At 39.4% G+C, this 115,343-nt stretch carries 100 protein-coding genes and 1 pseudogene (2 of these 101 cut by a window edge); 49 read left to right on the forward strand and 52 right to left on the reverse strand.

Going from position 1 to position 115,343, the window contains the following annotated elements; genetic code table 11:
• The 6 genes from C4S54_RS06205 to C4S54_RS06230 form a co-directional block, all read right to left on the reverse strand.
• On the reverse strand, nucleotides 1-653 hold the 5' portion of the coding sequence (locus C4S54_RS06205; protein ID WP_074885265.1) for a carbohydrate ABC transporter permease. The gene continues 250 nt to the left of window position 1, outside the view; 653 of the gene's 903 nt are visible here — the first part of the coding sequence; it begins with the start codon at nucleotides 651-653; the stop codon falls past the left edge of the window.
• A 73-nt stretch (nucleotides 654-726) separates the two neighbouring features.
• Entirely contained in the window at nucleotides 727-2,112 is a 1,386-nt protein-coding gene (locus C4S54_RS06210) for an ABC transporter substrate-binding protein (protein ID WP_160110705.1), read from the reverse strand.
• Between the two features lie 166 nt (nucleotides 2,113-2,278).
• The gene (locus C4S54_RS06215) at nucleotides 2,279-4,741 is read right to left on the reverse strand and encodes a beta-mannosidase (RefSeq protein ID WP_103868751.1); all 2,463 of its coding nucleotides are present in this window, start codon (nucleotides 4,739-4,741) and stop codon (nucleotides 2,279-2,281) included.
• A gap of 137 nt (nucleotides 4,742-4,878) precedes the next feature.
• Nucleotides 4,879-6,144, reverse strand: coding sequence for an NAD(P)-dependent oxidoreductase (locus C4S54_RS06220; protein ID WP_103868752.1), 1,266 nt, complete (start codon nucleotides 6,142-6,144; stop codon nucleotides 4,879-4,881).
• 128 nt (nucleotides 6,145-6,272) lie between these two features.
• Nucleotides 6,273-6,758 (reverse strand): DnaJ domain-containing protein, encoded by a 486-nt coding sequence (locus C4S54_RS06225; protein WP_103868753.1) that lies wholly within the window; start codon nucleotides 6,756-6,758, stop codon nucleotides 6,273-6,275.
• 19 nt (nucleotides 6,759-6,777) lie between these two features.
• Nucleotides 6,778-7,203 carry a hypothetical protein gene (locus C4S54_RS06230; RefSeq protein ID WP_146059967.1) on the reverse strand — a complete coding sequence of 142 codons (426 nt, stop codon included), beginning with the start codon at nucleotides 7,201-7,203 and terminating at the stop codon, nucleotides 6,778-6,780.
• Between the two features lie 263 nt (nucleotides 7,204-7,466).
• Between C4S54_RS06230 and C4S54_RS06235 the strand changes: the two genes are divergently transcribed.
• Both C4S54_RS06235 and C4S54_RS06240 read left to right on the forward strand, forming a co-directional pair.
• Complete coding sequence (locus C4S54_RS06235) at nucleotides 7,467-8,888, forward strand: amidophosphoribosyltransferase (protein WP_022773436.1); 1,422 nt, start codon at nucleotides 7,467-7,469, stop codon at nucleotides 8,886-8,888.
• Between the two features lie 21 nt (nucleotides 8,889-8,909).
• Nucleotides 8,910-9,827: a magnesium transporter CorA family protein gene (locus C4S54_RS06240; protein ID WP_103868754.1), complete on the forward strand. Its 918-nt coding sequence runs from the start codon at nucleotides 8,910-8,912 to the stop codon at nucleotides 9,825-9,827.
• 16 nt (nucleotides 9,828-9,843) lie between these two features.
• On the opposite strand, the gene C4S54_RS06245 is transcribed toward C4S54_RS06240, so the two are convergent.
• From C4S54_RS06245 to C4S54_RS06265, 5 genes are all read right to left on the reverse strand, one after another.
• Entirely contained in the window at nucleotides 9,844-10,653 is an 810-nt protein-coding gene (locus tag C4S54_RS06245; protein WP_103868755.1) for an MBL fold metallo-hydrolase, read from the reverse strand.
• A 27-nt stretch (nucleotides 10,654-10,680) separates the two neighbouring features.
• Entirely contained in the window at nucleotides 10,681-11,364 is a 684-nt protein-coding gene (locus C4S54_RS06250) for a hypothetical protein (protein ID WP_103868756.1), read from the reverse strand.
• 57 nt (nucleotides 11,365-11,421) lie between these two features.
• The gene (locus C4S54_RS06255; protein ID WP_103868757.1) at nucleotides 11,422-12,366 is read right to left on the reverse strand and encodes an ABC transporter permease; all 945 of its coding nucleotides are present in this window, start codon (nucleotides 12,364-12,366) and stop codon (nucleotides 11,422-11,424) included.
• A gap of 6 nt (nucleotides 12,367-12,372) precedes the next feature.
• The gene (locus C4S54_RS06260) at nucleotides 12,373-13,692 is read right to left on the reverse strand and encodes an ATP-binding cassette domain-containing protein (RefSeq protein ID WP_200821046.1); all 1,320 of its coding nucleotides are present in this window, start codon (nucleotides 13,690-13,692) and stop codon (nucleotides 12,373-12,375) included.
• Between the two features lie 159 nt (nucleotides 13,693-13,851).
• Nucleotides 13,852-14,283: a hypothetical protein gene (locus C4S54_RS06265; RefSeq protein ID WP_103868758.1), complete on the reverse strand. Its 432-nt coding sequence runs from the start codon at nucleotides 14,281-14,283 to the stop codon at nucleotides 13,852-13,854.
• A 172-nt stretch (nucleotides 14,284-14,455) separates the two neighbouring features.
• On the opposite strand from C4S54_RS06265, the gene C4S54_RS15965 reads away from it, so the two are divergent.
• On the forward strand, nucleotides 14,456-14,617 hold the full coding sequence (locus C4S54_RS15965; protein WP_022773426.1) for a hypothetical protein: 162 nt from the start codon (nucleotides 14,456-14,458) through the stop codon (nucleotides 14,615-14,617).
• A gap of 3 nt (nucleotides 14,618-14,620) precedes the next feature.
• On the opposite strand, the gene C4S54_RS06270 is transcribed toward C4S54_RS15965, so the two are convergent.
• Nucleotides 14,621-17,275, reverse strand: a complete 2,655-nt coding sequence (locus C4S54_RS06270; RefSeq protein WP_103868759.1) for a right-handed parallel beta-helix repeat-containing protein — start codon at nucleotides 17,273-17,275, stop codon at nucleotides 14,621-14,623.
• An 85-nt stretch (nucleotides 17,276-17,360) separates the two neighbouring features.
• Nucleotides 17,361-17,738 (reverse strand): hypothetical protein, encoded by a 378-nt coding sequence (locus tag C4S54_RS06275; RefSeq protein ID WP_103868760.1) that lies wholly within the window; start codon nucleotides 17,736-17,738, stop codon nucleotides 17,361-17,363.
• 259 nt (nucleotides 17,739-17,997) lie between these two features.
• Between C4S54_RS06275 and C4S54_RS06280 the strand changes: the two genes are divergently transcribed.
• The 3 genes from C4S54_RS06280 (at nucleotide 17,998) to C4S54_RS06290 (ending at nucleotide 20,523) form a co-directional block, all read left to right on the forward strand.
• Nucleotides 17,998-19,287 (forward strand): Y-family DNA polymerase, encoded by a 1,290-nt coding sequence (locus tag C4S54_RS06280; protein ID WP_103868761.1) that lies wholly within the window; start codon nucleotides 17,998-18,000, stop codon nucleotides 19,285-19,287.
• A gap of 16 nt (nucleotides 19,288-19,303) precedes the next feature.
• Complete coding sequence (locus C4S54_RS16215; RefSeq protein WP_242973749.1) at nucleotides 19,304-19,759, forward strand: hypothetical protein; 456 nt, start codon at nucleotides 19,304-19,306, stop codon at nucleotides 19,757-19,759.
• Nucleotides 19,760-19,878: 119 nt separating this feature from the next.
• Nucleotides 19,879-20,523 carry a DUF4867 family protein gene (locus C4S54_RS06290; protein ID WP_103868762.1) on the forward strand — a complete coding sequence of 215 codons (645 nt, stop codon included), beginning with the start codon at nucleotides 19,879-19,881 and terminating at the stop codon, nucleotides 20,521-20,523.
• Nucleotides 20,524-20,585: 62 nt separating this feature from the next.
• On the opposite strand, the gene larE is transcribed toward C4S54_RS06290, so the two are convergent.
• The 6 genes from larE to C4S54_RS06320 all read right to left on the reverse strand — a co-directional run bounded on the left by larE (nucleotide 20,586) and on the right by C4S54_RS06320 (nucleotide 26,869).
• Nucleotides 20,586-21,428, reverse strand: a complete 843-nt coding sequence (larE, locus tag C4S54_RS06295; RefSeq protein WP_103868763.1) for an ATP-dependent sacrificial sulfur transferase LarE — start codon at nucleotides 21,426-21,428, stop codon at nucleotides 20,586-20,588.
• Nucleotides 21,429-21,443: 15 nt separating this feature from the next.
• Nucleotides 21,444-22,430: a DUF3048 domain-containing protein gene (locus C4S54_RS06300; protein WP_103868764.1), complete on the reverse strand. Its 987-nt coding sequence runs from the start codon at nucleotides 22,428-22,430 to the stop codon at nucleotides 21,444-21,446.
• Between the two features lie 17 nt (nucleotides 22,431-22,447).
• Nucleotides 22,448-24,499: a HelD family protein gene (locus C4S54_RS06305; RefSeq protein WP_103868765.1), complete on the reverse strand. Its 2,052-nt coding sequence runs from the start codon at nucleotides 24,497-24,499 to the stop codon at nucleotides 22,448-22,450.
• A 96-nt stretch (nucleotides 24,500-24,595) separates the two neighbouring features.
• Nucleotides 24,596-25,348, reverse strand: a complete 753-nt coding sequence (locus tag C4S54_RS06310) for an amino acid ABC transporter ATP-binding protein (RefSeq protein ID WP_103868766.1) — start codon at nucleotides 25,346-25,348, stop codon at nucleotides 24,596-24,598.
• 19 nt (nucleotides 25,349-25,367) lie between these two features.
• Complete coding sequence (locus tag C4S54_RS06315; protein WP_103868767.1) at nucleotides 25,368-26,024, reverse strand: amino acid ABC transporter permease; 657 nt, start codon at nucleotides 26,022-26,024, stop codon at nucleotides 25,368-25,370.
• A gap of 20 nt (nucleotides 26,025-26,044) precedes the next feature.
• Entirely contained in the window at nucleotides 26,045-26,869 is an 825-nt protein-coding gene (locus C4S54_RS06320; protein ID WP_103868768.1) for a transporter substrate-binding domain-containing protein, read from the reverse strand.
• Between the two features lie 230 nt (nucleotides 26,870-27,099).
• Here C4S54_RS06320 and C4S54_RS06325 point away from each other — a divergent pair, with 230 nt between their 5' ends.
• Nucleotides 27,100-28,911 carry a carboxylesterase/lipase family protein gene (locus C4S54_RS06325; protein WP_103868769.1) on the forward strand — a complete coding sequence of 604 codons (1,812 nt, stop codon included), beginning with the start codon at nucleotides 27,100-27,102 and terminating at the stop codon, nucleotides 28,909-28,911.
• Between the two features lie 3 nt (nucleotides 28,912-28,914).
• On the opposite strand, the gene C4S54_RS06330 is transcribed toward C4S54_RS06325, so the two are convergent.
• Entirely contained in the window at nucleotides 28,915-31,074 is a 2,160-nt protein-coding gene (locus C4S54_RS06330) for an ATP-dependent helicase (protein ID WP_200821047.1), read from the reverse strand.
• Between the two features lie 102 nt (nucleotides 31,075-31,176).
• Nucleotides 31,177-32,682: a flotillin family protein gene (locus C4S54_RS06335; protein WP_103868771.1), complete on the reverse strand. Its 1,506-nt coding sequence runs from the start codon at nucleotides 32,680-32,682 to the stop codon at nucleotides 31,177-31,179.
• 179 nt (nucleotides 32,683-32,861) lie between these two features.
• Between C4S54_RS06335 and C4S54_RS06340 the strand changes: the two genes are divergently transcribed.
• A complete protein-coding gene (locus tag C4S54_RS06340) occupies nucleotides 32,862-33,773 on the forward strand; it encodes a NifB/NifX family molybdenum-iron cluster-binding protein (RefSeq protein WP_103868772.1) in 912 nt (303 codons plus the stop codon).
• Here the strand turns inward: C4S54_RS06340 and sdaAA are convergent.
• From sdaAA to C4S54_RS06355, 3 genes are read right to left on the reverse strand one after another with little or no spacing between them, the layout of a single operon-like run.
• Complete coding sequence (gene sdaAA / locus C4S54_RS06345; RefSeq protein ID WP_103868773.1) at nucleotides 33,766-34,644, reverse strand: L-serine ammonia-lyase, iron-sulfur-dependent, subunit alpha; 879 nt, start codon at nucleotides 34,642-34,644, stop codon at nucleotides 33,766-33,768. The genes C4S54_RS06340 and sdaAA overlap by 8 nt on opposite strands.
• Before the next feature lie 17 nt (nucleotides 34,645-34,661).
• Nucleotides 34,662-35,330 carry an L-serine ammonia-lyase, iron-sulfur-dependent subunit beta gene (gene sdaAB, locus C4S54_RS06350; RefSeq protein WP_022773400.1) on the reverse strand — a complete coding sequence of 223 codons (669 nt, stop codon included), beginning with the start codon at nucleotides 35,328-35,330 and terminating at the stop codon, nucleotides 34,662-34,664.
• Nucleotides 35,330-35,830 carry a CinA family protein gene (locus C4S54_RS06355; protein ID WP_103868774.1) on the reverse strand — a complete coding sequence of 167 codons (501 nt, stop codon included), beginning with the start codon at nucleotides 35,828-35,830 and terminating at the stop codon, nucleotides 35,330-35,332. The genes sdaAB and C4S54_RS06355 overlap by 1 nt, the downstream gene beginning before the upstream one ends.
• A gap of 162 nt (nucleotides 35,831-35,992) precedes the next feature.
• On the opposite strand from C4S54_RS06355, the gene C4S54_RS06360 reads away from it, so the two are divergent.
• Nucleotides 35,993-37,471, forward strand: coding sequence for an MFS transporter (locus tag C4S54_RS06360; RefSeq protein WP_103868775.1), 1,479 nt, complete (start codon nucleotides 35,993-35,995; stop codon nucleotides 37,469-37,471).
• Nucleotides 37,472-37,486: 15 nt separating this feature from the next.
• On the forward strand, nucleotides 37,487-38,449 hold the full coding sequence (locus C4S54_RS06365; RefSeq protein WP_160110706.1) for an alpha/beta fold hydrolase: 963 nt from the start codon (nucleotides 37,487-37,489) through the stop codon (nucleotides 38,447-38,449).
• Nucleotides 38,450-38,566: 117 nt separating this feature from the next.
• On the opposite strand, the gene C4S54_RS06370 is transcribed toward C4S54_RS06365, so the two are convergent.
• The 10 genes from C4S54_RS06370 to C4S54_RS06415 form a co-directional block, all read right to left on the reverse strand.
• Nucleotides 38,567-39,754, reverse strand: a complete 1,188-nt coding sequence (locus C4S54_RS06370) for a MalY/PatB family protein (RefSeq protein ID WP_103868777.1) — start codon at nucleotides 39,752-39,754, stop codon at nucleotides 38,567-38,569.
• A gap of 9 nt (nucleotides 39,755-39,763) precedes the next feature.
• Complete coding sequence (locus tag C4S54_RS06375; RefSeq protein ID WP_103868778.1) at nucleotides 39,764-40,168, reverse strand: amino acid-binding protein; 405 nt, start codon at nucleotides 40,166-40,168, stop codon at nucleotides 39,764-39,766.
• Nucleotides 40,161-40,535: a response regulator gene (locus C4S54_RS06380; protein ID WP_103868779.1), complete on the reverse strand. Its 375-nt coding sequence runs from the start codon at nucleotides 40,533-40,535 to the stop codon at nucleotides 40,161-40,163. Before C4S54_RS06380 ends, C4S54_RS06375 begins: the two co-directional genes overlap by 8 nt.
• Nucleotides 40,536-40,626: 91 nt before the next feature.
• Complete coding sequence (locus C4S54_RS06385) at nucleotides 40,627-41,658, reverse strand: ABC transporter substrate-binding protein (protein WP_242973750.1); 1,032 nt, start codon at nucleotides 41,656-41,658, stop codon at nucleotides 40,627-40,629.
• A 27-nt stretch (nucleotides 41,659-41,685) separates the two neighbouring features.
• Entirely contained in the window at nucleotides 41,686-42,726 is a 1,041-nt protein-coding gene (locus C4S54_RS06390; protein ID WP_103868781.1) for an ABC transporter permease subunit, read from the reverse strand.
• A complete protein-coding gene (locus C4S54_RS06395) occupies nucleotides 42,727-43,794 on the reverse strand; it encodes an ABC transporter permease (RefSeq protein WP_103868782.1) in 1,068 nt (355 codons plus the stop codon). It abuts the gene before it with no gap.
• Nucleotides 43,795-43,797: 3 nt separating this feature from the next.
• Nucleotides 43,798-45,312 (reverse strand): sugar ABC transporter ATP-binding protein, encoded by a 1,515-nt coding sequence (locus C4S54_RS06400; RefSeq protein WP_103868783.1) that lies wholly within the window; start codon nucleotides 45,310-45,312, stop codon nucleotides 43,798-43,800.
• An 80-nt stretch (nucleotides 45,313-45,392) separates the two neighbouring features.
• A complete protein-coding gene (locus tag C4S54_RS06405; RefSeq protein WP_103868784.1) occupies nucleotides 45,393-46,388 on the reverse strand; it encodes an ABC transporter substrate-binding protein in 996 nt (331 codons plus the stop codon).
• Between the two features lie 134 nt (nucleotides 46,389-46,522).
• Nucleotides 46,523-47,848, reverse strand: a complete 1,326-nt coding sequence (locus C4S54_RS06410; RefSeq protein WP_103868785.1) for a sensor histidine kinase — start codon at nucleotides 47,846-47,848, stop codon at nucleotides 46,523-46,525.
• A gap of 2 nt (nucleotides 47,849-47,850) precedes the next feature.
• The gene (locus C4S54_RS06415; RefSeq protein ID WP_103868786.1) at nucleotides 47,851-49,470 is read right to left on the reverse strand and encodes a response regulator transcription factor; all 1,620 of its coding nucleotides are present in this window, start codon (nucleotides 49,468-49,470) and stop codon (nucleotides 47,851-47,853) included.
• 176 nt (nucleotides 49,471-49,646) lie between these two features.
• Between C4S54_RS06415 and C4S54_RS06420 the strand changes: the two genes are divergently transcribed.
• Nucleotides 49,647-51,017, forward strand: a complete 1,371-nt coding sequence (locus C4S54_RS06420) for an MATE family efflux transporter (RefSeq protein WP_242973751.1) — start codon at nucleotides 49,647-49,649, stop codon at nucleotides 51,015-51,017.
• A 210-nt stretch (nucleotides 51,018-51,227) separates the two neighbouring features.
• A complete protein-coding gene (locus tag C4S54_RS06425) occupies nucleotides 51,228-51,512 on the forward strand; it encodes an HU family DNA-binding protein (RefSeq protein WP_013282588.1) in 285 nt (94 codons plus the stop codon).
• 51 nt (nucleotides 51,513-51,563) lie between these two features.
• Here C4S54_RS06425 and C4S54_RS06430 read toward each other — a convergent pair whose 3' ends face one another.
• Both C4S54_RS06430 and C4S54_RS06435 read right to left on the reverse strand, forming a co-directional pair.
• Entirely contained in the window at nucleotides 51,564-52,229 is a 666-nt protein-coding gene (locus C4S54_RS06430; protein WP_103868787.1) for a hypothetical protein, read from the reverse strand.
• Nucleotides 52,230-52,231: 2 nt separating this feature from the next.
• Nucleotides 52,232-53,056: a ParA family protein gene (locus C4S54_RS06435; protein ID WP_022773376.1), complete on the reverse strand. Its 825-nt coding sequence runs from the start codon at nucleotides 53,054-53,056 to the stop codon at nucleotides 52,232-52,234.
• A 3,321-nt stretch (nucleotides 53,057-56,377) separates the two neighbouring features.
• On the opposite strand from C4S54_RS06435, the gene C4S54_RS06440 reads away from it, so the two are divergent.
• From C4S54_RS06440 to C4S54_RS06465, 5 genes are all read left to right on the forward strand, one after another.
• Nucleotides 56,378-57,544: a replication initiation protein gene (locus C4S54_RS06440; RefSeq protein ID WP_103868788.1), complete on the forward strand. Its 1,167-nt coding sequence runs from the start codon at nucleotides 56,378-56,380 to the stop codon at nucleotides 57,542-57,544.
• Between the two features lie 35 nt (nucleotides 57,545-57,579).
• The gene (locus C4S54_RS06445; RefSeq protein ID WP_103868789.1) at nucleotides 57,580-58,884 is read left to right on the forward strand and encodes an ATP-binding protein; all 1,305 of its coding nucleotides are present in this window, start codon (nucleotides 57,580-57,582) and stop codon (nucleotides 58,882-58,884) included.
• Between the two features lie 299 nt (nucleotides 58,885-59,183).
• Nucleotides 59,184-59,534, forward strand: coding sequence for a hydrogenase maturation nickel metallochaperone HypA (gene hypA, locus C4S54_RS06455; RefSeq protein WP_242973752.1), 351 nt, complete (start codon nucleotides 59,184-59,186; stop codon nucleotides 59,532-59,534).
• Nucleotides 59,535-59,600: 66 nt separating this feature from the next.
• On the forward strand, nucleotides 59,601-60,869 hold the full coding sequence (gene larC / locus C4S54_RS06460) for a nickel pincer cofactor biosynthesis protein LarC (RefSeq protein WP_103868790.1): 1,269 nt from the start codon (nucleotides 59,601-59,603) through the stop codon (nucleotides 60,867-60,869).
• Between the two features lie 103 nt (nucleotides 60,870-60,972).
• Nucleotides 60,973-62,373 (forward strand): sensor domain-containing diguanylate cyclase, encoded by a 1,401-nt coding sequence (locus tag C4S54_RS06465; protein WP_103868791.1) that lies wholly within the window; start codon nucleotides 60,973-60,975, stop codon nucleotides 62,371-62,373.
• 85 nt (nucleotides 62,374-62,458) lie between these two features.
• Here C4S54_RS06465 and pta read toward each other — a convergent pair whose 3' ends face one another.
• Nucleotides 62,459-63,442: a phosphate acetyltransferase gene (gene pta, locus C4S54_RS06470; protein ID WP_022773366.1), complete on the reverse strand. Its 984-nt coding sequence runs from the start codon at nucleotides 63,440-63,442 to the stop codon at nucleotides 62,459-62,461.
• 176 nt (nucleotides 63,443-63,618) lie between these two features.
• Here pta and C4S54_RS06475 point away from each other — a divergent pair, with 176 nt between their 5' ends.
• On the forward strand, nucleotides 63,619-63,855 hold the full coding sequence (locus tag C4S54_RS06475) for a hypothetical protein (RefSeq protein WP_103868792.1): 237 nt from the start codon (nucleotides 63,619-63,621) through the stop codon (nucleotides 63,853-63,855).
• A gap of 60 nt (nucleotides 63,856-63,915) precedes the next feature.
• Here C4S54_RS06475 and C4S54_RS06480 read toward each other — a convergent pair whose 3' ends face one another.
• Together C4S54_RS06480 and C4S54_RS06485 are read right to left on the reverse strand one after the other, a co-directional pair.
• Nucleotides 63,916-64,554, reverse strand: a complete 639-nt coding sequence (locus C4S54_RS06480) for a phosphoribosyltransferase family protein (protein WP_022773363.1) — start codon at nucleotides 64,552-64,554, stop codon at nucleotides 63,916-63,918.
• 84 nt (nucleotides 64,555-64,638) lie between these two features.
• Complete coding sequence (locus C4S54_RS06485) at nucleotides 64,639-66,174, reverse strand: Na+/H+ antiporter NhaC family protein (RefSeq protein ID WP_103868793.1); 1,536 nt, start codon at nucleotides 66,172-66,174, stop codon at nucleotides 64,639-64,641.
• A gap of 131 nt (nucleotides 66,175-66,305) precedes the next feature.
• On the opposite strand from C4S54_RS06485, the gene C4S54_RS06490 reads away from it, so the two are divergent.
• The 12 genes from C4S54_RS06490 (at nucleotide 66,306) to C4S54_RS06545 (ending at nucleotide 77,865) form a co-directional block, all read left to right on the forward strand.
• On the forward strand, nucleotides 66,306-66,911 hold the full coding sequence (locus C4S54_RS06490; RefSeq protein ID WP_103868794.1) for a YgjV family protein: 606 nt from the start codon (nucleotides 66,306-66,308) through the stop codon (nucleotides 66,909-66,911).
• A gap of 249 nt (nucleotides 66,912-67,160) precedes the next feature.
• Entirely contained in the window at nucleotides 67,161-67,577 is a 417-nt protein-coding gene (locus C4S54_RS06495; protein ID WP_103868795.1) for a hypothetical protein, read from the forward strand.
• Nucleotides 67,578-67,596: 19 nt separating this feature from the next.
• Entirely contained in the window at nucleotides 67,597-69,771 is a 2,175-nt protein-coding gene (locus C4S54_RS06500; protein WP_242973753.1) for an NHLP family bacteriocin export ABC transporter peptidase/permease/ATPase subunit, read from the forward strand.
• 12 nt (nucleotides 69,772-69,783) lie between these two features.
• Nucleotides 69,784-71,937: an ATP-binding cassette domain-containing protein gene (locus C4S54_RS06505; RefSeq protein ID WP_103868797.1), complete on the forward strand. Its 2,154-nt coding sequence runs from the start codon at nucleotides 69,784-69,786 to the stop codon at nucleotides 71,935-71,937.
• A 44-nt stretch (nucleotides 71,938-71,981) separates the two neighbouring features.
• Nucleotides 71,982-72,458: a hypothetical protein gene (locus C4S54_RS06510; RefSeq protein WP_022773355.1), complete on the forward strand. Its 477-nt coding sequence runs from the start codon at nucleotides 71,982-71,984 to the stop codon at nucleotides 72,456-72,458.
• 13 nt (nucleotides 72,459-72,471) lie between these two features.
• On the forward strand, nucleotides 72,472-72,819 hold the full coding sequence (locus C4S54_RS06515) for a hypothetical protein (protein ID WP_103868798.1): 348 nt from the start codon (nucleotides 72,472-72,474) through the stop codon (nucleotides 72,817-72,819).
• A gap of 71 nt (nucleotides 72,820-72,890) precedes the next feature.
• Complete coding sequence (locus C4S54_RS06520; protein ID WP_103868799.1) at nucleotides 72,891-73,082, forward strand: hypothetical protein; 192 nt, start codon at nucleotides 72,891-72,893, stop codon at nucleotides 73,080-73,082.
• Nucleotides 73,083-73,101: 19 nt separating this feature from the next.
• Nucleotides 73,102-73,587: an RNA polymerase sigma factor gene (locus tag C4S54_RS06525; protein WP_103868800.1), complete on the forward strand. Its 486-nt coding sequence runs from the start codon at nucleotides 73,102-73,104 to the stop codon at nucleotides 73,585-73,587.
• Nucleotides 73,588-73,670: 83 nt separating this feature from the next.
• Nucleotides 73,671-74,873, forward strand: a complete 1,203-nt coding sequence (locus C4S54_RS06530) for a hypothetical protein (RefSeq protein WP_103868801.1) — start codon at nucleotides 73,671-73,673, stop codon at nucleotides 74,871-74,873.
• Nucleotides 74,874-74,894: 21 nt separating this feature from the next.
• On the forward strand, nucleotides 74,895-75,191 hold the full coding sequence (locus tag C4S54_RS06535; protein ID WP_103868802.1) for an STAS domain-containing protein: 297 nt from the start codon (nucleotides 74,895-74,897) through the stop codon (nucleotides 75,189-75,191).
• Nucleotides 75,192-75,259: 68 nt separating this feature from the next.
• Nucleotides 75,260-77,221: a fructose-1,6-bisphosphatase gene (locus tag C4S54_RS06540; RefSeq protein WP_103868803.1), complete on the forward strand. Its 1,962-nt coding sequence runs from the start codon at nucleotides 75,260-75,262 to the stop codon at nucleotides 77,219-77,221.
• Nucleotides 77,218-77,865, forward strand: a complete 648-nt coding sequence (locus tag C4S54_RS06545) for a 4'-phosphopantetheinyl transferase family protein (RefSeq protein WP_103868804.1) — start codon at nucleotides 77,218-77,220, stop codon at nucleotides 77,863-77,865. The genes C4S54_RS06540 and C4S54_RS06545 overlap by 4 nt, the downstream gene beginning before the upstream one ends.
• A gap of 38 nt (nucleotides 77,866-77,903) precedes the next feature.
• Here the strand turns inward: C4S54_RS06545 and C4S54_RS15970 are convergent, their stop codons facing one another.
• The gene (locus C4S54_RS15970) at nucleotides 77,904-78,071 is read right to left on the reverse strand and encodes a hypothetical protein (RefSeq protein ID WP_160110707.1); all 168 of its coding nucleotides are present in this window, start codon (nucleotides 78,069-78,071) and stop codon (nucleotides 77,904-77,906) included.
• Between the two features lie 245 nt (nucleotides 78,072-78,316).
• Here C4S54_RS15970 and C4S54_RS06550 point away from each other — a divergent pair, with 245 nt between their 5' ends.
• Together C4S54_RS06550 and C4S54_RS06555 are read left to right on the forward strand one after the other, a co-directional pair.
• Nucleotides 78,317-79,597 (forward strand): O-acetylhomoserine aminocarboxypropyltransferase/cysteine synthase family protein, encoded by a 1,281-nt coding sequence (locus C4S54_RS06550; RefSeq protein WP_022773342.1) that lies wholly within the window; start codon nucleotides 78,317-78,319, stop codon nucleotides 79,595-79,597.
• A gap of 129 nt (nucleotides 79,598-79,726) precedes the next feature.
• Nucleotides 79,727-79,936: a PspC domain-containing protein gene (locus C4S54_RS06555; protein ID WP_103868805.1), complete on the forward strand. Its 210-nt coding sequence runs from the start codon at nucleotides 79,727-79,729 to the stop codon at nucleotides 79,934-79,936.
• Nucleotides 79,937-80,039: 103 nt separating this feature from the next.
• Here C4S54_RS06555 and C4S54_RS06560 read toward each other — a convergent pair whose 3' ends face one another.
• Nucleotides 80,040-81,539: a sodium/proline symporter gene (locus tag C4S54_RS06560; RefSeq protein WP_103868806.1), complete on the reverse strand. Its 1,500-nt coding sequence runs from the start codon at nucleotides 81,537-81,539 to the stop codon at nucleotides 80,040-80,042.
• Between the two features lie 208 nt (nucleotides 81,540-81,747).
• On the opposite strand from C4S54_RS06560, the gene C4S54_RS06565 reads away from it, so the two are divergent.
• Nucleotides 81,748-83,289 carry an ABC transporter substrate-binding protein/permease gene (locus tag C4S54_RS06565; RefSeq protein ID WP_160110708.1) on the forward strand — a complete coding sequence of 514 codons (1,542 nt, stop codon included), beginning with the start codon at nucleotides 81,748-81,750 and terminating at the stop codon, nucleotides 83,287-83,289.
• Nucleotides 83,276-83,992: pseudogene (locus C4S54_RS06570) on the forward strand (amino acid ABC transporter ATP-binding protein); the annotation flags it as partial. The gene C4S54_RS06565 and the pseudogene C4S54_RS06570, both read left to right, overlap by 14 nt.
• Nucleotides 83,993-84,428: 436 nt before the next feature.
• On the opposite strand, the gene C4S54_RS06575 reads toward C4S54_RS06570, so the two are convergent.
• Both C4S54_RS06575 and C4S54_RS06580 read right to left on the reverse strand, forming a co-directional pair.
• Nucleotides 84,429-85,106 (reverse strand): hypothetical protein, encoded by a 678-nt coding sequence (locus C4S54_RS06575; protein WP_103868809.1) that lies wholly within the window; start codon nucleotides 85,104-85,106, stop codon nucleotides 84,429-84,431.
• A 122-nt stretch (nucleotides 85,107-85,228) separates the two neighbouring features.
• Nucleotides 85,229-86,419 (reverse strand): cation:proton antiporter, encoded by a 1,191-nt coding sequence (locus C4S54_RS06580; protein WP_103868810.1) that lies wholly within the window; start codon nucleotides 86,417-86,419, stop codon nucleotides 85,229-85,231.
• A gap of 154 nt (nucleotides 86,420-86,573) precedes the next feature.
• Between C4S54_RS06580 and C4S54_RS06585 the strand changes: the two genes are divergently transcribed.
• The 4 genes from C4S54_RS06585 (at nucleotide 86,574) to C4S54_RS06600 (ending at nucleotide 96,370) form a co-directional block, all read left to right on the forward strand.
• On the forward strand, nucleotides 86,574-88,373 hold the full coding sequence (locus C4S54_RS06585; protein WP_103868811.1) for an ABC-F family ATP-binding cassette domain-containing protein: 1,800 nt from the start codon (nucleotides 86,574-86,576) through the stop codon (nucleotides 88,371-88,373).
• 101 nt (nucleotides 88,374-88,474) lie between these two features.
• On the forward strand, nucleotides 88,475-89,485 hold the full coding sequence (locus C4S54_RS06590) for a 5'-methylthioadenosine/S-adenosylhomocysteine nucleosidase family protein (protein WP_160110709.1): 1,011 nt from the start codon (nucleotides 88,475-88,477) through the stop codon (nucleotides 89,483-89,485).
• Between the two features lie 129 nt (nucleotides 89,486-89,614).
• The gene (locus tag C4S54_RS06595) at nucleotides 89,615-93,289 is read left to right on the forward strand and encodes a metallophosphoesterase (protein ID WP_103868813.1); all 3,675 of its coding nucleotides are present in this window, start codon (nucleotides 89,615-89,617) and stop codon (nucleotides 93,287-93,289) included.
• Nucleotides 93,290-93,490: 201 nt separating this feature from the next.
• Entirely contained in the window at nucleotides 93,491-96,370 is a 2,880-nt protein-coding gene (locus tag C4S54_RS06600) for an EAL domain-containing protein (protein ID WP_160110710.1), read from the forward strand.
• 46 nt (nucleotides 96,371-96,416) lie between these two features.
• Here C4S54_RS06600 and C4S54_RS06605 read toward each other — a convergent pair whose 3' ends face one another.
• The gene (locus C4S54_RS06605; RefSeq protein ID WP_103868815.1) at nucleotides 96,417-97,877 is read right to left on the reverse strand and encodes a sensor domain-containing diguanylate cyclase; all 1,461 of its coding nucleotides are present in this window, start codon (nucleotides 97,875-97,877) and stop codon (nucleotides 96,417-96,419) included.
• A 78-nt stretch (nucleotides 97,878-97,955) separates the two neighbouring features.
• Nucleotides 97,956-98,822: an HD domain-containing protein gene (locus C4S54_RS06610; RefSeq protein ID WP_103868816.1), complete on the reverse strand. Its 867-nt coding sequence runs from the start codon at nucleotides 98,820-98,822 to the stop codon at nucleotides 97,956-97,958.
• 222 nt (nucleotides 98,823-99,044) lie between these two features.
• Here C4S54_RS06610 and C4S54_RS06615 point away from each other — a divergent pair, with 222 nt between their 5' ends.
• From C4S54_RS06615 to C4S54_RS06630, 4 genes are all read left to right on the forward strand, one after another.
• Nucleotides 99,045-100,691, forward strand: a complete 1,647-nt coding sequence (locus C4S54_RS06615; protein ID WP_103868817.1) for a dicarboxylate/amino acid:cation symporter — start codon at nucleotides 99,045-99,047, stop codon at nucleotides 100,689-100,691.
• A gap of 118 nt (nucleotides 100,692-100,809) precedes the next feature.
• Nucleotides 100,810-102,384, forward strand: a complete 1,575-nt coding sequence (locus C4S54_RS06620; protein ID WP_103868818.1) for a GH25 family lysozyme — start codon at nucleotides 100,810-100,812, stop codon at nucleotides 102,382-102,384.
• A gap of 117 nt (nucleotides 102,385-102,501) precedes the next feature.
• Nucleotides 102,502-102,702, forward strand: coding sequence for a hypothetical protein (locus C4S54_RS06625; RefSeq protein ID WP_103868819.1), 201 nt, complete (start codon nucleotides 102,502-102,504; stop codon nucleotides 102,700-102,702).
• A complete protein-coding gene (locus C4S54_RS06630; RefSeq protein ID WP_103868820.1) occupies nucleotides 102,699-102,926 on the forward strand; it encodes a hypothetical protein in 228 nt (75 codons plus the stop codon). The genes C4S54_RS06625 and C4S54_RS06630 overlap by 4 nt, the downstream gene beginning before the upstream one ends.
• A gap of 27 nt (nucleotides 102,927-102,953) precedes the next feature.
• Here the strand turns inward: C4S54_RS06630 and C4S54_RS06635 are convergent, their stop codons facing one another.
• Nucleotides 102,954-103,610, reverse strand: coding sequence for a Crp/Fnr family transcriptional regulator (locus C4S54_RS06635; protein WP_103868821.1), 657 nt, complete (start codon nucleotides 103,608-103,610; stop codon nucleotides 102,954-102,956).
• A gap of 132 nt (nucleotides 103,611-103,742) precedes the next feature.
• On the opposite strand from C4S54_RS06635, the gene C4S54_RS06640 reads away from it, so the two are divergent.
• The 6 genes from C4S54_RS06640 to C4S54_RS06665 all read left to right on the forward strand — a co-directional run bounded on the left by C4S54_RS06640 (nucleotide 103,743) and on the right by C4S54_RS06665 (nucleotide 108,955).
• The gene (locus C4S54_RS06640) at nucleotides 103,743-104,486 is read left to right on the forward strand and encodes an ATP-binding protein (protein WP_103868822.1); all 744 of its coding nucleotides are present in this window, start codon (nucleotides 103,743-103,745) and stop codon (nucleotides 104,484-104,486) included.
• Between the two features lie 85 nt (nucleotides 104,487-104,571).
• Entirely contained in the window at nucleotides 104,572-105,519 is a 948-nt protein-coding gene (locus C4S54_RS06645; RefSeq protein WP_103868823.1) for an L-lactate dehydrogenase, read from the forward strand.
• A 121-nt stretch (nucleotides 105,520-105,640) separates the two neighbouring features.
• Nucleotides 105,641-106,054, forward strand: coding sequence for a hypothetical protein (locus C4S54_RS06650; protein WP_103868824.1), 414 nt, complete (start codon nucleotides 105,641-105,643; stop codon nucleotides 106,052-106,054).
• A 101-nt stretch (nucleotides 106,055-106,155) separates the two neighbouring features.
• On the forward strand, nucleotides 106,156-107,367 hold the full coding sequence (locus C4S54_RS06655; RefSeq protein WP_103868825.1) for a DUF819 family protein: 1,212 nt from the start codon (nucleotides 106,156-106,158) through the stop codon (nucleotides 107,365-107,367).
• Nucleotide 107,368: 1 nt separating this feature from the next.
• Nucleotides 107,369-108,010, forward strand: coding sequence for a M15 family metallopeptidase (locus tag C4S54_RS06660; protein ID WP_103868826.1), 642 nt, complete (start codon nucleotides 107,369-107,371; stop codon nucleotides 108,008-108,010).
• 414 nt (nucleotides 108,011-108,424) lie between these two features.
• The gene (locus C4S54_RS06665; protein WP_103868827.1) at nucleotides 108,425-108,955 is read left to right on the forward strand and encodes a PepSY domain-containing protein; all 531 of its coding nucleotides are present in this window, start codon (nucleotides 108,425-108,427) and stop codon (nucleotides 108,953-108,955) included.
• Here C4S54_RS06665 and C4S54_RS06670 read toward each other — a convergent pair.
• The 3 genes from C4S54_RS06670 to C4S54_RS06680 all read right to left on the reverse strand — a co-directional run bounded on the left by C4S54_RS06670 (nucleotide 108,952) and on the right by C4S54_RS06680 (nucleotide 111,300).
• Entirely contained in the window at nucleotides 108,952-109,992 is a 1,041-nt protein-coding gene (locus tag C4S54_RS06670; RefSeq protein WP_160110711.1) for a tyrosine-type recombinase/integrase, read from the reverse strand. The two genes, C4S54_RS06665 and C4S54_RS06670, sit on opposite strands and share 4 nt — an antisense overlap.
• A gap of 226 nt (nucleotides 109,993-110,218) precedes the next feature.
• The gene (locus C4S54_RS06675; protein ID WP_103868829.1) at nucleotides 110,219-110,641 is read right to left on the reverse strand and encodes a GtrA family protein; all 423 of its coding nucleotides are present in this window, start codon (nucleotides 110,639-110,641) and stop codon (nucleotides 110,219-110,221) included.
• A gap of 164 nt (nucleotides 110,642-110,805) precedes the next feature.
• Nucleotides 110,806-111,300 carry a TetR/AcrR family transcriptional regulator gene (locus C4S54_RS06680; RefSeq protein WP_160110712.1) on the reverse strand — a complete coding sequence of 165 codons (495 nt, stop codon included), beginning with the start codon at nucleotides 111,298-111,300 and terminating at the stop codon, nucleotides 110,806-110,808.
• 177 nt (nucleotides 111,301-111,477) lie between these two features.
• On the opposite strand from C4S54_RS06680, the gene C4S54_RS06685 reads away from it, so the two are divergent.
• Nucleotides 111,478-112,503 (forward strand): sugar phosphate isomerase/epimerase family protein, encoded by a 1,026-nt coding sequence (locus C4S54_RS06685; protein ID WP_103868831.1) that lies wholly within the window; start codon nucleotides 111,478-111,480, stop codon nucleotides 112,501-112,503.
• Nucleotides 112,504-112,804: 301 nt separating this feature from the next.
• Here the strand turns inward: C4S54_RS06685 and C4S54_RS06690 are convergent, their stop codons facing one another.
• The 3 genes in view from C4S54_RS06690 to C4S54_RS06700 are tightly spaced (at most 9 nt apart) and all read right to left on the reverse strand, a layout consistent with a single transcriptional unit that may run on beyond the window.
• Nucleotides 112,805-113,512, reverse strand: a complete 708-nt coding sequence (locus C4S54_RS06690; protein WP_103868832.1) for a succinate dehydrogenase/fumarate reductase iron-sulfur subunit — start codon at nucleotides 113,510-113,512, stop codon at nucleotides 112,805-112,807.
• Nucleotides 113,502-115,136 (reverse strand): L-aspartate oxidase, encoded by a 1,635-nt coding sequence (locus tag C4S54_RS06695; RefSeq protein ID WP_103868833.1) that lies wholly within the window; start codon nucleotides 115,134-115,136, stop codon nucleotides 113,502-113,504. The genes C4S54_RS06690 and C4S54_RS06695 overlap by 11 nt, the downstream gene beginning before the upstream one ends.
• 9 nt (nucleotides 115,137-115,145) lie before the next feature.
• Nucleotides 115,146-115,343 carry the end of a hypothetical protein gene (locus C4S54_RS06700; protein WP_103868834.1) on the reverse strand. The gene runs 366 nt beyond the window's last position, so the window shows 198 of its 564 coding nt (coding positions 367-564); its start codon lies off the right edge, out of view — the gene reads right to left on this strand; it ends in the stop codon at nucleotides 115,146-115,148.

A 115,343-nucleotide genomic window follows, 5' to 3' on the forward strand; every position in this document is an offset into this window, starting at 1 on the left:
AAGAAAATAATTGGCGATATCTGGGGAATAGTCACATTCTTAAACTTATCCCATGCGCCTGCTCCGTCTAGATCAGCTGCCTCATAAAGATCCTTGGGAACATTCTTAAGCGCAGCAAGCATCATAACCATAGATGAACCAAACTGCCATATTTCCATCATGCATATGGTGGGAAGCGCTGTTTTTGTATTTCCAAGCCACTGTAGCTTGGGAAGTCCAAAAGCACCAAGAATCCCATTTATTACGCCAGTATCCATGAACATCAATCTCCAAAGAATACAGATAGCCACACTTCCTCCAAAGAGTGATGGTATGTAATATATTGTTCTAAGTCCATTAATGCCCTTCATATCGCGATTCATAAGCATTGCCACTATCAGGGCCATTATTATTTTTCCTGGTACTGTATAAAGCGTGTATATCCATGTAACTTTAAATGAATTCCAAAACTCAGGATCAACAGTAAACAAAGTGATATAGTTCTTCAATCCAGAAAATTTGGGGCTGGACATTATGCTATAGTCCGTAAAAGAATAGTAAAAAGACTGAATAAAAGGTATCAGCTGAAGGACCAAAAAGCCAATAAGCCAAGGTAGGATGTAAATATATCCTTTCAGCTGTCTCCTGTCATGACTGGATATTTTATTTTTCATTTTTAATTTCTCCGTGAATTTTATAAGAAAGGGGCTTCGGATTATTGAAGCCCCAAAAGAATACTGCAGAGTGTTATTTTTTGCTATCCAGATAATTCTGGAATAAGATAATGGCATCATCAGCAGCTTTTTCAGGTGTTTTTTCTCCATAAGCAACCTGCATGATCATATCGCTCATAATAGCCATCGGTTCCTCTTCTGTAGAAAGGCCCATTTCATATGTTCCATTATATTTTTGGCATACATCAACTGTCTCTTTTGCTATTCCATCAAGAAGTCCATTCTCTGCGCATACCTTCTGTCCAACTGATGTAGGTGGTACTGAACGAACTGTTCCAAGTATAGCGGCTGCTTCTTCATCATTATAGAAATAGTCAAGGAACATCATAGCTTCCTTTACATGTTCTGACTTTTTGCTCACAACAAGATACTGAGGGCAATTGCAGTAGAATCCATCGTCCTTGGCGCCTTCCATGACAGGAAGATTTGCTGCTGCATAATTAAGTCCTGATGCCTTAACCGCAGGTTCTGCTGTAGATGTATAGCAAAACATTCCAAGATATGAGCCGTTAATCCAATTAGGATCTGTCTGAAGAGATTCATTGTAGGACTCTGTGCTTGATGCTGATGCTATAACTCCGTTGTCATAAAGCGATTTTATATATGACAATGTCTCAACCAACTGGTCTCTGGTAAATCCCATCTCACAGGTTTCATCAATAAAGAATGTATTTCCTGTAAGCTGTAATAAATATGGTCTTAAAACAGCTGTTGTCATCATTGTTGAATCGATTGTAAGAAGGTATTTACTGCTATCAGCTTCGTGAACTTTTTTACCAATCTCAACAATTTTATTCCAATCAAGATCTCCAGCCATATCTTCTGCAATGCCAAGCTCATTTGCAGCATCTGAATTATAAATAAGGGCTGTCCCCGCAAGACCTGTAGGAAGTCCATACTGATGTCCATCAAAATATCCGTTATTCTCAAGGAACTCTGCCTCAAAATTTGATAGATCTATAACGTCTGAATAATCGTTAAAATCTTCAAAATAATCAGCTCCTGAGCTTACAAAACCTGGCATCCAGCCAACACCCATCTGTATAATATCAGCTTCTGTTCCTGCCGATAGCTGAGCTGTAAGTTTCTCCTGGTATCCGTCTGATGAGCCATACTCCGGTTCAATCGTGATATATGGGTATTTTTCCTGAAACTTGTTGATAACTGCTATAGTAGCTTCTGCTCTTTCATCTCCACCCCACCACATAAATCTGAGCGTCACAGGGCTCTGGTCGACATTTTCAGTGCTCTGAGTTGCAGCATCATTTGCTGCAGTTACCTGAGATGTTGTACTTGTGTTCTGACTTTCATCAGTTGCAGCAGGAGTCCCTGTTCCACAAGCTGTTCCCATTGTTGCCAAAATTGATGCCATCAAAATTGAAACTATTTTTTTCTTCATATCTAGCATCCTCCCTTCTCTATGATCAAATTCTAAATCAGGCAGGCCTTGGTTTGAACTTCATAGAATTTTAATTGGGTATCCTAGTTTTCGAAATATTTAATAAAAGGTATCATTTTATCAAATTTCAAATAAAATGATACCTTTTGCAATTATTTATGTATCACTAATGTACATCATAAACACTTCTTACTGTCAGACCATCTGGCTGCCCTCGCTTAACTTCTATGATCCTCTGTCCCGGGTTCATATCAAAGAAGTTATCTTCAAGGACAAGATCATCATTTTTGTTTCTGATTTCTACATTTTTCGCAAAAGTTTTTGCCTCAACCATCAACTCTTTTTCAGAAACAACTGTTATCTTAAGCTCAGGGTCTTCAAAGCGAAAATATTTTGCAGGAGCAAAAAAGGCCGTTCCTGCAGATAGAATCTTTCCTCTCTCTTTTATTCTGAAAGATACATAATTCGAGTATATGTCGATTCCTGGAAAGCTCACTTTTTCCAGCCAGATCGCAGACAGAGCTGCAATCCTGATCTCTTTAGCATCCCTTGTTTTAATTTCCTGCCTTTCGGGACTAATCATCTTCCCGGCTGCATCCCTCAATTCCCATTCCAAAGTCAGCTCTTTGTCGCTCATTGTTTCATTTGAAATATTTAGTCTTATTGAAGGCGTAAAATCAGTTTTTTCTGAATTGACTAAAATCCCCTTGGATACAGTACTTGTCTCCTCACAGCTCACAAGTACCGGTGCAAAGAACCGCTTAGCATAGTAATGAAGCGCCTTCCATCTGCCATAATAATCTATTGAAGACCAGCTTATAACAGGCCAGCAATCGTTAAGCTGCCAATAGATGGCGCCCATACACCTTCCACGATTTCTCCTGAAGTGCTCAACTCCGTATCTAATTGCTTCTCCGGCCAAAAGCTGGGATGCATAGGTAAGAACATCAAAGTCACATGGATATTTAAAGGTTGACTGCATATACTGCATGATCTTGGCATTGGCAGAGCTGTTTCTCTGATGTTTTTCCATGTTATAGGAAAAGAGATTAAAATCTTCCTCCCTCTCCATGACTTTTTCTAACGTCTTCCTTGATGGAATTGACTGAAAACCAAACTCTGAAAGATATCTGAAGAAATGCTTTCTAAATTCGGTAAATGGCTTGTTGCTGTGCCACACCTCCCAGTAATGGACATCGCCTCTGGTATCATCATTTGGGTTGTCGAAGGAACCTCCTGAAGAAGGGCTTGAAGGCCAATAAAAGGTATCAGGAGCATATTCATGAAGCCATTTTGGGAAAAGATATTCATACATCTTTATGTAGTCAGCCTTTTGTTTATGTGTCTTTACCCAGACACCTTCTTTTACAAACTGCTCCATCTCATTATTTCCACTGATAAGCCCAAGACAGGCATGGCCTTCGATACGCCTTACGTTATCTTTTATTTCCTGATGTATATTATTTTCAGAGTTCTCATTCAGATCATAAACAGCGCAGGCAAACATCAGATCCTGCCAAACGATAAGCCCAAACTCGTCGCATATATCATAGAACTCATCTCCGGGAAAAAATCCCCCTCCCCAGACTCTTATGGAATTAAAATTCGCTGTTTTGCAGTCTTCTAAAAGCTGTCTTGTCCTTTCCGGTGTAATTCTGGAAAGGTAGTTATCTTCCGGAATGTAATCGGCTCCTAGCGCAAAGATATCGACACCATTAACGCAGTGTGAAAAGCTCTCACCCCACTGGTCTTTTTTTCTGGTAATTGTCATAGTTCTAAGACCTATGCGCTTTGTTACTTCATCGGTAATCTTGTCTCCCACCCTTTGTATTACGGTAACAGTATAAAGATTCTGCTCTCCAAATCCATTGGGCCACCAAAGCATTGGCTTCTCAATAGGAATTATCTGGCCTTTATAGCCATTTATTACTTTTTCATCCCCATCGGGTGAAGTAATTCTCACATCATAGCTGATGCCTGCATTATCAGAAATTACTTCATCATCTATAAACAGGCACAGTTTCACTTCGCCTTCTGAATGCTGCTGATGGATCCTGACGTTCTCTATTCTCGCTTTTTCTATTCCGACCAGACTTACAGGTCTGAAAAGTCCGGCATCTGGGATTCTTGGGCCCCAATCCCAGCCGAACATATAATGTGCCTTTCTTATGTTGGCAAAGCCCACCATTGCATCCTCAGAGCCGTCGCACTCGCACTCTTTATATGCTTCTCTTATATATTTTATTGGAGAATGGAAATAAACTTTAAGAGAGTTCTCTTTTTCCTTAAGGCTTTGTGTTACATCAAGCCTGTAAGTCCTGTGCATGTTTTCAGCATGCAAAAAAGTCTTATCATTTAAAATGATATCTGCAATAGTGTCTATCCCTTCAAATACCAGCTCAACTCTATCGGATGTCAGAAGCTGTATGTCGCAGTCAAATACTGTCTCATACTCAAAGTCTTCCTCCATCATTTCAAGGGCATATTTTTCATTATCACCCACAAACGGGTCAGGAATAACGCTATTCTCCTGTAGTGTACTCAGTATACTTCCCGGTACTTTCGTGCTATATACTGCCTTGTCTTTTATCCTCCTGATTGTCCAATCAGAGAGTACTATCTTTTTCACGTGCCTTTTGTCCCCCTATCCAAGCGTTTGCCATAAATCCCAATACTCTGCCAAAATCCTATATCAGCAAAATTATATCACGTACTCATTTTAATAAAAAAGGAAACATACCATATTTGATATGCTCCCTTTATTATTTATGCCTTACTTCTCATATATTTATCCATATCTTCAGCAATCTGCTTGGATACTGCAACCGCAGCCACTACAGTCTTAGCTCCTGTAACCACATCTCCTGAAGCAAATACTCCGGGAAGTGAGGTTTCTCCTTTTGAATCTGTTGCAAGATTACCCTTTTCATTAAATTTCAGGTCCTTATCGTGATTTACCAAACGATCCTGAGGCACCTGGGAAATAGCGATTATTATGCTGTCTGCAGGAATAAGATGCTCCGAATTCGGAATAACTTTAAATGGAGTCTTTTTCAGTTCCTCTCCCTTAGCCTTGCTTGCTGCTATCTTTTCTTCATCGGGTTCCATATCGCTAAATACTGCCCCATCGTCTTCTATTCTGACTATGGCTTTACGGAATTCAAACCTAACTCCGTCAACTTTGGCATATTCATACTCTGCTTCGGAAGCACCTACTGAGTCCCCTCTTACATACACTACAACCTCTTTTGATCCGTGTCTTATAGCGGTTCTGGCTACATCCATAGCCGCATTACCGGCACCTATTATTGCTACCCTGTCACCAAGCTCGTAAACATCAGGGTTATTTAAGTAGTTTATTGCATAGAATACATTACCAAAGGTCTCACCCGGAACTCCAAGCCTTTTTGGCTTCCATGCACCGGTTCCAATAAATACGCTCTTGTAGCCGTCATCAAGAAGATCCTGTATTCCTGTAGAACCTCCAATGGAGAAATTAGGTCTGAACTTAATTCCCAGCTCACGCATTTTTTTATAATACCTGTCTAAAATTGATTTCGGCAATCTGAATTCCGGAATACCATATCGAAGGATTCCACCGATCTTATCATGTGTTTCAAAAACAGTTATGGAGTATCCCTTGAGGGCAAGAATAATAGCAATTGTTATTCCTGCCGGGCCTGCACCTATTACAGCTGCCTTCATACCATTTGAAGGAGCAGGATTTAGCTCTAATCTCTCAAAACAAGAGTCAGAAATATAATTCTCAATTGAAGATATATGTATTGGCTCTCCCTTAATACCTCTTACACAATTGCCTTCACATTGATTACCATGGTTACATACCAAAGAACACACCATTGAAAGCGGATTGTTCTCAAATAGCATCTGAGCAGCTTCCATCATACGATTTTCCTTAAAAAGACGTATCATTTCAGGAATGTTTGTATGAATAGGACATCCATTTTCCCTGCATCTGGGATTTGGACATTGTAAACAACGATTTGCTTCATCAATAACGTGCACAGACATATAATACTCCTCCATTTTTTATCACTTTGTTCAAGTAATACATACGATTATGTTATGATAATTTATATCACTTGAACATATGCTAGTGTAAGCGCTTACACTAGCAAAAATGTGGAATATCATGAACATTAAAAGAATAGGAATAACCTAAAGAAAAATGACAATATCTGCAGGATTATAAACCATCTAAAGACTTTAAATAATAATGAGCCGCCATAAACAGGTGTCCTGTTCCAACCGGTCCAATTATTCCAGGTATTCCAACTTTCATCAGGCCTGTCATAATTCCTGTTAAAATCTGCATTTGTCCACTGCCAATAAGTACCATAGTTTTCAAAAGGATTCTCCTGTTGACTATAGGTCCTCTCCTGCGATTGGGATTGAGACTGAGTTTGTGCCTGTGAATATGCATATGTACTTCTGTATCTCTCAGCACCCGGACGTGTCAGAATATCATATGCAGCGTTTATCTCGTTCATCCTTTTAGCTGCAAGTTCATCTCCAGGATTTAAATCCGGATGATACTTCTTGGCAAGTCTTCTATGTGCTTTTTTTATCTCTTCTTCTGAAGCTCCGGGACTTATCTCGAGAACTTTATAAGGATCCATTACCATACCACTTCCTCCTTACTGATCAGGTCTTTTTAATAAATCTTTCACCACATTTAGGACATCTTATTTCAATTCGTCCCTTACCCTTTGGTACCCTGATCTGCTGATGGCAGCTCTTGCATAAATAATATCTGCTGACAGAACGGTCTCTCCACTGAAGTCTTGCAAGATTTGCATATCGTCTTGGAACCTCTGTGAGCTGCAGGAATTTCTGGTTCTCAGCATATCTTTTAGAAATGTTTTTCGAATAGATCCTAAAGATCGTATATCCGAATAATGCCACCCAAATGAAGTAAATTACTGCACTTTGAGCAAATATATTGATCACGAGCATAAGGATCGCTAACGCATTGCATGTCCTTGCTAAATTATCAAAGCCATTTCTTCCGTAAAAGAACTGTGCCATTTTATACATCATCTGATTACTAAACTGTCTGAATCTATTCATAGTCATGCCTTTCTCTCTAAAAAGATTTTAAATTGAGGTTTCTCAATTATCATCCTATATTCTCACTGCCAAAACAAACATAACAGATTTGGCAAAATCAATTAGTTTATTTTGCAATTTTTGTTATGTACAATACTACTCCTTAAAACTTAATTCAAGTTAAAGATAACTTGCTTTTGAAAAAACTTTCCACTAATCCCCATGCTTGTGATATGATACTTTCCGGAATTACATATCTAAAACTCATATTCTAGGAGGTTTCCATGGGAGGATTTTTTGGAGTAGCATCTCGTGAGAGCGCAGTTTTTGACTTGTTTTACGGAACTGACTACCACTCACACTTAGGAACCAGACGCGCCGGAATGGCCGTTTATGACAGAAAGAAAGGATTTGACCGCTCTATCCACAATATCGAGAGGTCATATTTCAGACCAAAGTTTGAAGACGATATGCTCAAGATGGAAGGACATCTTGGTATCGGAAGCATTTCAGATTTTGAACCACAGCCACTTATCGTAAGGTCACATCACGGAACATATGCCATCACTACTGTTGGCAAGATCAACAACATCGACGAAATAACCAAAAAGCTCTTTACGGACAATCACTCACACTTTCTTGAGATGAGTGGCGGGGATATCAACCCTACAGAGCTTGTTGCTTCTATTATCAATCAGAAATCTACAATCGTAGAGGGTATTCGCTACGCTCAAGCTATAATTAAAGGATCTATGTCTCTTCTTCTGATGACACCGGAAGGCATTTATGCTGCAAGAGACCGCTATGGTAGAACTCCTGTCCAGATTGGTCACAAGGACGAAGGATTCTGCGTCTGCTTTGAAAGCTTTTCTTATTTAAATCTTGGATACACCCAATATAAAGAACTTGAACCTGCTGAAATTGCATTTATCACACCTGAATCTGTTGAAATTGTTGCTCCTGGAATGGGCGACATGAGGATTTGTACCTTCCTTTGGATTTATTATGGATTTCCTGCCTCAACATATGAGGGACTAAATGTAGAAAGAATGCGTTATAATTGTGGTGGGAAGCTTGCTCAGCGTGATATGCAGCGCGGCATCCATCCTGACCTTGTTGCAGGCGTTCCGGATTCCGGTGTTGCCCATGCTATTGGCTATTCCAATACTTCTGGAATCCCCTATTCAAGACCTTTTGTAAAATACACAGCTACCTGGCCCAGATCATTTATGCCAACTGTTCAGTCAAGGCGTGACCTTATAGCTAAAATGAAACTCCTCCCGGTTAACCAGCTCATTAAAAACAAGAGCCTTCTTCTTATTGATGACTCAATCGTAAGAGGAACACAGCTTAGAGAAACCACGGAATTCCTATATAAGAGCGGAGCCAGCGAAGTTCATATTCGTCCTGCCTGCCCACCTTTGATCTACGGCTGCAAATACCTCAACTTCTCCCGTTCAAATTCAGAGATGGAGCTTATCACAAGACGTGTGATCGAAAAACTTGAAGGTTATCCGTCTCCAAACGAGGAAACTGTTAGAAAATACACCGATCCTGATTCACCTCAGTACGAGGCAATGCTTGAAGAAATCAGAAAAGAGCTGAACTTCACTTCTCTTCATTACCACAGACTGGATGATATGATCGAAGCTATACCGCTTGAGCCATGCAAGCTTTGCACATACTGCTGGAGCGGAAAAGAATAAATAACTTATCTGGAGAGAAAAATGTATTATTTGATAAAGAACACTTTAGAAGAATGTAGCGCAGAACAGTGCCATGACGCAGATTCACCATATGTTGCAATCCTGACTCCCGAGCAATGGCTTGAACAGAATGAGAACTTTGACATGGGTATTGATTTTGATATGAGCAGCGATGATATTCTTACTACTAAAGCCGATGTCAACTATGATTCTCTTACAGGAACGTTTTGCCTGCCGGTACAATCGACCGGCAGCGAAACGCCGGAAAGTTTCTCTTTTGCCCTTGATGAAACCGGAATTGTATTCATAGACCAGGGCAAAAGCGCGTTGAATATTGTAAAACGTATTAAGCAGAACAAAAAATGGCGCAAGCCCTCTCTTGAAAGATTTCTCTATGATTTCCTCGAGCAGATCATTCATAACGATCTGCAGCTTATGCAGCTTTACGAACGTGAGCTAAATGATATAGAAAAAGAAATCATGGAAAACGCTGAAGACGCTCATATGCAGCGCAACAACGAAATTCGCGGTGACATAAGAGATCTTCGAATCCACTATGAGCAGCTGCAAGATTTTGGTCAGGAGCTGGAAGAAAACGAAAACGGATTTTTCAGTGAAGAAAACCTGAGATACTTCCACATGTTCTCTAACCGAGTTGACAGGCTTTATGATGCTGCAACCCATCTTCGTGACTATACCATCCAGCTAAACGATCTGTATCAGTCGCAGCTTGACGTAAAGCAGAACCGCATCATGACAGTGCTTACAGTGGTTACCACCATTTTTATGCCACTTACACTGATAGCCGGATGGTATGGTATGAATTTTAAATATATGCCAGAACTTGAATCCCGCTTAGGCTACCCTGTCATCATCGGACTGAGTATCCTTATTGTGGCTGGCAGTCTGACGTTCTTTAAAATTAAGAAGATCCTGTAAATAGTTGAAAAAGGGATCACCCTTTAACTACAATATGTTCCATAACCTTGGGGATAATGCTCTTTAGCTTATCCCCATATTTTATTTCAATATAATCACAAAATTCTTTCGGATCAGCACTATTGTCCGCAAACATATCCCAGTGGCCCGGGATAACAAGCCCTGTCTTACAATCACCTGCAAAATCTGCGGCCTCCTGATAGGTCATATTACCTATGCAGTTTCTCCTATAACGCACTGAATCACGTCCATTTATTGGAAGAAGCTGGGCATCTATTTTGCCACAAGCCTTTACTTTTCCAAGCATTCCCTCATAGCGGATCGTATCCCCCGCATGATGTATCCTAACTCCATTACCTTCAATAATGTACTGAAGATGCGGATATAGCAAAGATTCCGGATCCTGCTCCAAAAACTCGTGGGCAGCTGCAACGGCAGTTATTGTCACATCTCCCACTTTTATCTTTTCACCATCATTAAGCCCTAGCGCATTGACAGCACTAATCCCATCCGCAAGAACGCTTTCCATATGCTTTCTGGGAAAAACAAACTTCGCCATTGGGTTGGTTTTAGCCCATATTCTCCAGGCTTCATGATCTATATGGTCAAGATGATCATGAGTCCCCAAAAAAGCTGAAATTCCCTCAAGTTCCCCGGCCGGAACTGGCGGCTCAGTCTGTCTGGAAGGATCCGGTGTTGCATAATAATCTACAGAGAGCACAGTATCTCCCATTTTTACAATAAGCCCCATCTGCCCCAGCCACCACAAAGAAGCTGTTCCTTTTGGTGTATTTGTATCTAAAATTCTTTTTACCAGTTCATTCATACCAACGCGCCAACACCTTTTCGAATATTATTGAATATCATCCGCTCTGTCCACTGTGAAAAGACAAGGAATAACAAGGAAATTGCTTCCTCTGCCCTTCTCCCGGTCAAAATGAGATTCCGGGTCAGCTTTGAGCCAGTCATTTATAACAACAGACTCTTCGTCCACCCCTCTGATATTCACATTATTTCTGGGTTCTTCATAATATGAGAAAAGAAGATTCTCATGAAGTGATATATATGCATACTTATCCCCTTTAAGAAGGCCTTCATTTACTATTGCTGTGTGATGCATTACATATGACGGGAGCTTTTTTGGAAAAACAAAAGCTACTCGCCCTACACGGTCTTTTTTATTCGTAGTGCGTTCAAACTCCCATTTATCAAGGTCTTCTTCGGGAATATGATGATAATAGACATTAATCATAGGCGCAAAATATCTGTCGCCGTCCTCCTCCGGCCATGGCTTTAAATATGGCTGAAGGTCATACATGTACTGATCCACTGAAAGATAAGGTTCACTGTAATCGTCAACTATCTCTTCCAGATAAAGAAATCCCATACTGTTATACTTGTAAAAAGAGGCATTGCAGACCCTACCCTCTTTTATTAGCTTTTTAAACTGATTCTGACATCTTTCTATAATGTTGTCCGGTAAGATATCTGCTGTAAGCAATTTGAAACTGCATCTGTACTGTGAACGTCTGATCATTTTAATCTCCACCCATTTAATATAGTTTTTATCCCTTTATTTACTATATCCTTTTTTTCACCTCTTGTCTTTATCTATTGACTCCAAAAGAAGAACTGTAAGGATCACGTAAACTAATGTCCACATTATAAGCCATATCCAACATCTTAATACAATCGCCGGGTCAAAATCATAATCATGATTCTGGTTAAGCTCGCCGGTTTTCATCAAAAGATCATCCCTCATATTGTTGGACTCTATTTCTCTGAAAACAGTCAAAAGAGGCTTTTCTCCTTCAACTTCCACATCCTTCATCTTAAGGGCGCTGTTCCACACACTTACCATTGGAAGTGAATTATACTCACCCTGCGCACAAAGGGCTGTCAGTCCCCATTTGGTAGCTGTAAGATTGGTAAGTGGCATAGCTTCCTGCGGCAGGTTGAAAAATGCTCCTGAAAACAACAGCTGTACTATCAAAAGAAATGGCATTATAGTCATAGCTGTTGTAGTCGTCTTGGCAAAAGCTGAGATCAAAAGAGCCAACATATCTGCGCAATAAGTTATAAGGAAAAGTGTCAGCCCAAAATCCACCACCGCCCATGGTGTTATCAGGCTTTTATGTGGTATTTCCACTTTCATGAGCATACATACGCCAATTGTTATCACAACCTGCAGTATGCACAAAAAGGCCTGATATATCATGTGTGCAGCTACGTAAGCACTTATGTGAAGGCCTGATCTGTGTTCTCTTTTTACTATAGCTCTTTCTCTGCAGATAACCTGAATTGAATTAAAGAATCCATTCCAGATGCATATACAGGAAATAGCAAAGGTACCCATAAGAGTACCCTCCATGGTCTTGTAAATATTCTGCCCTACAGAAAATCCAACCAGCCCCGCGATCACTGCCGCCATGGGCAGAACCTTCCAGTCATTTTGGAATAAAAACATTCTAAAGAACTTTCCAAGATAAATAAGCGTCTGGAAAAACCTTCCTCTATGTCTGACTTTGTATTCTTTCATCGAAAGTCACCCCACCTTTTCTTTGATGCGATCAGCATATTTCTCAACAAATTCATCAGCTTTTCCTTCTCCGCCTTCATCCTTCTGGTTTATGGAAAGAAGTATCTCCTCCATTGAGTTTTTGCCAAAAAACTCATAGGCTTCTTTTACCGGCCCATACCAGGCAAGGCGCCCTGTTCTCGTGGCATCCTTTGCCAAAACAATCACATCGTCAAAAAGATCTATGACTCTGTCAGGAGTGTGCGTTATAACTAAAACTATTTTTCCCTCATCCGCTATCTCCCTTAGCTTTTCAAAAAGGCTTCTTGCTACAACACCATCAAGACCTGAGTCAGGTTCATCAAGGATAAAAAGGGACGGATTGGAAATAAACTCCATGGCAATAGACAACCTTTTTCTTTGGCCGCCCGAGAGCTTTTCCACTAAGGAATTCCTTACAGCTGTAAGCCCAAACTGGTCCAACATATTTGCGATCCGGTTTTCTCTTTCCATAATAGATGCATCCGCAGATAGCCTCATAAGAGCCGCATCTGTAAGGGTCATTTCAACGGTATCATTCCCTCTCATCAGATCCTGCTGAGGAACAAAGCCTATATCATATTTCATTTTCTTATAATCTTTATATACATCATTATCATCCAGCATTACGTTGGCATCGGCTTTTTCATAGCCCGTAACTGCATTTAACAGGGTTGTTTTTCCTGCTCCTGACCCTCCAAGAAGAAGTACCATATGTCCTCTTGGTATTGCCATATGTATGTCTTTAAGCAGAGTCTTTTTCCTGAAAAAGTCTATGACTGTCCTCTCCGTGATATTGACCGTAAGTCCTTCCGAGGCAGCCACAATGTCCTTTCCAAGCTCTTTTGCACCATTTTTAGCGACCTGAACTACCTTTTTTTCAGGCACATACTTTGGAGCCACTCCCCAAAGTATTAGTACCGGGCCATCGAAAATGATCAGTGGGATTATCCACCTCTTTTTAAGGCCAAACATCTTAATCAGCCCTAAATAGATCCTGATCGTATAAATAACATTTGTTACATATAAGGCTATAAGCGGAATTGAAATAAGTAGCTCAACTTCTTCCGGACCGTCAATAACAATCAGGGTCAGCGTGATCAGATAATAAAAAAATGTAGTTACGGCAAAAACCCTTCCCTCTTTCTCTTTGTCGGCACAAAGAGCCATATGATACTCTCTGGCAAAAGGAATCAAAGCCCATATTCTTTTAACACCACATTTCTTGAACAGAAACCAACAGCCAAAAATCATGAGAATACTATTGCATGTAGGGAATACATCTTTTAGAATCTGTGGATCAAACATGACGTTCTCCTTTTTAATCTACTATATGACGTTTTGATATTATTATTTTATCATCCACAAAATCAATCGCCAAGCTCACAAACAGCAAGAAAAAAGCTGCCATCCCAGATTTACCACCTGAAATGACAGCTTAATAATGAGAGGCCTGTTATTAACTTATTAATCCTGATTCTGTATCTGTGTCACATAATAATTATTCAGATACTCACAAGCATAAATCTTGCCTTCATCTGTCATGAGGCATGGAATATCTCCTGCCATGAAGAAATTATAGACAAGCGTCCCTTCAAATGCATATCTCTCTACAGCACCAATGCCATTAATTGTCGTATTGGATTGAGTATAATCGGTGTACACATGAGATATTCCATCGTTGAGATAGGCAATATTCTCACCATTTTTTTCGTATAGCGCTAAAACTATCTCACTATTGTCATCTGCCTGTCCATGAAGCGCCGTCAAAAAACGAGCTCCACTTATATAAAGAGCTGCATCATTTGACGCCAATACATTTGTAGCCATGAAATTTCCACTCAGTGCCATTGACAATGCAAGAACTATACCAGCTAAGATCTTAATAAATTTTCCCATAATACTTTCACCATCCTTATCGTGTATTTTTGATTGCAATAATATATACGAATCGGATTATGAAAATGGCAATAAAATTTCCTCGGTATTTTTTTAATAGTTTTTTTATAATTATTTTCCCTGGATTCGGTTACAATAGGTCTAAGGATTTTTTGTTTGGGGAGAGTATCTTATGGGGGAAGAGTTAAATTATATTGTTCTTACATGCAACGGTGGTAAAAACGGATACATTGCCGAAGATATAGATACGCATATTCAGGTTCACGGGTACGATTACTACAAAACTGTAGAGAAACTCAAAGACCTGGTTAAAGAGCTAAAAAAGGGAGCATAACACTTACGTGTTGCTCCCTTTAATTATTACTATTGCAGCTGCCAAAATAAGCATTGCTGCAACTGTTATAGGTACTAGCGGACTCTTTTCTTCTGTGGCATTATCCACATTTTCTTCCGTTTCAGCTTGTATTTCTTCTTCCTTCTCGGGAATGACCTCTTCCGACTCTAATGAGCTTTCTTCACTGCTTTCTTCCATAGCTTTGCTTGCATTTTCAAATTCAGAAGTACCCTTGGCGCTGAGTTTTAGGAAAGAGCCCAGGTCAATACTCCCCTCGCTTGTCCTCATATTCATAGCCACAGCTAAAGGATCATTTGCATCTGCTACCGGTGCCTCAAGAGATTCAAACCAGTCATCTTCAATTATTACATCGTCAACATTTCTTGCCTTTTGTCTTATCCAGAAATAATTGTTGTTTCTGTAAATATCATCATCATTCTGAGTCTCACCAGTCGATATTTTTTCATCAACATCTTGATTCTCAGTTCTGTATGAAATAAGTCCATCCACGTAATAAGAGGTATCCTGAGAGTTGCCGGTATAAAGCGCCACATTATAAGCACCGTTGTTAAAAGATTTACAGTCATATATCTGAATATCCGGGCCAGAGTTAGAGTCAATTCCCCTTGCCTTGTTTCCCCATGCCACAGAGTTTATCAGCATATGCTGGCCTGGCATATTTGATCCGCCCATCTTAAACCCGTTGCCGTTTCCCTGCTCTGAGCCGTCAAGTCCATATCCATTGGAAAAAGCCAAACAATTCTGGATGGTAACCTTCCCGATCATGCCTGTTTCAGCTTTAGCAAACAGATCCCAGCCATCATCAGCATTATTATAAGATATACACTCATTAAATACATTTCGATCGCCAACAGTCAGCTTAGCTGCAAAACCATCTGCATCCTCAAAACCTGAATCTGCATTACCATATGAAATGCAATTAGTAATAAGATTGTCACAAGGCCACTTCTCATAGCTATCGCTTGGTAAAAATCTACTTATCTGAATACCGGTGTTACCATTCTCATAGGTATACACATCTTCCAAAATATTGCTGTTTCCAGAAACCAGTATTCCTTTTTGGCCATCACCTGAATGAGTGCAGTCAATTCCTTTAACATGCCAGTAGTCACCGGCAAAAACAAAGCCGGCACAAGCACTGTTAAAATTAAATATCGCCCTTCCACCATCAGTCATTACATTTATAGGCGCATCTTCAGTTCCGCTGATTCCCCTATATACAGTTACTGTCTCATCGAGACTGTATTCTCCTGCCTTTAGAACAATTGTCTGCCCCGGTTTAACATATTTGACAGCAGTATAAATATCTACTTCATTGCCTTCACTTCCATCTCCCTCAGGCCTGCCATCCGGTGAAACATATACCTTTTCATCATCATTTATAGTTTCATACTTCACTGCATAATTAAATTCCTTCGTCTCATATGACGATAGACGCTTATATTCATCATTATCCGGTAAATAATCACTTAACGGGGTAAAAGAAAGCTTGAAAGAATTAATGCCCTCTTTAAGTGAAGTATCTACACTTAGAGTTTCACCAGCAAAGACCTCATGTTCATCTACAAGTTTTTCTCCATATGGATCTACTACGGTAAGGTACCCATCAGCATTGCCCAAGTATTCTAGCAGATATATATCAGAATTCGCATATGGAGCTGAAACAACTTTATAATCTGGATTCACATAGGTGATAGGCCTCTCCTCTGCCGGCGCATCATTTTTAGGATCAGTAACGGAAAAAACTATATCACTAAAAGTTGCTGTCACAGTGCGGGAAGCAAAAAATCCCACGTAAACATTATCCTCATCCAGTTGATCCAGTGCCTCGGGATCATAGAACTTTTGCGTACAATAAACGTTATCTTTGTTATCAAGGTAGCTCAAAAAATATCCAGTGTTATTTTTTTGAATACGTAATCTGACCTCAGATTTTGAATCATCGATAGTGTTTTGAGCGCCAGTTTGCTCATTTTCCCAAAGATTGTATACTCCTGATCCCTTTCTCGCGCAGGAATTCTCAAGAGTGTACATGGTTGATGAAAAGAACTGATTGACCGTAGCTGTGTCATTTGATTCAAATAAAGAAAGATTTTCTTTGGTAACACCTTTTTTCTCCTGCGCACCCAGGCCATCCTTCATGGTGATTTTCTCAAAATTCCCATCATTTACAACTTCACCCTTCAGAGGGTCAAAATAATATTCGACTTTAGTACCCATAACCATATATGAGTTGTTCCAAAAAGTGCTATTGTCCCCATGTTCCCCCACTCTGTCTGCAGCCATAAGTCCAAAGCCTTCCTGCCCATTAGTAAAGGTCCATGAATCAACTTTTGCTGTTGCTGTAAGAGTAAAATTCTTATCAGCAGGAATTGGGATATAATAAAAAGAAAGACCATCCGTACTGGCCGGAACAATCTTTCCTTTCCCATTTAGGCTCCATACAGTAACAGAACCATCGTCATTTAGTTTAAATCCTGAATTTTCTTCTTTACCTGAAACTCCCTGTCCAAAGGCCGAAAAATTCCATACAGCCAGGCTTTCTTCTGTCTTTGCATAAGAAACATTACCCGGCTGAACAAGATTACTTACAGTTAGACAAAGTATAAATATTAGTGCAAAAAGTTTTCTTTTCATAGTGTATAGTTTATACGAAGAACCCGGTCCTGTGACCCCTGTTTAGAAAACTATAATAATAATTTAATTCTTTTTAACTAGTAGTTCACTTCTTAAATTCCTCTGAATAATACGGTAAAATTATGCACTCTCCTGCAACAATTGAATCCGCATCTTCAAGGTTGTTTATTCCACATACCTCTCTTATATAAGATGTATGATCTCTGTAATCTTCAGTAATATATTTATCAGCAAGACTCTCCAGAGTGTCTCCCGAATGTACCGTGACAGATGTGTAGTATTTATATTTAACCGCTTCAGAACGAGCTTCTGTCACAAGTGTAGATGCGATAAATGCGGCTATCACAGCCAGTATTGCTATAACCGCTCCCACCAAAAAGCGTTGTCTTCTTACTATTTTCAGTCTTCTTTTCTTATTCTCTGCTATTCTGATTTCCCTATAAGTCATATATGCCTGATCCATAACAAATCCCTCCTTAAACACACTGATCTCTACCAATTTCAAGTACTAAGTTAAAGTTCTTATTTCTGATGGTATTATAATTGCAGATATACAGAGTCATAAAAAGTACAGTACATTTTATTGGACTTCGCGATGCTTTTCTGGTTATAACAAAAATTTTATAATCTGTTCGATTGAAACATTTGTTCGATAGATGTATTATAAAAATGCCCAACATATGTTCGGAACATATATTCGATTCTGAAGTAAGGATATGCCTATGAACAATAATTTCAAGATCATAGAACCGGATGATCGCTGTTATCTCATCATAGATCTCAAGAGCTTTTTTGCCAGCGTGGAATGCGTGGACAGAGGGTTAGACCCCATGACCACGCTCCTTGCCGTCGCTGACAAGGACAGGAGCAAGAGCACTATCTGCCTTGCCATAACCCCGGCAATGAAAGCCCTTGGAATAAAAAACCGCTGCAGGATCCATGAGATTCCCAAGCACCTGGACTATATAATCGCAACTCCCAGAATGAAGAGATATATCGATATTTCAGCCGACATCTACGAGATATATCTCAGCTATGTTTCAAAGGACGACATACATGTATATTCCATCGATGAATCTTTTCTTGATGTAACACACTACCTTGGGCTCTATGGGTTATCCGCCCACGATCTGGCCCTTAAGATAATGAACGACATAAAAGAAAAGCTGGGACTTAGGGCTACCTGCGGTATCGGTACTAATCTGTACCTCGCCAAGGTAGCCCTTGATATCCTTGCTAAACATTCGCCGGATTTCATTGCCGAATTAAACGAAGACACTTTTAAACAGCGGCTATGGACCCATCGCCCGCTTACAGACTTTTGGAGAATTGGGCCCGGAACACAGCGCCATCTCAATTCCCTTGGTATGTACACCCAAAAAGACATAGCTCACTTTCCGGAAAATATCCTGTACAAGCAGTTCGGCGTTAATGCAGAATACATCATTGACCATGCCTGGGGGCGGGAGTCCTGCACGATGCAGGATATAAAGAACTACCAGTCCCGGTCCAAATCTTTATCCTGCGGACAGGTGCTTATGCGGGATTATAGCTTTGATGAAGCGCTGATCATCGTAAAGGAAATGGCTGATGAGCTCTCGCTTGATATGACAGCCGCCCATGTAGTGAGCAACAACATCTCGCTTTTCATCGGATACAGCGCCGAGACTTTTCCTCCCACCGGAGTAAGCGCCACTTTACAGGTAACAACCAACTCTTACAGAATACTTATGGATGCATTTGTGCAGCTTTATACCAGGTCAGCCATGCGAGATGTGCCCATAAGACGGGTAAATGTCAGTGCCAATTCTGTACTGGACGAATGCTTTGAGCAATACAGCTTTTTTGTTGATCCATCTGTAATGGAAAAAGACAGAAAGATCCTCCAATCAGTAAATGAGATCAAGGACCGCTACGGCAAAAATTCTGTGATCAAGGGTATGGATCTATACGACGCTGGCACCTCCATACAAAGAAATGTCCAGATTGGAGGCCACAAAGCCGGATTTTAACTAAAAGGAGGTAGCCATGCCAAGAGCAGACAGAGCAAGCCAGTTTCTACCCTTTGCCGCCCTGAAGGGCTTTGAGGAAGCACTGAGAGAACGCGAGAAAAAAGAGATAAAGAAAATTGCACTTACGAATGAAACTTTAGACGATCAGGAACATGAGAAGCATGAGGAGCATGAGATTTTTATTATGAGTAAGATTATAAATGAAGTAGATGTGATCTGCGAACACAAGTCAGATGGGAGCATAATCCCGCTTAAGTTCCGATTTATGAACGAGGACGGAGAATATGACACTTTCACTGTTAAGGGATATCGTGAGTCCAAAAGGAAAAGCACCTATACAACAGCAGATGGGATCTATGCCACTGATTCCACCACCATATTTGAATGTATGATCACTGTCTTGGGAATGAAACGAGTTGTAAAGCTCTACTACGACCCCAGAACTAATACAACATGGCGACTTGCAATATGAAGTCCATTAAAATATAGCATTTTTTGAATTGTTTTAGATGCATATTGATAAGCAAATTTTGCCCGATAGATGTATATTATTATTTGAGAATGTATTTTTGGCTTTTTAAGGAGGGCGAAATGAAAATAATTAGTGTTACAGATCCAGAGTTTACTAACTATGGACGAATCATTGAGGGGTACGAAGAAGAAAAGAAACAGATTATGGAAGCTTTAGGTGCCAACACACCAATCCCTGAAGGAACTGAGTATGTTGCTGAGGAAAAGGTTCTTCAGGAACTTGAAGCTTCAGTTAAGATGACAAACACACTCTTTGGTGGATCACCAATGCAGTATGGATGGTGCAATGGTCACAACACAAAGCTCAATTGCCTTGAATATCACCGTTCAAGCGAGATCAATCTCGGCGCAACAGATTTTATTCTCCTTTTAGCAAAAAGAGAAGAGATTTCCGATTATAAACTGGATTCAAGCAAAGTTAAGGCTTTCCTCGTTCCAAAGGGAGTAATGGTAGAAGTATATGCAACAGCTCTCCACTACGCTCCTTGTCAGGCTCATAAGGACTCTGGATTCCAGGTTCTTGTTGGTCTTCCACAGGGCACAAATGTTGGTAAGCCTGAGTACACAGCTGTAAACCAGGAAGATAAGCTTCTTAGAGCTACCAATAAATGGCTCCTTGCTCATGCTGATTCAAAAGAAGCAAAGGATGGAGCATGGATCGGTATAACCGGCGAGAACATCGATATTGCCGGAGATATCCAGTAAACTCCCTGCATATTCATTAGCAAAATAAAAACTGAGCAGCCACAACAGACTGCTCAGTTTTTTTATTTTGCTAAAGTTTCATTCATACTTCCGGTTCTGTAGCCTTTCAGATCCAGAGATACATAGTTAAATCCATACTCTTTAAATGTACTATATACAGCATCCCTAAACTCTGATTCCATAAAACGGTCAAAATCTTCAGGAAGAACCTCAATCCTTGCAACATCTGTGCCATGGATCCTGACTCTGAACTGCTTAAATCCTGCATCTAAAAGATACTGTTCAGCCTTATCTACCATACTGAGCTTTTTCTCTGAAATAAGCTCTCCATATGGAAATCGACTTGCAAGGCAGGCAAAAGAAGCCTTTTCTGCGGTAGGAATCCCTAAATATGTGGACATTACCCTTATCTCCTGCTTAGTAAAACCTATTTTTCTAAGGGGACTTAGTATCCCAAGTTCAGCAATCGCTCTGTGTCCCGGCCTGTAATCTCCCATATCATCCAGGTTTGATCCCTCAACCACACTTGTTATTCCATGCTTTTTAGCCTCTTCCTGAAATCGCTCAAACAGCCTTCTCTTACAGTGATAGCACCTGTCAGGCGGATTATCCGAAAAACCCTCTATAGAAAAAACGTCAGCCTCAACAACGAAGTGTTCTACCCCAAGTTCTTTACAATAATCTGTGGCTTCATGAAGCTCTCTTTTTGGAAAAAGACAGGATGAAGCAGTAAGTGCAATAACATCTCCTCCAAGTGCAGCATTAGCCGCATACAAAAGAAAAGTGGAGTCAACGCCACTTGAATATGCTACTGCAACAGCTCCCAGACTTTTTAAATAATCTTTAAGCTGACCGTACTTGCCCAAAAGTTCCTCGCTTGGAGCGTCAAAATGCGTCTGTGTCATAAAATCCTCTTATTTTTACTGCAACACAAGTTTATCCCATGAGTCTGAAGGAATGAGTCCAATATAGGTCTTTCCCTTATTTATGGAAAGTTCCTGTCCATCAGAGCTATAGTAATGTGTCATGCCCGTTTCGCTGGCCTTTGACCACATTATAGGTATAACCTTGCCATTAGTTATATAGTAGCCTTTATCTGAACCAATAACGTTATATGTAAGATATCCGTTCTTATCAAGCTGCTTGAAAGATACGTTCTGTAAAATAACGTTCTTGAATGTCATAGCCTGTCCATCTTCTGCATCCTGATGCAAAGCGCCATACTCATAGTAGTCATAGGTTCTGGTCTCAGGATTAAATACAAGCTGGCTCTTATTGTGAGCAAAAGCTCCGGACATATCTACAGTTCCAGCAACTACATCACTTGGAAGTTCTGTATCTGCTTCGTTAAATAAAAAGTGTGTGCCCCTCTCCATCTGCATATTGTAGGTAGTTGAAATACCACTTTTTGCAAATCTGTTCACGAGCTCTGAACCAAAGACATACTCAGTGTACTCTGTGGGCTTTCCATTCTTTATTCTGCTAAATCCGCCACTGATGTGCTCAGCATAAGGCTGTGCAAGATAGGATTTAATGTAAAATGGACCCCCATCATGGATCAAAACAGCATTGTATTCATCAGCTATCATGATGTTAGTTGTTCTGGTGCTTCTGATGCTTCCAGTCTGCTGAAGATTAGCCCAGTCCTTGTAGAGACACATAAGTCTTGTAATGCGTCCATTAGCTGTACTGTTCATCATCTCATAAACCACATCAGCTTCTGCTGTTCCATAATGAGCAAGAGCCTTCTTTTCATTATCTACCATGATCGCTACAGGTCTCTGACCAGCAATAGCATCATCCACCTCAAGTCCTGTAAGCTCTGAAGTCCCCGCATAAACAGTGGTTGACAGAGTCAGCGCCCCAATAATACCAGCAAAAATAGCTACAACATTTTTTACTTTCATAACATTCCCCTCTTAGATTAAAATTTTTTTAATGTATCAGATAACTTACCACAGGACAATACAACAAGTCTTTGTGTAGCACGGGACATAGCCGTATACAGGCAATGTCTTCCCAGTTCTTTGTCCGGATAAGATTCCTGGTCCACATCAGCGAGAATAACATTGTCAAATTCAAGCCCCTTTGCCAATGATAACTCCAATAAAACAGCTCCGCTTGATGGAAGAGCATCCTGCTCAGATATTATCTTTATATCTAAACCTTTCAATGACGCACTGATCTTTTCAAGAGAATAGGCATTTCTACAGATAACAGCCGTTATGCCATCCTTTTTGCCAAACTCATTTATGTGCGCCTTTAATTCCGAATAATACTCGGTTTCTGAACTGCATTCTTTTACAATAGTCTTTTCACCGGGCCTCTTAACAGAAGAGACTGACATCTTTTTCTCTGCAGGTAACAAAGATGAAAACATCTCTGTGATCTCCGGAGAACTTCTATAGCTTGTCATAAGCGGTAGTTCCACAAATTCTTTGTCGTCTTTTTCTGCCATTTCTTTTATTTCGGCAAAAGAGATCGTGCCTTCGCGAATTGACTGGTATTCATCTCCAAGTAGCATAAAACGTGCATTTGGGAAGAATTTTCTAAATACCATCATTTGCGCCATGGTATAATCCTGCACTTCATCGATCATCACATAACGCATATTTCTATCACATTCACCTGTAAGCTCCATCTTGGTGTACAGCCATTCAGCCGCTGTAATATGCGATGTTCCAAGAATACGCTGGGCTATATGCATAACATTGATAAAACTGCATTTTTTGATGGTTCGAATAGCTCCGCCAAAGTCATTTTCCAGACGATTATTATCTGCATTCTCTGACTTTGCAACGCTGTCGGACTCATTATCAACGTAATTATCAGAGTTTTTCAGTATATTTTTAGCTCTTTCCAAAAGCTCATCAGATGCAATCTGGAAAAGTCGAACGCCCATAGGAAACTGACTAAATCTGTTAATAACAGAAAGTACATCTTTTTTGGGCATCACCATGGTTTCTTTTTGAGTTATATCAAAAAAGTCGTCCACTTCCGGAGTAAGTGTTGGCAATGTATCATGGATCTTTTTGAGGTTCTCTGCCTCTGTGTAGTCGTAGTCGTTATCAATAAACGGAACGCTCACCATATCAAGGAACTCGTGCCATGTTATGGTAAGTGGATTGGACTCACCCAGATCCGGAAGGACATTGTCAATATAGTCGCGGAACACCGGATTTAAGGTCATAAGGCATACCTGATCAGGGCGAAGTGTCTTTCTCTTTTGGTAAAAGAGATATGCTATTCTCTGAAGCAAAACAGAAGTTTTTCCACTTCCCGCAATTCCATTTACTAAAAGAACAGGAACATCCGGATATCTGATGACGGTATTCTGCTCTTTCTGAATAGTTGAAGTAATTGCCTGCATTTTATCTGATCGTATCTGTGATAAGGACTGCAGGAGCATAGGGTCTTCAATAGCGATCTGGGTGTCAAAATAAGAAAGAAGCTTATCTTTCTTTAGGTCAAACTGCCTACGAAGCTTTAAATCCACAGGAATCTGCCTGTCCTCAACAGTATAGTGAGTGCTGCCCATTTCCTGATTATAGTAAACTTCAGCAATAGGAGATCTCCAGTCAACTACCATCTGATCATAACCATTCTCAGAAATGGCCGCTCTTCCAATGTAGTAGCTTTCAGGCTCCTCAGATGGGTCAAACTGAAGCTCTATCTTGGCAAAATAAGGGGATTCAAGCAGTTTGTTCACTGTATCCAAACGCTTTCCCAACGAGGAACTCTCTACGTTATAGGTATCAATATAGCGATTCCATACCTCGATCTCCGCAAGAGTTTCCATTGTTGTCTCTATATCTGCATAATCAAAACGGATATTATCGCGTATATCATTCTTATCATCCACTGCCTTTTCATCAAGCGCAGCTATCTGATCTTCAAGTTTTTTCTTCATTTCCAAGAGCTTATCATAAACTAATGTCAGATGCTCCTGTTCTTTAATAAGTATTTCTTTTTCCATAAATCTCACCTTAAAATTACAAAAAAGTCGCTGGTATCTTTTAAGTATACCATAGAAAAAATAAGACCGGAAACTAAGGATTCCGGTCTAAATAAATCACATATGATAATTAAGTAAAAACTGCTTTGTTCGCTCATTCTGAGGATTATCAATTATCTGGGATGGACTGCCCTTTTCAGCAATAACGCCTTCATCCATGAAAATAATCTCATCTGAAACATCTTTTGCAAATTCTATCTCATGGGTAACAATTATCATCGTTGTTTCCTGCTGTGCAAGCTCTTTTATAACCTTAAGAACTTCTCCTGTCAGTTCCGGATCGAGTGCTGACGTAGGTTCATCAAAGCATAGAATATCCGGTTTAAGAGCAAGAGCCCTTGCAATAGCCACTCTCTGTTGTTGTCCACCTGATAGCTGATGGGGATAATTGTCCATTCTGTCCAGCAATCCCATCTTACTTAGAATTGCTTTTCCTTCCACTAGCAGCTCTGTCTTGTCTTTTTCAGGCTTAAGTATCCCCGGAGCAAGGATAACATTCTCAAGAGCTGTGTATTGAGGAAAAAGGTTGAACTGCTGAAAAACCATGCCGAAGTGAAGCCTTTTCTCTCTAAGCTCTTTTTCGCTGGAAACAGGATTTTTACCATCAAATAAAAGCTCTCCATTTACACTGATAGTGCCGCCGTCCGGTGTTTCAAGGAAATTGAGGCACCTTAAAAGAGTAGTTTTTCCGCTTCCTGACCTTCCAAGGATCGAAAGGGTCTTTCCTTTTTCAAGATCAAAGCTTATATCCTTCAGAATTTCTGTATTATCAAAACTTTTTGTTATATTTTTTACTTCGAGTATTGCCATAAAACGCACCGCCTAACGATCACTTAAAATAATCCAGTTTCTTTTCAATATATCCGAAAAGAAGTGTCAAAAGTCCGCTGAATATCAGATAGAATACACCTGTATAAAACAGAGGCCAGATTATTCCACTACTTTTGATAAAGCGCTCTCCCTCCCAAATTATCTCGTAGAACGCAATAACCCTGGCTAAAGAAGTATCTTTCACCAAGGTAATAACTTCGTTGGATATAGGTGGCACAATTCTCTTTACTACCTGTAAGAGTATTATTTTGAAAAAGGTCTGTGTTTTTGTAAGACCAAGAACAGCTGCAGCCTCATGCTGCCCCTTAGGAATAGACTGAATTCCGCCCCTGAATATTTCACTAAAATAACATGCGTAATTAAATACAAAGGCTACCAAAGCGGCTGTGAACCTTCCTGTTGATCCGGAGCCCCATAGGTTATTTCCAAAGAAAATGCCAGGGCCATAAAAGATAACAAGAAGCTGTAACATAAGAGGCGTACCTCTGACTACCCATATAATGAATCTTATGGGCAGTCTTATAAACGCACGTCTGCTCATTGAGCCAAGACTTATCAAAAGCCCCAGCGGCAATGAAAAAACAAGCGTAAGAATGAAGAGTTTTAATGTACCTAAAAAACCCCCAAGAAGTGATAAAGTAACTGTTGAAAACATATATTGATATTCCTTTAATATTACTGCTCTACAAGTGCGTCCTGAACACCATATTTTGTGGCTATTTCTTTCATTGTACCATTAGCATAAAGACTCTTCATCTCATCGTTTATAAATGCTGCAAGATCTGAGTCTTTTCTGCATCCAATTCCATATTCTTCTGTTGTAAGCTCAACAGTGTGTGTAAGATCAGCATATCCTGTTCCTTCACCAACCATTGCTCCTGCCATCAAAAGATCGATAATGCATGCATCTGATGTCCCTGCTGCAACTTCCATAACAGCGTCAGCCTGTGACTTAAGCGCTGTTGTGTTAAAATTGTTTTCTCTTGCTGCAGCCTCTCCTGCAGAGCCTGACTCAACAGCAAAAGTAAGGTCAGCCAAAGATTCAAGTGTGCTGTATTTATCAGCATCTTCCGCTTTAACAATCACAACCTGTGCATTATTGCAATATGCATTAGTACAATTCATTGAGCTTGTAACTTCAGGTGTGAGTGTCATACCATTCCATACGACATCAATTGACTTGTTATTGAGCTCAAGAAGCTTGTTATCCCAATCGATCTCTACAAACTCTGCCTCTACCCCGAGAGCTTTTGCAATCTCTTTTGCCATATCGGCATCAAATCCGATCCACTCTCCGTTGTCGTCTTTATAATCCATAGGCGCAAAGTCCGTGATACCAACAATAAGTTTCCCTTTTCCCTTAATATACTCAAGATCGCTCTCTGTAGATACGCTCTCTGTAGCACTTTCTGCTTTTTCTGTAGCAGCTGCCTGTCCGCATGCTGTAAACATCATAACTGTAGTTAAAGCCATAAGCACAGATACAAATTTCTTTTTCATGATATCCCTCTTTCCAAATAACAATTTACTCTGCTTTTACTTTACCACATTATCATACTAAATTGTCCGTGTAAAGAAGACTTTTATAAAAAAGAAAAATCTTTTAGGTCATTCTACGTTATAAAATTTGTTGTCAACAAACGGATGCTGTACAAATTTTGAACTGGGTAATATAATTTTATGTTATAATATTGTAAGCAATTTAAATTATTATCTAAAAAGGAGACAACATGATTTTCAATATTGCAATAATACTGATAACTCTTCTGTACATCGTCATTTTAGAGTTATCAAAAAATGTCCTTGCAGGATGGGCCATTGCAGTAATAGCTGCAGTACTGATGCTTGCACTAAAAAACACGATCATGAAAAAAATAACACATAAGTCCCTTTCCACTTGCCTTATGTGGCTCGTTTTTATAGCTATTCTGGTACTGAACTACAAACTAACTGCTCCTCCATTTAAAAGAGTTCCTGCTGTTGACAACAAGAATCCCGAAATCACAGAAGAAATAACTATTGATCAGGGTGTCTTAACCGGCGTGTACAATGCAGACAGATCAGTAAAAGTCTACGCAGGTATTCCTTACGCAGCACCTCCTGTAGGTGATCTGCGCTTTAAAGAGCCCCAGGCGCCCCTGCCATGGGATGGCATACTTGCATGCGATCACTTTGGTCCTATGGCTATGCAGCCAAGGAGTTCAGCTCTCTATGATTCTCTTTCCCACATTATTGGATGGAATGACTACCGCATAAAATTCGGGGATGAATATCGCGAAGAAATGAGCGAAGACTGCCTTTATCTTAATGTCTTTTCACCGGAGAAAGAGTCTGATGAACTCCTGCCTGTCATATTCTATATTCACGGTGGATCCCTAACTACCGGGCAGCCTTCCTATACTGAGTATCGCGGAGAAGATCTGGCTAAAAAAGGTGTAGTCTTCGTTAACTGCGCATACCGCCTTGGTGTTTTTGGTTACTATGCCTCTGATGATCTAAAGGCAGAGTCTCCAAATGGCACAACCGGTAACTACGGTCTTTTAGATCAGATAGCCGCCCTTAAATGGGTACGAGATAATATTGAAGCTTTCGGTGGAGACCCTGACAGGATTACAATTGCAGGCGAATCTGCGGGCGCTTCCAGTGTTAATGCAATTTGCGTATCGCCACTTACAGATGGATTATTCAAGTATGCAATCGCTGAGTCCAGTGGCATTGTGGCCAAAAAGCCTTTCCATACCTTCAGGTCCTACGATGAAGCTATAGAACAGGGCAATATTGTAAAAGAGGAATTCTCTGTCTCCTCTTCTGATGAGTTAAGAAGCATTCCTGCTGAAAAGCTCGTTAAAACTTCTGCTAACAACTCGGCCATGACACTTGACGGCTACGCTATAAAAGAAATGCCTTACCTTACGTATGAAAAAGGCGAAAATCACGAGAAAGCTCTTTTAAACGGCTTTAATTTAAAAGAAGCTGATGCGTTTATGCTTGAAACAAAAGCCACTAAAGAAAACTACGTTGACCTCATTGCAGAGGATCTTGGAAGCTATGCCGAGAAAATGGCTGCCGTGGTCCCATATGACGCAGTTGAAAGAGATGAATATATCATTATCGATAAAAAAGGTGAGGCAAAAGGCTCATTAGATGCAGTCTACAGCGCTATGTGGTTCACTTATTCCCACTATGTATGGACTAATTATATGATCCAGCAAAACAGGCCTGTTTACGAATACTATTTCACAAAGACAAACAGCAGAATTTCCAACCATCACGCAGGGGAACTTCCTTACGCCTACGGAAATCTTCACAGACATGCCGATAATTATGATGAGAGCGATTTTGAGCTTTCAGAGATAATGCAGAACTACTGGGTAAACTTTGTAAAAACCGGAAATCCAAATGGAGAAGGGCTCCCTGAGTGGCCTTTAATAACTTCTGACAGCCAGCTTCTTTTACAATTAGATAGTAAAATAGGGCCCGTAGAGGACCCCAATTTACCACTTTATGAAGTTATTGATCATTACATGGAGAGCCAGGAATAATGCTTAATCTTCAAGACTCATTCCCATGCTAAACGCAACAGGGAACATGAATTTTTTCCTGGTCTTGTCATCAAATTCAACGACAAACTTTGTTGGGATCTCATCTTCATCCCAATCAACATCGATGATCGTTCCGGAGCCATATTTAGTCTGGACTACACGGTCACCTATAACAAGATTAGAAGGCACATTTTCTAAGGAAAGTGGAGCCTTCTTTTGCTTCAGGTAGGAAATTGGCTTTTTAAGCTCGTTGCCTACCTTCTTCTTGCTCTTTTTTACAGGTATTTCCTGTTCTTCGTCGGCCCATTTTTCCTTGGGACAGAGCTCACCAACAAATACAGAAGGCTTGTCTTTATATTTAAATATGATCAGTTTATCCTTTGCTCTGGTCACTCCAACGTAGAATATTCGTCTCTCTTCCTCGTTTTCTCTTTTCTCCTCAGGAGTTGCTGTAGCAAAAGATTTAATGATCTTACCAGGAAATACGCCATTTACCACATCCATCAGGATAACTGTGTCATACTCAAGTCCCTTACTTGAGTGAATTGTCGAAAGAATTAGCTTACTTTTATAGTTCTCTTTTTTCTGAGTAAGAGTATTTTTCAGTTCTTCAAGCCTATCAAGGAATCCTGCTATAGTACTTTCGTTTTTGGCGAGCATTTTCAAAGTAAACAGCTTATTGTCATCTATATTGTTATCCTTTAGATACTCTCCATAGCCCATGAACTTTTGAATCCTGCCTATTGCTTTTGCAGGTGTTTCCTGGGCCATATGCATAAAATGAGTCCTTAATGACCTGACATTTCCAAGGATACGTTTGTTTATATCAATCTCTTCTGCAGCATCAAGAATCCCGCAGTGCCTTCGGTCAGCGATATCGCACATTAAAAGAGCGTCCTGCTTGCGAAGGAAGGTTTGGAACTTGAAATATATTTTTAAGAAAAGCTCCGGATCCATTGGACTTAATGCAAATTTGAGCATGTTCTCAACATCCACAACTACTCTGTGGCTAAAAAAGGCCATATCGGAGCTCTTTATCCTGTAATCAACATTTTCTCTCTCCAGAATGTCAACCAAAGGTAAAATGCACTCATTATCTCTATAAAGAACTGCAGTCTGAACCGAGATATTTCTGGCAATGTCCAAAAGAAAACTATATTGGGATTCTCTGCTGTTTAAAGTGACATAGCTTATATCCGCGCCTTCATCCCTTGCTGCTGTCATGTGTTTTTTGTGGCGATTAAAATTCTTCTGGATAAACCTGTCAGCTGTCTCTACTATTTTTGCATTTGATCTGTAATTCTTGTCCATTACAAGGACTTTCGCGCCCACATGCTCTTTTTCAAAGTTCAAAAGAGCTTCCGGATAAGCAGCCCTGAATCCATATATGCTCTGATCCTCATCTCCGACCATGAACAGATTCCCGCTTTTTCCGGCCAAAAGAGCTATGATCATATGCTGTATTTTGGATGTATCCTGCGCTTCATCCACACAGATATATCTGTACTTGTCGCGGTAGAATTTAAGTAGATCCGGCGTGTTTTTAAGCATCCTGTAAGCATATATCATCTGATCATCATAATCCATGAGGCTCCTTGCTTTAAGCTCCTTATTATATGCTTCATAGATCTTCAGTAGTTCCAAGCCCTCATCTTTTCCGAGTTTTTCTATGGCATCTTTATCAAGGCACATATTTTTACAATAAGTTATAAGTGTCCTCACAGCCTTGATATCGCTCTCTGTTGGATAATCGTTCATAACCTTGACATAAATATCTGTCAGGATTTTTCCGGATATCTTTTCATCTGTTATGAGTTCAAAAGAGGTTTTGCCTATAAGCCTCGCATAATGGCTGATTATCTTGGCACATATGCCGTTAATTGTTCGAAATTCAAGATTTCTTGCCGCTTCCTCTCCGAACACCTTAACAAATCTCTCAGCCATATCTCTTGTTGCTGCGACTGTATATGTAAGTGTAAGTATATTCTCCGGCGGTATTTCTTTTACCATAAGCATATAACCGAGCCTATGCACAAGAACTGTAGTCTTACCGCTTCCCGGAACAGCCAGCAAAAGCACCGGTCCCTCTACTGTTTTAACCGCTTCAAGCTGCTGTTCATTAAGTTTAGCTGTATAATTTTCAAAAAAATATTTCTCGTCCATGGTGTCTACTATACAATAATAATCGCAGCTAGTGAAGTAATAAAAAAGCTATATATAACATATATATGATATGTTATATATAGCTCAAAATACTTATTTCATTTACTTCGTCTCTACAGATACATCTGCGCCTGTAATGTTGATGTTCTTATTAACCTTTGCATCATATGTTCCGGCTCTCATGATCTCTGTAAAGTCAACGCCTGTAGCTTCTGACATTGTATCAAATACCTGTTTCATGACGATTGGCATATTCCCAGAGATCTGGCTTGCACCATTTGTTCCATCTCCGGTTCCATAGATATTGATCTTATCGATCTGTGAAAGAGGTTTTGCAATCTCAGCTGCCATCTGAGGCATTATCTTGATCATCATCTCTGCCATAGCAGCGCCATTGTACTTCTTATAAGCTTCTGCCTTCTTTTCCATTGCTTCGGCTTCTGCAATACCTTTTGCCTTAATAGCCTCAGCTTCTGCCTTACCTTTTGCAGCAATACCGGCTGCTTCAGCATCATATTTAGCTTTGATACCTGCAGCTTCCTGCTCAGCTGCATATTTCTGAGCCTCAGCTTGGGCTTTCCTGGCGTCAGCCTCTCTCTCCTGCTCATACTTGGCTGCCTCAGCCTTTTTCTGTCTCTGAACAAGCTCTGCTTCGGCTTTCTTTTCTGCCTGATACTTTTCAGCATCGGCTTTTTTCTCAATCTCAGCTGCAAGTTCCTGCTGTTTAACAAGAACTTCCTTCTGTTTGAGTTCTGCCTCACGTTCAGCTTTGGCAATCTGGGCATTAACAGTTGCTGTCTGAATAGATTTTTGCTGTTCCTGCTGCTGGATCTCATAAGCTGCATCAGCTACAGCGCTTGCTGTATCTGCTTCTCTTTTAAGTTCTGCCTGCTTGATGGCAAGAGCGTTGTTCTTTTCAGCAATCTCTGTCTGTGCAAGAACTCTTGCATCATTAGCAGCTTTATCAGCTTCAGCCTTTGCGATAGCCACATCTCTGTCTGCCTGTGCCTTAGCAATGGCTGCATCTTTTTTGATCTTAGCTGTGTTATCCATACCAAGGTCATTTATAAGACCATTTTCATCTGTAACATTCTGAATGTTACATGAAAGGATCTCGATACCAAGCTTACTCATATCTCTTGAAGCTTTTTCCATTACCTGGTCTGAAAAGCTGTCACGGTCTGTATTGATAGTCTTAAGAGCAAGAGTACCAATGATCTCACGCATGTTACCCTGTAAAGAATCCTGAAGGTCCTCTGTGATCTGCTGAGGATCTTTGTTAAGGAAGTTCTTGGCAGCAAGCTGAATTGATTCAGGATTTGTTCCGATCCTTACCTTTGCTACTGCATCTACATTTACGTTAATGAAATCGTTAGTAGGAACTGACTGCTCTGTTTTAATGTCTACAGTCATCTGTCCAAGATAAAGTTTATCAACTCTCTCAAAGAAAGGAATCTTAACTCCTGCTCGACCAATAAGGATTCGTGGGGTCTTGCGCATACCAGAAATAATATAGGCTCTGTCCGGAGGAGCCTTTACATATCCTGTAGCAATCACCATCACTACAAGTAGAATAAGTGCTGCTAAAATAATAGCTGAAATTGTCATTGTTCCACCTTTCTTAGGGCTCTGCCCTAAAACAATACTTTTTTATTGATACAAAAATTGTACAACTTCCCATTTTAGCATTAAACATGCACTATTGCGCGTTTTTTTACTATATTTTGCTTTTTTTGCGATTTATGATAATATGCTCTAGTGACTTCTTATAAGAAAGGATAATGATAATGAAAATTGCAGTTACTTATGAAAACGGTGAAGTTTTCCAGCACTTTGGACATACAAGCGAGTTTAAGATTTATACAGTAGAGGATAAAAAAGTCGTATCCTCAGAAGTAATAAGTTCAAACGGAAGCGGTCATGGTGCTTTAGCCGGACTTCTTGGCGATAAGGGAATTGATGTTCTTATCTGTGGCGGAATCGGCGGAGGAGCTTTCTCAGCTCTTGAAGAGAACGGCATTGAAGTATGCGCCGGAACATCTGGAAATACTGATGAAGTAGTAGAAGCTTACCTTAGCGGAAACCTTGAGAGCTCTGGTGTAAATTGCGACCATCACGGTGAGGGCCACACATGCGGCGACCACGAGGATGGACATAGCTGTGGACACCATGATGAAGGTGGTTGCGGAAGCGACTGCGGAGATGAAGAAGGCGGTTGTGCTTCAGGTGGCTGTGGCGGATGCAGCGGTTGCCATTCAGCTCCTTCATTCGAGGGAAAAAATGTCGGCAAGACATGCCGTACACACTACATTGGTACTTTCAACGACGGAACAAAGTTTGATTCATCCTATGACAGAGGAGAGCCTCTTGAGTTCGTATGTGGCGCAGGCATGATGATCTATGGATTTGACAAGGCTGTTGCTAACATGAACGTAGGTGAGACACTTGATGTGCATCTCATGCCTGAAGAAGCTTATGGAGAAGCAGATCCTACAGCTATCTTCACTGTAGAGATTGCTGAGCTTCCCGGTTCAGAGGACCTGACAGTTGATCAGAAGGTTTACCTTCAGGATATGTACGGAAGACCATTCCCTGTTAAAGTTGTAGATAAGACTGATACAACTATCACATTAGATGCCAACCATGAAATGGCTGGCAAAGAGCTTAATTTCAAGATTGAACTTGTAGAAGTTAAGTAAGACCAAAAACTTTATCACGAAGTTTACGACCCGTTGGCGTTGTGGCAAGTCCACCGCCAGCGGTTTCTTTTAATGAGGCCGGAAGTGCATCACCGACTTCTCGCATTGCATCTATGCATTCATCTGCCGGAATATTGGCCCTGATTCCTGCAAGTGCCATATCTGCGCTTGAAAAAGCAATCGCAAGACCTGATACATTTCTTTTTATGCATGGTATCTCAACAAGTCCGCCTACAGGATCACAGACCAGTCCCATCTGATTAGAAATAGCCATCGCACAGGCATCTGCACACTGAGATGGCCTTCCACCCATTACTTCTACAAGTGCTGCAGCAGCCATAGCTGAAGCACTTCCACACTCAGCCTGACATCCACCCTGAGCTCCTGCCACACTGGATTTCTCTGCTATTACCATTCCAATTGCACCAGCAGTAAACATAGCCATGACCACATCTTTTTCTTCAAAACCGCGGTCTTCGTAAAGTGACACAAGGCATCCCGGTAAAATGCCGCAACTTCCGGCTGTAGGAGCAGCAACGATCCTTCCCATTGAGGCGTTGCAGCCTGCCACTGCCAAAGCTCTGGCCATTGCTTTTGTCATGAAGTTCCCGCTGATCCCGCCTGTAGCGGCATATTCATTCATAAGATAGCCCTCGCCACCGGTAAGACCTGACATGGATTTCTGGTCTTTTTTCATACCTTCGTTTATTGAATCCTTCATGACCTGGAAGCTGATCTCCATTTTTTCATAGAGTTCAAGTGGCTCTTTTTCCATGCTTTTAGCCTGATCTTCCAAGACCAGTTCACTTATCTTTATATTTCTTTTTTCAGCTTCAGCTACTAATTCGCTGACAGATTCGTATTTAAGCATAAATATCCTTTTCTAATTCAGACTCTTCTTATCAAGATCGCATTTGTGACATGATCAATCTTCCTAATATCGTCCACCAGTGTATCCGGAGGCTGATTGTCGATTTCAATAGTCATGATGGCATCACCACCCTTTTCCTGCCTGGACAAATGAAAATTAGAAATATTGAGTTCTGCATGCTCCCAATGCATCATATTGGTCACACTGGCAATAACGCCGGGCTTATCCTCATGCATTACCAGAATTGTATTATTTTCACCGTTAAACTCAACATTCATGCCGTTGATCTGATTAACCAGTATGTTTCCGCCGCCTATACTTGCCCCCTGCATGACTCCTTCAGTTCCATCATTTAAGAAATAATGGATCCTGGCAGTATTAGGATGGGCGCCTTTTATATTCTCTGTAATAAACTCATAATCAATTCCCTGCTCCGATGCTATATCAAGCGCACTTCTGATTTCCGGAGAATAGCTTTTATATCCCATGATGCCGGCTAAGAGCGCTCTGTCAGTTCCATGCCCCTTATAAGTCTGGGCAAAAGAGCCTGACAAAGTTATTTCAACCTTCTTTAGCTGTCTGTTATCTATAAGCTTATTCACTACTCTTCCAAGTCTGACAGCACCTGCTGTATGAGAGCTTGACGGTCCTATCATTATGGGCCCGATCATATCAAATACATTCATTAAAACCTCTCTTCTATGATTGAACGAAGATCATCAGCAATGATATCTGCAACTTCAAGTTTGTAATCGTATCTGCTCTTTTGCGGCATTATAATCGTATCTTTTGAATAACAATCGTTTTTATAAGCAATTGTATAATATATCTGTCCCAACGCGCTGTCTTCATTTAGGGGATCCTTGTTTCCCATGGTTCCTGTTACCCCTATTCCGATATCAGCACCAAAAGATTTTTTGCAGGCTATTGCCATGGCATCAGCGGTTTCTTTTGAATATACTCCGCATTCCTCAATAATATCCTGCGGAACGCCCTCCATTATCTTGGCCTCGTTTGAATATGTAACAAATGCGCCCTTGATAACAGCAGATGATCCTTCAATATCTGTTAAAAGAGATGCAATAAGCCCACCTGTGCAGCTTTCCATTGTAGTGATAGTAAGTCCCTTGCATATGAGCAGATCTGTAATCGTGTTGTATTTTTCTCTTATTGTCTTATCATTCATTAGTTTAAACCTCAATTTAAGTTTATCTAATGATAGCATAGATTATAGAAATGTGACTAATTAACATAAAAAGAATCTATCTATTATTGCCATATTTGAGATTTATTAAAAATGCTATACTTAAATATATTCAAATTTGGGGATTTTAGGGGGGTTACATCAATGGAATACTACGGAAAAAAGCCAAACTACAACATGGCGCACAGAATAATGTTTGGAATGGCCGAATTCTATGGAGGCGGTGCTTTTGTCATCATAAACACATTCTTTACCGTCTTTCTTATCAAAGCACTTGGTATGCCGGCTGCTCTCGCCGGAACAATCCCACTTGTAGGAAAAATCTGGGATGCAATAACTGACCCTATGATGGGTAACATTACAGACAGAACCGTGTCAAAATTTGGCGCAAAGCGCTTTTATATCTTCGTTGGCGGAATAGCTTCATCAGTTACTTTCTTACTGCTATGGCTCACTATCCCATCCAGATCCATATGGGCAATGTACTTTTTTTATCTGGTCATGTTTTGCCTTTTTTCAACAGGCTTTACTATTCTGATGGTTCCATACAATGGACTGTTGCCTGATATGATCGACGATTATACAATGCGTTCCAAGTTTTCTACTGTTCGTATGGTATGGTCTACTCTTGGTTCTATGGTCTGCGGACTAGTTCCGTCTTTTATCATAAAGGACAATACTAAGCCTGCTCAGTACATGACCTGTGCAGTTCTTTTCAGCATTCTTTTCTTCATTACAACTACTGTTACTTTCATCGGTACCTGGGAAAAGAAAAAAGAACCTGTAAAAACAACTTTAAGAGAAAGTTTCCCGCAGTCAATAAGTGTTCTAAAAAGCAGATCTTTCAAGCTTTTCCTTGGAATATATCTATTTGGCCAATGCGGTATGGACTTTGTCTCAGGAATGGCAGTCTACTATATTGACGATGTTCTTAATGGCTATTCAAATGGCTACTTTATCTACTTAATGGCCACAATTCTGGTATCTCAGCTTGTCGGTATGGTTTTCTGGGGTCCTATTATGAGCAAGACTTCAAAAAGAACGACTATTCTCATAGGTGCTCCCACAAGACTTATTGGTACTTTGGGACTTCTTGCCTTTTCATATGAAGGCGCAAGTATTGTTCCGGTCCTGGTACTTACCGCATTTATCGGATTTGGTAACGCTGCTACTCTCACCAGTATTTTCGCGATAATGGCTGATATGGCAGAGGTAGATGAGCTTATTACATCCATAAGACGCCCGGGAATCGTCTCAGGAATGGCTACTTTTGCAAGAAAAATCTCGTCAGGTCTGTCCGCTGCAGGAATCGGTTTCCTTTTAGCTGCTGTTGGATTTGATGAAAACATTGCAAATGCCGGACAGAGACAGGCACTTTCGACTCAAAAGGGAATAGCTATGATCTATATCATAGTTCCTGCAATACTTATTACCTTATTGTTTATCACCGCGGTAGTATTCCCACTTACAGGTAAGGAATTTGATATCATACAAAAGGAAATCGCCCGCAGAAAAGGCGAAGATACCTCTTCTACAACAGAAGGAGAAAAAAGAATATGTGAAAAAGTCACAGGTTTTTCCTATGACAATCTTTGGAAGGCTGAAAATGCAAAAAACTGGTAAAGGATGCTTAAGCAAATGGCAAAAATCGAACTTTTAGGAGAAGATAACTTCATCAGTGCCATGAATACTGAAAATAAAGCGTGGCGAAGGGAGCATGTCTCTCAGGGAGTTTTTAATTCTTTTGATGGAACCAAGATGAATTACTACTACGCAATTCCGGACTCTGCCAAAAGAGCTATCGTTATAGTTCACGGTTTCTGTGAATTCTGGGCAAAGTTTCATGAATATGCCTGGTACCTGTACAAGGCCGGATACGCCGTTTTTTTCATGGAGCAGCGCGGTCATGGATATTCAGGTGGAAAACTCAAGGCTCCTGATATTGTCTATATTGATAATTACAATACATACGTTGAAGACTTGCACGTTTTCGTAGAAAAAATAGTAGTTCCAAACGCTTCTTCCATGAAAAAAACTCTCCTCGCACACTCAATGGGAGGCGCCGTAGGAACACTTTTTCTTGAAAAGTATACGCAGTACTTCGACTCAGCTATCTTAAGCTCTCCAATGCTTAAGATGAAGAACAATACTTCACCTGTACTGATAAAACTCCTGGGTATATATGCTTTTCTTTTTGGTAAGAAAAAAGCTCTTGCTCCCGGGCAAAAAAGATTTGACGGGAAGCCTGTTTTTGAGACCAGCAGCGCTATGTCAAAGCCGCGTTATGACTACATGTTTGAAAGGAGGTTAAAAGACGAGCATTACCAAACCTATGGTGCTTCAATAGGATGGGCATTGGCAAGTCTTAAGACCAATAAGATCATCATGAAAAATGCGGATAAGCTCCAGATCCCGATTACTGTATTTACTGCCGGGAATGATCACCTTATAGATCCTGAAGGCTACAAACAATTTGAAAAACTCGTTCCATCTGCTAGATTTATTAGTTTTGATGAATCTAAACATGAGATTTTTAATGCAAAAGAAAACATCAGAAAAGAATACTTTTCTGATGTCCTTGAAATCTTAGAACGTCTATGATGATCAGATAAGTGCACTGGCAACTGTTCCTATAACCATCGCGAGAATAAGTGCCAGTGCTATTATTGCTACTATCTTTTTGTTCTTTTTGGTAATCATAACTTACGTATTTCTCCTTTACTTCTTGATATATATCTTATATGCGTTATATAACCTTTCCATGGTCTCTTTTATCACTTGGCTTGGACATGCAATGTTAATTCTCTCAAATCCGATGCCCTCTTCTCCGAAAATGTATCCCTCGTCTGCAAATATATATGCTTTTTCGGTCATAAATGCCTCTAATTCGGTTTTATTTAGACCAAGTGACCTACAGTCGCACCACAAAAGATAAGTGCCCTCTAAAGGGAAAATTTTGATTTCCGGGATGTTTTTTTCAACAAAATCGGAAATGTACCTGTAATTATCATAAATAACCTGAATACACTCATCAAGCCATCGTTCGCCATAGGTATAAGCAGCCTCCAGGGCTACCATTCCAAGCACATTTGTAACAGATCTAAAACCGTCAAGCCTTGAGGATTTGAACTTTTTATAAATCTCAGGATTTTCGATGATCACATTAGATGTCTGAAGGCCTGCAAGATTAAAGCTCTTACTTGGAGCTGTGCATACAGCCATATGCATTCCGGCGCCCTCTGTAATAAGAGCCATAACTGTATGCTCAAATCCAGGCATAATGAGGTCATGATGAATTTCATCATCAATTATAAAGACATCATTTCTCACGCATATTTCATATACTTTTAAAAGCTCATCCTTAGTCCAGACTCTTCCTACAGGATTATGGGGATTACAGAATAACAAAAGCTTTGTATCCGCTTTTTTTACCTCTTTTTCAAATGCCTCGTAATCAATTCTGTATCCTGATCCATCGAGGATAAGCGAAATCTCTATGAGATTACGTTCCTTCATCTTTACAGCTCTTTTGAACGGGTTATAAACAGGTGAAAAAACAACAACGCCATCACCTGGGGCGGTTGTGCTAAGGATCAAATCTCCAATAGCTGTAACAACTCCATCTGATGGCGTAATCCACTCTTTTTTAATTTCATAATTATGTCTTTTCCCCATCCAATTTACTATAGAGTTAAGATAGCTATCAGAAATGTCTGTATAACCCAGATAGTTGCAGTCCAGATATTTCTTTATCTCCTCTGTAATCTCCGGAGCAGTCCTAAATTCCATGTCTGCAATTGACATTGGAACTATCCCCGAAGGAACATCAGGATTTCTTTTCAGCATATCTTTATACTTAAAAGAATTCTCACTGATGCCATCTTTGGATGTGACAAAATCGTACATATCTACTCCTTAAATACAATTGTAACCTCTATTAACAAGAATGTTCTCAACTGCCTTAGTGTCTTCTGTACTGATAACCATGATTGGTCTTGCAGACTCGCGGTTAAATGATAGATATGTATAATTTACATTGATATTGCTTGAAAAAAGAGTCTTTAAGATCTTATCAAAGGCTCCAACTTCATCCTGACACTCCACAGCTAAAACAGGTGTTGTCTTGCAAAGGTAACCTGCTCCCTGAAGCACCTCGATGCATTTTTCCGGATCTGAAACAACCATTCTGATTATTCCATATTCAGCAGAATCGTTTGTAACAGAACCAAGTATATTAATTCCATTCTGGCAAAGAATTCCAGTAATATTCTGCAAGCATCCTTTCTTATTCTCGGCGTAGATTGAAATTTGTTTAAGCATCTTCTTCCCCAAAAACCTTTCTAACAGCCACAACGACGTCAGTCGATGTAAATGGCTTTACCACAAAATCTTTTGCACCCTTCTTTAGGGCTAGGACTATCATGTTCTCATACTTTTGGTCTGAACACATGATAACATTGGCCTTAGGATCAATCTTCATGATCTCAGTAAGAGCGTCAATCCCATTCATCTTAGGCATATTGATATCCAGGATCAAAAGATCCGGCTGTTTTTCCTTGTAATACTCAACTGCCTGTTCTCCGGTGAGTGCCTCACCTACAATCTGATATTTTTCAGGATCAAGGGCAGCCTTAAGCATTTCTCTCATTAAATTAGTGTCATCAGCTATAAGTATCTTTTTCCTCATAATAGTCTCCTAAACCGAATCAACGTTAGTAATATTATTATGACAGCAAACTATAACCTATACAAATTAAATATAAATAAAAATACCACTTTTATTCCAGTTCATCAATCGTATATGTGCTTCCATCCACCACAATTTCACTTATATCGTCAAAAGAGCTATATAGTTTCTCAGATACATAGTTGAATTTATCAGGAAATCCCCCTGAATTAAGAGTTTTTATGAGGGAACTGACTCTTGGTCCATGGTGAGGATTACACTCTGCTATACAGGCAATCTTTCCCTCTTTCGCATAGTTTATGGCCTCCTGGTTTACACCATCAAAAGAAACAACCATTATCTCACCGTTTGTGATATCTGCTCCAACCTTTTTGCCTGCATTTTCAATGGCTTCAATAGCTCCTATGGCCTCATTATCATTTTCACAATATACAACGTTTACGTTGTCATATTTCCTAAGAAACGAAGCCATAACTTCCCGGCCCTTTGTCTCAGTAAAATCACCGCTGACTTCATCAAGTATATCCCAGCCATTTGCTCTGGCCGCATTGGCAAGGCCCCTTGATCTTCCAATCTGAGCTGTTGATCCGATAGTTCCCTGAATATTTACAATGTGGATTTCATCAGCTGATATGCCGCGTTTTTCAGTAAAAGCCTTTAACCAGGCAGCAACCTTCTTTCCCTCAAGTTCAAAATCAGAGCCAACCCAGCATGAATAAAGGTTCTTATCTGCAACATCTACCCGCCTGTCCACGATTATCACGGGTATACCTGCTTCTTTTGCCTCTCCCAGTACCGAATCCCAGCCAGTCTCCATTGCCGGTGCAAGAACTATATAATCGACTTCCTGCTGGATAAACATTCTTATGGCAGTTATTTGATTGGACTGTTTCTGCTGGCCATTCTTATATATCAGATTATAGCCATTTTCCTGGGAAAAAGCCTCAAGCATGGACTCTGTATTTGTGCTTCTCCAGTCAGATTCCGCTCCGAGCTGTGAAAAGCCTACCGTTATGAGATCTTTTGTAACCTCATTTTCAATATCTGCATTTTGATCATTAATAGCACTGCTCCCGCATCCGGCTGTGAAAACCGAAAGCAGGAGCAGTACTAGCGCTAACATGGCGTTTTTTCTCATATCTCAATGTCCTTATATTTTAAGAGCTTTCTTTTTTTGAGACATTACTATACTTTGGATGAGCAGGAATATACAGAGCATAGCTGCAATTGTGATTCCAGTCCACCATGCCTGATCAAGACCGGCGGATGCTACTATGTTCTGAATCGTGCTGAGTGATAAAACGCCAAACAATGTTCCAATGATGTTACCTACACCACCTGTAAGCATTGTTCCGCCAATAATTGATGAGGCAATGGCATTCATTTCCATTCCCATCGCATGGCTGGCAGCACCTGAACCTACATGAAGGAAGTAAACATATCCTCCAATTCCCGCAAGAAGGCTGCAGATAAGATGTGATAAGAACTTAGTTCTTTTAACATTGATTCCAAGCATCAATGCACTCTGCTTATTGCCGCCAACCGCATATAGATTCCTTCCAAGCCTGGTATAGCGAAGTACTAAGAATAATAATACCACAAGAAGCAGTGCTACTATCACACCAATTTCTACATATGCAGGGACATATATTCCCTTTTTGTTCACCGATCCAAGTCCCGGAACATTTATTCTTGTAAGTTTAAGTGCATTGAACTCAGGATCTTCTACATTAAATGGCGCAGTATTTACTATTGTCGTCATACCTCTGGCAAAAAACATTCCGGCAAGAGATACGATAAATGGCTGAATATCAAGATACGCAACCAAAAAGCCCTGAACCAGCCCATAAGCAAGTCCTATTCCCAAAGCTATGAGAATAGAGCCTAAGATGCTTCCGTCATGGTAGTCAAGGTACACAGCACAGCACATTGACACGAGTGCCACAACGCCTCCGACAGAAATGTCAATTCCGCCGCTTATCATAACTATGCTCATTCCGCAGGCTGTAATGATAAGTGCAGCGTTCGCATTTAAAATGTTAAAAAACATCTGTGGCTTGGTAAATCCACCGCCCTGAAAAAGCACTGCTCCTATATACATAAGGAAAAAGATAACAATTGTAATTGTAAGAAGCAGGTTAGTATCGCTCATTTTATTGAATATACTAGTGTTTTCTTTTATTTTTTTCATTTATGCAGCCTCCTTTCTAGCCATTGGAAGCTGTTTTGCAAGCTTTGCCATATAGTCCCTTACTGTAGGTGCTGAGAATATAACGAGCAGGATAACCACAACAGCTTTATATGCCGCAAGGGCATCAGACTGCACATTGAATTTATAAAGAGTAGTAGTCAAAAACTGAATGACATACGCTCCCAGTATTGAAGCCCACATATTGAACTTACCTCCTGAAAGAGCATTTCCTCCAAGAGCTACAGCTAAAATAGCGTCCATCTCTATATCTTTTGCTATAACTGAGTAATTGATCGTGGATAATCTGCTTACCTTGATAAGTGCTGCTACTGCAACGCAAAGGCCCAATATAACAAAAGTTAAGAACTTTATGAATGTTGGATTTATACCATTTAGCCTTGAGGAATTCTCATTGATTCCCACAGCCTGTGTATATAATCCAAGATTTGTTAACTTAAGGACAATTGCGATCACTATAATGCAGGCTATCACTATGAACACTGTGGTTGGAACAGGAATTCCCGGAATAAACCCGCCAAAGTAAGCAAATTTTGGGTCCGGAACGATTGGAAGCTCGTTGTTGTTGATCCAGGCAGCAATTGAACGGCCAGCTGTAAAAAGAATCAGTGTCGCTATCATAGGCTGTATCTTAAATATAGCAACCAGCATTCCGTTAAATGCTCCGCAAAGCATGCCAACTATGCAGGCTACGAGAAACGCTACAATAATCGGAGCCTGAATTGTTTCCGGTCTTGAATTGCCACCGCACAAAACCCTTAACATAGCAGATCCCGCAATAGCTATTGTTGCACCTACAGAGATGTCCTGCCCTCCTGATGCTGCTGTAACAAGAGTCATGCCTATGGCTAAGATTGCAAGCTCTGAACCGTAATCAAGAATTGTTATCAGATAACCTGACAAAACCGGATTTCCGGCATTATTTGTTCCAACAGTTACTTTGAAAAATCCCGGATCATTGATCAGATTTATTACTGCCAGAAGTATAAGTGCCATAAGCGGAATAAAGAGCTGATTGCTCGTTATCTTTTTTAATATTTGCTTATTCATACCTTATTCTCCCCCTGCAATAGTGCTCATGATCTTGTTCTGTGTAAGATCTTCGCCCGAAAGCTCTCCTACAACTTTTCTGTCACGCATAACTACCAGCCTTGAGCACGTTCTTAGCATTTCATCGGTTTCAGAAGAGATAAACGTAACGCTCATTCCTTCTGAAGCAAGCTCTAACACGAGCTTTTGTATATCTACTTTCGTTCCTACATCGATTCCTCTGGTAGGCTCATCCAGAATCAGATATTCAGGATGCATTAATAGCCACCTTGCCAGGATTACTTTCTGCTGATTTCCACCGGAAAGAGATTTTATCGGTGTATCAGCCGATGCAGTCTTAATATTCAGTTTTTTAATGTACTCCTCCGCAAAAGCGTTGGCTTTTGCCTTACTGAAAGGCTTAAAGAAGCCTGTTAATACCTGGAGTGCAAGTATAATGTTATCCCTTACAGAAAGATCTCCGATTATTCCATCGACTTTTCTGTCTTCAGGCAAATACGCAATACCATTTTTCATGGCATCCAATGGCTTATTTATCTTAACGTCCTTGCCATGTACTTTTACGTGGCCTCCAATGACTCTGTCCGCTCCAAAGATTGAACGTACACATTCGCTTCGTCCGGAGCCTAAAAGACCTGTAAATCCATTCACTTCACCTTTTTTAATGTAAAAATCAAAAGGCTGAATACCGGCATCACTCTGAAGCTTTGATGCTTCAAAGACTTTTTCATCCGCATCTTTCCCCGAATATGCTGCATTCTCACCTTTGATATCTGAAAGGTCATCCATCTCTTTACCGAGCATTTTTGCAACAAGCTGAACTCTTGGAAGGTCTTTTATCTCATATTCCCCAACAAGCTGACCGTCCCTAAGAACTGTGATCTTATCACAGACTTCATAAACCTGATCCAGAAAGTGAGTTACAAATATGATTCCAACTCCCATTTCTTTAAGATCTCTCATAAGACCAAAAAGTTTTTCTACTTCCTGCTCATCAAGAGAGGAAGTCGGTTCATCAAGTATCAGCACTTTACAATCCATATCAACAGCTCTGGCTATGGCAACCATCTGCTGAACTGCTATTGAACAGTTTGCAAGCTGCTGCGTTGCCTTTGCAGGAATATCAAGTTTCTTTAAAAGCTTCTCAGCGTCTGCATTTATGCTCTTCCAATCAACTAATCGGCCTTCTCCTCTGCCAATAAACATATTCTCAGCAACAGTAAGATTGGGACAAAGAGTTATTTCCTGATAAACTGTACTGATACCAAGCCTTTGGGCATCCTGAGGTGAATGTATCTGAACCTCTCCTTTGCCAGCAAGGCAGATTGTTCCTGCATCTTTGGAATACACCCCCGTCAGGACCTTGATCAGTGTTGATTTTCCTGCACCATTCTCTCCCATCAGAGCATGTATTTCCCCTTTGTTCAGGGTAAAATCCACATTCTGAAGAGCTTTAACTCCAGGAAATGATTTATTGATGCCTCGCATCGTTAGCACTTGTTTCTCTTCCACAGGCATTACCTCTATTTCTTTTAAAAAACGCGGTGCGGTTGTCCTTACGGACTCCTGCCGCACCGCGTCCTTTCTTTTTTACTTAATTAAATTCCGTATGTGTCAACATCCTGCTGTGTGATTGTTGTTGCATCGAAGCCCTTCTCATCCATGATGATTGTCTTCTGTGAAAGTGTTCCGCCACTCTCTAATGTCTTGATAATGTCATCAATGTAGCTAGCCTGGAAAGGATTGCACTGTCCATCATAGTTCCAGTTCTGGTTAAGAAGCTCTTCAAGTGCCCACTTATTGCAGTCAAAGCCCATAACTACAACGTCTTTTCCTACACCATGTGAGATACCTGCTGCGTCAAGAGCAGCTACAGCACCCTTAGCCATGTCATCGTTCTCAGCATAGATTACGTTAAATGGTGTGCCTGCATCGATAACTGACTGAACGATCTGCTGTGCCTTCTCTGCATTCCACTCAGCTGTCTGCTGTTTAACGATGTTCCAGTTTGCTTCTGCAGCAACCTTAGTATCAAGAGCTCCACTACGTCCCTGCTGAGCAGCTGAACCCATAACACCCTGAATGTGGATTACATTGTACTCAGAAATGTTCTGTCCAGCGAGCCAGTCAACAGCTGTCTGTCCCTCTTTTGCCATGTCTGATACGATTGAAGCTTCATAGAGGCTTGGATCTGCATCGATAGTACGGTCAAAAAGAATTACTTTGATTCCTGCAGCCTGTGCATCCTTAAGAACTGAATCCCAACCTGCTGTATCAGCAGCTGAAAGAAGAAGATAATCAACTTCATCCTGGATAAATGTCTGAGCGTACTGGATCTGCTCATCATTCTTCAAACTGTAAGCAAAAGATGCATCATATCCGTTTTCTTTTGTGAATTTTGCTTTAAGATCAGCATCGTTAGCTGTACGGTAACCGGACTCGTTAGGGTCGTTGTTGATAATACCAACCTTAATAAGGCCGCCTGAAGAAGCCGGAGCTTCTGTAGTTGTGCTTGCTGGCGCTGTGCTTCCACATGCAACAAGACCAAGTGTCATGGCTGATGCCATAACGATTGACAATACTTTCCTCATCATAACAATTTCCTCCTAAAATATTATGTGTTTTGGGTTGTCCCCACCTCTTAAACACATTGTAATTTTCAGGAGGAAATTTTAAATTCAATAAAATTGAAATTCGGTTAGTTTTTTTATTAAAATTTCATTTTGTTTCATTTTTCTACGATTTCGGTTAATTTTTTCGGAAGTCGTATAACAACCCTCGTTCCTTCTTCATAGGTACTAGCAATATCAAGTCCATATTCTTCACCGAAATTCAGCTTTATTCTCTGATTCACGTTATAAAGGCCATAAACGGCACTTTCTTCAAGTTTTTCTGCTTCTAGGGCAAGCTTAACATCATTTAACCTCTCAGAAGTCATTCCCTTTCCATTGTCCTCAACGCAGATTTCAAAGTAGGTGTTATATTCTTTTCCTGTTACAGTAATGTGCCCACCGCCTCTTTTATTCTTGATTCCATGATAAAGTGCATTTTCCACAACAGGCTGAACAGTAATCTTGGGAATACTATAATCAAAAATTGCTTCTTCAACATTTATCTCATAGCTAAGAATGTCCTGATACCTTATCTGCTGTATCTCCAGATAACTTCTTACATGCTGGAGCTCTTCTTTTACAGAAACTATCTCTTTTCCCCTATTGAGAGATGCCCTGAAAAAGTCAGACAAACTCTTAACCATATTGACAACCTGCTTTTGGTTGCCGGCCTCAGCTGACCACACTATTGTATCCAGTGTGTTATAAAGAAAGTGTGGATTTATCTGGGCCTGCAAGAGTTCAAATTCAGCCTTACGCAGTTGCTTTTGTTCCTGTTTTACCTGTTCTTCGATAGGACGCGTTATCCACAAAGGGCCTACAAATGATACTAAAAGGATAACTAATACAATAGCAACTGTTATTACCATTGAAATCTTTATGATGTCCAGAAATACTTCCTTATTCTCAGCCTGCGCGACCTGTATCTGCTTGTTTTCATAATAGATATACTCATTGATAGTCTCTTGCAAAAGAGCTGTCACTATCTGAACGTCATTCTCCCATATGAGCATATTTGCCTCATACTTATCCTCATAGGTAAGATTATTCTTTATTCTTTCTATGTAGACTTCAAGGTTATTTAAGTACTTCTCCGCACTTAGTAACCTCTTTTGATTATCATCAGTATTTGTATAGCCTTTAAGTCCCCCGACAACAGCCCTGGCATCGCTTAATAAAATCGGTATCTGCGAATCCTCAGGTGCAACATTACCAACTATCAAAAGATATGTCTCATAATCAAAATCTTCCTTAAAATCAAGACTGAATTCGCTCGCTGTAACCACCGAGTTCAGCATTGTATTATATCTTTCGCTTACAAAAAAGAGATTGTAAAGCGCATACACCATGAAGATCAGGTTAGGTAAAAGAAGTATAATGTAAGATAGTCTGATCTGTGACGCCAGCTTTGATCGCTGTTTCTTTCTATGACCATTGAACATCTTTACTCCTCCTCACGTGTACCATTTCTGTACTGAGTAGGAGTTAGTCCCTGTGTCTTCTTAAATAGATATGAAAAATAATGTGGATCCTTGTAACCAACCATCTGACCTATTTCATTACTTCTCTTTGAAGTGCTGCAAAGAAGCTCTTTTGCATGCTCCATCCTGTAATCCGTAAGATATTTAATGAATGGCTGTCCAGTCTCTTGCTTAAATACTGCGCTTAAGTGATTTGGCGAGAAATTCACATGAGCAGCAAGGGAGTTGAGCGACAGCTCCTCCTCTGCGTAGTGCTTCTCAATATATGCCACTGCTTCATTCATGATGTCACGATATCTTCCAATTGCGTTGCTCTGCTTAATAAGAAGCGCTTTATTCATGATTTCCTTCATGTAATCAAAGGTCTTTTTCTCATCTCCAAGAACTTCTGCATTTGGAGCCGTAATCTGCTTATCAAGCTCATCTCTGCTAAGTCCCAATTCATTTAATATATAATCTGTGACGCAGAAATATAGATCCATTGATATATATTGCCTGAGCATTGTAGACCTGATAGCATTTTTTCCCATTCCATTAAAGAATTCTTCCAAAAAGAACTCTGTCTCAGAGGCTTCTCCTCGTCTTAAAAACTCTTTTACAAGCTTTCTATCGATATGTTTTGGATCAATCTCAGACAAGATAATATCCTCTTTTTCTACCTTAAGGCCTTCTTCCGAACCAACCATAAAACCATTGTCAGAAGTTAAGTACATGTGAGCAAACGCCCTGCTGGCCCATGAAAAAGATGTACTTATTTCTGTTATTCTGTTGACCGTTTGACCGATTCCACCAAAATATCGTATGTTATTATAATTCTCAAAAAGTCCCATCATTTCCTTGATAGTAGACTCTATATTTGTATTAATAGTGTTTTCATCGTCTCCTTTAAATAGCAGAGCGAGTCCTTCCAGATCAAGGTTAAAACTGATTGCTCCATTTTTAGTTGCGATGGCTCTTATTCCTTCTTCAATTTTTAGGACACTGTTTGAAAATTCGCCAATCTCATGCTTTTTTGACCACACTTTCATGAGGAGAACATTATATTTTAGAGCTGTTATATCAATGGACAGCTTTTTTGCCATTTCGATAAGTTCAGATGCGCCACAGTTTGAGCTGACAAGCTTTCCAAAAAAGGCCTGTTTATCAAGCTCATTTCTCTCCTTCATTTCCTCTTCATAGCGCTTTGTAGCCTCCCTCTCTGCGCGCTTTTCTTCAACCTTTTCAGAAACAGAACTCACTTCTCTTAGAAGGTCACTGCCACTTATAGGCTTCGAAAGATAGCTTGAAACGCCTATCCTGATTGCCTCTTTTGCGTATTGAAAATCTTCATATCCTGTAAGCAGGATTATCTCGATCCATGGAAATTCCGCCTTGACCATGCGGCTCAGAGTCAGACCGTCCATAAATGGCATTTTAATGTCGGTAATAAGAATATCCGGCTGCGTTTTCTGGATCATTGAGTAGGCAAGTTCCCCATCAGATGCCTCCCCACAAAAATCAAATCCATTTGCAAGCCAGTCAATATTGTTTTTTATACCCTCCCTAACAACAAATTCGTCTTCCACAAGAAATACTTTTACCATACAAGAAACCCCTTTATGAAATACATTTTCCCCACTTCATTTTATCATTAAACCAATAATTCCTAAAGATGAGACAGGCACATATTTTCTGCTTTTTTAATATTTACTCACGTATACATATAAATTGTAATATGATATACTTTTACGGCTTAGTTATATGAATAAAGGATGATGTTATGACAAAAGAAAACAAAATGGGTGTAATGCCCGTAAAACAGTTAATAGTATCAATGTCTCTACCTATGATGATCTCAATGCTGGTTCAGGCTCTCTATAATGTCGTAGATAGCATTTTTGTATCTCAGATAGTTGGAACTACTCCAAATGCCGGCCAGGATGCTCTTACAGCAGTTACTCTTGCATTTCCCATGCAGAACTTAATGATAGCCCTTGGTTCAGGAACAGGAGTTGGCATTAATGCCCTTCTTTCAAGATCACTTGGTGAAAAGAACTTCAGTCGATCTGATTCGGCTGCTAATACCGGTATTTTACTTACTTTTTTAAACTATTTGGTCTTCCTAATCATCGGTGTCTTTTTTGCTGACGCATTTATCAGTTCACAGACTGACACGCCTGTCATTGCACAATATGGCACTACTTACCTGAGAATTATCGCGTGTTGTTCTGTTGCACTCTTTTTCCAGATAACATTCGAACGACTTCTTCAGTCAACAGGAAAGACCTTTTACAGCATGCTTTCACAGGCATCAGGCGCTATAATCAACATTATTTTTGATCCGCTTCTTATATTTGGTATCGGACCTTTTCCACAGCTTGGAATTGCCGGCGCAGCTTATGCTACCATCTTTGGTCAGTGTGTCGGTTCCTGCATCGGTCTGTATTGCAATTTGCACTTTAATAAAGAGATCAACTTTTCTTTTAAGAAAATACTCACTATCGATATGACTACAATCAAGGATATATATTTCGTAGGCATTCCATCCATACTTATGATGTCTATCGGTTCTGTTATGACTTACCTTATGAATCTTATTCTTGGTGCTTTCTCATCCACAGCTACAGCTGTATTTGGTGTTTACTTCAAGCTTCAGAGTTTCTTCTTTATGCCTGTATTTGGCCTTAATAACGGACTTATTCCTGTTCTTGCCTATAACTATGGAGCAAAGAACAAACAGCGCATAACCGAAGCTTTAAAATTTGCTCTTACCCTTGCTGTATCCATAATGATCGTTGGTACAATTGCTTTTCAGGCGATCCCGGGGTTATTGCTGTCATTATTCAATGCTTCAGATGAAATGATAAAGATCGGCATACCAGCACTTAGAATAATCAGCCTTTCATTCCCTATTGCCGGTGTTTGTATCGCTATGGGTTCTATTTTCCAGGCTTTTTCAATGAGCTTCTATTCGTTGGTTGTATCAGTTGGACGTCAGCTTGTAGTTCTTATTCCTGTTGCGTGGCTTCTGTCAAGAACAGGCAATCTGAACTTAGTATGGTTTGCCTTTCCTATTGCTGAGATTGCTTCACTTGCTATCTCAACATACTATTTCAGAAAGCTTTATAAAACTACTATGTCGGTTCTTTAATACATTTGTGGTTTAGTAGCCCATATTTTCTACAATGTCAAGTCCCTCTTGCTGAAATATGCAATAAATATGCGCTTTTTCAGAATAATGCACTAAAAATCATTATTATTTTTGGCAATTTTTCGACTTTAAATACTTGTGATGTGCATAAAATGGGTGTAAAATTTTTTCTAGTAGTGAAAATACTCAATTTGAGGGAGGTATTAAACCATGAATAAGACAGAACTTGTTGATGCTATCGCAAAGGAAACTGGTCTTTCCAAGAAAGATTCAGAGAAGGCTGTAAAGGCTTTCACAGAAGCTGTTTCTAAGGAACTCAAGAAAAAAGGCAAAGTACAGCTTGTTGGATTCGGTACATTCGAGACTGCTAAGAGAGCAGCTAGAACTGGTAAGAATCCTCAGACTGGCGCAGCTATCAAGATTCCTGCAGCTACAGTTCCTAAATTCAAAGCTGGTAAGGCTCTTAAGGATGCTGTAAACGGCAAGAAGAAATAATTGATAAAATAAAAGAAAAGGTGATTACGATTTCGTAATCACCTTTATTTTTTATCTTCTTTCTTTCAATCTTTCTTCCAATGCCTTATGAGCTTCATAAATATCCATATTCTGCTGCATATCTATTTCTATAAGATTTCTGATGTATTTCGTAGCTGACATATTGGCTGCCTTTGCCATGTGCTCTACATAATCCCTTAATCCTCTTATATCAAGCAAAAGAAACTTATCTTTTTCATATCTGCTATTCTTTTCAGTCTTTGCTGCCTTTCGAACAGGCTGCTCTACATCTTGTACTGGCTGTACAGGCTGAGCTGTCTGAACAGGCTGTTGCTGTATATATACTGATTGAGGCTGAACCTGTTGTATCTGTGGCTCTGGCTGCATAGGTACAACCTGCTGAACTACCGGCTGTACAGGCTGTGGAATCGGCTGCTGATATACCGGCTGAACCTGTGGTGCCACATACTCATTTACTGGTGCCTGAGCTTGATTAACTGCTTGTGCAGGCTTCTGAACAGGCTGATTAACAACCTGCTCTATCTTTTTTTCTTCCTTAACTTCTATAACAGGCTCTTCAATAGGCTTTTCTGGCTTTTCAACAACCTTCGTTTTTTCCTCTTTTACTTCTTCTTCCTTAATTGATTGCATTCCTGCAAAAAGACCTGTTCCTGTCTTCCTGACGCTCTTTTTAAGCATATCAGCCTTGCTTGCCATAATTAATCCTCCCCTAAGAATTCATCAATAAAGTCATCATAATCTCTTGCTGCGCTTGAACCGCCCGCATATTCAAACAGATCCATTTTCATGGTCTGTGCCTCTTCAACTGAGACATTAAGCCTTATTTTTGACTTATAAACTGTTGTTCCAAGAAGATCAGCTTTTTCTTCTATGTCATTTATCCATATTTTGGCGTTTGCAGTGTTTCTAACCTTAGTTACTAATATTCCATCAACCTTAAGCTTATCATTGGTAAAATCGTGAATCTGGCCTATAAATTTATATAATCTTGAAAGACCCTGTAATGAAAATGCTCCTGGCTCCAATGGAATAATTACTTCATCTGCTACTGTAAGTATATTCATTAAAACAACCCCTAAAGCAGGGCTACAGTCAAATATGCAAAAATCATACTCTTTTTTTATCTTTTTAAATGCTTCTTTTATAAGCTTTTCACGTCCCAACATAGAGAATGTCATGTCTGCAGACGCAAGATCAATACCACCAACTATGAGATCTAAATTCTCAGCAATAGGAATAATTGCTTTATTTATATCCTTATCGCCAGCCATTACCTCAAACAATTTTGCAGGTACATTCTCTTCAAAGTAGCTTCTCTGCTCCGGAGTTAATGCTTCAATGTCCTCTGGATCAGGATCCACCTCATTAAGATCGATTCCTGCTGTCATTGAAAGATTTTCCTGAGGATCAGCATCTACAACTAAAACCTGATATCCTCTCTTTGCAAGGCCTACTGCCATTGCGTAACTGGAAGTAGTTTTTGCAACTCCACCCTTTTGGTTACTAAATGCAATAATTCGCATATCCCCTCCTATAACATATATCTGTTATATAACTTTTATCTCTTTTATATTCCTTTGCTATTATAACGTTTAAATTATCTGTTTTCAATATTTAATATGACTAATATACTTACCATATCTTATATTTTATATTTGTTACATATTATTCATATGTTGTATATTTGTTGTATATCTTGTATATTGATTCGTTATTTATCTATGTGTTATATATATTATACATGATATATATTATTTATACAGTATAGCATATAAAATCATCATATAAATATTATTATTATAATATATGTTATATATGTTATAGCATTTATAGAAAATGCCGCATTCACATTCTGATTCTTTTTTATGTTATATAATGTATATATTGCATTTATTTAATACTTATTTTTCTATTATCTCTCAGATTATTATTAATATATATCATATATATTTTTCTAATAAGCAAAGTAACATGTGATTTTTATATATGTTATATATATATATATATATTTATGTATTTTTTGCTGATTCTTTATGAAAAGCGCAAATTACTCTCTATGTATTTATTCTTCACATCAAATGTGCTTAAAGCCACTGTTTATCAGCAATATACTCAAACTAAAGCATCCAATTCTCAGCACGATATATATAACATATATATCTTTTCTTTATACTTTTTTATATGCTACACCTTGTATTTCTGGATCCAGCATATATTTTCATCCATCGAAATTGATCTACCCAAAATTTGATATGTTATATAACTTATTTATCTAATCAGATTTGTTATATATCTCGTATATGTAATATTATTTATATTATACATATGCAACATATCAATATAATATAATGTATATTTTATACGTATAATATATTTGCTATATTCTTAATATTTAATAAATATAATATATATCATTTATATGTTACACTCAGTATATTTGATATATATTTATAACATTATATATATTTCTTATATTTAATATTTGTATTATTACTTATATGTTTTTTATTTATTATATTTTTAATGTATTTTAAATATCATATTTGTAATTTATTATATATATCATTCGTATGTATAATATATTATTTATGTTGAATATAAAATGTATATCTGTTATAATATATATTGAAGTGATTGCTTATATATGAAATTTATTTTAAATACTTAATGTATTTTAAATATGTATAATATAATATATGTTATATATTTTGTATTTATAATATGTATATAATATATAACAAATAGAAAATATGATATATATTTATAAATGCATTTGAATCATATAAGTAACATTTAAAAGAGCTAACAAGCCATAAATTTGTAACTTAATCATGGATAAATGGCCTGGGTATTTATCAAAAGTATGAAGATCTCAATAGTGAGATGATAATTGGAAAATAGATGGTTTCCCCAGAAGATAAGCCTGATAAAAAGCAAAAAATTATTATTTTTAATCAAGAATTGTAGTGTTTTTAATCATTATTGTTTCTATCACGTTTTAAGCTGCTTTTAGAAGCATATTCTATGATTTAGTTTTATAAAAATAGAATAAATTGAATATAAATAAATTATAAATTTGCAATCAATAAGATGCAGGAATGCTTTTGTTTCGAGTCTATTGTTGGAAGCCAGTAAATATCGGCATTTCAATGTAATATGACAATATTAAGAACAAAACATAATCAGATGTTGCAAGATTACTTGCAAAATTTGTATTGCCGCTCAAAAAAATATAATAATATAGCAAATGATATATGCAGCAAAATAGGTAATTAAATCGCATTATTAAATCTGTTTTTAATATCGTACGTTCTATATGTTAAAGGTTAACAAACTTGCAAAAATTATAGACTAAAGAAGTCAATATATGCACCGTCAATGAATAATCTTCAGTCAAAATGTTAGTAAATATTAAGATAATAATTAAATGTTTAATAGCATAGCAGATTTTATAATATCTATTGTCATTATTTTTCTCCTTGTATACAATCAAAACATTTCGAAAAAATTTCATATTATTAATAATAAATATAATTTTGTATATCATATGTAATTTTTGTTAATTAAAACTATTTATAATTATTAATTAAACAGATAAAATGTTATCAATAATCTTACAAATATCCAATCAAAGTCATCTAATACAAAATTGCATTCTAATTTTTGTCTGAATCTTTGTTTTCTTTCAATTTCATTTTTGTTATCATTTGTAATCCAGGCATAAAAAATAATTAAACATATAAAATAGTATTCAGATATCTATGGTATTTATATTTTGTATTTATATTTTGTATTTATATTTTGTATTTATATTTTGTATTTATATTTTGTATTTATATTTTGTTTTTATACTTTATATTTATATGTTCTATATATAAAGAGTATTTAGATCTTACTTATTTGAAATTTATATATTAAGCTGGGACACCTTAAAAAGTTGTTTATTTTAAAATATAAAACTACAATTCTTTTATTAATTAATAGACCAGGAAAACCGCATAAATAGGCGGTTTGTTTTATTATGAGTGACTAAAATAGGAATTTAAAGTAGATAAAAAGGGATTAGAAAGTTGAATGAATGGGAAGATAGGGTGTCTAAAAAGGGAACTATGAAAATATGCCCCAAGTTACCTGTTTAGGGATGAAAAGTGCAGTATTTGGGAAGATAGGTGACTAAAAAGGGAATACATAATATTTAATAGATTCATAAATCTGTAGAAGCCAGAACAGGCATAAATAGGGCGTTTCAAACAGTCATAAAATTAAAGGTGACCAAAAAGGGAACATATAAGTGTACAAAAAGGGAACGAAAAATATCACATAAATAGGTATGAATAGATAACTAAAGCGAAATATGTTTTGGTGTAATGAATGCTTAATGTAATAAAAATGAGCTTAGATCAGGTCAAAAATTTAGAAATATAAATGAAAGGTGACTAAAAAGGGAATGGGGGTTAATGTTTGGGATCAGTTTTGAAATTATTAAGTACTAAAATGGGTATTAAAAGTGAACAAAAAGGGACTAGAATTAACCATTGAAGTCAAACCAAGAAAGTCAAAAGTGAAGTGAAAGGGAATAGATAATGGGAAAGGTGCACAAAAAGGGAATTATTAGAATTGACTAAAATGGTTAACAAATCTTTGTGCTTTTAGCTGATAAAAACCCCAAAATATAGGCAATTAATACTTGAAGGTGACCAAAAAAGGAATATAATAAAATAAAAGGTTTACAAAAAGGGAATGTTATTATATCTTTTTATTCTAAAGGTGTACAAAATAGGAAGATAATTTCTTATTTAAGGTGCATGAAAAGGGAACCTGTATATAAAAGAACTGGGGGATTTATGAAAGAAGAAAAACGAGACCAACTCATAACTAGACAGAGTTATAAAAAGTCTAATGAATTGATCAACGCTATGGGTAAAGGTACTGCATTAAGCCAGAAATTGTTTGCCATAGGAATGCAGCATATTAAAATAGATGAAACAAACAATGTTGTTGCTACTATATATGGTACAGATTTAAGGAAAATGTTTAAGTCTACTTCCGGATCTTTGTATGAACATATTGAAGCGTTATGTGACAGACAGGTTAAGGGTGCTACAATTTTTGATTGGAACCTTCTTATGAAAGATAAGGCCAATGGAAAGATAGAAGCACACCAGGTAGTTACAGACGCATCTTTTAAAAATGGTACTCTAACACTTCGTTATAATAACTCACTAACGGATAAAATAGTCAATCTTCAAAAGGATTATACGGTACTTAGTTTATCAGATACTCTTAGTCTTAAGAGTGTGTATTCTTTGCGCTTATATGAGATGTTAAAATCTGCATTTGACTATAAAAAAGCTATTGAAAAAATAGATGGAGAGCAGGTTTTTGATTATAATCTGACAGAGCTAAAGCTTGAACTTGGTATAATTACTTCCGGAGGCGATAATAAGATCAAGGCTGAGCTTGAAAAAGACTTTCCTGATTATGAAAAAATCGATGAATTAGTCGAGAAAACAGGCCAGACAAAGTATAAAGAGTATAAAATATTCAATAGGAACGTATTATCAAAGGCAAAAGACGAATTAAATAAGAAAACCAGCCTTATAGTTGACTACGAGCCTATTAAAAGTGGCAGAAAAACTGTTGGGATCAGGTTCTTTGTTGATAAAAAAGATGTTGGAAATAGCATCAAAAAAGAGAAGCAGATCAATAAAGATGATGTTTTAGATGATCTTATCGATCTTATGCATGATTATTTCAAAGTAAAAGAGATCAAAGAAATTGCTGAATGTGCGGATTATGATATCGATAAGATAAAACAGGCTTATGATTACATGCAGTCCTATAACACTACCGTTGATGTTCCGATTGCATTTATGAAAGACTGCATTAAGAACGAGTATTATAACAACAAGGCTAAGCCAATCTCTCCAAAGAAAAACACCTTTAATAACTTTGAGCAGAGAACAGATATAAACTTTGAAGAATTAGAAAAGCAACTGTTGGATAATTGATATAATAAATATATGTTATATAACATTGGGGGATTATGGAGAAAATTGTAGCAAAATTACTGATCTATGGGGATATGCCTGAAGAATCAATATTGATGCAGCTTGCAAAGGTTTCAAAAGATTTGCATAAGCCGGAATATGACAAAGAGGATCTGATAGCAAGAGTTTACAAGCAGGTGAAAAGATTACTTGAACTTGGTACAGCTAATGCTTTTGATGATAATCTATGGCATAACTATCTTACTTATTTACTTATAATGGATGAGAATCCATTTAGCCTTACTTGCGAGAAGGTTGGAAGTAAGAATGGCAGTGTTAATCATTTTGCAACCGCGGATTTTCATGCTTTTAAGCAGTTGTTTGAGTATGATTTCAAGGAAATGGAAGAGAAGCTCGGAATTGACTGTTTTAGCTGTATAACGAATTATAAGGCTATTGAGAAGCCTGAGCTTATGTACAATTCAAATGTAAGCGAGAAGGTAAGGAATCTATCCTCGAGGCTTGAGAATGTAGATTCAGACCAGGACTTTTTTGATATAGTTACTGATTTTTACAAAAAGATCGGTGTTGGTGAATTTGGACTAAATAAGGCTTTCAGGATAAGAGAGCTTACAAACGGGAAAATAGAATTTAATCCTATAAATAATATGGATAAGGTCGTTTTGAGCGATCTTGTAGGTTATGAAATCCAGAAAAAGAAGCTTGTTGATAACACAAAAGCATTTGTAGAAGGTAAAAAAGCTAACAACGTGCTCTTATTTGGTGATAGTGGCACAGGAAAATCAACAAGCATTAAGGCAATTGTTAATGAGTATTATGGTGATGGCCTTAGAATGATAGAGATATATAAATATCAGTTCAGGCTTTTATCACAGCTTATCTCTCAGATAAAAAACAGAAATTATAAGTTTATTATCTATATGGATGATCTTTCTTTTGAAGAGGATGAATCTGATTACAAGTTCTTGAAGGCAGTCATAGAAGGCGGCGTTGAAACTAAGCCGGATAATATTCTTATCTATGCTACTTCCAATCGAAGACATCTGATAAAAGAAACATGGAAAGATAGAAGAGATGTTGAGCAGGACGGTGATATACATAGATCTGACACAATGGAAGAAAAACTGTCCCTTGCTAACAGATTTGGTGTGAATATAGGATATTATAAGCCATCGAGACAGGAATATTACAATATAGTGAAAGAGCTTGCCAAGAGAAATGGAATAAAGATGGATGAAGGCGAGCTTTTGCTTGAAGCTGACAGATGGGAGTTAAATCACGGCGGTGTTTCTGGAAGATGCGCACAGCAATTCATAAATCATCTATCAGGAAATAATTAAGGATCCCATTTAAGGTTAGGACAATCAGGAGCGCAGCCTTGCAGATACTCGTTTCGAACAGTACAGGATGCGTTTCTGCAGTCTCTGCACCTGAAAGAATAGTGGTAAGAGTAGCGGATCTTGCAAGCACGGCAACAAAAAGGAGTGCCACTATTTCTAGCGACAAATGTTCGACCACATCCCATGCATGTTTGAACAACATTATGAGCCATAATTTCCTCCTTTATATATAATTATCTAGCAATTTGGTATATAATCAATTAAATTGTAATTAAATGAAAATAAAGAGGATATAAATCATGCATGAAATGAGCTATATTTCACGAATGGTAGCTCTGGCCATAGATGTAGCAAAAGAAAACAATGCTAAAAGTGTAAAAAGTATCGTAGTTCAAATTGGAAAGACAAGTGGTGTAATGCCTTACTATATGTATAAGTATTACCCGGAAGCAGCAAAGGGAACAATACTTGAGGACGCAGAGCTTGTATGCGAGGAAGTTCCTGTGAAAGCCCTCTGTGAAGAGTGTGGAAGTGAGTATTATCCTAGTAGTGAGAACAGATATCTTTGCACTGCGTGCGGTGGAAGAAAAGCACATATAATCGAAGGAAAAGGCGTCACATTAAAAAATATAGTTATAGAAGATATATAACATTTATATAATATACAATGTGAATATTAACCGAACTATTGACTTACACAATGCAGGGAGGTAGTTTTGAACACATTATTTATTGAATGCAAGATGGGTATAGCGGGCGACATGCTTACAGCAGCGCTGATCTCACTTTTTGACGATGTAAAAAAGAAAGAAAAAGAGCTGAATGAGATAGGAATACCTAATGTAGAATTTGTGCTTGAAGACTCTACGAAATGCGGCGTAGTCGGTAAGCATATGAGAGTTCTTGTGAAGGGCCAGGAAGAACCTGATTCTGAAGAAGAGCATCACCATGAACATGAAAGCGACCATGTGCATACTCATGAGCATACACATAGTCATGGCGATGAGCATTCACATGATCATGAAGGGCACCATCATCACAATAAACTTTATGACATAGAGGATATCATTGAGAGTTTAAATATCTCAAAAGAGATAAAGAGTGATGTCAGGGAAGTTTATGAGCTTCTAGCGCAGGCGGAAAGCAAAGTTCATGGAGTTCCTGTTTCGGAGATACATTTCCATGAAGTTGGCAATTTGGATGCTATAGCCGATATTACTGCGGTTTGCTATTTGATGCATGAGCTTGATGCAGACAGAATCGTTGTGTCACCGATAAATGTTGGTGGAGGAACAGTGAAATGTGCACACGGTATATTACCGGTTCCAGCGCCTGCAACAGCTCTTTTGCTGGAGGGAATTCCGTGTTACGAGAGTGATAGCATAAAATCAGAGCTGTGCACTCCGACAGGAGCGGCTTTAGCTAAATATTTTGCTTTTGATTTCGCTTCTCAGCCTGTCATGAATGTTAAAAAAATTGGTTACGGTATGGGGAAAAAGGATTTTCCTCAGGGAAATTTTGTGCGGGCTATATATGGGGAGAGTAACGATGAATACGAAAATGACAGAATAGTAGAGCTGTCATGTAACATAGATGATATGACTCCTGAAGAGATTGGCTTCGCAACTGAAAGACTCTTCGAGGCCGGCGCAGTGGAGGTTTATACAATACCAGTTGGTATGAAAAAAAACAGGCCGGGAGTTATTTTAACTTGCATGTGCAGGCTTGATAATAGAGAGAAAATCTTAAAGGAATTGTTCAATAACACTACGACAATTGGTGTGCGTGAGAACATTTGCAACAGATATATTTTATCCAGAACAATAGATACTATTGATACGCCATATGGTAAGGTACGTGTAAAAGAAGCAACTGGATATGATGTAAAACGGAAAAAGCTGGAATATGATGATATAGCTGGAATTGCAAGAAGAACCGGAAAAAGTATTATGGAGATAAGAAAAGAGTTGGAAGTATCACTTTGATACTTCCATTTTTTATGAGCAATTATATAGTGCATAATTAAAATATATATTGTATAATCAACGGTATAAAGTATTATTTCTAACACTAAATGGGGGATGCATAATGTCAGAATTAGAGAGCCACGGAAAAATCGAGTATTCATCTACAACTAATTTCACCTCAAATGATATTTTATATATGCTTAAGGATTTGCCTGATGCATGCTGTATTTTCAAGGTCTTAACAGATCCTTTTGGAACGGTTAAAGATATGCTCTTCCTATTTGCCAATGAACGATATGCTCAATTGGTAAAGAAACCGTCTGCAGAGCTGATAGGAAGTACTTATTTTGAAACAGTTACAAATAGGGATGAAGACTGGATCAAATATAGTTATCAGGCGGCAATTTTACGCCAATCTACAATTATTAGAACTTATAATAGTGATTATGACAAATGGTTCGAATTTTGGGCAGTTCCGGTGTATCAAAAGGGATTTTGCGCCTTCATTATTCATGATGTTACTGCAGCCAAAAGAGATGAAGACGATAAAATTCTTAAGAGAAATAGTAATAACCTGGTAATCGAGTGTGCAAAAGAGCTTTCCTCTGCTGAATTTGGAAAAGGCATTAAGAAAGTTCTTAAAATCCTTGGAACAGCGATCGAAGCTGACAGAGTATTTATAGTTGAGACTCAGGATAGAGAGATAAAAGCTATACACGAATGGGTCAGCGGATCAGCACCAGCAAAGCTACCTACAAAAAAGGATTTTGAAAACAATGACTTTATATCTCTTTGGCAAGGTCAGCTTAAGAATAAAGATATTACAGTAGTAAACGACACACATAAACTAAAAGAGCGCAACGAAGAGTTTTATGATAAGTTTTTAGCAGGCCATGTTCACAGATTCATAGTAGCTGCAATTAAGGACAAAAAAACTGTATTAGGTTATCTTATCGTTGATAATTTTGCAAATGACGTTCCCTTAAATGTCACCGATGTAATCGAATCCGCAGCAGTCTTTATTTCATATGAGTTGCGAAATAGGGCGTTGACTAATGAAATGATGTATCTTGGCAGCCATGATCCTCTTACAGGTCTCGGGAACAGATACTCCCTTAATCAGACTCTGGTACTTCTTGGCGGAATGTCTGTGAATGTCGGAGTATGCTATGTGGATATAAATGGCTTAAAAGAGATAAACGATGAAAAAGGCCACGAAGCTGGTGATGGTCTCATTAAACAGGTTGCAAATGTTTTTGGAAGCGTATTTAAGAAAAAATTCTGTTATAGGATAGGCGGAGACGAATTTATCTCAATTATACCGGAAATTGAAAAAGCTAAATTCAATGAACTTGTTGATAAACTAAGGAACAAGAAGATTGAGGCTGCAATAGGAGCGGTATGGAGTAAGAATTCAAGTGAAATAAATAAAGCTGTAAAACAGGCTGATGAAGCCATGTATGATGACAAGATGAAGTATTATAAAGACCACGAAAGACGTCATGGAAAGGCAAAAAACTAAACAATATAATATAAACTAAGAAAGTAAATACCCCATCGCAATGATTGCGATGGGGCATTTTTATATAACATCAATAATACATATATCAAGCTAATGAAGCTGTGATGATTGACATTGAGTATACTTCAAGAGCATTGCATCCACGAGAAAGATCGTTGATAGGTGCATTAAGGCCTAAAAGGATAGGACCATATGCTTCAAAGTTACCCATACGCTGAGCAATCTTATAACCAAGGTTACCAGCATTGATATCTGGGAAAATGAATGTGTTTGCATGTCCAGCAACCTTTGAACCAGGAGCTTTCTGCTTTGCAACACGTGGAGATACAGCAGCGTCAAACTGAAGCTCACCATCGATAGGAATTTCAGGATATCTTTCCTGTGCCTTCTTAGTAGCATTCTGCATCTTTGTAACAGTATCATCTTTTGCAGATCCCTTTGTTGAGAATGAAAGGAATGCAACCTTAGGATCAACACCGAATCTCTGTGCACAGTTAACTGTTTCGCCACAGATCTCTACGAGCTCATCCTCGTTAGGATTGATATTGATTCCACAGTCAGCCATTGCGATAACTTCATTTTCACCTGTTGCTGAAGGGCGAACAAGGATGAAGCATGAAGAAACGATTGTGTTTTCAGGCTTTGTCTTAATGATCTGAAGTGCTGGACGAACTGTATCAGCTGTTGAATATGTAGCACCTCCGAGAAGACAGTCGCCAAGGCCCATCTTTACGAGCATTGTTCCAAAGTAGTTTGTCTGCTTAAGGATAGGAATAGCCTTTTCAGGTGTCATTCCCTTGCTCTTTCTAAGCTCGCAGAACATATCTACCATCTCATCAAATTTATCGAAATTCTCAGGATCAATGATCTGAGCGCCTCTGATGTTGTAGCCGGCATCCTCAGCTGATTTATTGATCTCATCTGGGTTTCCTAAAAGAATAGGCTTAAGGAAGTTACCAGCAAGTAATCTTGAAGCTGCCTCAAGAATTCTTGGGTCAGATCCTTCAGGGAAAACGATTGTTTTTGGGTCAGCTTTAAGCTTTTGTATCATATCACCAAATCCGTACATTATTTATCCTCCTTGTATGTATCAGATATATTTTTAATCGACGATTGCGATTATAATACTTCTAAGATGCAAAAAACTTGATTTAACTCAAGTTTACTAAAAATTCACCAAAAAAGGTTGATAATTATTTAACTTACTTATATATTATTTAGTATATCTATTACGGAGGTACAAAAATGAATATGAATCCAATGCTGCTTATGCAGCTTCAACAGCGCTTTGGGCTGTTTTCGCAGGAACATCCAAAGGTATTACCTTTCTTTAGAGCAATTGGAGACAATGCCATGCAGGAGGGAACAATAATTGATATCAAGGTAACTACTCCTGATGGGAAAACATTAGAGTCCAACATAAAGCTTACTGCCAATGATATTGAAACAGCTAAAATGATGAGAAATATGGGAAATCAGTAATAAAAAAGCATCTCTTGGTTTTTGGGTCATTACCAAGAGATGCTTAAATTATATTATTTTTTATACAGTTGAATAACCAAATCCATTGCAGATAGCGTCAACAGCAACTCCTGACTTGCATAAAGGACAGTTATCATGTGCGTAGCTGGCGTAATCCGGAAGGTCTCTTGTAGTAAACAGCGCTCTTATCGGAAAGCTTTCAATCTGAGTTGCAACTGAGAATACAGCTGAAATACCCACGATCTCACCGCCATAGAAGCGGATTGAATCAAGAGCACTCTTTAAAGTACCGCCTGTCGTCGCGGAATCAATCAGGATAAGGACTTTTTTACCATTTATCATGTGTTTGTTGTTATCTCTGAACATGATCTGATCATTTACATTGATCTCAGGACTTGTTATATACATGGTCTTGTGAGAATTCATTGAAAGAATTCCTGCCTCTGTAAGCTTATTGGCCATATAAGAACCAATAACTTCCGTACCGTTCAGGCACAGGATGGTATCAATGATGTCTGAGGTCATGTACATTTCTGCAAGGGACTCGCCTGCGGCTCTGGCCTCTTTCATTCTGGCCTTTGTATCACAAAGATCAATATAATAGTTAACATGAGAATGAGGTGTTATAAAATGCCCGGGTGTATAACGTAGAAGAACATCTTTATTTCTAGAATACTCCATCTTTTTATAATTTTGCATAGTCAGCCATCCTTTCTCATCAGCCTGATAAAAATATTTATATATAAAATAATATCATTATATTATCTAAATTCCAATTATTTATCAGGCATTTTTGGGTGACTTCATGTTCTTGATAACAAAGAGTGTACCAAGCATCATAATAATGCCAATAGGCAGGCAGATCAGCCAGTTTTTCAAGAATCCTGCAATCACATATGCAACCAGGGAAACAGCAGCGGCCGTAAGCGCATATGGAAGCTGGGTTGAAACATGGTAAATGTGTTCACACTGGGCACCGGCACTTGCCATGATCGTTGTATCAGAAATAGGTGAGCAGTGATCTCCACACACAGCACCAGCCATGCAGGCAGAAATGGATATTATCATGAGCTCATTGTTAAGATTTCCGCCAAATACATTAACAACTATAGGAATGAGAATACCAAAGGTTCCCCAGGACGTTCCGGTTGCAAATGCAAGGAAAGCGCCTACAACAAATACTATTGCAGGGATAAAGCTCATAAGTGCAGCATTGTCTGCAATATTCTGAACCAGGCCTGCAACATATGTAGCTGCTCCAAGGGAGTCAGTCATTGATTTAAGAGTCCAAGCAAAAGTAAGAACCATGATAGCAGGTACCATGCTCTTAAATCCTTCTGGAAGAGCATTCATACATTCTGTAAAGCTAAGAACTCTGGTGCATACATAGAAAACAATTGTTATTATAAGCGCTGCGACAGATCCATAAACAAGACCAACAGATGCGTCAGAATTTGAGAAAGCATCTACAAAGTTTTCGCCGTTAAAGAAGCCACCTGTGTAGATCATTCCGATTATGCAGCAAATGATAAGTGCGATAATTGGAAGAATGAGGTGAATAACTTTGCCTTTAATAGATACTGGAGGATTTGGCTGATCCTCAGCACCTGTAAGAGATGCAGCTTCTTTTTTAGCTTTATTTTTTTCTGAAGCTTTGCGTGAGTTATGCTCAGCAATTTTCATAGCGCCATAGTCGAAATTCATAAATGTGAGACCAAACATCATGGCAATGGTCAAAAAAGCATAGAAGTTGTAAGGAATAGCTCTTACAAATAAGGTAAGTCCGTTTGCACCATCAACGAAACCGGTTACAGCAGCTGCCCATGATGAGATAGGGGCGATGATACAAATTGGAGCTGCAGTAGCATCAATAAGATATGCTAGTTTTTCCCTGGAAATCTTGTGCTTATCAGTAACCGGACGCATAACTGAACCAACTGTAAGGCAGTTAAAATAGTCGTCGATAAAAATGATCATTCCGAGAAGTATAGTGGCAATCTGAGCGCCTATCTTTGTTTTTACATGCTCGGAAGCCCATTTTCCAAAGGCTGCTGAACCACCAGCACGATTAATAAGCATTACGATGCTGCCTAGAATTACGAGGAATATAAGAATTCCAATGTTCCATGGGTCAGAGAGTTGTCCGATCATTCCATCGACAAAAACATGCTCTATTGTCCCAGTGAAACTAAATCCGGAATAAAGTAGTCCCCCAACTAAAATACCAATGAATAATGATGAATAAACTTCCTTGGTGATCAATGCCAATGCAATGGCTATGATTGGCGGAAGTAGTGACCAAAATGAGTCTGTAAACATAACAATCCTCCTAAATAATTTTAAATAATTATACAATGTAATTGTGTAAAAAGTATATATTTGAACTATAAATGTTTTTTTGATATGATATGTTCCCATTGTTAATTTGTTATAAATAGAAAGAGGTAAAAATGGATACAAAGACAATCATAGAGGCTATAGGTTATTTGGGATCAGCTTTGGTACTGGTTTCTTTTCTGATGGCATCTGTTGTTAAACTAAGGGTAGTCAATACGATCGGAAGCGTTATCTTTACAGCTTATGCTTTCATAATTCATTCATATCCAACAGCAATCATGAATGTATGCCTTGTTTTGATAAATATTTACTATCTTGTAAAAATGAGTAATACAAAAGTGGATTACAGTATAGTGAGAGTTAACACCAAGGATGCTCTTGTCAGCTATTTGTTAAGATTCTATTCAGCTGACATAATGGATTGTTTTCCTGAGACTTTATTGGATTTTTCGGAGTCTAATCTGGGTTATGTGGTTTGTCACAACGGAAAACCGGTATCTTTATTCTTTGGAAAAGAAAAAGATGGCGTAGTTGATATAGACTTGGACTATTCAATACCTGAATACAGGGATTTTTCTATTGGTAAATATCTCTTGGATAAACTTCCCGGAGAAGGGATAAAATCTCTGATCTACAGAGGATCTGACGAAAACCACAAGGCATACCTCTTAAAAATGGGATATATAAAGAAGGATGGCTATTACGAGAAGTATCTTTAAATAAGATTCACTTTTTAGACACATTATTTTTAGTTTCGTTTTAGGTTTGGATTGTAACATAGTAAGCATCAAGAGAGACAACACTCTTGAACCCCACATATATACTTTTCATAACACAACAGAAGGGTTGCTTATAATAATAAGCAGCCCTTCCTCCCTTATAAGACTTTTGATTGCTCAAAAGTCTATTTTTTTATGATAAAATATAACTTAAGAAGCTATAACGGATATTCTTATGTGAGGGAAGCTATGAAAGAGGATATTTTCAGAAAGAAAAGTATAGAAAAAATCTCATCACCGGATGATCTGACAACATATATCCATGTGGCAAGAGCTGAGGGGTGGATTGTCTTATTGGCGGTAATGATAATTCTGTTTGGCCTGATAGGATGGAGCTATTTTTCATCTATAGAAAGCTATGTTTATGGAAAGGCTGAAGTGGAGGATGGTGCTGTTACCGCAACTTTCGAGAACAGCGCTGCTGCGCGTAACCTAACCGTAGATATGGATCTTGAAATTGGAGATTTTTTGGTGCCTATAGGCTATATCAAGCAGGATGAATATGGGAATATCATCGCAATAGGAAATGTGGACATTCCTGATGGCTCATATGATGTCAAAGCTTCTTATAAAGAAACTCAGTTGATCAGCTTACTATTTAATTAATACGGGGATGAGGGGCGTAATGAATAGATCAACTATAAAAAAACCTATAACAAAAGGCAAGGTAAATGTTCCGATCGTTATGCAGATGGAAGCTCTTGAATGCGGCGCTGCATGCCTTGATATGATAATGGCCTATTACGACAAGTGGGTACCTCTTGAGCAGGTAAGGGTAGACTGCGGTGTTTCGAGAGATGGATCAAACGCCAAAAATATCCTTAAAGCTGCCAGAGCGTATGGCTTTGAAGCCAACGGCTATAAGTATGAGCCGGAGGATTTGGCTGAAGATGGGGAATTTCCTTGCATAATACATTGGAATTTCAATCATTTTGTTGTTTTAAATGGTTTTAAGAATGGAAAAGCTTATTTGAATGACCCTGCAAGAGGAACCATTGTTGTTCCCATGAGTGAATTTGATGAGGCTTTTACCGGAATATGTCTTTTTATAAAGCCGGGAAGTAATTTTGAAAAGAGCGGAAAGAGAAAGAGCACTGTTGAATTTGCCACGAGGAGATTAGATGGGGCGGGTGTAGCAGTTGCTTTTGTTGTGCTGTCTACTGTTATTGCATATGCATTTAACATCATAAGCCCCGGATTCCAGAGATTTTTCATGGACAGACTCCTTACAGGAGAAAATATTGAGCTGCTGACTCCATTTATTATCCTGTTTTCTGTTGTTTGTTTCTTGGAGATAGTGGTCAATGCGATTACAGACCTGTATTCTTTAAAAATAAATGGAAAAATGTCTATCATTGGCAATAGCACATATATGTGGAAAGTTTTGCATCTGCCGATAGATTTTTTTAACAACAGACTTTCAGGAGATATTCTTCAGAGAAAAAGAACAAATGCTTCTATAGCCAATACAGTTGTTTCCACCTTAACTCCTATAGTCATCAACATTGGTATGATGATCTTTTACCTTATAGTAATGCTAAGGTACAGTCCTGCTTTGACGCTTATAGGAATAATAACTCTTTGTATTAATGCGTTTTTAGGCAGACTGATTTCCAAGAAAAGAGTCAATATAACAAGACTGAACATGAGAGATGCAGGAAAGCTCGCAGCGACCACTCTTTCAGGAATTTCAATGATAGAGACAATAAAATCCAGTGGTGCAGAGGATGGATTTTATGAGAAATGGGCAGGAATGCACGCGAAGGTTAATGAGGAAAATATAGAGTTTTCGCATATTAATGTCTGGATTGGCAGAATACCTGAGGTTTTGAATATAGTAGCTAACAGCTTAGTTCTTTTTATTGGTGTTGGGCTTGTAATGCGAGGGAAGTTCACACTTGGTATGGTTACGAGTTTTCAGATGTATCTTCAGTCATTTACGTCACCTGCAATGCAGCTTATAGGAGCAGGTCAGACGATACAGGAGATGCGATCTCAGATGGAGAGAGTTGAAGATGTTATGAATTATCCGGTGGAAGCGACTTTTAAGGACGACGATGAACCGGAAACATACTCCAAGCTTTCGGGAAATGTTGAAGTAAAGGATCTTGTATTTGGCTATTCGAGAATGTCAGACCCTGTGATAAAGGGTATTTCTTTTAGCTTAAAACAAGGCAGCAAAATCGCCATAGTTGGCGGCTCAGGATGTGGAAAGAGCACGCTCTCAAAGCTAATTTCCGGACTTTATAAGCCCTGGAGCGGAGAAATCACATTTGATGGTAAAAAAATGTCTGAGATTAACCGCAATGAATTCGCGGGATCAGTGGCTGTTGTGGATCAGGATATAGTTCTTTTTGCAGGAACTATTGAAGATAATATAAAGATGTGGGATGACTCCATTGAAGATTTTGAGATGATCCTGGCGGCAAGAGATGCCCAGATCCACGATGACATCATGGACAGAGTAGGCGCGTATAAGAGTCTTTTGGATGAAAATGGCAGCAATTTCTCTGGTGGCCAGAGGCAGAGACTTGAAATAGCAAGGGTTCTGGCGCAGGATCCTTCGATAATTATTTTGGATGAGGCAACAAGTGCGCTTGATGCAAAGACTGAATTTGAACTCATCAAGGCGGTCAAAGACAGGGGAATTACATGTATTGTAATAGCGCACAGGTTATCAACAATACGTGATTGCGACGAAATCCTTGTTCTTAAGGATGGAGAAGTGGTAGAACGTGGAAAACACGATGAACTGATGGCAAATAACGGTTATTATACCGAGCTTGTTGTCAATGAATGATGAGGGGCGAACGTGGGCTGGTTTGACGAACAGATAAGGCAAAGAATAAAAAGTGATCAGGATATTTTTGAAGATTCCATCTACAACATGATGTCTTCCATAAGTGGCAAGTATGAGTCATTTATGATGGACAGGCGTCATATTGCCCAAAAAGCTGTAGAGGAGATCATTGAGTATTTTGGATTTAAGCCAAAAGAGGTGACTTCAGACCTTAAAGATGCTGTAAAAGCCTATGGAATAATGTACAGAAGGATAACTCTCGAAGGCAGGTGGTACAAGGATGCTTATGGACCTATGCTGGCATATGTTGGAAGTCAGGATAAGCCGGTAGCTCTTTTGCCTAAAAGAGGAGGCGGATACAGGTATTTTGACTATGAACTGAAGAAAAAAGTGACGGTAAATGCCTCAAATTATGCGGCTTTTATGGAGGAAGCTTATTGCTTTTACAGGCCGCTTCCCAGGAAAAAACTCACTGTGAAAGATCTTTTGGTTTACATGAAAGATTGCATGGATATGGGAGATCTGATTTTTTTTGCATCCCTTGCACTTTTGTTTACGATTGGATCTCTTATGACCACGCAGCTCACAGGCTTTATAACGGGATACGTCATGAAAAGCCGCAATATGAGCATGCTAATTGGTACGGCTGTTTACTTCTTTACGGTAGTTATTGCAAACCAGCTCTTTGAGGCTTCTTCAGAGCTGGTGCAGGAGCGAATTGAGATAAAAAACTCTGTCAGCGTTGAGTCGGCGGTAATGAGCAGGGTTTTGAACTTGCCTGCAAGATTTTTTAAAGATTATACTTCCGGCGAGCTGGCATCGAGGATAGATGCAGTAGGAACTATATGCAGTCTGCTTGTAGAAAACTTTTTCACGCTGCCTGTAACTGTTTTGGTGTCACTTCTGTATCTGTTTCAGATTGGAAATTTTGCAAAGTGCCTGGTAATTCCGTCGATAGCTATATTGTTTATCAGCATGATCGTTTCTATAGCGACAATACTGGTGAGAACAGGAATCAATAAGAAGATCATGGAGTATGATGCGGATGAAGATGGCCTTAGTTATGCGCTTATCAATGGAATTCAGAAGATAAAGCTTGCAGGAGCAGAGAAAAGAGCTTTTGCAAAGTGGGCGAACAATTACAATGAGAGTGCAAGATTATGCTATAGCCCGCCGGCTGCCATTATCTTTAGTGGAACTATCAATAAAGCCATTACTATTATTGGCACTATTGTTTTGTATTATACTGCAGTTAAAGGTGGTGTTGCACCGGGCGATTACATTGCGTTTGGCGTTGCTTTCGGATATTTTCAGGGTGTATTTAACGGCTTTGAGTCAGTAGCGGTTTCTACAGCGCAGATAAGTCCTGTTTTGAGTCTCGCAGAGCCTATATTAAGCGCAGAGACTGAAAGCTCTGAGGATAAGCTTGCTGTTGACAGGCTTATGGGCGGGGTAGAGATCAGCAATGTATCTTTCAGGTATAGCGAGAGTACTCCTTATGTATTAAGTGGTCTTAATCTAAAGATAAAACCCGGCGAATATGTTGCTATCGTCGGAAAAACAGGTTGCGGAAAAAGCACGATCATAAGGCTGTTGTTGGGATTTGAAAAGCCGGATAAAGGCGCCATCTACTATGACGGAAGAGATTTGGGAAGGCTTGACCTTGGCGCTCTCAGGAGAAAAATAGGCAGTGTTACCCAGACAGGCTCTCTTTTTGAGGGAGATATTTATTCAAATATTGTGATCTCTGCGCCGACGTTGTCCCTGGATGAAGCATGGGAAGCTGCTGAGATTGCAGGAATAGCAGATGATATTAAAAAGATGCCAATGGGAATGAGCACGATCATATCAGAAGGTCAGGGCGGAATATCCGGAGGTCAGAAGCAGCGCATTATGATAGCCAGAGCTATTGCGCCAAAGCCAAAAGTTCTTTTGCTGGATGAGGCTACAAGCGCTCTTGATAATATCACTCAGAAAAAAGTCTCTGATGCACTCTATAACTTAAAGTGCACAAGGATTGTAGTTGCACACAGGCTTTCAACTATAAAAAACTGTGACAGGATAGTTGTTCTGGATGGAGGAAAGATAGTTGAAGATGGTACATATGATGAGCTGGTGGCAAAAAAGGGATATTTTGCTGAACTTGTAGAAAGGCAGCAATTATAGATTTGCGATAGTTCGTATATTAGTGTTAAAATTGAGGATAGCAGATGAAAATCTCGTTTGATTTGGATGATGTATTATTTGTTTCACCAGACAATTATGAGGTAGAACCGGAACTTCGATTCCCATTAAACAAAATGTTCCCTGAGAGGCTTAGAAAAGGTACAGTCAGACTTATCCATGAGCTCCAGAACAGAGGATTTGAGGTGTGGGTTTATACTTCATCATTTAGGTCAGAAGTGTATATCAGAACGCTTTTTAGGTATTATAATATCAGATTTTCACAGATAGTGAATGGGTACAGGCATAAGGCTGAGGTCCAGGGCAACAGAACAACGCTTTTACCTCAGAAAATGCCCAATCATTACAGGATATCACTTCATATTGATGATGAAGATGTGATCATGGAAAATTCTAAGATTTACGGATTTAGAGTTTTCAGGGTATTGGAACCGGATGACATGTGGGTTGAGAAAGTTTTGGACGAAGCAGAGCGTGTTCGTAAACTTGAAGAGAACTCCTAGGAGCTGGATGCCTATGTATACAAAAGACGAGATCGAAGTAAAACTGGAATTTTTAGAGTCTGTTTTTGAGAAATATGGAGCTGTTCCATTAGATATTAATGAAAAAAATATGGAGAAGTTCCATCAAAGAAAGATCTATCAGTATAAGGATAATTATTACAGAGTCGACAGTGCCGACTTTGAAGATAATGGGGAGATTTTCCTGGTGCTGAGCAGCACGGATGAAAAGAAATATGCAGATATCGGTCTTTTGGAAGATATTGATGCATTTTCTGCAGGAATGTCTGATGAGCAATTGGAAAAACAGGTCCGGTATGTACTTGGAATCGAGCCGTATCCTGAAGATTATGCTCAAAAGTAAAATTGCCGGAATTCATTTTGGTTCGTATATATAAGTGAAACCAAATATGATTCCGAAATGGAGGTAATACCATGGAAAATAAATTATCACGACTTTTCGATTATCAGAAGTTTGCATCTAATCCTGATCTTGAAAAAGTGATTCGCGGGGTTGAAGAAAAATATTCATTGAATAAACAGGCATTATCTGATGATGATCTGGAATTCGTAGCAGCTGCTGGGGATCCATACATCAGTAAAGGGCCTAAAGAAAATGAGACATAAATAAAGGAGAAACGGCAACATGGGGGGCATTCCTTCGAAGGAACAGATTTACACTGACTACAAGGATAAAGTATTTGCGTACATAAGGAATCACGTGAATTCACCGGAAGATGCTGAGGACTTATGCGCAGATGTATTCGTAAAGGTCTACGACAAACTTGATACTTTTGATGAATCCAAGGCGAGAATCTCTACTTGGATTTATTCTATTACCAGCAATACGGTGATCGACTTTTACAGGACTAATCATATTCACTCTGAAATCCCGGAGGATCTGTCAGACACAAAGAGCAGTATCGAGGAAGAGGTACTTACACAGGAATCTTTAAGTGAGTTGGCAACAGCTCTTTTAAGGCTGACTGAAGAGCAAAGAGATATTATCGTGCTCAGGTACTATAAAGGGCTTACTTTGCAGGAAGTTTCCCAGAAAATGAATCTTTCTTACGGTATAACAAAACTAAGACATAGAGAAGCATTAGGTAAACTGCAGGATATTTTAGCGTAATTTTCTATTTTTTGCATATTATTTTTATATTTTTTTGTATATAATAGTTGTAAACAGACTATTTGCTGAAGGGGGACGGGAATATGCAATCAGAGCACGTTAGGATCAGTAACATTGACAAAGATATTGATAGAGCCTATCAGCTTTTGGACGATTATATCTTTGATGTTAAGCTTGAAGGAAAAAATGCTTTGAGACTTAGACTTCTTACGGAGGAAGTTCTAAGGCTTGCGAAGTCTATAATGGATGAAACCACAGTAGAGATGTGGTTTGAGGGTGGTTCAAAACTTACAAACATCTATCTTTCAGCAGATAACAATATAGATTCAAACAAGCAAAAAGAACTTATTTCAGTGGCTACAACAGGCGAAAACAGTGCACAGACAGGATTTTTTGGACAACTGGTGAAGGCATTTTTGTTTGAAGCTCCTGCAGAAAGGACCTGGACATTAAAAGATTATCGAAACAGTATTCTGAAAAAGAGACGTGAAGATAAGTATTCTCAGGAAGCATGGGATGATCTGGAAAGGTCTCTTGTTGCAAACCTTGCAGATGATATTATTGTTTCTATCGATAAAGACAAGATCAAGATGTGGGTCATTAAGGACTTCTCAGAAGCATTAAGCACAGTAGGTTCCAGTGTTCCACAGATAGTCACCGATCCAATTATTGTTGACAGCGACTATATTCAGGGTTCTAATGCCAACGGAAGGGCTGACAAGGCTATAGATGTACTTGGACTTGGCAATAAAGATGCAATGCACCTTAAACTGGTATTTGAAGAAACAATCGGAATGCTAAAAGAGATGACCGGAGAATATAGTGCAGTTGTATGGTTCGAGAAGTATAAGAATGAGACTTGTTTGAAGCTTACAGCTAAAACGCTCATGGATTCCGAAAAAAAGAGTACGCTGCTTGATATGTCCTCTGAAGGTAATGTAGCAGTAAAGGGCTTCATGGACAAAGTCAGAGATGTCATTGAAAACGGTATTCTTGGTTATAATAATGTTATGAAATTACAGCAGGAGTATGGCGGCGGGTATATATCCTATGGTACAATGGGTATGTACGGAAGCACAGAAGGTTTGGCAGATTCTGGATTATCATGGTCACTGTATGAGTATAGAAATGCTCTTTCCGACAGTATTGATACCAGTGAAAGCGCAAAAGAGGCATGGGATGAGCTTGAAAAGTCCATTGTTGCCAGCGTTGCGAAGGATGTTATTGTAGGAGTTAAAGGGGACAGAGTAGATATGACTGTTGTTTGTGCCCTTAACAATAAATGATTTTTATGAGAGGAGCCTAATATGACAATTAACAAAATAGCTAATGGATCACAACTTACTGTTGCTCTGGATGGAAGACTTGATACGACAACAGCACCTCAGCTCGATGATGAGCTTAAGACCGCTCTTGACGGCATTACAAAGCTTGACTTTGATCTGGCTAATCTTGAGTATATATCATCTGCGGGACTGAGAGTTCTCTTATCTGCCCAGAAAGTAATGAATAAGCAGGGCGAGATGGTCGTGAAGAACGCCAATGAAGAAATTAAAGAAATCTTTGAAGTAACAGGATTTGTTGATATTTTAACAATCGAATAAAGATATTTATTTAAGCCGCATAGAAATATGCGGCTTTTCTATGTAATAGGGGAATTATAGGAGAGAGTATGAGAGATATTGAGTATTTAAGACTTTTGAGTAAGGAATTTCCAAGCTCAAGGAAAGCGGCTGCAGAGATAATCAATCTGCGGGCTATATGCGCTTTACCTAAGGGAACAGAATATTTCTTTTCCGATATTCATGGGGAATATGAGGCTTTTTCGCACCTCTTAAGAAGTTCTTCGGGTATTATCAGGGCCAAGATTGAAGAAACATTTGGTAACATGATGTCTGAGGCAGAGCAGCTTGAGCTGGCAAACCTCATATATTATCCGCGAGAAGTAATAGGTAAGATCAGAAGAGACGAATCAATCAGTACCAAAGAGTTACATGAGCATCAGAAGATAACTATCAACAGGCTTATTTCAATCTGCCGTGTTGTAAGTTCAAAATATACAAGATCCAAAGTCAGAAAAAAGATGCCTTCAGATTATGCGTATGCCATAGATGAACTTTTGCATCTTGATATGAACGATTCTAACAAAAAGCTCTACTATAACGAGATAATAAGCGGAATAATAGAGATCGACTTTGCGGATGAGTTCATAATTTCTCTCTGCGAACTTATACAGAATCTGACTATAGATTCCCTTCACATAATAGGAGACATTTTTGACAGAGGTGCAAGACCAGACCTTGTTATGGAAGAGATCATGAATTTCCATGATGTAGATATTCAGTGGGGAAATCATGATATTGACTGGATGGGAGCGGCTTGTGGCAATACTGCGTGTATAGCCAATGTGCTTAGGATCGGTATAAGCTACAATTCATTTGATGCGCTGGAAGATGGCTATGGGATCAATTTGAGGCCCCTTTCCATGTTTGCGGCAGAAATCTATAGAAATGATCCTTGTAGCTGCTTTAAAATGCATATCCTTGATGAGAGCAAGTATGATTCAGTAAATCCGACACTTGCGGCAAAGATGTACAAGGCCATAAGTATAATCCAGTTAAAACTTGAGGGACAGCTTATTAAAAAGCATCCGGAATATGGCCTTGAAAAGAGACTTCTTTTGGACAAGATAGATTATAGTGCCGGTACTGTTAAGATAGGAAATAAAAAATATAAGCTAAATGACACGAATTTCCCTACAATAGACCCGAAAGATCCATATGCGTTGTCGGAAGGGGAGGAAGAGCTTGTAAGAACTCTTCGCCTTAGTTTTATCCATTCTCAGCTTCTTACAAAGCATGTCAAATTCCTGTATTCTCATGGGGCCATGTACAGGTCGATCAATAATAATCTGCTTTTCCATGGATGCATTCCTATGGATGAAAAGGGCAATTTTACCTGCATGAAGACCAGAGACGGAAGTTTTTGCGGAAAAGAGCTTATGGATTACCTGAATGTAAAGATTCATGATGCGTATTTCCTTGATCCAAGGGATGATATTGAGAAAAAACAGGATGCAGTTGATCTTATGTGGTATTTGTGGTGCGGGCCCAATTCCCCTCTGTTCGGAAAGGATAAAATATCAACATTTGAACGTCTGTTTTTGAGAAATGAGAAGGAATTATGTGCAGAAAAGCACAATCCTTATTATACCTTCTCGGCAAAAGAGGAATATGCTGATAAAATACTAAGGGAATTTAAACTTGACCCTGAATGGGCGCATATCATAAATGGCCATGTTCCGGTCAAGACTAAAAAGGGCGAGAGCCCTGTTAAGGCTGGAGGAAAGCTGTATATAATTGATGGCGGAATCTCAAAAGCCTATCATGAACAGACAGGAATTGCCGGATATACACTGATCTTTAACTCTCATCATCTGGCGCTTGCCAAGCATAAAGCTTTTGTAAAGGGCCAGGAGAACACGCCTGAGATACAGATCACGGAAAAGACAAAGAAGAGAATCCTGGTCAGAGACACTGACGTAGGAAAGAGCCTTCTAAATCAGATTGCAGACCTTAAGGATCTGCTAAAAGCTTATGAAAGCGGAGCAATAAGGGAGAAAGGTAAGACTTGAACAGGATTTATGCAGCAGATATAAATAGCATTATAGATAGTGGTTCCTATGAGTACTGGTATGACCAGATGCCCCCTGAGAGAAAGAAGAAGATTGATGCTTTTAAACCTCAGAAAAATAAGTTTTTATCGCTGGCTGCAGGAATACTTCTAAAAAGAGCTCTGAAAAATGAAGGAATCTATTCCTGTGAAATCGTTGAAAAAGGTGCCGGAAAGCCTTATATAAAGGGGCGAGAGGATGTGTTTTTTAACCTTTCTCATTCAGGAGAAATGGCTATAATTGCTGTCTCTGACAAAGAGGTAGGGATAGATATTCAGGAAAAGAGCCATTTTGAGCCGGGGCTTATCAAAAGAGTTTTTTCAGAAAGTGAGATATTGCAGGCAGAGCACATTGGCGGCGATCTTGATATGCTCTATACAGGTCTTTGGACTGCGAAAGAGAGTATTATGAAATACTATGGAAAAGGGCTTTCAATGGAGCCTTTGAACATAGAGCTGGATATAAGATCAGAAAATGACCTGTATTATTCTAAAGAACTTCATCTTATCAGAAAAGAAATTTCGGATTATCAAGTCACGATATGCACTCCCTGTGCGGAGTTTAAAGATGTTTCAATAACAGATGTTTTCAAAGAAAAAAGCTGAGCAAACGCTCAGCTTTACTTTTTTAGGGAAATAAAAACTCACAGAAATAAAACGACACCGGCAAATGCAAGACCACCAATAATAGCAATCGCTGATATGATACGCCTTTTTATTATATTTATGTCAATATATTTGCCATTAAAGCTGACTGTGTCTATAGTTTTACATTTTCCTTTTACATTAAGCTCAGATTTTTCCATCGCCATATTAGCACCTCCCCGTTAGTGCTTAAACCTCTAGTAGCTATTCTCATTTATACTACTACACAATCATTTAGTTTTTCTGATGTATATATTAAATTATTATAAAATTTACAATAGGGCTATAAAGTTATAGCACTTTAAAGTGGTATAGCTTCCGGTTATCGCGTCCAATAAGCTTAATGTATTAGTCAAGTCCAAGGTTTGGGAGTATGATTTCTGTAATTACAAGGAACGGAGGAGTTAAAAACATGAGTGATTACAGATTTGAGACATTACAGTTACACGTTGGACAGGAACAGCCGGATCCGGCTACAGACGCGAGAGCCGTTCCTATTTATCAGACCACATCCTATGTGTTCAGAAACAGCCAGCACGCGGCAGACAGATTTGGACTTGCAGATGCAGGAAATATTTATGGAAGACTTACAAATTCCACTCAGGATGTTTTGGAAAAGAGAATAGCAGCACTTGAAGGTGGAAGCGCAGCACTGGCAGTAGCATCAGGCGCTGCAGCAATAACATATACAATTCAGGCTCTTGCTGCTAATGGCGGACATATTGTTGCACAGAAGACAATTTATGGCGGAAGCTATAATCTTCTTGCTCATACACTTCCGCAGTACGGAGTGACAACAACATTCGTTGATGCTCATAACTTAAGTGAAGTTGAGGGTGCAATTCAGGATAATACAAGAGCAATATATCTGGAGACTCTTGGCAATCCTAACAGTGATATTCCGGACATTGATGCAATTGCGGAAATAGCACATAAACATGGTCTTCCACTTGTTATCGACAATACTTTCGGAACACCGTATCTTATCAGACCAATTGAACATGGCGCAGACATTGTTGTACATTCAGCTACAAAGTTTATCGGCGGACACGGAACAACTCTTGGCGGAATTATTGTAGAATCCGGCAAATTTAACTGGAAGGCAAGCGGAAAGTACCCTAATATTGCGGACCCTAACCCAAGCTACCATGGCGTATCTTTCTATGATGCAGTTGGACCGGCTGCATTTGTTACCTTTATCAGAGCAATACTTCTTAGAGATACAGGAGCTACAATATCTCCATTTAACGCATTCTTACTTCTTCAGGGTGTTGAGACACTGTCTCTTCGTCTTGACAGACACGCTGAGAATACAAAGAAGGTAGTTGAATTCCTTAAAAATCATCCAAAGGTAGAGAAGGTTAACCATCCATCACTTGCAGATCATCCTGATCATGCACTTTATGAGAAGTACTTCCCTAATGGAGGAGCTTCAATCTTCACATTTGAGATAAAAGGCGGAAAAGAAGCAGCATGGAAGTTCATCGATAATCTTGAGATTTTCTCACTTCTTGCAAATGTAGCGGATGTAAAGAGCCTTGTTATTCATCCTGCAACCACTACACACTCTCAGCTGTCGGATGAAGAGCTTAAGGATCAGGGAATAAGCCAGAGCACAATCAGACTTTCAATTGGAACTGAGCACATAGATGACATCATTGCTGACCTTGAAAAGGGCTTTGCAGCTATCTGAAATATATTTTTCTAAAAAAGCAGGATAAATATAAATAAGTCTCTTAAGAAGATATATAAACCATAATATGGCTGCGCTATACTGATTTTATAAAAATCAAGCAGTACATATTATGAAGGAGGCTTTGCTATGGAAAAGAAATTATATAGATGTAATGATAGAAAATTATTTGGTGTTTGCGGAGGAATCGCAGAGTACTTTGGACTTGATAAAACACTTGTAAGAATCATCTGGGCTGTACTTGCAATGTCTGGTGGAACCGGAATTGTTCTATATGCGCTTGGGGCACTTCTCATGGAAAACAGACCTGATTACGTGAGCCAGTATGACAATCAGTAAATAGCATATAAGTTATATAACACATATAAAAAGACCGCTTCGTTATCGAAGTGGTCTTTTTGAGTTGCAAGCACATTTGCGCGCGTTTTTTATATTTAAAGAATCAAATATCAATATCAGGAGCCTTAGTGCAAAGACTTACTATAACATTGACAACAAGAGCAATAAGGAATGCAGGAAGAAGCTCATAGATAGCAAAGCCTCCTCCGAGCTTGGCAATGCCGAATTTCCAGATGAAAACAAATGCACCACCTGCAATCATTCCTGAAAGTGCGCCCTGAAGGGTTGAACGCTTCCAGAAAAGTGAGAGAAGAACAACCGGTCCAAATGCTGCTCCAAAGCCGGCCCAGGCAAATGAAACAATCTGAAATACTGATGAATCAGGGTCTCTTGCTATGATGATCGCAATAATAGATATTAATACAACGGTTATTTTAGCTACTTTAACTTGTGTTTCATCATCAAGTTTCTTTTTACCAACTGCCTGAATAAGGTCTGAAGAAATGGCTGATGCTGAAGCAAGCAACTGAGAATCGGCTGTAGACATTGTTGCTGCAAGAATACCCGAAAGGATGATACCTCCAATTATTGCAGGGAATATGCCAAAAGAGCTCATAAGATTAGTGATGTAGATTATTACTCTCTCAGCGTTTCCACTTCCTTCAAGTACAGGAATTTTACCGTTTGCGCTCATTGCAAGACCTATAACGCCGATAGCTAGGGCAATAAACATGGCTATTACAACCCAAACACTTGCAACCCTTCTTGAAAGAGATATTTTTTTCTCATCCTCTATTGCCATGAATCTTACAAGGATATGTGGCATTCCGAAATAACCAAGGCCCCAGGCAAGCATGGAACAGGCTGTAAGGGCGCTATAAGGTGTTGCCGCCTTGGCAACAGGGTCATAGACATTAGAAATACTAAAATATCCCGGAAGAGATTTAGCATTATCAATGACAGCTCCAAGGCCACCAGCCTGATTTATTCCAAAGAAAATGACTATGATAAGGGACAGCGTCATAGCTATGCTCTGAACAAGGTCCGTCATGCATACGGCTTTGAATCCACCGAGTGAGCAGTAAAGAGCTATGATAATAGCGCTGACGATCATGGCAAAGGCGTAATCAATACCAAATAGAGTATTAAAAAGCTTGCCGCAGGCAGCAAATCCGGAAGCTACATAGGGGATAAAGAAGATAACAATTATGATGGCTGATATAAGCGTTATAGTCTTATTTTTATCCTTGAATCTTGCAGAAAAGTACTCGGGAATAGTTATAGCACCAAGCTTTTCAGTGGTTTTTCTGAGTTTGGCTGCTACAAAAAGCCAATTGAGATAAGTTCCTATAGCGAGACCAATAATGGTCCATGTTGCGTCTGCCATACCTGAAAGGTATGCAAGGCCCGGGATACCAAGTAGCAGCCAACTGCTCATGTCAGAGGCTTCGGCGCTCATGGCCGCAACTAAAGGGCCCAACTTTCTACCGCCAAGATAAAAATCTCCGGCATCATCGTTCCCTTTTGAAAAGACAACACCTATGAGAATCATCATAGCTAGATACAAAACAATCACAATACCAATAACAATTTGTGTTTCCATACGCTCTCCTTTTTTTACTGTTTTTAATACGTTACCACAGCATAGTGATAAAATCAACAGGTTATTCATATGTATAAAGTTATTATTAAATAGTAGTTATTCATAGAGACTAAGCAAAACAGGGGTAGTAAAATGTAAATAAATATACATAAAACAGTACATAAACAAACGAAGTACAGACCGCTTTATGGTCGACAGGAGGATCATTTTGAGAAAAATCCTTGGTTATATATTGTTGATGTTTATATTAGTGCTAATGCCTGTGCATGCTGTTTATGCATATGATACCGGACTTATCACATCGAAGGATCAGCTCAAGAGCCCGGGGGTAAAAATAGGAGTTGGCGTAGGATCTTCATCAATGCTGCTTGTTGAGAAGGAGTTTCCGAATGCAGAGCTGGTATATATCGAATTAAATGAAGCTTTACCGGCGCTTGCGCAGGGAAAGATAGATGCCTTTGTTTATGACTATAGGCAGCTACAAATCGCTCTTGCTACAGGGGTCGAAGGAGTAAAGCTTCTTGATGAGACAATGGATGAAGAGGTCCATATTGCCATTGGCTTATCGCCTGTTACAGATATTGACGGATTAAAGGGAATGGTTGATGAATTCATTGATGAAGTCCGTGCAGATGGAACTCTTGATGATATGTATGACCGATGGGTTATTCAGAGTGACTATGTGATGCCTGATTTTCCTGAGATAAAAAAACCGAAAATGAAGCTGGTGGTGGGTACTTCAGGAATAGTAACTCCTTATACATTCTATCAGGGCGATGAGTTATGCGGATATGACATAGAGCTGGCCTATAGATTTGCTCAATATCTGAATGCGGATCTTGAATTTAAAGTCTATGATTATGGCGCCATAATAAATGCGGCAGCATCCGGTGATATAGACTGCATTATGGCAAACTTAAATGTAACTCCGGAACGTGCTCAGGCCCTTCCTTTTTCACAGGATCTTTATACTGAAAAAGCCGGAATTATCGTGAAAAGTGGAATAAGTGATTCTTCAATAGGCGCCTTTTTTAACAGAGTTGTGACAAGCTTTGAAAAGACATTTATACGAGAAAACAGATGGACTCTTTTTGTAAGAGGCGTCATTACAACTCTCTTTATCACGGTTTCATCAATTCTTTTGGGAACAGCATGCGGCTTTTTTGTTTATCTCCTCTGCAGAAAGGGTTACAAGATTGCGAATAGCATCACAAATGGAGCTATGAGATTGATTCAGGGAATGCCTGTAGTAGTTCTTTTGATGATACTGTACTACATTGTTTTTGCAGGTATAGATATTAATGGAATTATCGTTTCAATCATTGGTTTTACTCTGACGTTTGCCTCTGCTGTGATAGGTCTTCTAAGGATAGGCGTTGGAGCCGTTGATAATGGACAATATGAGGCAGCATATTCTCTGGGCTATTCAGAGCGTAAGATTTTTTTCAAGATCATTTTGCCTCAGGCCCTTCCTCACGTCATTGATGCATACAAGGGAGAAATAGTAGGTCTTATCAAAGCTACCGCAATAGTAGGATACATAGCGGTTCAGGATCTGACAAAGATAGGTGATATTATAAGAAGCCGAACCTACGATGCATTTTTCCCGTTGATAGCTATTGCAATCATATATTTCGGACTTGAGGCCTTGCTCGGAGCTGTGATAAATAAGATGGAAATAAATATTGATTTCAAGAAGAAGGGACAGGCAGGCTATTTGAAGGGGGTAAAACTAAATGATAAGGATTGAGAATCTTAGAAAAGAATACCCAAACGTGGTTCCCCTTAAGAATGTCAACGCCACAATAAATGATGGAGATGTTATAGCTGTTATCGGACCCTCAGGTACAGGTAAAAGTACACTTATACGATGCATAAATCTTCTTGAAAAACCAACTGCAGGAAGAGTGTGGCTTGATGAAACGGAGATTACAGATCCAAACTGCAAGATTGAAGAAGTACATAAAAAGATGGGAATGGTGTTTCAGTCATTTAACCTTTTTGGCCACATGACTGTAGTTGAAAATGTTATGGCGCCTACCATGGACCTTTTGGGGAAACCTGCGCAGGAAGCATACGATAATGCCATGGATCGTCTTCGTGAAGTAGGCCTGGCAGATAAGGCATTGTCCTGGCCGGATGAGTTATCAGGTGGCCAAAAGCAGAGAGTAGCCATAGCAAGGACACTTGCAATGAATCCGGAAGTGATATTATTAGATGAGCCTACAAGTGCGCTTGATCCGACTATGGTTGGCGAAGTTAAGGCAGTAATAAAAGCGCTGGCTGAAAGTGGAAAAACAATGATGATCGTCACTCACGAAATGTCTTTTGCCAAGTCCATCAGTAACAGGGTCTTTTATATGGATGAGGGCGAGATTTATGAGGAAGGAACGCCGGAAGAGGTATTTGATAATCCAAAAAAGGAAAAGACCCGCCGCTTTGTAAGGCGCCTGAAAGTGCTGGAAATAGAAATAAGCAGAAAAGATTATGATTATCTTGGAACGCACAGGCTGATCGAAGATTATGCTCAGAAAAACCAAATATCTGTTGCGCTGACCAAGAAGATACACCGAGCATATGAAGAGGCAATTCATCAATGTATTGTGTGTACGATGGAAAAGCCGGATGTCCATCTGTCAATTGAGTATTCTCAGGAAAAGGATGAAGTGGTATTTGTTGCAGAATATTCCGGAGAAGAGATGAATATTTTCACCGATGGTGATCATATCTCAGTTTCGATTCTAAAGAGAGTAGTTCTGGGCGAGAAATATATATGGGATGATACAAAAGAGCGTGGAAACAGAGTGGAATTCTGCATAAAATAAGCGCTTATCATGAAATCAAAAAGCCTGTAGCGGTAATCCACTACAGGCTTAAATATTTATCAGATCAAACTACTGAAAGAAGCTTGTTCTTTAAGCAGATCTTAGCAGAAAGGATTTTCTCTACTGAATCATCAAATTCTACAGTGATCTTTCCGTTCAATACAGACTTTACAACTCCATGTCCGTATGTATTATGTGTAACGTCGCATCCCTCAGCAAAAATGTCTTTTATCTCATCATCAGTAAGCTCAGGTTCAACCGGTTTAACAAGCTTAACTACAGGAGCAGCTGCTTTAGCCTTTGGCTTGTAGCTGTCATTCTCACAAAGACATTCAAGTATAAGATCAAGATTCTCATTTGTGAAGAATACTATTTCGTGAGCCAGAGATTTATCTGTGTCATTTAACTGTAAAACTCGGTTTCCGTTTTTGATAAAGAGGATAGCCTTGCTCTCAATTTCTTCATAGCCGGTTATTACATCCTCTACTTCATCCTTTTCTGTTTCTCTTATAACAATGGCAAGACCTTCTGATTCTGCCATTCTCTTGATCGAGTTATAGTCTTTTTCGTTAGCGTGTATCTGGTAACGGTTGAATAAAAGAGTATTAACATTCAGGATTGATCCGCGGTTTCCAAACTGGCAGAGCTTATTAAGATCCTCATCGCGCATCATAGTCATTATCATACCTTTATCCTGAATAAGACTACAAACTTCTTCGTAAGAGTATAATTGATTTTCCATTTAAGTAATTCCTTTTTTCCTTTTGTAAAAAATTGCACAAGAATGTATATTACATCATTAGGTTTTCCCTTTCAATGGAAAATTGTGAAATAAATATGATAAAAAAATTAAAAATCTAAATCTTATTTGCCCTGCGCAGCAGCACGTTCATCTGAAGCATAGATTGCCTTCATGATGATAGGTGTAAGGATTGAACTCAATATAATGAGCAGGATTACTGCTGTGAAGTATCTGCTATCAACAATCTCAGCTTTAAGACCACGCTGTGCTACGATAAGGGCAACTTCACCTCTTGTCATCATGCCAACACCGATCTTCAATGCATCTGAAGTGTTATATTTGAGGCATTTAGCGACAATTCCACAACCTACAACTTTACCGAGAAGTCCGACGATAACAAAAGCAAGTGAGAATGCAAGAATTGTCATGTCAACAGTTCTCAAGTTAGTCTGAAGACCTACGCTTGCGAAGAATACAGGTCCAAAGATCATGTAGGAGTTGATATCCATCTTTCTATCGATGTAATCTGAAGTCTCCAAAGAGCTCAATATGATACCGGCAACGTAAGCACCTGTGATATCTGCTACACCAAAGTACTTATCAGCGACATAAGCCATTGCAAAGGCAAGAGCAAGGCCAAGGATCGGGATTCTTCTGTTATGTGGCCATCTCTGTTCCATTTTCTTCATGATCTTGAAGATCACAATTCCAATTACTACAGAAAGAGCAAAGAAAGCAACTGTCTTGATACATACGGCAGCAAGATTTGCGTTAGGGTCCTTAAGACCGAGAACAGCGGTAAGAACGACGATTCCTATTACATCATCGATGATTGCTGCACTCATGATTGTTGTTCCCACGTCAGTGGAGATCTTTCCAAGCTCTTTTAACACCTGAACTGTTATACTAACGGAAGTAGCTGTAAGAATAGTTCCTATGAAAAGAGCTTTTGTAAATTCAGCAGATCCGGGAGCGGCAAAACCGTAAAATGCCATGTATAAAACAGTACCAAGAGCCAGAGGAACTCCAACACCGGTGCATGCAAGGATTGTTGCCTTTACACCTGATTTTTTGAGCTTGTCTATGTCTGTTTCAAGACCTGCGCTGAACATAAGCAGTATTACACCAATCTCAGCCATACCTGAAAGGAAGTCCCCGGCTTCCACAAGGTTAAAAAGTGTAGGTCCTATAAGGAGACCTGCGATGATCTCACCGGCAACCTGCGGTGCGTGAAGCTTTCTTGCTATAAGTCCAAAGAACTTTGCACTTACTATTATGATCACAAGATCTCTAAGTATCTGAATAGTATCCATTTGTATTTTTTCCTCCTTTTACAAACGCTAGTTCTAGAGTATACGCCAATTTTTTTTTTAGAGTCAAGGTTTTATTTTTTATGGACTTTAAGTTTGAGATTCAGTAATATGAGGTGTATCTTATAGAATTAGTAAAAGAAACAGAGGCTTTTTTATGAACATTTTAAATGTTGAAAACATATCAAAAACATATATGTCAAAACCGGTTCTTAGCGGGATTTCTGTAGGAATAAATGACACCGATAAGATCGGCGTGGTAGGAACTAACGGAACAGGTAAATCAACGCTCCTGGCGATCGTGGCAGGGAAAGTGGAACCGGATAGTGGGCAGATTGTAGCCAGTAACGGTCTTAGGATCTCGTATCTCCCGCAGAATCCTGTATTTGATATGAGCAAGACTCTTTTGGAGAATATAACTGATACAATCTATGATGGTGGCGATCATTGGGATAAAATGGGTGAGATAAAGGCCAATCTTGCCAAGTTTGGCATAGATGATCCGGAGTGTGATCCTTCTATATTGTCGGGAGGGCAGAAAAAAAGAGCTGCACTTGTGGCGGCTATCATGACGCCATCAGATCTTTTGATACTGGATGAGCCTACAAACCATCTGGATTCTGATATGATAGAGTGGCTTGAAGAGTATCTTCAGCATTTTCGCGGTGCGCTTCTTATGATCACCCATGACAGGTATTTTCTTGATGAAGTTACAAACCAGATACTTGAGATAGATAAGGGAAGCGCCTACAGGTATGAGGCTAATTATTCAGGATTTTTGGAGCTAAAACAACAGAGGCTTGACTATGAGCAGGCTGCTGAGCGTAAAGCCCAGGCTCTGTATCGTAAAGATCTTGCGTGGATGCTGAGAGGCGCAAGAGCGCGATCTACCAAGCAGAAGGCTCATATACAGCGCTTTGAGGAACTCCGTGACAGGCAGCGCCCGGAGGAGGAGAGACAGGTTGAACTTAGCTCACTCCCAAGCAGAATGGGAAATAAGACAATAATAATTGACAATATTTCAAAGTCCTATGAAGGAAAAACTCTTTTCAGGGATTTTTCCTATACCTTCAATAAGCTCGACAGAATTGGAATCATAGGACCAAATGGATGCGGAAAATCAACTCTTTTGAAGACTATTATAGGATCTGTTATGCCTGACAGTGGCACAGTAGAAATCGGTCAGACCATAAAGATTGGATATTTTGGTCAGGAAAATGAGGCTTTGGACGAGAGCAAAAGAGTAATTGATTACATAAAAGATACTGCAGAATTTATCAGAACGGCAGAGGGACTGGTTTCTGCATCTGTTATGTGCGAGAGATTTCTTTTTAGCCCGGATATGCAATATGCTCCAATTTCTAAGCTTTCAGGCGGTGAAAAGAGAAGACTCTATCTATTAAGAGTACTGATGGAGCAGCCTAATGTGATCATTTTGGATGAGCCCACCAATGACCTCGATATACAGACTCTTAGAATATTGGAAGATTATCTTGATGGATTTGCCGGAATAATCATTACTGTCAGCCACGACAGATACTTTTTGGATCGTGTTGTCACAAGGATTTTTGCATTTGAGGCAGATGGAAGCCTCTATCAGAGTGAGGGTGGTTACTCAGATTATCTGGTGCACAAGAAGCAGGCAGAGAGTTCAGTTGGTGAACGACAGACTTCTCAATCTGAGCCGAAATCTTCCAAAGCCCAGTATCGTGCGCCACGCGAAAAGACCAAGCTTTCCTATAACGAACAGAAAGAGTACGATAATATCGAATCAGAAATTGAAAAGCTCGAGGGAAAGAGCGCTGACCTGGAAGCAAAGATAGTAGAAGCAGCAACAGACTATCCTAAACTGGTTGCTCTTACCAAGGAAAAAGAGGAAGTTGATGCTGAAATAGAACGCAAAATGGAAAGATATGTTGAACTTCAGGAGATGGTTGACAGTTTTAACAAAATATAAAAGAAGTATTAAACATCACTAAAAACAGCACATAAACATACACTATAGCGTATAATTATAAGACAGCTACCGGATACGTTAAAAAGTAAAGGATGCGTATTATGAAGAGAATAATTAGAAAAGGTGTAAGTGTTTTTTTCTGTGTTGTGATGCTTTTGGTGACAGGGTGTACCCCGGAGCAGATGAGGAATTTGAATATTGGCGATGCCAGTAGCTTGCAGGTTGCACAGTTGACCGCAAAAGCAGCAACGGATACGTCACAGGGTGTTGGATATAAAAAACAAGAAAAAGGATCGGAAGCTTTAGAAAAGCGAAATGATGAGCCTGAAGGTGCTGATGTAGTAATTCAGGTTGCTGTTACAGTGGAACTGGAAGGCGTATTAAAAGCTTTTGGTGAAGAAAAGCTTGAGCGATGCTATGATGCGGCTGGTAAGTATAATTTTTCATACTATCGATTTAAAAAGAATGATAAGGATATCGTTGTGGTCATGCAACCATATATGGGAATGACCTATTGCTCAAGTTTGTGTACGAGAGCAATCCTGGCATTCAAGCCGGATCTTGTATGTATGGTCGGAATATGTGCAGGTCGCGCATCCAAGGTAAATCTCGGAGATATTGTGGTAGCTTCCAGTGTATTTGATTATGCGGAAGGCAAACAGTATGAGGATAAATTTGCTGCAAGACCTAAGACCAGACCAATGGATTATATGTTATCAGAGTATTTAAGCAGTGAGATTGCAGATAATAAAGAAATAGTAAAAAAAATCTGTGATGGATATCCAAAGGCACCTAAGGACGTCAATATATCATTTCATTCCATGGCCAGCGGAGTAGTTGTTGTTGATGATCCCGGTGTAATGGAACAAATAGCTCAGTTGCAGGATGATGCAGTGGCACTTGATATGGAAGCTTATGCATTGGCAACTGCTGCGGATCTTATGAACACGAAATGGATGGTGATAAAAACAGTCCAGGATTTTGCTGATGGAAATAAAGCTGCTACTGAAGGAGATATCAGGCCGTTTGCAGCGTATTCAAGTGCAAAGCTTTTGGATATTATTCTTGAAGAAATCGACTCTGATGATTGGGAAACAATAATGAAATACTAATGCAATAAAATTTCAAACAGATTGTAGTTTAAGAAAAATTTAATTAAGTAGACGTAAAAAATCCCTTTCTATAAGTCGATAATACCATTGATGGGTATATGTATTGATTATATATGAAAGGGATTTCTTATGAAGAAAAAAACAGCTGTAAAAATGACTATGGCGATGGCAGTTTCATGGGGAATGTTTCTGGGTGCCTCAATTGTCGGATATGCTAATGATGTAGATGAAAACAACAATAATGAAGACATTGATGAAAGTAATGAAAATATTCCTTCTGATGAAGAAGAAAAGCAGGATGATTCTGCCGATGAGCAGGACGAAAATGTAAGTAATATTGAGAATATCATTCCAGTTGAGCAAAATGATGTTCCGTCTGAAACTAAAGAGGCGGGTTCAGATGATAAGTCTGTTGATGAGAATAAAGCTGAAGAGATAAAGGATGAAGACTCAGACAATAAGGCGTCCGAAGAAATAAAGGACGAAGAGACAGGTGAAAAGAAGTCCGAAGAAATAGAGTCTGAAGAAACAAGCGAAACTGCGCCTTTAGAGGAAAAGAGCGAAGCAAATACAGAAACTCAGGAAGTTGTGGAAAAAGATACAGTTGAGCTTGATACAAGTGGACTCCAGCCAGGTACAGACAATGTATCTGCAGATGAGGCAGGTGAAGGCGATGCACCTGTAGCTACTATGATGCTCAGAAGTGCGGCTCCAAGGATGATGGCGCTAGGAACGGCTGCTACTCCTGATACAACTACCACTGAAACAGACACACCAGATGCTACAACTACTGAAACAGATACATCAGATTCTAGCGGAGGCGAAACTGCTCAGCCTCAGCAATTTGTAGAAGCAGGTTCTTCCAAGGAACTGGATAATGGTCAGCCTGCAACACAGCATATTTCTATTGCAATCCTGTCTGATACTCATTATGTTTCTAATGATCAGAAGCAGGGCCATGGTATTCAGAACATGGATACAACAGCCGTAACTGAAATGAGAATGCTTGAAGAAATAGACAGCATCATCAATGTCTCACTGGATCAGGTCACTGAATTTGATCCGGATTGTCTTTTGATCTGCGGCGATCTTACAAGTAATGGTGAATACTCGGGAGCTCAGGCTCTTGCAGATAAACTAAATGCGTTAAAGAGCAAAGAGGGCATGGAGGATGTTGGCATCTATGTTGTTAACGGAAACCATGACATCAATAATTCTTATGCTGCTGATTTGACGCCAGAGGAGATTGCCAAGGCTCAGCGAATTGGACCTGAAGACTTTAAAACAGTATTTGCGGGACTTGGATACGGAGAAAACGATCACTGCGAGGGTGGAACAAGAACTGTATATAATCCTCAGGGTGATGATCCTTCTGTTGCCCAGAATCACGGCGGACTTTCCTATGCTACGGAAATAGCTGAAGGAGTTACGCTTGTCGTTATGGATACAGGCATCTACAGCTATGAGGATCTTGTTAACTCAAGATATGGAAACGCACAGAAAACTGCGGGATATATTTCTGATGGCCTTTTGAAGTGGGTTGTTGAGCAGACTCAGGCGGCTAAAGAGAAAGGAAATCTCGTTCTCGGAATGTGCCATCATTCAATAATGCCCCATTGCTCTATAGATACTAAGGTTACTCAAGCGTACATGTCGGAATATATCATAGGTAACCATGAACAGGTTTCAGCTGCACTGGCTGATGCCGGTATGTCTGCAGTCCTTACAGGGCATTCCCATGCAAATGATATTGCAAAGTACGTATCTGAAAACGGAAATGTTCTCTACGATATTCAGACAGCAGCTCTTTGTGCTTACCCTGTTGCCTGGAGACAGATAAATATTGATATTACGGGCAGTGGAAAAGATGCGGTGTACAATTTTTCCATCGATACCTCATTCATAGACAAAGAATTTGGGGATGTGGACACTTCTAACTGGAGTGTTACAACAGGTGGCGCTGTTAAGAAATTTGATGATGATTATCAGGGCAGTATGCAGGATTACAGCTATGATAAATCCGGAATCAGGCAGGAAAGCATAGGATCGTTTATTGATTATTTCGCAAGAGAGATAGCTTACTCTATAACAGAGACTCCGGGAGGAACTGAGGCGTACCTCAAGAATACGATAAAGTACTCCGAGGACTCATTGGGCGACTATGCACTTAATCAGACTACTGAATTGGCCAGAAAGAATGATAAGTTTGCTACTGATTTTAATATGCCTTGGCTAGGAAATGTGTCGATTACCGCAAACAGAATAAGCGACGGCAGTGAAGACAGCATTATAAAGTATGATGTATCAATAAAAAGCAGCACAAATGAAGAGAGAGGTACTCTTAAAGTTAACCTTACCGCCCTTGCCGGTGGTGTAAATAATATGGTTACTGCCATAAATAATTATCTTAATGTTGATGGATGGAAGGAAAGCAATTACAAGAGTTCACCAATTCAAAAGGAAGTAGTTACTCTTTTATCCAATGCACTTATAAATGCGCTTTCAAAACCTATTGATGCAAATGATCCAACATCAACCGGAATGAATATTGCCATTGATGCCCAGCAGGCGTTTGCAAGAGGCGATGAAGGGGCTGTTCAGACTGAAAAGAGAGCTAAATACCAGGCGCTTCTAAAAAGCGAAGCATTTGAAAAGTACCTCAATGAAGCATTATGGGGAGCAGTTGGAGATGCGACCAAGAAAGGTACATATCCTATTCTTGGCGAAATATTATCTACTTCTATAGCTCCTGAAGGGCAGAATACGATTGCAGCTATTACCGATATCACTTCTCCGACATCTATGTATATTACAATTGTAAATGGACTTGCTTCAACAATGAATTCTGCTTCAGGTATCATACAGGCAATAAGTGCACTTCCGGGATTCAATGCCTCTTCAATAATGAGCTTTGCGTCCAAGCAACTGATAAATGCTTTTGCAGAAGTGCAGCTATCAATGACCCAGGACACCAATATTCCAAATGATTCAAAGTGGCAGTTCCATACAATTAATCTCTACATGGGAGATGATTATGAAATTGTCAGAAATACTCTTACAGTTGAACAGTTTAAGGCAGGAAAACTTATAACACCAAGTATGGAGGACTTTGAATTTGCAGGCTGGTATACCGCTCCTGACGGAGGAACATTAGTCACAGCAGATTCAGATTTCACAAGCATCTATAAGCTTTATGCCCGTTGGAATTATGTCGGTGATGATGACGATGAGGATTATGACGACGACTGGTATGAGGACTATGAAGACGACGATGATTTCTGGGATGAGATCGATGAGCCTATTGAAGATGACGGAACTACTGTAAGAGACTACGTTGAAACAGAGAAGGAAGTAAAAGAAGACCTGGATGATGCTCTGGAACTTTTAGACAAGATAAATGCTGATACGTTAAAGAAGATCAATACAGACAGCACATCAGGGAATGCTACTCCTGGCGCCATTTCTTTATTACAAAAGGACAATCTGAATGGAGAAATAAAGATCGGCAGATACATCAGCGATTCCATCGTTGACGGACAGGGCAATCAGATCACAGACAAGGTATTTGTCACTGACACAGGAAGAATTGGTATAAATCTTGGAAAACTTGATTATCTTACACCAGGTCTTTTAAAGTCATTAAATGGTGTGGATGCTGACATTGAATTATACTTTATGTATAAGGGAAAGCTCACAAGGCTGATCATACCAAAGGGAACAGATCTTTCAAAATACGTTGATAAAAATGGATTTGTCGGTCTGTTGTACTTAAAGAAGCTTATTGAAATAGGCCAGTTAATCTAATAAAACAGAGGAACACTGTCCCCTGGCTCTAAAAATTCAATTAGAGTCAGGGAACTTTTTATCTATATATAATAATGTTTTTATCGTAAATTTATAACATAATGTTATTATTTTAGTATGCGGAAGAATGACATTTTTTGTCAAAACAGGTCACGATCTGGGTGGATCTGCACAGTTGCATCAAGAGTGCTTGCAATCGTTATGGTCGCATGCATGCTTATTTGCGCTGCCCTGGTGGCTGAAATTCCGTCTTTTGCCAATATGCAGGAAAATAAGGTGGTGCGCGTTGGCTGGTATGGGTCATCCTATTGCTATGAGGATGAGTTTGGAAAGCGCACGGGCTATGCATACGATTATCACCAAAAGCTTGTGGCATATACCGGGTGGACATACGAATATGTGGAGGCTCCATGGCCTGAATTATATCAGATGCTTGAAAACGGTGAAATTGACATATTAAGTGATGTTTCCTATATGAGGGAAAGAGAGGATTCAATCCTCTATTCAAGTGTGCCTATGGGATCAGAGTCTTACTATATTTTTGTAAAGGCCGGGAATACAGAAATAACAATGGATGATCTCAGTTCTTTTTCCGGAAAAGTTGTTGCCACAGAAGAAAATAGCATAATGGAAAAGCTTACCATTGAATGGGCACGTAAAAACAGCGTAAATTTTGAACTTATGACTGCATCAGACAAATCGGTTGATGAATGGTTTGAGATGCTTGAAAAAGGTCAGATCGATGCCTATGTTACTGTTGAATCCTATGGAAACAGGCCAAATATCGTTCCCGTATGTCCTGTTGGCAGCTCGGAATTTTATTTTGCAGTTAGCAAAGATAGACCTGATCTGTTAGATGAGCTTAATCATGCATTATTGAGTATTCAAAATGAAGATCCATATTATAATCAAAGACTACTTCAAAAATATATCTGGTCTGTAAATACAAACACTTATCTGACGGACAAGGAATTAAAGTGGCTAAAGGACCATGGGAAAATCCGCGTTGGTTATAGAAATAAGTATATGCCGTTTTGCGATGAAAACGCAGGAAAACTGACAGGAGCCCTTGGGGACTTTTTGTCTGAAGCAAGCGGTATGATGAGCAATGCTGAAATTGAATTTGAAGCAGTGCCTTTCGATACAACTGATAACGCGTTAAATGCAATGGATGCCGGAGAAATAGATGTCGTATTTCCCATCAACTTAAGTCCATATGAGATGGAGCGCAGAGGGTATCTTAGTTCGGAAAGCCTCATGCATACAGAAGTATTTGCTGTAGTTAATTCGGAAAGCTCAAAGGATATACTTGGTGGAGAAGGCATTAAAGTAGCACTTCTTTCAGGTAATGTTAATTTCGATAATTTCGTTCAGGACTACTACCCGAATTGGGAAATAGAGCATAAGGATAATCTTTATGCCTGCTACAAAGCGGTTTCACTTGGAGAAGCGGATTGCGCCATGGTGAACAGCTATAGAATTACGCAGAATGACAGGCTAAGAAGGCGCTATAAGCTGAATCTTTTAGCTACCGGTCACAACATGGATTTTGCTTTCGCACTGGAAAAAGAAGACCAGGTGATGTATTCGATCATGAACAAAATAATCAACAACATGGATTCGCGCGATATGGAAGCAATCCTTTCAAAGTATACCGGAAATGTTCACAAGGTTACTTTCAGAGATTATCTTGAGGATAACGCAATTTCTTTTGCAATCATAACAACTGTTATCTGTGCAGCCATGATATTCCTCATGATGACAAAGCTTCGTTCAGATAAAAAGGCAATTGATAGCCAGAAACTTATATCTGCTACAGAGCTTGATCCGCTTACAAAGCTGTATACCAGAAACTATTTTTTGGAGTATGCGAACAGGATGCATAAGGATGATCCTGAAAAAGAATATAATGCAATTGTGGTCAATATAGAGCAGTTTCATGTAGTAAATGCCCTCTATGGATGGGAGTTTGGGGACAAAGTCTTAAAAGCTCTTGGTGACGAGATTAAGGCTTTTATAGATGAAAACAACGGTATAGCCTGCAGGTCCAGCGCGGACAGGTTTAATATCTTTTCAACTTTCACAGATGATAACAATGCTATTTACAAGCGTTTTCAGCATGCGCTTGATATATTTTCCGAGAATGTAAGTATTCGCATCAGGATGGGCGTCATGCCGTATAGCTTTGGACTTGAGCCTATGGAAATGTTTGACAGAGCCAGATCTGCATGCAGCTTACTACGCGGCGGTAACCATGAGATGATAAAGGTATTTAATGAGGAGATGAGAGATAAAGAAATCCTTGATCAGCGTCTTCTTAATGATCTGAAATCAGCTCTTTTGCATAATGAATTTATGGTCTACTATCAGCCAAAGTATAACGTGCAGGTTGACCCTCCTGTAATTGAGAGTGCTGAGGCGCTTGTAAGGTGGAAACACCATGAAATCGGAATGATACCACCCGGTAAATTTATCGAACTTTTTGAGAAACACGGGCAAATTGGCCTTGTAGATAGATTTGTATGGCAGGAGGCCGCGCGCCAGATCAGTGAGTGGAAAAAGAAACATGGAGTAGCAATTCCAATTTCTGTTAATATCTCAAGAGTTGACTTTTTTGATCCTTCTCTTGTGAAAACACTTGAAGGAATTGTTGCGCAAAATGGCTTGGACAGGAAAGAACTGCATCTTGAAGTTACAGAATCTGCCTACACTGAGGACACAGACCAGCTTCTCGGAACTGTTAAGAAATTGCGAGATATGGGATACGTCATTGAAATGGATGATTTTGGAACAGGGTATTCGTCTCTTCATATGCTATCATCAGTGCCTGTGGACATACTTAAGCTTGATAAGAGCTTTGTTGATAAACTCGCTGAGGCACAAGTAAGGGAAGAGGATGTTCGTCTCGTAGAGCTTATCCTGGATATTGCAAGAAATCTTAACCTTGCGGTGGTAGCAGAGGGCGTTGAGCAGGAAGAACAGCTCGAATTCCTAAAGTCCCGCGGTTGTGAAATGATACAGGGATATTATTTTTCACCGGCCCTGCCTGGGAATGTTTTTGAAGAACTGGTATTTGAATAAAGAGAAGACTTGTGGACGGTTCTGGGGCCGTCCACATGTCTTTCTCTTATAATTCAATCACGGTATATGTATTTCGAACCTTCTTTGATTCATAAAGAGCTTTATCTGCAGTTTTGATCAGGTTGCCTACAAGCTCAGTTCCGAAGGCACCCCCGAAACTCATGGTTATACGGACTTCAGGATTATTATCGATAGTAACATCTTTTAAAGCCTCTTTTAAGTGTGAAAGCTTATTTTCCAGGTCCTGTTTAGTGATATCAAAGAAGACCATCATAAATTCATCGCCGCCATAGCGAATGACTACGTCATCTTTTCGTACGGAATGCTCCAAAATATTTGCGACTTTTGCGATGGCCTCATCACCGCTCTGATGACCGGCAGTGTCATTGACTTTTTTGAATAAATCGATATCACCCATGACCACGGCTTTACAGGGTTTAAATATGAGTTTATCATCCAAAAACTTTCTGTTTCGAACCTTGGATAAGGAATCTATATATATTTCTGACTCGAATTCTGATATTATTTTCTGCTGCTCCAGATTTTGCAGCTTGGCGTCTGTGGTATCCATGCAACCATAGACAATGTGTGATATGCTGCCATCTTCATTTCGATCACCTATCATGAAAACGCCATTGAACCAGCGATGAGCACTTTCGCTGTAAAACTCCATTGTTGTAGATTCATGCTCATTGATAGCGGCAAGGATGTTATCCTTATCAAGCCAGTCATACAGACTTTGGCGGAAACTCTCTGCAACTGAGGAGTCAACATTTGCTTTTAAAAATTTGAAAGCGTCCGGATCTTTTGGAACCTTCTCAACATATTCATTGGTGCTGATCATACGGTAACTCATATCGCTGACATCGATATATAAAGAAAAGTTGAAGATACTGCCCAAGGCCTCTATTATTTTTACATGTTCTTTGAGTGCTTTGTGGGCAGTAATATCGCGATAGCATCCCATATAGATTTCCAAAGAGCCATCATCGGGACGTCTTATGAACCTTCCGGCACCGGTGACCCAGATGATGCTTCCATCTTTCTTTTGCATGCGATAGGTTGCGTGAGTAATATCAGGAAGATCGCGGTGAATGCGGATTGAATCCCAGAATAATTTAACGATGTCATCGCGCTCCTGCGGAACAAGAGTTTTGACCCAACTGTCGAACTCATTGGGAAGATCTTCAATTCCATCGTAGCCCAACATTTGCCTGGTCTCATCGTTGAATTCAAAGCTCAGCAGGTTTTCGTTGCGATCAAATGTACAGAAGTACATACCGGCTTTTAATCCCTTGGCAAATATATCCTCTTTATATTTGGCTATACGGTATTTGTTGTTAGCCTCTTCAATTCGTCTGTTGCACTCAATTAAGAGTTCATGCTGATCATCAGGATATGCAGATATGTCAAATAAAGGAGAAGCATCGTCTACTACGACACTGGCTTCAGCGTTAAATTGTCCTATGCCCTTGGTAATACTGTTGACTGCTTCGTTGGTATTCATCTATGCTCCTTTAATCGTTTGCAAGTCAAAATGATAACTATATTACATACATTAATAATACTACTTTTTGGGACTTTTTTACATTGTTGTAATCCTTACATCTTCCTGGTAGATACAAAGGTCTGACCGCTTTTGAGCCACATCACGGCAATAAGCAAGTGTCTGCCGTATTTTTTCTGCCAGATTCTCTATTAATGGGACAAAACGAGGTTCAGTAGGAGATACAATAAGTTCGATATGGTCAGAGCGGACTTCTACTGAACGAATAGATTGGTGAGTGCCAAAAGCATCTATATCTTTCTGGTTAGTAAGGTTGGAAAGGTCAAAGAGAAGTTCCGGATTTCGATTTGATGCGACGTCAATCTCATCTGCAAGGCGTATAACCGCAGCCAAATAAGGCGTGCGGATAACGCCGTTTTTTGTCTGCATATTTGGATATTCAAATTCATCAAGAAGATCTGTTTTTCGGTGCCCTCTGGCTACCTGAATTATTGCAAACATAGTATCTTTGTCAAAGATATCAAAAAGCTTGGAGTATTTTTTGATGATCAGTCCACTTAGCTCATTATGCTGTTCTCTGATGATCTGAGCTTCGTTAACTGAATGACTTTCTTTAAGAGTTCCTTTAGATTCCAGTTCTTTTTCAAAAACCTCAAAATCCTTTCGGGATATTCCCATTCCAACGTCGTGAAGATAACAAGCCATCACAAGAACATAGCACTCCAGCGTATTGAGAGCCCATACCTGGTCACCCAGAATTTTATTAGAATAATCCAGAACATCTAAACTATGCAATAATGAATGATCAGTAAAATCCGGAAACCAGGACAGAAAAGACTCTAGCATAGTATAAAGCATGGCTACACTGTCAGTTACTCGTCTATGTAAATCCGGTGCCTCGTTTTGAAGCCTTTTTTCCAGTAGGAAATCATGGGTGTCATTCATCACAATACTCCTATTTGTAAGCTGTCTCATAAGAATAATATATCAGAAAAACGAATAATATTCTACCGTATACAGTACATAAAATAATAGCCAAATAACATAGGAGCTTTATAGTTTATTGCGATATGTTATTATTGATTATATACAAATCATAAATTCACATAATTGCGGCATCATAAAAGTGATTGTGGCGAATTATCATATGAAAAAAAGGGGAAAACTATGCTGAAAGCAGCTTCATTTAATCCGGTTCAGGAAGAAATCACATCAGCAACAGAGTTTGTCGGTAAGTGTTTTAATGAATATAAAGTTCCCGAAAGGGACAAGACTAAAGGCATCATGTTTGTGGAGGAAGCACTTGGAAGTCTGATCTCTCAGGCGGATGGAAAAGGAAAAGTTTTTGTTTCGGTAAAAAAGGTCTTTGGTAATGTGTCTGTTGAAATATCTGCCCCAGGACATGAATATCCGCTTATGGATAATATTTCTATGGCCAAATTAGATAATATTGATGAATATGGGCATGATGCTCAGGATACTATCAGAAATATTGTGCTTAAAACTTTCATCAAGGACTTTAAGTATGTCCATAAGAATGGTTATAACAAGGTTGATTTTTCACTTATCAGGGCTAGAAATTCGCTCTTTTTTATCATGTTATTATCTCTGGTCATATCCATATTAATGGGAACCATTCTATCTATGTTTGCATCGCCGGAGTTTAATAAAGCCCTTGATTATTATGTTTTAACACCTGGTAAAACTATATACATCAATTTTTTAAAAGTAATCATAGCACCGGTGGTTTTCTTTTCGCTTGTATCATGTATAAGTAGTTTTACTGATCTGCGGCAACTTGGAAAATTCGGTAGAAAGACCATGCTTTTATATACAATTACTTCAATTATCGCGGTAATAGTAGGAATAGGTGTGTTCCACATTTTTGAACCCGGGAAAAATGTCAGCATGGCTTCAACTGTGAATACTGTTGCAATTGAAACGCCGGAACTATCCATAAGGGATATGATTGTTGGTATGTTCCCATCTAATTATTTAAGCCCATTTATTAATAACAATATGCCACAGCTGATCATTCTTGCATTTATTACGGGAATAGCAACTGGAATGCTCAAAAATTCTTCGTCTGTTCTTATGCCTTTATTTGATGCTTTTAATGAGCTGTTTATGAAACTTGCCAGTATAATAATAAATTTCATGCCGATTGTCGTAGTGTGTTCGGTAACATCTGTTATCATTACAACCGGCGCCAATACGTTACTTTCGCTTATGGGAATGTTTGCTACGTTTATTGTTGGACTGCTAATAATGATGATCATATATATAGCCATGATTGCTTTTATCGGCCGAATGGATCCAATACCTCTCATCAAAAAGTATTTCCCAACTATGCTACAGGTTTTTTCCATAGCAGCGAGTAATGCAGCAATACCTATAAATATGGAAGTATGTGAAAAAAAACTGGGGGTTAGCCATAGAGCGAGTAGTCTGGCAATTCCACTGGGATCTACTCTTAATATGGATGGAACCTGCGTTCAGCTTGCGGTGTTTGCGCTAGGCCTTGCCAATGTATATGGAGTTGTCACTAGCACCCATGGGCTTATTGCTTTTGCTATTACAATTGTGCTTCTTTCTATGGGGGCCCCTGGACTCCCGGGAGGAACTGCTATATGCCTTGCTCTTTTACTTGAACAGCTTGGAGTTCCCGCTGAAGCTGTCGGAATGGTAGTGGGAATAGGACCGCTTATTGGCATGTTTCTTAGTATGAGTAACTGCCTTGGTGACGTAGTTGTTACAACCATCGTTGCCAAGCTCACAAAAGAGCTGGATATGGAAGTTTATAGAAAGAGCTGATTCCATGATTCCCTGTCTTGTTCTCTTTTTCTCAAGAGTGTATATTAGGTTTGTGCATGATGCCTTTGGGGGAAGGCTAGGTATATTAGAAGTAATTATCTAAGGGAGCAAGAAGTGTATGAAAAATAAATATGGGGATTATGGACACCATCGCAGGAAAAGAAATCCTGATGGAATGACCGTAAAAATCATTATTGCAGCGGTAGTAATCTGTATCTGTGCTGCAATTCTCCTGGTTAAATTATTTGCAAAAAGAAATGCTGAGAGTGAAGCGGCTGAACAGGCCTCAGTTTTGGAGCTGGAAGAAATAAAGGAGCCCATAACGGAGGAGCCTGTGGTTGCAGCATCTGTTGAAGCCTCAGTAAATGAAGAGCAGCCGGAAGAAGCGGCTGTTGAAGCTTCGTCTGAAGAAGAGGAATTAGATATTCAGATGGGAGCCGGGGCAGAGACCGGTGAAGATATTGACATTGCAGATCTTGTGAGTGCAAGTAATGTTGGCGAGAATTCGTCTGTCACTTACGGTATTGATGTATCAAGGTTTCAAGGTACCATCGACTGGGCACAGGTTGCAGCCAGTGGTATTGATTTTGCAATGATAAGAGTCGGATATAGGGATTCTTCTACAGGTGAGATCAAGGCAGATTCCAATGCCAGATTCAACATGCAGGAAGCAGAAAAAAATGGTATCAAGATTGGAGCATATTTCTTTTCCACAGCAGTAAATGCAGATGAGGCGGTAGCTGAGGCAAACTGGGTAAAAGACTATATTGCACAGTATCCGATCACCTATCCGGTAGGGTACAACTGTGAAGGTTTCGACAAGGAAAGCAGCAGACAGTACAGCCTTACTAAAGATGAAAGAAGCAGTATTGCTGAAGCATTTCTTGATCAGATCTATAAAGCAGGGTATACGCCAATTTTCTACGCATCAATGGGAGAGCTGGCCGGAGATGCACAGTGGAACACTTCACAGATAGAGAAGTCATATAAAATATGGATGGCATGGTATAACCAAAACAACTCGAATATTGCGAATGGGCCTGCATATGATGGACAGTGCGCTATGTGGCAGTACACTAATCAGGGAACCGTTGCAGGTATAAGTAAAAAAGTAGATGTAGACGTGGCATATTTTGGATATAACGGTACGGAAACAGCCAAAGATACTTCAGAAAGGGCAACTGCAACAGCAGATGTGGAAGCACTTATGAGTTTTGACACTGTTGATGAGACAGTTACTGCAAAAAACAGCACGAATCTTAGGGATAAGCCAAGTCAGGGCGATGATAGCAAGGTGGTTGTAACATTGCAAAATGGACAGACAGCTCAAAGAACGGGTATCAGCTCCAGTGGTTGGTCAAGAGTGGTGTTTGAAGGAAGCACTTATTATGCAGTATCAAGCTTTTTGACTACGGATCTTACTGCTCCGAAGCAGGAAACAGAACAGCCTGTTACTACTTCCGGCTTCAAGACTCAATTTGCTGATTGCAATGAAACAGTAACAGCCAAGGATATGGTGAACCTAAGGTCAAAGCCAAGTGTCACTGACGAGGACTCAACAGTAGTTGCAACACTATCTTCTGGAGACACTGCAACCAGAACAGGGATAAATAATGATTACGGCTGGTCCAGGGTGGAATACAATGGCCAGACATTATATTGCGTAAGTAGTTACTTAAGAGTTGTTGAGTAATGAGGATGCCCGAAACGTTTTCATGGCACCAATGTATTTTATTTAATTGAAAAAATGACTATAATTAGTATATGGACTGTTTGTAAATGTTTTTCAGCGGATATATCAGGAGATTTTATGAGATCAGAAGCAGATATCATGAAAAGGCTAAATGATGAGATAGACAGTTATCTTACATGCCCAAAGTTTACTGTGGAAGAGCATGCTCACAATGTCACAATGCTGGCGTGGGTCCTTGATATATCCGATGTGCAGTTGAGCGAGATGATTAAAGAAGCCGAGGCGTCTTTTGGCGTCGAAAGTGAGGGGATTACATGACGAAAAGGATAAAAAAGATTCTTTTTAAGAGGAAAATGCAGAGGATTCTAAGGAAAGTCAAGAAGCATGCGGGTGTTATCCTGCTGTTCTTTTTGCCATTTATAGCTCTCTGTATTATTCATCATCTTAAGAAAAAAGCAAAAAAGAAAATAAAGAAAGCAGTTAAGGCTAAAATCCGAGAGGACTTTGATAATAGATTCCACAAGGATGAGACTGAAGAGTAAAAGAATAAATATATGTATCTGGAGGAGTCAGTGATCCAGCAGTTTGAAATGACTCTTTCTATATTCGATCAGCCCTTCATCCTTCATATGAGAGAGCTCTTTTGACATGTTGCTTCTCTCAAGATTAAGGTAGTCTGCGAGTTGTTGCCTGTTGAAGGGAATATCAAATTCTCTGGAGCCGGTCTGTAGTGCAGTGGCATTTAGATAGGATAAAAGGCGTCCACGGCAGCTTTTGGAAGATGTATGGAAACTGCGGCCGGAGAGAATAAGATTTTTTTGCGATGAAATAATAAGTATATTTTTGAGGAGCTTTTCCTTCCAGGGAGAGCTCTTTTTGCTGTTATCAAGAAGGTTTCTGATACTACAAAAGAGAATAGTACATTCTTTGTTTGCCCTGACATCAACAAGAAGAACTTCGCCAAGAAGAGCGTAGGTTTCGGCGAAGTACTGATTTTTCCCAACATGGCTTAAGACGGTACAGTTGCCCCAAACATCGTTGCTTTCAATGGTTACGCTGCCTGAAAGTACCATGCCAATCATGGAAGTCTGTTCTCCGGCGTGGAGAATAATATCATCTTTTTCAAATGTCTTTTCATGGGCGTCAAGAGTTCTAAGGCATGATTCCAGCTCTTTTGCCGTCATTCCAAGGAAAAGCCTGCTTTTCTCTATGTCTTTTATTTCCATTTTTGCTCCTGTAGTAGGTGCTCAGAGTCATAATCCAAATAAAATATCAAAATGTGGTTCAAACAACATACTTGTTAAAAATAGTATATTATACTGACACCATCAAAACAAGGATTGAAGAGAGGATAAAAGATGGTCAGAAAGATAATAAAGATTGATGAAGAAAAGTGTAATGGCTGCGGAATATGTGCAAGTGCCTGCCATGAAGGCGCTATTGATATTGTAGATGGAAAGGCAAAGCTTGTAAGAGAGAATTTCTGTGATGGATTCGGCGATTGCCTGCCGGGCTGCCCTATGGGAGCAATTTCTTTTGAAGAAAGGGAAGCACCTGCCTACGATGAAGCGGCAGTAAAGGCAATGCAGGAGAAGAAAGGATTGGTAAAAGATATGAATGAAATGCAGCATGCTGAGGGACATGGATGCCCCGGTTCAAGGTTTATGCAGCTTAAGAGCAGTGTTCAGATGGATGAGGATCCTGGAATGGACATGGTTTCAAGAATGAGCTCGCATCCCTCAAGGCTGATGCAGTGGCCTTGCCAGATAAAGCTTTTGCCAACACAGGCAGATTTTTATAATGGCGCCAAGCTCCTCATAGCTGCGGACTGCACAGCATACGCCTATGCAAACATGCATGAGGAATTTATGAAGGGCAAGGTTACGATGATCGGCTGTCCAAAGCTTGATGAAGGCGATTACACCGAGAAATTGACTGAGATTATTGCTAATAACGATATTGCAGGCGTTACAATAGTTAGAATGGAAGTTCCATGTTGCGGGGGACTCCAGAGAGCTGCTGAGAATGCTATAAGAAACAGCGGAAAATTCCTTCCATGGCAGGTTATTACAATTTCAAGAAATGGCGAGGTTATTGAGTAAATTACTCAATAAGCAGATAATTTCTAGGAGTTTGAAAATAGAACGTTTATACTGAAATAAAGAGAAAAATAAAAGGAGGCACATTATGGCAGCACTTAATGAAAGAAAAGTAGCAGTAGTAGGTTGTGGATTTGTCGGCTCAGCATCAGCTTTCGCTCTTATGGAGAGCGGGCTTTTTTCCGAAATGGTGCTGATTGATGTGAACAAAGAAAAAGCAGAAGGCGAAGCTCTTGATATCAGTCACGGACTTCCTTTTGCGAAACCTATGCAGATATATTCCGGCGATTACAAGGACGCTGAAGATGCGGCAGTTGTGGTTGTTACAGCAGGAGCGGGACAAAAACCCGGTGAAACAAGGCTGGATCTTGTGAAAAAGAACGTAGGAATCTTTAAATCCATAATTCCTGAGATTGCAAAGTACAATAAAGAGGGAATACTTCTGATTGTGGCTAATCCTGTAGATATACTTACCTATGCTGCAGCGAAACTCAGTGGTTTTCCTGAAAACAGAGTGTTTGGCTCCGGAACTGTTCTTGATACAGCCAGGTTTAAGTATCTTCTCGGCGAGCACCTAAATGTAGACAGCCGTTCAGTACATGCTTTTATTATTGGTGAGCATGGAGACAGTGAGATTGCGGCATGGAGCAGTGCAAACGTTTCAGGAATTCCAATCCATGACTTCTGCGAGATGAGAGGACATTTTGAGCATGAGAAATCTATGAAAAAGATTGCAGAAAACGTAAAGAACAGTGCTTATGAGATCATAGAGAAGAAGGGTGCAACATACTATGGAATCGCCATGAGTGTACGACGTATCTGCGAAGCAATAATCCGAGATGAGAAATCTATACTTCCTATCTCCAGCATACAGCATGGTGAAAACGGCATTGATGGTGTCGCCCTCAGCATGCCTGCCATAGTTGGAAGAAGAGGCGTTGAAGGTTCTGTGCCTATCAGACTAAACGAACAGGAAAAAGAGGCACTGCTTAAATCTGCGGAGACGTTGAAAGCTGTAATTGAGGAATCAATTTAATCCTTGAAACACAGGACAAGAGTATGTTAAATTAAAATAAGAATCGATGCAGTTATATTAAAGAGACATTATCTCCTTATTCTTTAAAAACACTAAAGATTAAGGAGATTTTTTTATTGGCTTGGTTGGTGCGGTTGATGTACTTGTATTGTTCTTTTTGCAGGCTAAACTTCCGGCTGTTGGACTCAACAAACTGTGGCTTGGACCAGCTCTTTTTGCTATGGGAATAGGCGCAGCTGCAGGAGCCAAGGCAACGGAGTATTTTAATGAAAAGAACTACCGCAGGATCGGCGTTTTGTGCGCGGTAGGAGTATCAGTGTCTTTCGCATCAGTGTTTACTGGGAACTATTACCTGATGATATTGGGAGGCTTTATCGGTGCGTTTTCAGACAATTTCCTTCAGGTCAGGACCGATGTTTTTCTGAACAGCATGATACCATCAGAACAAAGAGCAACTCTTATGTCAGTCAATTCTTTTGCATTTTCGATAATTATGATCATATTATCACCAATATTTGGGCTGATGTTTTCATAAGTTACAGACAGAAATTGCCCCCGTCCCTGTGGGTTACATTTTTTAAAAAATACCTTATGTAAGGTATAATATGATTAATAGTAAAAAAGGGGAATGTCGTCATGAACACTTTAATAGCTCCAGATAATAATTGGGCACTTTTATCAATACTTTTTTTGTCCAGTTTTCTAGCAATTTACCTTGAGCAAACGTACAAATGGGCTGCCAAACTTACAGGTGCCATAATAACTTTGGGGATAGCTGTACTATTAACGAATTTTAGGGTAATACCAACCAGTGCTCCTGTTTTTGATGATATTGTATGGGGATATGCAGTTCCTTTAGCGATTCCACTGCTTCTTTTAGATGCCAATGTCATGAAAATATGGCGAGAGACGGGGAAGCTTTTGGTGGTATTCCTTATTGGTGCGGCAGGGACATTTGTTGGCGCTCTTGTTGGAACAGTACTTTTGTCAGATCTGGTGGAAGGACTTCCTGGAGTTGCGGCAATGATGACTGGATCCTATATTGGTGGAGGCGTGAATTTTACTGCCATCGCTGATGCTTTTCACGTCAGTGGAGGTCTTATTTCGGCGACTACCGTGGCAGATAACCTGAACATGGCGGTTTACCTGATGATTCTTCTTGGCATTGCTTCCAGCACTTTTTTTAAAAAGCATTACACCCATCCTCACATCGATAGAGTAGAAAATGCAGGAGTTGATAAGGCGGGTGAAACCCTTGCTGCAAGCTACTGGGAGCGTCACGACATCTCATTAAAAGACATAGCGGCTTCTATGGCATACGCTGTAGTAGTTGTCACTGTTTCAAAGCTTATTGCAGCTTTTTTTGCCGGAGTTATTCCGGATAACAATGGGCTATTAAAGATGCTGAATACTTTTTTCGGAAGCCAGTATGTTTGGATAACGAACGTTTCCATGGTGTTTGCTTCACTCTTCGAGGATAAGGCAAAAGAGATGCACGGTGCCAAGGAGGTCGGGACCTGGCTTATCTATTTGTTCTACTTTGTTATAGGTGTACCTGCTTCTATTATCATGATCATTCAGAATGCACCGCTTCTTTTTGTTTTCTGCTTCATTTTGGTAGTATTTAACATGCTTTTCTGCTTTGTTTTTGGCAAGCTTTTGCGGATAGATCTGGAGGACATCATCCTGGCTTCCAACGCTAATATCGGTGGGCCTACCACTGCAGCGGGAATGGCAATTTCCCTTGGCTGGACAAGGCTTGTTGGTCCTTGTATGCTTGTTGGAACTTTCGGCTATGTGATAGGTACATGGCTTGGTATAATCATTGGTTCAATTCTGGGAGCATAATATGAAACAACAAAAGAATTGTATAGGCACTATGGATTCGTCGGGATTTGTGGAAATTGCAGATGTAGTTCCCGATGTGATATTGGAAATACGGTACTATTCAACCTTCAATTTTATAGGAGACAGAATAGACGGATACCTTAAGCCAACAGCTTTTTTGACAAAAGAAGCTGCTGCGGCCCTTAAGCGTGCAAGCGACAAATTTGTCAAACAAGGATATCGCCTTAAGATTTATGATGCATATAGACCACAGATGGCAGTGGATCATTTCGTAAGATGGGCAAAAGACATAGAAGACCAGCGGATGAAAAAGGTCTTTTATCCGAAAGTTTCAAAGGACAAGCTCTTCGACCTTGGCTTTATCGCAGAGCACTCAGGCCACAGCAGAGGTAGCACGGTTGATATGACTCTATTTGATATGGCTCGTGGATGTGATGTGGATATGGGGGGACCCTTTGACTATTTTGGTAATATCAGCCATTTTGAGAACGCCGACCTTACAGATGAACAGCGTGCCAATCGATGCCTATTGCGTGATGTTATGACATATGCAGGCTTTAGTCCCTACGAAAAAGAGTGGTGGCACTTTACTTTAGCGGATGAGCCCTATCCAGATACATATTTCGCCTTTCCGGTAGAATAGGAGAATCCATCCTTTCAGAAGATATATTCCGGGATTATGCAGGATTATTCATAAATGGAATGGGCGCAATTCTGCCTATATCAAGGAATTTGTGAATGGGGCAGTTTATTTTTGGATTGGTATTCTGCCTATATCAAAGGTATAGGGAATATAGGCAGTTTATTTTATAGTATTTTTTCTGCCTATATTGTAAAAAAGCTTTAGAGAGGCAGAAGAATAGGGCTAAAAATCACTGCCTATATTTATAAAAAGTAAAATAGAGGCAGAGTTATGCCTTTAAAATACACTGCCTAAATTGCAAGAATAAGAATAGTGGCAGAAAAGAGTCACTTTAGATAAGTGATGTGCCTTTACATAATCCGAAATGATTCGTATAAATAGATAGAAACAAATGAATCAAAGGAGGCGTGGATTATGGAAAGAAAATTTTTTGCAATAGCAGTAGCAGCATTAACATTTAGTTCTGTTTCACTTACTTCATTTGCATCAGATATAACACTGGACAGAGCAAAAGAGATCGCACTTGAAAATGCTGGTCTGAGCGAGTCGCAGGTTACTTTTGTTAAGAATAAAAAAGAGATAGATGATGGGAAAGCTCAATATGAAATAGAGTTTGTTTCAGGAAGTACTGAATATGACTATGACATAGATGCTTCAACCGGTAAAATAATTTCTTTTGACCAAGATATAGAAGACTCAACCTATACTACTAAAACTTCCCCCAAGGCCGATAGCAGCGTAAAAGTGACAAAGGATCAGGCACTTCAGATTGCGCTTGATCATGCTGGATTGACTACAAAAGATGTAACACTTCCTAAAGTGAAAAAAGATCATGATGATGGAAAGGAAGTTTATGAGGTTGAATTCCATGTCGGTTTTAATGAGTATAGCTACAATATAGATGTAGCAACCGGAGAAATACTGGATTTTGAAATTGATGATTAGGACTCTTCTCCATATAAATCTACATCAGCAGCCTGCCTTTTGTGTTCTTCATCGATAGCAGCATAATGAGCTGCAGTTGTGTTAATGTCTGAATGACCGAGAACATCTGCAACCATATAAATATCACCTGTTTTGTTATAAAGCGCGGTGCCAAAGGTTCTGCGGAGCTTGTGGGGTGAGAGAGTAGTATTAAGACCTGAGCTCTTCCCGTACTTTTCGACCATCCTTTGTATGCTGCGGACAGACATACGGTTATGCTTTAGCGAGATAAAAAGGGCGCTTTCACTGTCAGTTTCAACGAGAGTGGGGCGCTCATTTATTATGTAATCACGCAAAGTATTGCGGATAGGCTCATTTATCATGAGTTTGGACTCGTTTCCGCCTTTTCTCACAATTTTCAAAGTATTATCTTTAAAGTCCACGTCATCTATATCAAGGCCGGCACACTCAGAGACACGCATTCCTGTATGCAAAAGAAGCGTAATAATAGCCAGATCGCGTTTAGCGGTGGCTTCAGCGTAGATTTTGGCATGTTCGGTAGCTACCTGGGAATTCTCCACAGCATTTACCAGGGATTTTACGTCATGTTGATCGAGCCTGGTTATTGTTTTCTTTGTTATTCTCTTATTTTTGGCAGCTTTCAAAGTAATATCTTCATCAAGAAATCCCTGTCTTGTTTCATAGGCAAAATAATTTCGAATAGCAGCCATTTTTCTCGCTGTTGAGCGCTCATTGAGTTGCCGCGCTGTGATCAGGTGCGTCTGGTAAGCATCAATATCGCGGCTGTTTAATTTTTCAATTATTTCATGAGGAATTGCATTAAGTTTTATTTTTGCAACTATTGGATTGCATATATGAAGATATTCGTAGAAATCCAGCAAATCTCTGGCATATCCAAGAGCTGTTCCAATCTGGTAGCTCAAAACACAGTTATCTATGAACGTATGTGTATGAACCGGTAACTGATCTTTGATTTCTTTGATGTATTCTGATTTTGTCTTTGTTAATTGTTTATAGTATGCGGAGTCTTTACCCATGTTATTCTCCAATGCGTAAATTAAGCCAAAACAGCTAGTTTTTATTAATTGTAATCTGCATGACATAAAACTAGAATTTAACGTCGTGTTAACATTATCATACCATAGGAAGTGTTCTTTTTCAAATAAATGTCATTTTAGGTAGAACATAAAAAGCAGCAGACCATTTTTGATCTACTGCTTCGACTGTCATAAGGCTACTAAAAGCTTTAGTTAAAGAATGCGTTCATGCAGCTCTTGATGATCCGGTGTCAATACTGTCTTTGAATACGACAAATCTATCATAAATATATTCAGTGCTCAGATTAAGAACCATATTAAGTCCTGTAACAAGATAATCGTTCCAATGCAGGTGTTCTACCAGATAATTTCCCCCTATCGTAGTTATAGGAGTAAAAAATGCATAGTACAGTGCCACTTTTAACATCGCTATTGGGACATTGCTGGCACTTTGAAAGGTAAACTTCCGATTCAGCGTAAAGTTCCAAAGAACTGATAAAACCAGTGCTGTCAGATAACATGGCCAATATGGAAGCGTCGACAGCTCTGTAAGCAATGAAAAACTCACAATTTCAATTATTCCTGCAGAAATTGAAAAGAAAACAAACTTAGTTATCCTCACAATTTCTTTTTTCTTTTCCTCACTCATGACCTATTCTTCTCCAATGATTACGTAGATGATTGTAAAATTCACTTATTTAATACCATTTTATCTTTCTCCAGTCAATAAAAAGCCCTGTATTGCGTTTTGACATAAGAAAAGCATACAATTCCACTCTGAAAGCAAAAATCTTTGAATTCATAGAATGCAATTCATATTCCGATTACTCTTCCGGATGCATTTAATATTAAACTGCACATTTTCTGACAGCTAAGGCTGCATCCGTCAGATATCCAGTCACTTATCATTTTGACACTTCCGTGTAAAACAAAGGAGGACAGATATTTTTTTTCATATTCTGTGATAGATGAATTACGCATGGATGCCAGCACAAATTTATTAAAATCCGGTAGTAATGAGCTTTTATCTGATATAGGATTTAAGTTATCTTTTCCCAGAAATAAGATAAAAAAATCCGCATTGTCTTTTATGAACTGAAGTGCATTTACCAAATCATCAGCTATTTTCCGATCCTCGGCTAAATTCTCCATAACCAGAGCGGTTGTTTTAGATATATATATTGAAGCAATTTCGTTTAAAACGTCATATTGACTGCCATAATATTTATAAAAAGTTGTCCTGTTTATGCCGGCTGTCATACATAATTCCTTTATAGTTATCTTTTCTATAGTGATATTTTCAAGCATTTGTATAAGGGAATTTCTTATACGCTCTTTTGTATGTAAAATCTTGGTCTCTCCGGAGGCTGTCATTGATACTCCTTTTCTGAAATCAACAGAAGTCAAATATTTGTCGGTTGAAATCAACACATGATGATTATATTATAAGCAAAAATAAACCGAAAGGAAATATAAGTATCTAAAATGAGAAAGTTAAAGGAAAAAAAGCCACTGATATTCACCGTCTTAATTGCCGTGTTGTGCATGATTATTGCCTTTTTGATAAGAACTATATATATAAATGCCACAGCAGGACCTTATGAAGTTACAAGAAAAGAAATAGCTGATTATTTCAGTACACAGCTTAATACTCAGGACAATACTGTAAAAAAAGGCGTGCAGCAGATTATGCTCGGTACAGTATCAGATAATTACGACACTACGCTTGACGCTTTGAAACATGTTAAAGCTGCCGGATATGATTATATAGAGATAAATGATTTCATGATAGAAAAATCTCCTTTTATAGTAAAGCTTTTGACAAAAATTGGTGGAATGGACATAGGAAACAGCTGTAATCAGGATTGGCATACGCTTATTTATGAGAGCGGGCTCAAGGTAAGCAGTATGCATTCAAATCTCGGTGCAATAGAAGCAGATCCTGAGAAAGTTGCGAATCTTGCAAAAAGCTATGGCACAGACGTAGTTGTTATAACAGGAATGTACAGATTTGATTATAGCGATATAAACGAGGTTGAGAGTCTGGCAGAGCGGTTAAATACTGCAGGAAAAGCTCTGAAAGAACACGGCGTAAAGCTTTTATATCATAATCACAACTGTGAATTGCAGAAGGTTTCAACGGATAAGACAGCTTATGATGTGATTATAGAAAACACTGACGATGAATATGTGAATTTTGAGCTGGACACATATTGGATGACTGACGGAGGCGCTGACGTCTATCCAATAATAGAAAAGCTTGGCTCACGTCTTAAGTACTGGCATATTAATGACAGAGGAAACGCTCAAAAAGGACCATATATGACACCCATCCTTAAAGAAAAGGCCACAGAGCTTGGAAAAGGCAATATGAATCTTAAGGGCCTTTCTGAAGTCATAAAGGAAAATGGTGTTATGGCAGTTATTTTGGAAACTCACATGAACTGGATTGACAATGATCCGGTAAAGAGTATCGAAGTGAGTTCCGAATTCATGAATAAATATTTTTAAACGTGGTTGAGATTCTCCTAAGTTTAGATGAAGCAAAAGCCATCATTACTGGAATATCTCAATCTTGTGAGCTCGTCTTTCGTAAAGCTTACGCTACGTAAACTGCTCTATCCCTCATAAGAAATCGTTGGTTAAAAGTCCCTGGCGTTGATGAACTGTAAGCATCTTTGCTGTAACTTTTATAATTCCGCTCATAACTTTTAGCTATTCTTTGGTGAAGCCTTCGCCACCTCAAATGCATCAGTTATTTTTGATTTCTGATTATTTATACGAGTGAAAAAAATTTGTGGCAAAAATTATTTTATTTTTTTCTTAAGAGCACCTTCAAATCTGCTTCTTTTCGGTTCATCTTCGCAATGGAGGACAACGTCGGTATGTGCATGGGGCATACGTCCATACAGGAAAGGGCCTTTGAGCAGCTGTTTGCAAAATGTTCAGCGTAAGAGCTGGTGATATCCTTAGCTTTTTCCCTGTTGCGAGCCTTTACCAGATAGCAGTCATTGGCATAAAAAGCGCCATAAAAAGATTTCCCATTTGTATAATTTGGACAGATTTCCAGGCAAAGTCCGCACTTTAAACAGTTTGCCACAGCATATTGATGCTCGTGGTCTTCTTTTTCTTTGGGATTGTATTCACCAATATACACGTTGGTGCTCTTTAGTGTTTCGTGAATCACGCTTCTGTCCACTATCAGGTCGTGAACCACGGGGAATTTCCTTAAGGGGCGAAGTACCACTTCATCGCCTTTGAGATTTTTGAGGAAAGTTTCGCAGGCAAGAGCCGGAGTCTCATTTATCACCATGGCGCAAGCACCGCACATGCCCTGCAAGCAGGAACTCTCCCATCCAATGCGATCTGTTTTTTCACAACGGTCATTTCTGATGTCGTCGCCGAAATTAAGCTTGTCCAGTACTCCGGCAATAGATATTTCCTTGGTTCCTTCGTAGTCAAAAGACTCCCAGTAGGGCTCAGAATCAGGGGCTTTTTGCCGTAAAATTCTAATCTTCATAAGTATTCTCCCTGTCAAAGGTTACCAACATGTTTCCTTCATTATAAGAAATGATCGTAGCAGCCCTGTACTCTTCGGTGGCCGTAGGATAGTCGCTTCGATAGTGGGCACCACGGCTTTCCTTACGCGCATCGGCACAGGTGAGCGCAGCAAGAGCCAAAGTCAGTATCCCTTTCAGGCTGTAATTGATGTAAGCAGAGACACTGGAATCATAATGTATACGATCAGCAACTGACAGATAATAGCGCACATCCTCCATGCCCTTAGATAGAGAATCCGCAGAACGGACAATGCTCATGTGTTCTCGCATGGTGTCCGCTAGTAAATCACGGATGTGCATTGCAGCAAATGGGCTATCGGATTCAAGCATCTTTTTAAAGCATTCCTGCTCTGCCTGAATATAGCTATCAAAATTCGCGCGCTCAACCAAGGCGTTTTCTCCCAAAATACTCTCTGCCGCAATCTTTCCACTGTACATAGCCGACAGTAACGAATTGCCCCCAAGTCTGTTGGCGCCATGATATATGGATGCGCATTCGCCCACAGCATATAGTCCCTGGATATTCGTTGAATGGTCCTTGTGCACAGCCAGCCCACCCATAAAATAATGAACAGAGGGTGCCACAGGAATCGGCTCTTTTGAAATATCTATTCCCCTGTATTTGGCACAGATGTCACGGACCTCTGGAAGCCTTGAATCGATCAGCTTCTTGTCAATAAATGAGATATCCAGGAACACATCCCTGCCAGTAGCTATGATTTCTCTAGCGATGAGATCGCGGGTCATTAGATTCCCACCGGGGCCGTACTTATCCTCCATGAAAAAGACCTTTCGATCACCATCTTTGTAAAAGAGCCTTCCACCCTCGCCGCGGACAGCCTCTGAAATCAGCATTCTCTTTTGTGGCGTTTCAAGCGTGGTTGGATGGAATTGGATAAATTCAAGATTCTTTAGGGCTGCTCCTTGCAAAAAAAGCTTTCCCACTGCGTATCCGTCACATCGGTTTGAACCAGTGGTCTTGCCAAAAAGGCTGTTCTGCCCACCGGTCGCCATTACAAGGGCGTCCGCATATACTGGCACAAGCACTCTTGCATTTTCATCATAAAGAAGGGCGCCGTAGCAACGACCGTCGCGTATCAGTGCTGAGTAAAAGTGGTGCCTCATGATTCGGGTTATAAGTCCTGCAGCTTCGAACCTGCGGACCTCCATGACCAGGGCCGAGACAATGTGCTTACCTGTAGAAGAACCGCAGTAATGCGTCCGCTTGTAAGTCTGTCCGCCAAAGGCCCTAAGCACCGGACGGTCGTTCTCATCTACAGAGAACACCGTTCCGATCCGCTCCAGATAATGAATGATCTCTTTTGCATCCGAGCAAAGCCCTTCAACAGCATGACTGCCTGCCAGATAAGCGCCGCCCTTAAGGGTATCCTCAACATGGCACTGCACGCTGTCGCCCTCCTCATGTCTTTCGGTAACTGCATTTATTCCGCCTGCAGCCATTACAGACTGGGACTGCTCCGAAGGTCCAGGGGCAATCAGCTTAACCATCATACCCAATTCAGCACAGTGTATGGCGCACATCATTCCCGATATACCATTTCCAATTATCAGTATTTCCTTCATGCACCAACCTCAAATATGTAAAAACATTGACAACTGCCCTTTTATAACGGCAAATGTAGTTATAAGCAACATAGCAGTCATCATGCACCAGACAATTCTGTCCGCGAGTCTGACTTTCTTTTCATCAACAAGTAAACCTAGGGTGATGCATGCCTTGGATAAAGAGATAGACGTGTGCACTGTGATAACCACGTAAAAAAGAAGTTG

The organism is Butyrivibrio sp. Su6 (assembly GCF_900108105.1).
Taxonomy (GTDB): Bacteria; Bacillota; Clostridia; order Lachnospirales; family Lachnospiraceae; genus Butyrivibrio.

Excerpts from the sequence above, each read along its gene's own strand:
- C4S54_RS06210 (WP_160110705.1), bottom strand. The coding sequence starts at position 2,112 with ATGAAGAAAAAAATAGTTTCAATTTTGATGGCATCAATTTTGGCAACA.
- C4S54_RS06220 (WP_103868752.1), bottom strand. The coding sequence starts at position 6,144 with ATGTCTGTGCACGTTATTGATGAAGCAAATCGTTGTTTACAATGTCCA.
- C4S54_RS06225 (WP_103868753.1), bottom strand. The coding sequence starts at position 6,758 with ATGGTAATGGATCCTTATAAAGTTCTCGAGATAAGTCCCGGAGCTTCA.
- C4S54_RS06230 (WP_146059967.1), bottom strand. The coding sequence starts at position 7,203 with ATGAATAGATTCAGACAGTTTAGTAATCAGATGATGTATAAAATGGCA.
- C4S54_RS06235 (WP_022773436.1), top strand. The coding sequence starts at position 7,467 with ATGGGAGGATTTTTTGGAGTAGCATCTCGTGAGAGCGCAGTTTTTGAC.
- C4S54_RS06240 (WP_103868754.1), top strand. The coding sequence starts at position 8,910 with ATGTATTATTTGATAAAGAACACTTTAGAAGAATGTAGCGCAGAACAG.
- C4S54_RS06245 (WP_103868755.1), bottom strand. The coding sequence starts at position 10,653 with ATGAATGAACTGGTAAAAAGAATTTTAGATACAAATACACCAAAAGGA.
- C4S54_RS06250 (WP_103868756.1), bottom strand. The coding sequence starts at position 11,364 with ATGATCAGACGTTCACAGTACAGATGCAGTTTCAAATTGCTTACAGCA.
- C4S54_RS06255 (WP_103868757.1), bottom strand. The coding sequence starts at position 12,366 with ATGAAAGAATACAAAGTCAGACATAGAGGAAGGTTTTTCCAGACGCTT.
- C4S54_RS06260 (WP_200821046.1), bottom strand. The coding sequence starts at position 13,692 with ATGTTTGATCCACAGATTCTAAAAGATGTATTCCCTACATGCAATAGT.
- C4S54_RS06265 (WP_103868758.1), bottom strand. The coding sequence starts at position 14,283 with ATGGGAAAATTTATTAAGATCTTAGCTGGTATAGTTCTTGCATTGTCA.
- C4S54_RS15965 (WP_022773426.1), top strand. The coding sequence starts at position 14,456 with ATGGGGGAAGAGTTAAATTATATTGTTCTTACATGCAACGGTGGTAAA.
- C4S54_RS06270 (WP_103868759.1), bottom strand. The coding sequence starts at position 17,275 with ATGAAAAGAAAACTTTTTGCACTAATATTTATACTTTGTCTAACTGTA.
- C4S54_RS06275 (WP_103868760.1), bottom strand. The coding sequence starts at position 17,738 with ATGGATCAGGCATATATGACTTATAGGGAAATCAGAATAGCAGAGAAT.
- C4S54_RS06280 (WP_103868761.1), top strand. The coding sequence starts at position 17,998 with ATGAACAATAATTTCAAGATCATAGAACCGGATGATCGCTGTTATCTC.
- C4S54_RS16215 (WP_242973749.1), top strand. The coding sequence starts at position 19,304 with ATGCCAAGAGCAGACAGAGCAAGCCAGTTTCTACCCTTTGCCGCCCTG.
- C4S54_RS06290 (WP_103868762.1), top strand. The coding sequence starts at position 19,879 with ATGAAAATAATTAGTGTTACAGATCCAGAGTTTACTAACTATGGACGA.
- larE (WP_103868763.1), bottom strand. The coding sequence starts at position 21,428 with ATGACACAGACGCATTTTGACGCTCCAAGCGAGGAACTTTTGGGCAAG.
- C4S54_RS06300 (WP_103868764.1), bottom strand. The coding sequence starts at position 22,430 with ATGAAAGTAAAAAATGTTGTAGCTATTTTTGCTGGTATTATTGGGGCG.
- C4S54_RS06305 (WP_103868765.1), bottom strand. The coding sequence starts at position 24,499 with ATGGAAAAAGAAATACTTATTAAAGAACAGGAGCATCTGACATTAGTT.
- C4S54_RS06310 (WP_103868766.1), bottom strand. The coding sequence starts at position 25,348 with ATGGCAATACTCGAAGTAAAAAATATAACAAAAAGTTTTGATAATACA.
- C4S54_RS06315 (WP_103868767.1), bottom strand. The coding sequence starts at position 26,024 with ATGTTTTCAACAGTTACTTTATCACTTCTTGGGGGTTTTTTAGGTACA.
- C4S54_RS06320 (WP_103868768.1), bottom strand. The coding sequence starts at position 26,869 with ATGAAAAAGAAATTTGTATCTGTGCTTATGGCTTTAACTACAGTTATG.
- C4S54_RS06325 (WP_103868769.1), top strand. The coding sequence starts at position 27,100 with ATGATTTTCAATATTGCAATAATACTGATAACTCTTCTGTACATCGTC.
- C4S54_RS06330 (WP_200821047.1), bottom strand. The coding sequence starts at position 31,074 with ATGGACGAGAAATATTTTTTTGAAAATTATACAGCTAAACTTAATGAA.
- C4S54_RS06335 (WP_103868771.1), bottom strand. The coding sequence starts at position 32,682 with ATGACAATTTCAGCTATTATTTTAGCAGCACTTATTCTACTTGTAGTG.
- C4S54_RS06340 (WP_103868772.1), top strand. The coding sequence starts at position 32,862 with ATGAAAATTGCAGTTACTTATGAAAACGGTGAAGTTTTCCAGCACTTT.
- sdaAA (WP_103868773.1), bottom strand. The coding sequence starts at position 34,644 with ATGCTTAAATACGAATCTGTCAGCGAATTAGTAGCTGAAGCTGAAAAA.
- sdaAB (WP_022773400.1), bottom strand. The coding sequence starts at position 35,330 with ATGAATGTATTTGATATGATCGGGCCCATAATGATAGGACCGTCAAGC.
- C4S54_RS06355 (WP_103868774.1), bottom strand. The coding sequence starts at position 35,830 with ATGAATGATAAGACAATAAGAGAAAAATACAACACGATTACAGATCTG.
- C4S54_RS06360 (WP_103868775.1), top strand. The coding sequence starts at position 35,993 with ATGGAATACTACGGAAAAAAGCCAAACTACAACATGGCGCACAGAATA.
- C4S54_RS06365 (WP_160110706.1), top strand. The coding sequence starts at position 37,487 with ATGGCAAAAATCGAACTTTTAGGAGAAGATAACTTCATCAGTGCCATG.
- C4S54_RS06370 (WP_103868777.1), bottom strand. The coding sequence starts at position 39,754 with ATGTACGATTTTGTCACATCCAAAGATGGCATCAGTGAGAATTCTTTT.
- C4S54_RS06375 (WP_103868778.1), bottom strand. The coding sequence starts at position 40,168 with ATGCTTAAACAAATTTCAATCTACGCCGAGAATAAGAAAGGATGCTTG.
- C4S54_RS06380 (WP_103868779.1), bottom strand. The coding sequence starts at position 40,535 with ATGAGGAAAAAGATACTTATAGCTGATGACACTAATTTAATGAGAGAA.
- C4S54_RS06385 (WP_242973750.1), bottom strand. The coding sequence starts at position 41,658 with ATGTTAGCGCTAGTACTGCTCCTGCTTTCGGTTTTCACAGCCGGATGC.
- C4S54_RS06390 (WP_103868781.1), bottom strand. The coding sequence starts at position 42,726 with ATGAAAAAAATAAAAGAAAACACTAGTATATTCAATAAAATGAGCGAT.
- C4S54_RS06395 (WP_103868782.1), bottom strand. The coding sequence starts at position 43,794 with ATGAATAAGCAAATATTAAAAAAGATAACGAGCAATCAGCTCTTTATT.
- C4S54_RS06400 (WP_103868783.1), bottom strand. The coding sequence starts at position 45,312 with ATGCCTGTGGAAGAGAAACAAGTGCTAACGATGCGAGGCATCAATAAA.
- C4S54_RS06405 (WP_103868784.1), bottom strand. The coding sequence starts at position 46,388 with ATGATGAGGAAAGTATTGTCAATCGTTATGGCATCAGCCATGACACTT.
- C4S54_RS06410 (WP_103868785.1), bottom strand. The coding sequence starts at position 47,848 with ATGTTCAATGGTCATAGAAAGAAACAGCGATCAAAGCTGGCGTCACAG.
- C4S54_RS06415 (WP_103868786.1), bottom strand. The coding sequence starts at position 49,470 with ATGGTAAAAGTATTTCTTGTGGAAGACGAATTTGTTGTTAGGGAGGGT.
- C4S54_RS06420 (WP_242973751.1), top strand. The coding sequence starts at position 49,647 with ATGACAAAAGAAAACAAAATGGGTGTAATGCCCGTAAAACAGTTAATA.
- C4S54_RS06425 (WP_013282588.1), top strand. The coding sequence starts at position 51,228 with ATGAATAAGACAGAACTTGTTGATGCTATCGCAAAGGAAACTGGTCTT.
- C4S54_RS06430 (WP_103868787.1), bottom strand. The coding sequence starts at position 52,229 with ATGGCAAGCAAGGCTGATATGCTTAAAAAGAGCGTCAGGAAGACAGGA.
- C4S54_RS06435 (WP_022773376.1), bottom strand. The coding sequence starts at position 53,056 with ATGCGAATTATTGCATTTAGTAACCAAAAGGGTGGAGTTGCAAAAACT.
- C4S54_RS06440 (WP_103868788.1), top strand. The coding sequence starts at position 56,378 with ATGAAAGAAGAAAAACGAGACCAACTCATAACTAGACAGAGTTATAAA.
- C4S54_RS06445 (WP_103868789.1), top strand. The coding sequence starts at position 57,580 with ATGGAGAAAATTGTAGCAAAATTACTGATCTATGGGGATATGCCTGAA.
- hypA (WP_242973752.1), top strand. The coding sequence starts at position 59,184 with ATGCATGAAATGAGCTATATTTCACGAATGGTAGCTCTGGCCATAGAT.
- C4S54_RS06465 (WP_103868791.1), top strand. The coding sequence starts at position 60,973 with ATGTCAGAATTAGAGAGCCACGGAAAAATCGAGTATTCATCTACAACT.
- pta (WP_022773366.1), bottom strand. The coding sequence starts at position 63,442 with ATGTACGGATTTGGTGATATGATACAAAAGCTTAAAGCTGACCCAAAA.
- C4S54_RS06475 (WP_103868792.1), top strand. The coding sequence starts at position 63,619 with ATGAATATGAATCCAATGCTGCTTATGCAGCTTCAACAGCGCTTTGGG.
- C4S54_RS06480 (WP_022773363.1), bottom strand. The coding sequence starts at position 64,554 with ATGCAAAATTATAAAAAGATGGAGTATTCTAGAAATAAAGATGTTCTT.
- C4S54_RS06485 (WP_103868793.1), bottom strand. The coding sequence starts at position 66,174 with ATGTTTACAGACTCATTTTGGTCACTACTTCCGCCAATCATAGCCATT.
- C4S54_RS06490 (WP_103868794.1), top strand. The coding sequence starts at position 66,306 with ATGGATACAAAGACAATCATAGAGGCTATAGGTTATTTGGGATCAGCT.
- C4S54_RS06495 (WP_103868795.1), top strand. The coding sequence starts at position 67,161 with ATGAAAGAGGATATTTTCAGAAAGAAAAGTATAGAAAAAATCTCATCA.
- C4S54_RS06500 (WP_242973753.1), top strand. The coding sequence starts at position 67,597 with ATGAATAGATCAACTATAAAAAAACCTATAACAAAAGGCAAGGTAAAT.
- C4S54_RS06510 (WP_022773355.1), top strand. The coding sequence starts at position 71,982 with ATGAAAATCTCGTTTGATTTGGATGATGTATTATTTGTTTCACCAGAC.
- C4S54_RS06515 (WP_103868798.1), top strand. The coding sequence starts at position 72,472 with ATGTATACAAAAGACGAGATCGAAGTAAAACTGGAATTTTTAGAGTCT.
- C4S54_RS06520 (WP_103868799.1), top strand. The coding sequence starts at position 72,891 with ATGGAAAATAAATTATCACGACTTTTCGATTATCAGAAGTTTGCATCT.
- C4S54_RS06525 (WP_103868800.1), top strand. The coding sequence starts at position 73,102 with ATGGGGGGCATTCCTTCGAAGGAACAGATTTACACTGACTACAAGGAT.
- C4S54_RS06530 (WP_103868801.1), top strand. The coding sequence starts at position 73,671 with ATGCAATCAGAGCACGTTAGGATCAGTAACATTGACAAAGATATTGAT.
- C4S54_RS06535 (WP_103868802.1), top strand. The coding sequence starts at position 74,895 with ATGACAATTAACAAAATAGCTAATGGATCACAACTTACTGTTGCTCTG.
- C4S54_RS06540 (WP_103868803.1), top strand. The coding sequence starts at position 75,260 with ATGAGAGATATTGAGTATTTAAGACTTTTGAGTAAGGAATTTCCAAGC.
- C4S54_RS15970 (WP_160110707.1), bottom strand. The coding sequence starts at position 78,071 with ATGGCGATGGAAAAATCTGAGCTTAATGTAAAAGGAAAATGTAAAACT.
- C4S54_RS06550 (WP_022773342.1), top strand. The coding sequence starts at position 78,317 with ATGAGTGATTACAGATTTGAGACATTACAGTTACACGTTGGACAGGAA.
- C4S54_RS06555 (WP_103868805.1), top strand. The coding sequence starts at position 79,727 with ATGGAAAAGAAATTATATAGATGTAATGATAGAAAATTATTTGGTGTT.
- C4S54_RS06560 (WP_103868806.1), bottom strand. The coding sequence starts at position 81,539 with ATGGAAACACAAATTGTTATTGGTATTGTGATTGTTTTGTATCTAGCT.
- C4S54_RS06575 (WP_103868809.1), bottom strand. The coding sequence starts at position 85,106 with ATGGAAAATCAATTATACTCTTACGAAGAAGTTTGTAGTCTTATTCAG.
- C4S54_RS06580 (WP_103868810.1), bottom strand. The coding sequence starts at position 86,419 with ATGGATACTATTCAGATACTTAGAGATCTTGTGATCATAATAGTAAGT.
- C4S54_RS06585 (WP_103868811.1), top strand. The coding sequence starts at position 86,574 with ATGAACATTTTAAATGTTGAAAACATATCAAAAACATATATGTCAAAA.
- C4S54_RS06590 (WP_160110709.1), top strand. The coding sequence starts at position 88,475 with ATGAAGAGAATAATTAGAAAAGGTGTAAGTGTTTTTTTCTGTGTTGTG.
- C4S54_RS06595 (WP_103868813.1), top strand. The coding sequence starts at position 89,615 with ATGAAGAAAAAAACAGCTGTAAAAATGACTATGGCGATGGCAGTTTCA.
- C4S54_RS06600 (WP_160110710.1), top strand. The coding sequence starts at position 93,491 with ATGGTCGCATGCATGCTTATTTGCGCTGCCCTGGTGGCTGAAATTCCG.
- C4S54_RS06605 (WP_103868815.1), bottom strand. The coding sequence starts at position 97,877 with ATGAATACCAACGAAGCAGTCAACAGTATTACCAAGGGCATAGGACAA.
- C4S54_RS06610 (WP_103868816.1), bottom strand. The coding sequence starts at position 98,822 with ATGAATGACACCCATGATTTCCTACTGGAAAAAAGGCTTCAAAACGAG.
- C4S54_RS06615 (WP_103868817.1), top strand. The coding sequence starts at position 99,045 with ATGCTGAAAGCAGCTTCATTTAATCCGGTTCAGGAAGAAATCACATCA.
- C4S54_RS06620 (WP_103868818.1), top strand. The coding sequence starts at position 100,810 with ATGAAAAATAAATATGGGGATTATGGACACCATCGCAGGAAAAGAAAT.
- C4S54_RS06625 (WP_103868819.1), top strand. The coding sequence starts at position 102,502 with ATGAGATCAGAAGCAGATATCATGAAAAGGCTAAATGATGAGATAGAC.
- C4S54_RS06630 (WP_103868820.1), top strand. The coding sequence starts at position 102,699 with ATGACGAAAAGGATAAAAAAGATTCTTTTTAAGAGGAAAATGCAGAGG.
- C4S54_RS06635 (WP_103868821.1), bottom strand. The coding sequence starts at position 103,610 with ATGGAAATAAAAGACATAGAGAAAAGCAGGCTTTTCCTTGGAATGACG.
- C4S54_RS06640 (WP_103868822.1), top strand. The coding sequence starts at position 103,743 with ATGGTCAGAAAGATAATAAAGATTGATGAAGAAAAGTGTAATGGCTGC.
- C4S54_RS06645 (WP_103868823.1), top strand. The coding sequence starts at position 104,572 with ATGGCAGCACTTAATGAAAGAAAAGTAGCAGTAGTAGGTTGTGGATTT.
- C4S54_RS06655 (WP_103868825.1), top strand. The coding sequence starts at position 106,156 with ATGAACACTTTAATAGCTCCAGATAATAATTGGGCACTTTTATCAATA.
- C4S54_RS06660 (WP_103868826.1), top strand. The coding sequence starts at position 107,369 with ATGAAACAACAAAAGAATTGTATAGGCACTATGGATTCGTCGGGATTT.
- C4S54_RS06665 (WP_103868827.1), top strand. The coding sequence starts at position 108,425 with ATGGAAAGAAAATTTTTTGCAATAGCAGTAGCAGCATTAACATTTAGT.
- C4S54_RS06670 (WP_160110711.1), bottom strand. The coding sequence starts at position 109,992 with ATGGGTAAAGACTCCGCATACTATAAACAATTAACAAAGACAAAATCA.
- C4S54_RS06675 (WP_103868829.1), bottom strand. The coding sequence starts at position 110,641 with ATGAGTGAGGAAAAGAAAAAAGAAATTGTGAGGATAACTAAGTTTGTT.
- C4S54_RS06680 (WP_160110712.1), bottom strand. The coding sequence starts at position 111,300 with ATGCTTGAAAATATCACTATAGAAAAGATAACTATAAAGGAATTATGT.
- C4S54_RS06685 (WP_103868831.1), top strand. The coding sequence starts at position 111,478 with ATGAGAAAGTTAAAGGAAAAAAAGCCACTGATATTCACCGTCTTAATT.
- C4S54_RS06690 (WP_103868832.1), bottom strand. The coding sequence starts at position 113,512 with ATGAAGATTAGAATTTTACGGCAAAAAGCCCCTGATTCTGAGCCCTAC.
- C4S54_RS06695 (WP_103868833.1), bottom strand. The coding sequence starts at position 115,136 with ATGAAGGAAATACTGATAATTGGAAATGGTATATCGGGAATGATGTGC.